General features: G+C 58.8%; 123 protein-coding genes and 4 pseudogenes (1 of these 127 running past the window's edge). 60 read left to right on the top strand and 67 right to left on the bottom strand.

The genetic code is table 11. From position 1 onward, the window contains the following. A protein-coding gene (locus IPI80_RS16450; protein WP_413862032.1) for a TonB-dependent receptor crosses the window boundary here: on the top strand, positions 1–495 show its final stretch. It extends 2,583 nt beyond the left edge of the window; only the last 495 of its 3,078 coding nucleotides appear in the window; the start codon falls outside the window, past its left edge; the stop codon is at positions 493–495. A gap of 393 nt (positions 496–888) precedes the next feature. Here IPI80_RS16450 and IPI80_RS16445 read toward each other — a convergent pair whose 3' ends face one another. From IPI80_RS16445 to IPI80_RS16430, 4 genes are read right to left on the bottom strand one after another with little or no spacing between them, the layout of a single operon-like run. Further along, entirely contained in the window at positions 889–1,536 is a 648-nt protein-coding gene (locus tag IPI80_RS16445) for an energy transducer TonB (RefSeq protein ID WP_413862030.1), read from the bottom strand. Next, entirely contained in the window at positions 1,533–1,961 is a 429-nt protein-coding gene (locus tag IPI80_RS16440; RefSeq protein WP_413862028.1) for an ExbD/TolR family protein, read from the bottom strand. The genes IPI80_RS16445 and IPI80_RS16440 overlap by 4 nt, the downstream gene beginning before the upstream one ends. 31 nt (positions 1,962–1,992) lie before the next feature. After that, positions 1,993–2,424, bottom strand: a complete 432-nt coding sequence (locus tag IPI80_RS16435; protein WP_413861662.1) for an ExbD/TolR family protein — start codon at positions 2,422–2,424, stop codon at positions 1,993–1,995. Between the two features lie 33 nt (positions 2,425–2,457). Beyond that, positions 2,458–3,168, bottom strand: a complete 711-nt coding sequence (locus IPI80_RS16430) for a MotA/TolQ/ExbB proton channel family protein (protein ID WP_413862026.1) — start codon at positions 3,166–3,168, stop codon at positions 2,458–2,460. A gap of 424 nt (positions 3,169–3,592) precedes the next feature. On the opposite strand from IPI80_RS16430, the gene IPI80_RS16425 reads away from it, so the two are divergent. Then, a complete protein-coding gene (locus IPI80_RS16425) occupies positions 3,593–5,674 on the top strand; it encodes a M3 family metallopeptidase (protein WP_413862024.1) in 2,082 nt (693 codons plus the stop codon). On the opposite strand, the gene IPI80_RS16420 is transcribed toward IPI80_RS16425, so the two are convergent. Together IPI80_RS16420 and IPI80_RS16415 are read right to left on the bottom strand one after the other, a co-directional pair. Then, positions 5,627–7,738 (bottom strand): acetoacetate--CoA ligase, encoded by a 2,112-nt coding sequence (locus IPI80_RS16420; RefSeq protein ID WP_413862022.1) that lies wholly within the window; start codon positions 7,736–7,738, stop codon positions 5,627–5,629. The genes IPI80_RS16425 and IPI80_RS16420 overlap by 48 nt on opposite strands. 79 nt (positions 7,739–7,817) lie before the next feature. Continuing rightward, complete coding sequence (locus IPI80_RS16415) at positions 7,818–8,399, bottom strand: cob(I)yrinic acid a,c-diamide adenosyltransferase (protein WP_413862020.1); 582 nt, start codon at positions 8,397–8,399, stop codon at positions 7,818–7,820. Between the two features lie 50 nt (positions 8,400–8,449). Between IPI80_RS16415 and IPI80_RS16410 the strand changes: the two genes are divergently transcribed. After that, a complete protein-coding gene (locus IPI80_RS16410; protein ID WP_413862018.1) occupies positions 8,450–9,874 on the top strand; it encodes an FAD-binding oxidoreductase in 1,425 nt (474 codons plus the stop codon). Between the two features lie 33 nt (positions 9,875–9,907). Here IPI80_RS16410 and IPI80_RS16405 read toward each other — a convergent pair whose 3' ends face one another. From IPI80_RS16405 to mnmG, 11 genes are all read right to left on the bottom strand, one after another. After that, positions 9,908–10,657 (bottom strand): LytR/AlgR family response regulator transcription factor, encoded by a 750-nt coding sequence (locus IPI80_RS16405; protein WP_413862016.1) that lies wholly within the window; start codon positions 10,655–10,657, stop codon positions 9,908–9,910. Further along, positions 10,654–11,754, bottom strand: a complete 1,101-nt coding sequence (locus IPI80_RS16400) for a sensor histidine kinase (protein ID WP_413862014.1) — start codon at positions 11,752–11,754, stop codon at positions 10,654–10,656. Before IPI80_RS16400 ends, IPI80_RS16405 begins: the two co-directional genes overlap by 4 nt. Before the next feature lie 16 nt (positions 11,755–11,770). Then, positions 11,771–12,469 carry a LiaI-LiaF-like domain-containing protein gene (locus tag IPI80_RS16395; RefSeq protein WP_413862012.1) on the bottom strand — a complete coding sequence of 233 codons (699 nt, stop codon included), beginning with the start codon at positions 12,467–12,469 and terminating at the stop codon, positions 11,771–11,773. After that, the gene (locus IPI80_RS16390; RefSeq protein WP_413862010.1) at positions 12,466–12,882 is read right to left on the bottom strand and encodes a LiaF transmembrane domain-containing protein; all 417 of its coding nucleotides are present in this window, start codon (positions 12,880–12,882) and stop codon (positions 12,466–12,468) included. The genes IPI80_RS16395 and IPI80_RS16390 overlap by 4 nt, the downstream gene beginning before the upstream one ends. 325 nt (positions 12,883–13,207) lie before the next feature. Then, on the bottom strand, positions 13,208–13,963 hold the full coding sequence (locus IPI80_RS16385; RefSeq protein ID WP_413862008.1) for an HD-GYP domain-containing protein: 756 nt from the start codon (positions 13,961–13,963) through the stop codon (positions 13,208–13,210). 218 nt (positions 13,964–14,181) lie between these two features. Beyond that, positions 14,182–15,174 carry a ParB/RepB/Spo0J family partition protein gene (locus tag IPI80_RS16380; protein ID WP_413862006.1) on the bottom strand — a complete coding sequence of 331 codons (993 nt, stop codon included), beginning with the start codon at positions 15,172–15,174 and terminating at the stop codon, positions 14,182–14,184. Continuing rightward, complete coding sequence (locus tag IPI80_RS16375; RefSeq protein ID WP_413862004.1) at positions 15,175–15,801, bottom strand: RBBP9/YdeN family alpha/beta hydrolase; 627 nt, start codon at positions 15,799–15,801, stop codon at positions 15,175–15,177. Between the two features lie 10 nt (positions 15,802–15,811). Further along, positions 15,812–16,597 (bottom strand): ParA family protein, encoded by a 786-nt coding sequence (locus tag IPI80_RS16370; RefSeq protein ID WP_413862002.1) that lies wholly within the window; start codon positions 16,595–16,597, stop codon positions 15,812–15,814. 72 nt (positions 16,598–16,669) lie between these two features. Then, a complete protein-coding gene (locus IPI80_RS16365) occupies positions 16,670–17,284 on the bottom strand; it encodes a LysE family transporter (RefSeq protein WP_413862000.1) in 615 nt (204 codons plus the stop codon). A 368-nt stretch (positions 17,285–17,652) separates the two neighbouring features. Then, positions 17,653–18,312 (bottom strand): 16S rRNA (guanine(527)-N(7))-methyltransferase RsmG, encoded by a 660-nt coding sequence (gene rsmG / locus IPI80_RS16360; RefSeq protein ID WP_413861998.1) that lies wholly within the window; start codon positions 18,310–18,312, stop codon positions 17,653–17,655. After that, positions 18,312–20,363, bottom strand: a complete 2,052-nt coding sequence (gene mnmG / locus IPI80_RS16355; RefSeq protein WP_413861996.1) for a tRNA uridine-5-carboxymethylaminomethyl(34) synthesis enzyme MnmG — start codon at positions 20,361–20,363, stop codon at positions 18,312–18,314. Before mnmG ends, rsmG begins: the two co-directional genes overlap by 1 nt. Positions 20,364–20,453: 90 nt before the next feature. On the opposite strand from mnmG, the pseudogene IPI80_RS16350 reads away from it, so the two are divergent. From IPI80_RS16350 to IPI80_RS16340, 3 genes and pseudogenes are all read left to right on the top strand, one after another. Next, positions 20,454–21,023 (top strand): annotated as a pseudogene (locus IPI80_RS16350) (NADPH-dependent FMN reductase); the annotation flags it as partial. A 243-nt stretch (positions 21,024–21,266) separates the two neighbouring features. Further along, a complete protein-coding gene (locus IPI80_RS16345; RefSeq protein WP_413861994.1) occupies positions 21,267–22,712 on the top strand; it encodes a coniferyl aldehyde dehydrogenase in 1,446 nt (481 codons plus the stop codon). A gap of 14 nt (positions 22,713–22,726) precedes the next feature. Further along, a complete protein-coding gene (locus IPI80_RS16340) occupies positions 22,727–24,334 on the top strand; it encodes a GMC family oxidoreductase (protein ID WP_413861992.1) in 1,608 nt (535 codons plus the stop codon). Here IPI80_RS16340 and IPI80_RS16335 read toward each other — a convergent pair. Then, positions 24,318–24,869 carry a cytochrome b gene (locus tag IPI80_RS16335; RefSeq protein ID WP_413861990.1) on the bottom strand — a complete coding sequence of 184 codons (552 nt, stop codon included), beginning with the start codon at positions 24,867–24,869 and terminating at the stop codon, positions 24,318–24,320. The two genes, IPI80_RS16340 and IPI80_RS16335, sit on opposite strands and share 17 nt — an antisense overlap. 179 nt (positions 24,870–25,048) lie before the next feature. Between IPI80_RS16335 and gstA the strand changes: the two genes are divergently transcribed. Both gstA and IPI80_RS16325 read left to right on the top strand, forming a co-directional pair. Beyond that, a complete protein-coding gene (gene gstA, locus IPI80_RS16330) occupies positions 25,049–25,657 on the top strand; it encodes a glutathione transferase GstA (protein ID WP_413861988.1) in 609 nt (202 codons plus the stop codon). A gap of 260 nt (positions 25,658–25,917) precedes the next feature. Further along, positions 25,918–26,352, top strand: a complete 435-nt coding sequence (locus IPI80_RS16325) for an RNA recognition motif domain-containing protein (protein WP_413861986.1) — start codon at positions 25,918–25,920, stop codon at positions 26,350–26,352. A gap of 71 nt (positions 26,353–26,423) precedes the next feature. Here the strand turns inward: IPI80_RS16325 and IPI80_RS16320 are convergent, their stop codons facing one another. The 4 genes from IPI80_RS16320 to IPI80_RS16305 are packed head-to-tail and all read right to left on the bottom strand — an operon-like array spanning position 26,424 to position 29,377. Then, on the bottom strand, positions 26,424–27,200 hold the full coding sequence (locus IPI80_RS16320; protein ID WP_413861984.1) for an SDR family oxidoreductase: 777 nt from the start codon (positions 27,198–27,200) through the stop codon (positions 26,424–26,426). Positions 27,201–27,210: 10 nt separating this feature from the next. Next, the gene (gene lptC / locus IPI80_RS16315; protein ID WP_413861982.1) at positions 27,211–27,834 is read right to left on the bottom strand and encodes an LPS export ABC transporter periplasmic protein LptC; all 624 of its coding nucleotides are present in this window, start codon (positions 27,832–27,834) and stop codon (positions 27,211–27,213) included. Next, the gene (locus IPI80_RS16310) at positions 27,831–28,376 is read right to left on the bottom strand and encodes a KdsC family phosphatase (RefSeq protein WP_413861980.1); all 546 of its coding nucleotides are present in this window, start codon (positions 28,374–28,376) and stop codon (positions 27,831–27,833) included. The genes lptC and IPI80_RS16310 overlap by 4 nt, the downstream gene beginning before the upstream one ends. After that, entirely contained in the window at positions 28,376–29,377 is a 1,002-nt protein-coding gene (locus IPI80_RS16305; protein ID WP_413861978.1) for a KpsF/GutQ family sugar-phosphate isomerase, read from the bottom strand. Before IPI80_RS16305 ends, IPI80_RS16310 begins: the two co-directional genes overlap by 1 nt. 44 nt (positions 29,378–29,421) lie before the next feature. On the opposite strand from IPI80_RS16305, the gene IPI80_RS16300 reads away from it, so the two are divergent. Continuing rightward, positions 29,422–31,407: a monovalent cation:proton antiporter-2 (CPA2) family protein gene (locus tag IPI80_RS16300; protein ID WP_413861976.1), complete on the top strand. Its 1,986-nt coding sequence runs from the start codon at positions 29,422–29,424 to the stop codon at positions 31,405–31,407. A 73-nt stretch (positions 31,408–31,480) separates the two neighbouring features. Next, complete coding sequence (locus IPI80_RS16295; protein WP_413861974.1) at positions 31,481–32,038, top strand: adenine phosphoribosyltransferase; 558 nt, start codon at positions 31,481–31,483, stop codon at positions 32,036–32,038. A 12-nt stretch (positions 32,039–32,050) separates the two neighbouring features. Here the strand turns inward: IPI80_RS16295 and IPI80_RS16290 are convergent, their stop codons facing one another. The 6 genes from IPI80_RS16290 to rpmH form a co-directional block, all read right to left on the bottom strand. Further along, positions 32,051–32,788: a hypothetical protein gene (locus tag IPI80_RS16290; RefSeq protein WP_413861972.1), complete on the bottom strand. Its 738-nt coding sequence runs from the start codon at positions 32,786–32,788 to the stop codon at positions 32,051–32,053. Positions 32,789–32,831: 43 nt separating this feature from the next. Then, a complete protein-coding gene (gene mnmE / locus IPI80_RS16285) occupies positions 32,832–34,238 on the bottom strand; it encodes a tRNA uridine-5-carboxymethylaminomethyl(34) synthesis GTPase MnmE (RefSeq protein ID WP_413861970.1) in 1,407 nt (468 codons plus the stop codon). Between the two features lie 27 nt (positions 34,239–34,265). Continuing rightward, the gene (gene yidC / locus IPI80_RS16280) at positions 34,266–35,990 is read right to left on the bottom strand and encodes a membrane protein insertase YidC (RefSeq protein ID WP_413861968.1); all 1,725 of its coding nucleotides are present in this window, start codon (positions 35,988–35,990) and stop codon (positions 34,266–34,268) included. Then, positions 35,987–36,259, bottom strand: a complete 273-nt coding sequence (gene yidD, locus IPI80_RS16275; RefSeq protein WP_413861966.1) for a membrane protein insertion efficiency factor YidD — start codon at positions 36,257–36,259, stop codon at positions 35,987–35,989. The genes yidC and yidD overlap by 4 nt, the downstream gene beginning before the upstream one ends. Further along, complete coding sequence (locus IPI80_RS16270; RefSeq protein ID WP_413862613.1) at positions 36,256–36,663, bottom strand: ribonuclease P protein component; 408 nt, start codon at positions 36,661–36,663, stop codon at positions 36,256–36,258. The genes yidD and IPI80_RS16270 overlap by 4 nt, the downstream gene beginning before the upstream one ends. Before the next feature lie 79 nt (positions 36,664–36,742). Then, a complete protein-coding gene (gene rpmH, locus IPI80_RS16265; RefSeq protein WP_006299042.1) occupies positions 36,743–36,877 on the bottom strand; it encodes a 50S ribosomal protein L34 in 135 nt (44 codons plus the stop codon). 295 nt (positions 36,878–37,172) lie between these two features. Between rpmH and dnaA the strand changes: the two genes are divergently transcribed. The 3 genes from dnaA to gyrB all read left to right on the top strand — a co-directional run bounded on the left by dnaA (position 37,173) and on the right by gyrB (position 42,517). Further along, a complete protein-coding gene (gene dnaA / locus IPI80_RS16260; protein ID WP_413861962.1) occupies positions 37,173–38,585 on the top strand; it encodes a chromosomal replication initiator protein DnaA in 1,413 nt (470 codons plus the stop codon). Between the two features lie 121 nt (positions 38,586–38,706). Beyond that, a complete protein-coding gene (gene dnaN / locus IPI80_RS16255; RefSeq protein ID WP_413861960.1) occupies positions 38,707–39,813 on the top strand; it encodes a DNA polymerase III subunit beta in 1,107 nt (368 codons plus the stop codon). Positions 39,814–39,913: 100 nt separating this feature from the next. Further along, a complete protein-coding gene (gene gyrB / locus IPI80_RS16250; RefSeq protein WP_413861958.1) occupies positions 39,914–42,517 on the top strand; it encodes a DNA topoisomerase (ATP-hydrolyzing) subunit B in 2,604 nt (867 codons plus the stop codon). 78 nt (positions 42,518–42,595) lie between these two features. Here gyrB and infA read toward each other — a convergent pair whose 3' ends face one another. From infA to IPI80_RS16225, 5 genes are all read right to left on the bottom strand, one after another. Next, complete coding sequence (infA, locus tag IPI80_RS16245; protein ID WP_413861956.1) at positions 42,596–42,850, bottom strand: translation initiation factor IF-1; 255 nt, start codon at positions 42,848–42,850, stop codon at positions 42,596–42,598. Between the two features lie 24 nt (positions 42,851–42,874). Beyond that, positions 42,875–43,081, bottom strand: coding sequence for a hypothetical protein (locus IPI80_RS16240; protein ID WP_413861954.1), 207 nt, complete (start codon positions 43,079–43,081; stop codon positions 42,875–42,877). A 338-nt stretch (positions 43,082–43,419) separates the two neighbouring features. After that, positions 43,420–43,743, bottom strand: coding sequence for a hypothetical protein (locus IPI80_RS16235; RefSeq protein WP_413861952.1), 324 nt, complete (start codon positions 43,741–43,743; stop codon positions 43,420–43,422). Further along, a complete protein-coding gene (locus IPI80_RS16230) occupies positions 43,661–45,523 on the bottom strand; it encodes a dehydrogenase (protein WP_413861950.1) in 1,863 nt (620 codons plus the stop codon). Before IPI80_RS16230 ends, IPI80_RS16235 begins: the two co-directional genes overlap by 83 nt. Positions 45,524–45,620: 97 nt before the next feature. Continuing rightward, positions 45,621–46,835, bottom strand: coding sequence for an MFS transporter (locus tag IPI80_RS16225; protein ID WP_413861948.1), 1,215 nt, complete (start codon positions 46,833–46,835; stop codon positions 45,621–45,623). A 108-nt stretch (positions 46,836–46,943) separates the two neighbouring features. Here IPI80_RS16225 and IPI80_RS16220 point away from each other — a divergent pair, with 108 nt between their 5' ends. Together IPI80_RS16220 and IPI80_RS16215 are read left to right on the top strand one after the other, a co-directional pair. Beyond that, entirely contained in the window at positions 46,944–47,291 is a 348-nt protein-coding gene (locus tag IPI80_RS16220; protein ID WP_413861947.1) for a RidA family protein, read from the top strand. Between the two features lie 8 nt (positions 47,292–47,299). Then, positions 47,300–47,797, top strand: coding sequence for a DNA-deoxyinosine glycosylase (locus IPI80_RS16215; RefSeq protein ID WP_413861945.1), 498 nt, complete (start codon positions 47,300–47,302; stop codon positions 47,795–47,797). Between the two features lie 22 nt (positions 47,798–47,819). Here IPI80_RS16215 and IPI80_RS16210 read toward each other — a convergent pair whose 3' ends face one another. After that, positions 47,820–48,626, bottom strand: coding sequence for an HNH endonuclease (locus IPI80_RS16210; protein ID WP_413861943.1), 807 nt, complete (start codon positions 48,624–48,626; stop codon positions 47,820–47,822). 62 nt (positions 48,627–48,688) lie between these two features. Further along, positions 48,689–48,862 carry a hypothetical protein gene (locus IPI80_RS16205; RefSeq protein ID WP_413861941.1) on the bottom strand — a complete coding sequence of 58 codons (174 nt, stop codon included), beginning with the start codon at positions 48,860–48,862 and terminating at the stop codon, positions 48,689–48,691. Between the two features lie 216 nt (positions 48,863–49,078). On the opposite strand from IPI80_RS16205, the gene IPI80_RS16200 reads away from it, so the two are divergent. The 5 genes from IPI80_RS16200 to IPI80_RS16180 all read left to right on the top strand — a co-directional run bounded on the left by IPI80_RS16200 (position 49,079) and on the right by IPI80_RS16180 (position 53,723). Next, entirely contained in the window at positions 49,079–50,170 is a 1,092-nt protein-coding gene (locus tag IPI80_RS16200) for a 3-deoxy-7-phosphoheptulonate synthase (protein WP_413861939.1), read from the top strand. A 41-nt stretch (positions 50,171–50,211) separates the two neighbouring features. Then, positions 50,212–50,928 (top strand): glutamine amidotransferase-related protein, encoded by a 717-nt coding sequence (locus IPI80_RS16195; protein WP_413861937.1) that lies wholly within the window; start codon positions 50,212–50,214, stop codon positions 50,926–50,928. Positions 50,929–51,187: 259 nt separating this feature from the next. Continuing rightward, entirely contained in the window at positions 51,188–51,664 is a 477-nt protein-coding gene (locus IPI80_RS16190) for an Lrp/AsnC family transcriptional regulator (RefSeq protein ID WP_413861935.1), read from the top strand. A gap of 16 nt (positions 51,665–51,680) precedes the next feature. Next, the gene (locus IPI80_RS16185; protein WP_413861933.1) at positions 51,681–52,475 is read left to right on the top strand and encodes an NRDE family protein; all 795 of its coding nucleotides are present in this window, start codon (positions 51,681–51,683) and stop codon (positions 52,473–52,475) included. 81 nt (positions 52,476–52,556) lie between these two features. Continuing rightward, positions 52,557–53,723, top strand: coding sequence for a metallophosphoesterase (locus tag IPI80_RS16180; RefSeq protein ID WP_413861931.1), 1,167 nt, complete (start codon positions 52,557–52,559; stop codon positions 53,721–53,723). Positions 53,724–53,734: 11 nt separating this feature from the next. Here the strand turns inward: IPI80_RS16180 and minE are convergent, their stop codons facing one another. Genes minE through minC form a run of 3 tightly spaced genes read right to left on the bottom strand, consistent with a single transcriptional unit; the run spans position 53,735 to position 55,620 of the window. Further along, the gene (gene minE, locus IPI80_RS16175; protein WP_413861929.1) at positions 53,735–53,998 is read right to left on the bottom strand and encodes a cell division topological specificity factor MinE; all 264 of its coding nucleotides are present in this window, start codon (positions 53,996–53,998) and stop codon (positions 53,735–53,737) included. Between the two features lie 3 nt (positions 53,999–54,001). Further along, complete coding sequence (gene minD / locus IPI80_RS16170; protein WP_413861927.1) at positions 54,002–54,817, bottom strand: septum site-determining protein MinD; 816 nt, start codon at positions 54,815–54,817, stop codon at positions 54,002–54,004. An 8-nt stretch (positions 54,818–54,825) separates the two neighbouring features. Next, on the bottom strand, positions 54,826–55,620 hold the full coding sequence (minC, locus tag IPI80_RS16165; RefSeq protein ID WP_413861925.1) for a septum site-determining protein MinC: 795 nt from the start codon (positions 55,618–55,620) through the stop codon (positions 54,826–54,828). 442 nt (positions 55,621–56,062) lie between these two features. Here minC and IPI80_RS16160 point away from each other — a divergent pair, with 442 nt between their 5' ends. Further along, positions 56,063–57,010 (top strand): alpha/beta fold hydrolase, encoded by a 948-nt coding sequence (locus tag IPI80_RS16160; protein WP_413861923.1) that lies wholly within the window; start codon positions 56,063–56,065, stop codon positions 57,008–57,010. Between the two features lie 142 nt (positions 57,011–57,152). After that, a complete protein-coding gene (locus IPI80_RS16155) occupies positions 57,153–57,731 on the top strand; it encodes an NnrU family protein (protein ID WP_413861921.1) in 579 nt (192 codons plus the stop codon). 6 nt (positions 57,732–57,737) lie between these two features. Here IPI80_RS16155 and IPI80_RS16150 read toward each other — a convergent pair whose 3' ends face one another. The 3 genes from IPI80_RS16150 to IPI80_RS16140 all read right to left on the bottom strand — a co-directional run bounded on the left by IPI80_RS16150 (position 57,738) and on the right by IPI80_RS16140 (position 59,479). After that, complete coding sequence (locus IPI80_RS16150) at positions 57,738–58,346, bottom strand: hypothetical protein (protein WP_413861919.1); 609 nt, start codon at positions 58,344–58,346, stop codon at positions 57,738–57,740. Positions 58,347–58,425: 79 nt separating this feature from the next. Continuing rightward, positions 58,426–58,635 carry a DUF2788 domain-containing protein gene (locus IPI80_RS16145; RefSeq protein WP_413861917.1) on the bottom strand — a complete coding sequence of 70 codons (210 nt, stop codon included), beginning with the start codon at positions 58,633–58,635 and terminating at the stop codon, positions 58,426–58,428. A gap of 34 nt (positions 58,636–58,669) precedes the next feature. Beyond that, complete coding sequence (locus IPI80_RS16140) at positions 58,670–59,479, bottom strand: DUF2189 domain-containing protein (RefSeq protein ID WP_413861915.1); 810 nt, start codon at positions 59,477–59,479, stop codon at positions 58,670–58,672. A 132-nt stretch (positions 59,480–59,611) separates the two neighbouring features. Between IPI80_RS16140 and IPI80_RS16135 the strand changes: the two genes are divergently transcribed. Further along, entirely contained in the window at positions 59,612–59,977 is a 366-nt protein-coding gene (locus tag IPI80_RS16135; RefSeq protein ID WP_413861913.1) for a glutaredoxin domain-containing protein, read from the top strand. 9 nt (positions 59,978–59,986) lie between these two features. Here IPI80_RS16135 and IPI80_RS16130 read toward each other — a convergent pair whose 3' ends face one another. Further along, the gene (locus tag IPI80_RS16130; RefSeq protein ID WP_413861911.1) at positions 59,987–60,565 is read right to left on the bottom strand and encodes a Spy/CpxP family protein refolding chaperone; all 579 of its coding nucleotides are present in this window, start codon (positions 60,563–60,565) and stop codon (positions 59,987–59,989) included. A gap of 186 nt (positions 60,566–60,751) precedes the next feature. Here IPI80_RS16130 and IPI80_RS16125 point away from each other — a divergent pair, with 186 nt between their 5' ends. Continuing rightward, positions 60,752–61,663, top strand: a complete 912-nt coding sequence (locus IPI80_RS16125; RefSeq protein WP_413861909.1) for a recombination-associated protein RdgC — start codon at positions 60,752–60,754, stop codon at positions 61,661–61,663. A gap of 14 nt (positions 61,664–61,677) precedes the next feature. On the opposite strand, the gene IPI80_RS16120 is transcribed toward IPI80_RS16125, so the two are convergent. The 6 genes from IPI80_RS16120 to IPI80_RS16095 all read right to left on the bottom strand — a co-directional run bounded on the left by IPI80_RS16120 (position 61,678) and on the right by IPI80_RS16095 (position 66,070). Next, positions 61,678–62,247, bottom strand: coding sequence for a YMGG-like glycine zipper-containing protein (locus IPI80_RS16120; RefSeq protein WP_413861907.1), 570 nt, complete (start codon positions 62,245–62,247; stop codon positions 61,678–61,680). Positions 62,248–62,435: 188 nt separating this feature from the next. Next, entirely contained in the window at positions 62,436–62,627 is a 192-nt protein-coding gene (locus IPI80_RS16115; RefSeq protein ID WP_413861905.1) for a DUF2892 domain-containing protein, read from the bottom strand. Between the two features lie 98 nt (positions 62,628–62,725). Further along, entirely contained in the window at positions 62,726–62,983 is a 258-nt protein-coding gene (locus IPI80_RS16110) for a DUF2249 domain-containing protein (RefSeq protein WP_413861904.1), read from the bottom strand. Positions 62,984–63,100: 117 nt separating this feature from the next. Beyond that, entirely contained in the window at positions 63,101–64,342 is a 1,242-nt protein-coding gene (gene serA, locus IPI80_RS16105) for a phosphoglycerate dehydrogenase (protein ID WP_413861902.1), read from the bottom strand. An 8-nt stretch (positions 64,343–64,350) separates the two neighbouring features. Then, positions 64,351–64,827, bottom strand: coding sequence for an RrF2 family transcriptional regulator (locus IPI80_RS16100; RefSeq protein ID WP_413861900.1), 477 nt, complete (start codon positions 64,825–64,827; stop codon positions 64,351–64,353). A gap of 34 nt (positions 64,828–64,861) precedes the next feature. Next, positions 64,862–66,070, bottom strand: coding sequence for an NnrS family protein (locus IPI80_RS16095; protein ID WP_413861898.1), 1,209 nt, complete (start codon positions 66,068–66,070; stop codon positions 64,862–64,864). Between the two features lie 78 nt (positions 66,071–66,148). On the opposite strand from IPI80_RS16095, the gene IPI80_RS16090 reads away from it, so the two are divergent. After that, entirely contained in the window at positions 66,149–66,433 is a 285-nt protein-coding gene (locus tag IPI80_RS16090; protein WP_413861896.1) for a DUF2249 domain-containing protein, read from the top strand. 10 nt (positions 66,434–66,443) lie between these two features. On the opposite strand, the gene IPI80_RS16085 is transcribed toward IPI80_RS16090, so the two are convergent. From IPI80_RS16085 to IPI80_RS16050, 8 genes are all read right to left on the bottom strand, one after another. Continuing rightward, positions 66,444–67,004 (bottom strand): NifU family protein, encoded by a 561-nt coding sequence (locus tag IPI80_RS16085; protein ID WP_413861894.1) that lies wholly within the window; start codon positions 67,002–67,004, stop codon positions 66,444–66,446. Between the two features lie 30 nt (positions 67,005–67,034). Then, positions 67,035–67,541, bottom strand: a complete 507-nt coding sequence (sufU, locus tag IPI80_RS16080; protein ID WP_413861892.1) for a Fe-S cluster assembly sulfur transfer protein SufU — start codon at positions 67,539–67,541, stop codon at positions 67,035–67,037. A 19-nt stretch (positions 67,542–67,560) separates the two neighbouring features. Then, positions 67,561–68,778: a SufS family cysteine desulfurase gene (locus IPI80_RS16075; protein ID WP_413862612.1), complete on the bottom strand. Its 1,218-nt coding sequence runs from the start codon at positions 68,776–68,778 to the stop codon at positions 67,561–67,563. 83 nt (positions 68,779–68,861) lie between these two features. Next, entirely contained in the window at positions 68,862–70,118 is a 1,257-nt protein-coding gene (sufD, locus tag IPI80_RS16070) for a Fe-S cluster assembly protein SufD (RefSeq protein WP_413861890.1), read from the bottom strand. Further along, positions 70,115–70,894 carry a Fe-S cluster assembly ATPase SufC gene (gene sufC / locus IPI80_RS16065; protein WP_413862611.1) on the bottom strand — a complete coding sequence of 260 codons (780 nt, stop codon included), beginning with the start codon at positions 70,892–70,894 and terminating at the stop codon, positions 70,115–70,117. The genes sufD and sufC overlap by 4 nt, the downstream gene beginning before the upstream one ends. 20 nt (positions 70,895–70,914) lie before the next feature. Next, entirely contained in the window at positions 70,915–72,351 is a 1,437-nt protein-coding gene (gene sufB, locus IPI80_RS16060; protein ID WP_413861888.1) for a Fe-S cluster assembly protein SufB, read from the bottom strand. Between the two features lies 1 nt (position 72,352). After that, on the bottom strand, positions 72,353–72,685 hold the full coding sequence (locus tag IPI80_RS16055; protein ID WP_413861886.1) for a HesB/IscA family protein: 333 nt from the start codon (positions 72,683–72,685) through the stop codon (positions 72,353–72,355). A 259-nt stretch (positions 72,686–72,944) separates the two neighbouring features. After that, complete coding sequence (locus IPI80_RS16050; protein ID WP_413861884.1) at positions 72,945–73,772, bottom strand: alpha/beta fold hydrolase; 828 nt, start codon at positions 73,770–73,772, stop codon at positions 72,945–72,947. 62 nt (positions 73,773–73,834) lie between these two features. Between IPI80_RS16050 and IPI80_RS16045 the strand changes: the two genes are divergently transcribed. The 8 genes and pseudogenes from IPI80_RS16045 to IPI80_RS16010 all read left to right on the top strand — a co-directional run bounded on the left by IPI80_RS16045 (position 73,835) and on the right by IPI80_RS16010 (position 79,008). Then, a complete protein-coding gene (locus IPI80_RS16045; protein WP_413861882.1) occupies positions 73,835–74,353 on the top strand; it encodes a GNAT family N-acetyltransferase in 519 nt (172 codons plus the stop codon). A gap of 172 nt (positions 74,354–74,525) precedes the next feature. Continuing rightward, on the top strand, positions 74,526–74,753 hold the full coding sequence (locus IPI80_RS16040) for a sulfurtransferase TusA family protein (protein WP_413861880.1): 228 nt from the start codon (positions 74,526–74,528) through the stop codon (positions 74,751–74,753). A 38-nt stretch (positions 74,754–74,791) separates the two neighbouring features. Continuing rightward, a complete protein-coding gene (dsrE2, locus tag IPI80_RS16035; RefSeq protein ID WP_413861878.1) occupies positions 74,792–75,262 on the top strand; it encodes a sulfur carrier protein DsrE2 in 471 nt (156 codons plus the stop codon). A 34-nt stretch (positions 75,263–75,296) separates the two neighbouring features. Then, complete coding sequence (locus IPI80_RS16030) at positions 75,297–75,644, top strand: thioredoxin family protein (protein WP_413861876.1); 348 nt, start codon at positions 75,297–75,299, stop codon at positions 75,642–75,644. Between the two features lie 486 nt (positions 75,645–76,130). Then, a pseudogene (locus IPI80_RS16025) lies at positions 76,131–76,301 on the top strand (site-specific integrase); the annotation flags it as partial. Positions 76,302–76,387: 86 nt separating this feature from the next. Beyond that, entirely contained in the window at positions 76,388–76,987 is a 600-nt protein-coding gene (locus IPI80_RS16020; protein WP_413861874.1) for a tyrosine-type recombinase/integrase, read from the top strand. A 24-nt stretch (positions 76,988–77,011) separates the two neighbouring features. Further along, positions 77,012–78,214 (top strand): annotated as a pseudogene (locus tag IPI80_RS16015) (IS91 family transposase). Positions 78,215–78,579: 365 nt separating this feature from the next. Continuing rightward, positions 78,580–79,008, top strand: coding sequence for a hypothetical protein (locus tag IPI80_RS16010; RefSeq protein WP_413861872.1), 429 nt, complete (start codon positions 78,580–78,582; stop codon positions 79,006–79,008). A 281-nt stretch (positions 79,009–79,289) separates the two neighbouring features. Here the strand turns inward: IPI80_RS16010 and IPI80_RS16005 are convergent, their stop codons facing one another. Further along, positions 79,290–79,439 (bottom strand): hypothetical protein, encoded by a 150-nt coding sequence (locus IPI80_RS16005; RefSeq protein ID WP_413861870.1) that lies wholly within the window; start codon positions 79,437–79,439, stop codon positions 79,290–79,292. A 117-nt stretch (positions 79,440–79,556) separates the two neighbouring features. On the opposite strand from IPI80_RS16005, the gene IPI80_RS16000 reads away from it, so the two are divergent. Further along, entirely contained in the window at positions 79,557–80,177 is a 621-nt protein-coding gene (locus IPI80_RS16000; RefSeq protein WP_413861868.1) for a hypothetical protein, read from the top strand. A 383-nt stretch (positions 80,178–80,560) separates the two neighbouring features. On the opposite strand, the gene IPI80_RS15995 is transcribed toward IPI80_RS16000, so the two are convergent. The 7 genes from IPI80_RS15995 to IPI80_RS15965 are packed head-to-tail and all read right to left on the bottom strand — an operon-like array spanning position 80,561 to position 84,441. Further along, positions 80,561–80,779: a hypothetical protein gene (locus IPI80_RS15995; protein WP_413861866.1), complete on the bottom strand. Its 219-nt coding sequence runs from the start codon at positions 80,777–80,779 to the stop codon at positions 80,561–80,563. 2 nt (positions 80,780–80,781) lie between these two features. Next, complete coding sequence (locus IPI80_RS15990; RefSeq protein ID WP_413861864.1) at positions 80,782–81,114, bottom strand: S24 family peptidase; 333 nt, start codon at positions 81,112–81,114, stop codon at positions 80,782–80,784. A 36-nt stretch (positions 81,115–81,150) separates the two neighbouring features. Then, positions 81,151–82,026 carry a 2Fe-2S iron-sulfur cluster-binding protein gene (locus tag IPI80_RS15985; protein WP_413861862.1) on the bottom strand — a complete coding sequence of 292 codons (876 nt, stop codon included), beginning with the start codon at positions 82,024–82,026 and terminating at the stop codon, positions 81,151–81,153. Continuing rightward, the gene (locus IPI80_RS15980; protein ID WP_413861860.1) at positions 82,023–82,985 is read right to left on the bottom strand and encodes a TauD/TfdA family dioxygenase; all 963 of its coding nucleotides are present in this window, start codon (positions 82,983–82,985) and stop codon (positions 82,023–82,025) included. Before IPI80_RS15980 ends, IPI80_RS15985 begins: the two co-directional genes overlap by 4 nt. A gap of 10 nt (positions 82,986–82,995) precedes the next feature. Then, complete coding sequence (locus IPI80_RS15975) at positions 82,996–83,613, bottom strand: hypothetical protein (RefSeq protein WP_413861858.1); 618 nt, start codon at positions 83,611–83,613, stop codon at positions 82,996–82,998. A gap of 1 nt (position 83,614) precedes the next feature. After that, positions 83,615–84,229 carry a type I-MYXAN CRISPR-associated protein Cas6/Cmx6 gene (gene cas6, locus IPI80_RS15970; protein WP_413861856.1) on the bottom strand — a complete coding sequence of 205 codons (615 nt, stop codon included), beginning with the start codon at positions 84,227–84,229 and terminating at the stop codon, positions 83,615–83,617. After that, complete coding sequence (locus IPI80_RS15965; RefSeq protein WP_413861854.1) at positions 84,226–84,441, bottom strand: DUF6967 family protein; 216 nt, start codon at positions 84,439–84,441, stop codon at positions 84,226–84,228. Before IPI80_RS15965 ends, cas6 begins: the two co-directional genes overlap by 4 nt. 237 nt (positions 84,442–84,678) lie before the next feature. On the opposite strand from IPI80_RS15965, the gene dsrA reads away from it, so the two are divergent. From dsrA to cobA, 15 genes are all read left to right on the top strand, one after another. Next, positions 84,679–85,974 (top strand): dissimilatory-type sulfite reductase subunit alpha, encoded by a 1,296-nt coding sequence (dsrA, locus tag IPI80_RS15960; protein WP_413861851.1) that lies wholly within the window; start codon positions 84,679–84,681, stop codon positions 85,972–85,974. A gap of 13 nt (positions 85,975–85,987) precedes the next feature. Continuing rightward, a complete protein-coding gene (dsrB, locus tag IPI80_RS15955) occupies positions 85,988–87,058 on the top strand; it encodes a dissimilatory-type sulfite reductase subunit beta (protein WP_413861848.1) in 1,071 nt (356 codons plus the stop codon). Positions 87,059–87,089: 31 nt separating this feature from the next. Then, positions 87,090–87,449: a sulfurtransferase complex subunit TusD gene (tusD, locus tag IPI80_RS15950; RefSeq protein ID WP_413861845.1), complete on the top strand. Its 360-nt coding sequence runs from the start codon at positions 87,090–87,092 to the stop codon at positions 87,447–87,449. Positions 87,450–87,470: 21 nt separating this feature from the next. After that, entirely contained in the window at positions 87,471–87,866 is a 396-nt protein-coding gene (gene tusC / locus IPI80_RS15945) for a sulfurtransferase complex subunit TusC (RefSeq protein WP_413861842.1), read from the top strand. A 10-nt stretch (positions 87,867–87,876) separates the two neighbouring features. Continuing rightward, positions 87,877–88,176, top strand: coding sequence for a sulfurtransferase complex subunit TusB (gene tusB, locus IPI80_RS15940; RefSeq protein ID WP_413861839.1), 300 nt, complete (start codon positions 87,877–87,879; stop codon positions 88,174–88,176). Between the two features lie 29 nt (positions 88,177–88,205). Further along, positions 88,206–88,538: a TusE/DsrC/DsvC family sulfur relay protein gene (locus IPI80_RS15935; RefSeq protein ID WP_413861836.1), complete on the top strand. Its 333-nt coding sequence runs from the start codon at positions 88,206–88,208 to the stop codon at positions 88,536–88,538. Between the two features lie 54 nt (positions 88,539–88,592). Continuing rightward, complete coding sequence (locus IPI80_RS15930) at positions 88,593–89,327, top strand: respiratory nitrate reductase subunit gamma (protein ID WP_413861833.1); 735 nt, start codon at positions 88,593–88,595, stop codon at positions 89,325–89,327. A 15-nt stretch (positions 89,328–89,342) separates the two neighbouring features. Continuing rightward, a complete protein-coding gene (gene dsrK, locus IPI80_RS15925; protein WP_413861830.1) occupies positions 89,343–90,836 on the top strand; it encodes a sulfate reduction electron transfer complex DsrMKJOP subunit DsrK in 1,494 nt (497 codons plus the stop codon). A gap of 48 nt (positions 90,837–90,884) precedes the next feature. Continuing rightward, entirely contained in the window at positions 90,885–92,843 is a 1,959-nt protein-coding gene (locus tag IPI80_RS15920; protein WP_413861827.1) for an NAD(P)-binding protein, read from the top strand. 110 nt (positions 92,844–92,953) lie between these two features. Next, positions 92,954–93,262 (top strand): hypothetical protein, encoded by a 309-nt coding sequence (locus tag IPI80_RS15915; RefSeq protein ID WP_413861824.1) that lies wholly within the window; start codon positions 92,954–92,956, stop codon positions 93,260–93,262. Further along, positions 93,259–94,038: a sulfate reduction electron transfer complex DsrMKJOP subunit DsrO gene (dsrO, locus tag IPI80_RS15910; protein ID WP_413861821.1), complete on the top strand. Its 780-nt coding sequence runs from the start codon at positions 93,259–93,261 to the stop codon at positions 94,036–94,038. Before IPI80_RS15915 ends, dsrO begins: the two co-directional genes overlap by 4 nt. A gap of 20 nt (positions 94,039–94,058) precedes the next feature. Continuing rightward, complete coding sequence (gene nrfD, locus IPI80_RS15905; RefSeq protein ID WP_413861818.1) at positions 94,059–95,282, top strand: NrfD/PsrC family molybdoenzyme membrane anchor subunit; 1,224 nt, start codon at positions 94,059–94,061, stop codon at positions 95,280–95,282. A gap of 12 nt (positions 95,283–95,294) precedes the next feature. Next, complete coding sequence (locus IPI80_RS15900; RefSeq protein ID WP_413861815.1) at positions 95,295–97,043, top strand: cobyrinate a,c-diamide synthase; 1,749 nt, start codon at positions 95,295–95,297, stop codon at positions 97,041–97,043. 19 nt (positions 97,044–97,062) lie between these two features. Beyond that, positions 97,063–97,440 (top strand): hypothetical protein, encoded by a 378-nt coding sequence (locus IPI80_RS15895; RefSeq protein WP_413861812.1) that lies wholly within the window; start codon positions 97,063–97,065, stop codon positions 97,438–97,440. A gap of 11 nt (positions 97,441–97,451) precedes the next feature. Beyond that, complete coding sequence (gene cobA / locus IPI80_RS15890; protein ID WP_413861809.1) at positions 97,452–98,279, top strand: uroporphyrinogen-III C-methyltransferase; 828 nt, start codon at positions 97,452–97,454, stop codon at positions 98,277–98,279. Here cobA and IPI80_RS15885 read toward each other — a convergent pair. Together IPI80_RS15885 and IPI80_RS15880 are read right to left on the bottom strand one after the other, a co-directional pair. Then, positions 98,269–98,967 (bottom strand): response regulator, encoded by a 699-nt coding sequence (locus IPI80_RS15885; RefSeq protein WP_413861806.1) that lies wholly within the window; start codon positions 98,965–98,967, stop codon positions 98,269–98,271. The genes cobA and IPI80_RS15885 overlap by 11 nt on opposite strands. Next, positions 98,964–100,130, bottom strand: coding sequence for a GAF domain-containing sensor histidine kinase (locus tag IPI80_RS15880; RefSeq protein WP_413861803.1), 1,167 nt, complete (start codon positions 100,128–100,130; stop codon positions 98,964–98,966). Before IPI80_RS15880 ends, IPI80_RS15885 begins: the two co-directional genes overlap by 4 nt. Before the next feature lie 219 nt (positions 100,131–100,349). Here IPI80_RS15880 and IPI80_RS15875 point away from each other — a divergent pair, with 219 nt between their 5' ends. From IPI80_RS15875 to IPI80_RS15825, 11 genes are all read left to right on the top strand, one after another. Continuing rightward, positions 100,350–103,271 carry a molybdopterin oxidoreductase family protein gene (locus tag IPI80_RS15875; protein ID WP_413861800.1) on the top strand — a complete coding sequence of 974 codons (2,922 nt, stop codon included), beginning with the start codon at positions 100,350–100,352 and terminating at the stop codon, positions 103,269–103,271. A gap of 28 nt (positions 103,272–103,299) precedes the next feature. Then, entirely contained in the window at positions 103,300–104,028 is a 729-nt protein-coding gene (soeB, locus tag IPI80_RS15870; RefSeq protein WP_413861796.1) for a sulfite dehydrogenase subunit SoeB, read from the top strand. A gap of 34 nt (positions 104,029–104,062) precedes the next feature. After that, the gene (locus tag IPI80_RS15865; RefSeq protein WP_413861793.1) at positions 104,063–105,004 is read left to right on the top strand and encodes a dimethyl sulfoxide reductase anchor subunit family protein; all 942 of its coding nucleotides are present in this window, start codon (positions 104,063–104,065) and stop codon (positions 105,002–105,004) included. A gap of 191 nt (positions 105,005–105,195) precedes the next feature. Next, a complete protein-coding gene (locus tag IPI80_RS15860; protein ID WP_413861790.1) occupies positions 105,196–105,978 on the top strand; it encodes a sulfite exporter TauE/SafE family protein in 783 nt (260 codons plus the stop codon). Then, positions 105,975–106,376, top strand: coding sequence for a hypothetical protein (locus IPI80_RS15855; protein ID WP_413861787.1), 402 nt, complete (start codon positions 105,975–105,977; stop codon positions 106,374–106,376). The genes IPI80_RS15860 and IPI80_RS15855 overlap by 4 nt, the downstream gene beginning before the upstream one ends. A 2-nt stretch (positions 106,377–106,378) precedes the next feature. Next, on the top strand, positions 106,379–107,200 hold the full coding sequence (locus tag IPI80_RS15850; protein WP_413861784.1) for a universal stress protein: 822 nt from the start codon (positions 106,379–106,381) through the stop codon (positions 107,198–107,200). Between the two features lie 91 nt (positions 107,201–107,291). Further along, complete coding sequence (locus IPI80_RS15845; protein WP_413861781.1) at positions 107,292–108,101, top strand: OmpP1/FadL family transporter; 810 nt, start codon at positions 107,292–107,294, stop codon at positions 108,099–108,101. 270 nt (positions 108,102–108,371) lie between these two features. Further along, positions 108,372–108,524, top strand: a complete 153-nt coding sequence (locus tag IPI80_RS15840; RefSeq protein ID WP_413861778.1) for a hypothetical protein — start codon at positions 108,372–108,374, stop codon at positions 108,522–108,524. Positions 108,525–108,709: 185 nt separating this feature from the next. Next, positions 108,710–109,054, top strand: a complete 345-nt coding sequence (locus tag IPI80_RS15835) for a hypothetical protein (RefSeq protein ID WP_413861775.1) — start codon at positions 108,710–108,712, stop codon at positions 109,052–109,054. Between the two features lie 51 nt (positions 109,055–109,105). Then, positions 109,106–109,570: a hypothetical protein gene (locus IPI80_RS15830; RefSeq protein ID WP_413861772.1), complete on the top strand. Its 465-nt coding sequence runs from the start codon at positions 109,106–109,108 to the stop codon at positions 109,568–109,570. A 355-nt stretch (positions 109,571–109,925) separates the two neighbouring features. Continuing rightward, on the top strand, positions 109,926–110,225 hold the full coding sequence (locus IPI80_RS15825; RefSeq protein WP_413861769.1) for a hypothetical protein: 300 nt from the start codon (positions 109,926–109,928) through the stop codon (positions 110,223–110,225). 492 nt (positions 110,226–110,717) lie between these two features. Here IPI80_RS15825 and IPI80_RS15820 read toward each other — a convergent pair. Continuing rightward, positions 110,718–111,707, bottom strand: a pseudogene (locus tag IPI80_RS15820) (ketose-bisphosphate aldolase); the annotation flags it as partial.

Here is a 111,707-nt window from a genome sequence, read left to right as displayed (position 1 = left end):
AACTCCCAGGGACCTCTGCCAAACCAGCGTAAGCACCAGGTCAAGCTGTTTGGTTACTACCAACTGACCCCGGAGTGGGGCTTTGGTGGCAACTTCCTGTGGGCATCGGGCCGTCCGCGTAACTGCATCGGCAATGCGCCTGCCCCAGTTGGCAGCGATGCGCCCTTCGTTCCTGGTGACCCAGTCACCAACTACTCGGGTTACGGTTCTGCGTACTTCTTCTGCCAAGGCCAACCTTCTCCCCGTGGTTCGCTCGGTGAGTTGGACGCTGACATGAAGCTGGACTTGAACTTCATTTACAAGCCAGGTTTTGCCAAGGGCCTGTCGCTGAAGATGGACGTTTTCAACGTGTTCAACAACCAGTCTGTTGAAGCCATTGAAGAACGCATGCACGCTCGCGGCTCTTCTACCGTGCAATCGACCTACGGCCAAGTGCAGAGCTACACCGCACCGCGCTCGGTCAAGCTGACCGCTTCTTACGACTACAAGTTCTGATAGTCATCTGAATCAGTCGTTCTAAAGCCCCTCGGACCGCGGTCCGAGGGGCTTTTTCTTTGCCCCGGCGTCGTCCGTGATTTATCTTGTCGAGAGTGAGGCAAGCAGTGCTGATTGACGATACTCCAATAGTTGGTACTGTCCTGCTGCAAACTCAGTTGCGCTTGACGCCACTGCATGCCAAGACCATTGTGAATCAAGTACCCAGGGTGGGCCGTTGACTACGCTGCTGCTCAACACCCGCCTGCCAGCGCTTCACCCCCACCATCACCAACCCCAAAGCTTTATGCGGCGCTCGCGATGTCCGGGCAATTTCCGGCCACAAAAAAAGGCCACCGTGCGGTGGCCTTTTCAATAAAACTGTCCGGCATTGACAGCCGGAACCCAAAACACTTACTCAATCTTGAACACGAACTCCTGAGTCGCCAGGATCTCGGTGGCATCCTGAGTGCACTTGTACTGCATCATGGCTGCCTTCACAGCTGCATGGAATACCCGTGGTCCGGACAGGATAGTGACCTCCTTAACGGCACCATCCTTAACCAACGCCTGGGCACGCACAACGCCTTCGCTACCATCCTGGATAGCCTTGCGGGGCATCTCGGGCGCCACCTGCGTGGGGCAAGCCACCCGCAAGTCCGCGCGGTTGGGCGCTGGTTTGGGCGGTGCCACGGGTGCTGGTGGCGCAATCACTGCCGGTGTAGGTGGCGGTGCCGCTACCGAGACGATGGTAGGCGCCGTGCTGGTTGTCGGTGGCGGCACATCCGGTGGTGGCACAAAAGGTGGTGGCGGCGCCTCTACCTTCGGTGCTTCCGGCGGCTTGATCTGCTTGGGCGGCGGCGGCGGCGGCGGCGGAATGATGACCTCCTGAATCACCACCGCTTCGAGTGGCTTCTTCAAGATCATCAGCGCGTTCTTCGCGGTGCCGGAGATGATGCCCCAGCCAATCAAGATGTGCAGTGCGATAACTATCACGATGCCTTTGTAGCGTCGTGATGGATCCCGGGGCTTGTAGACCGGATGTAAGCCGAGCGTGTTCATTGGATAAACTGCTCGCTTCCAACTACTGCCATCTTGGTCAGGCCCTTGCGTTTGGACGTGGACAAGACATTGGCAAACACCGCGTAACGCGACCCCTTGTTGGGCCGGATATGGACCTCAGGTTGTGTTGGTAACTGGCTGATGGCGTCCATATCGGACTCCAGTTCAGCGGCAGTCACCGCCACGCCCTGCCAGTACACGACACTGTTTTCATCGATATCGATCTGGACTTTCTCAGGCTTGATGTTGTTAGCTGGCGGCGTGCCGACCGGCATATCCAGGTTCACAGCGTGCAACTGGATGGGAATGGTGATGATCAACATCACCAGCAGTACCAACATCACGTCGATTAGCGGCGTGGTGTTGATATCCATCATCACCTCTGGCTCCTCGGAACCCGAGCCCGATCCTACATTCATAGACATATAGTGATTCCTTCCAAAACCTGGTGCGGCCTCAGCCGCCCAGGGCTGGCGGTTCAGTGATGAACGCCACTTTGACAATACCCGCGCGCTGGCAAGCGTAAAGAATCTTGCCAACACCCTCGTAGCGGGAAGCCATATCACCGCGAATTTGCACTTCGGGCTGAGGCTTGACGGTAGAAACTTTTTTCAGTTTCTCTACCAGCGCCTCGACATCGGATACCTTCTGGTCATACCAGTAGATGTTGTTAGTCGTATCTACCGAGATGATGATGTTTTCGGGCTTGGTTTCCCGAATTTCCACGCGTTCCTTGGGTAAAGACACGGGAATGGAGGTGGTCACCACTGGAATGGTGATCAGGAAGATGATCAGCATAACCAACATCACATCCACAAGGGGCGTGGTGTTGATGGCTGCGATTACAGCATCTTCGTCACCGTCTGCACTACCTACGTTCATTGACATAGAGCCATCCTTCTGCGTACGGTACGCAACGCATCAGCTCTTGGAACTCGAACCCAGCAATACGGCGTGCAAATCGCTGCCGAAGCTGCGAACGTCGTCCATCACACCTTTGTTGCGGCTCACCAGCCAGTTGTAGGCCAGCACAGCGGGAACGGCCACGGCCAGACCGATGGCGGTCATGATCAGTGCTTCACCCACGGGGCCGGCCACCTTGTCGATAGAGGCTTGGCCGGAAATTCCAATGGCGGTCAGCGCGTGGTAGATGCCCCACACGGTACCGAACAGACCGACGAAGGGAGAAATGGAGCCCACAGTGGCCAGGAAGGAAAGGCCACCTTGCATTTCGCGGTTAACGCGGTCCACCGAACGCTGGATGCTCATGCTGATCCAGTCGGCCAGGGGAATGTGGCCCATCAGACCGCTGTGCTTCTTGGTCGCTTCCACGCCCGAGGCGGCAATGAATTGGTAGGGGCTGTCTTTGCTCAGAGCAGCGGCACCCTGGGCCACAGTGCCGGCACCCCAGAATTTCTCTGCCGCTTCACGGGAATAACCACTGACCTTGCGCTGCTCCAGCATCTTGACCACCAGGATGTACCAGCTGCCAATGCTCATGACGGCCAATATCAACAAAACGATCTTGGTTACAGCGTCAGAAGATTTCCACAAGGCGCCAATGCCATAGGGGTTGTCGGTGCTTTCAACGGCGGCCTTGGCGGCGGCCGGTGCGGCTGCAGGAACGTCCATCTTGACTTCAGCAGCGGGCGCGGCGGGTGCTCAGCAGCAGGCGCGGCGGTTTGGGCCAAGGCAGGAGCGGTCAGGCTGGCAGTGCCAACCAATGTAAGGCCCATGGCTAATACCCAGGCGCGAACAAGCACTTTGAACTTCATATGCACAATCATTTCCTTATAGAAAAACTACTAACTGGCGGGTGAATTCCGGGTCGGAATCCGGGGCGCAGCGTCCGTAACTGCTAAATTTGAGAAGGCCGATTGTAATTTGCCTAAAGGAACCTTTGCGATAAGCTTACAGAACCTTACTTAGCGTTTTCGCTATCAGGGTTTCCACTCGGTGGCGCCATTGCCCCTGCCTGCAACGGCTGTGCTGGCACTCCGGTTGCCAGTCCTTCCGTAAAATTCTGCGCTTTAGCCCACTGGCCAGGAACACCGGCATGCCCACCTCCCATCGCTCCGAAGCCTTTGCCAATCCGCTGTTGCAACACTGGGTTCAGCCATATGGACTGCCTCCTTTCAGGGAGCTGGACGCGGCCCATTTCGGGCCGGCATTGGATCACGCACTGGAGCAGCACCGCAATGAAATTGATGCCATTGCCAATCGTGTTGATCCGCCCACCTTTGATAACACGCTCGCCACCCTGGATGCCAGCGGTCGCTTGCTGAACCTTATTTCCTTGTTATTCCACAACATGACGGCCAGCGAAACGTCGCCAGCATTGCAGGCGGCGCAACGGGAGATTGCCCCACTTTTGGCCGCCCACGACAGCGCGATGTACATGCACCCCACGCTGTTTGCCCGCATTGACACTTTGCACGCACATCGCCACGCACTGGGTTTGGATTCCGACCAGTTGCGCTTGTTGGAACGCGTGCACCTGGACTTCACCCGCGCGGGCGCCCGGCTTGACGGTGTTGCCCGCGCCCGCTACAGCGCAGTGATGGCCGAACTGGCCACGCTGCACACGCGCTTCATCCAGAATGTGTTGGCCGAAGAAGCTGCTTACGCACTGGAACTGCGCACCGAGGTTGATCTGGCCGGCCTGCCCGATTTTGTGCGCGCTGCCGCCCGCTCGGCTGCACAACAACGCGGCCTGGGCGACGATGTGTATGCCATCACCTTGTCGCCCTCGCTGGCCGAGCCTTTTTTGATCTACTCCAGCCGGCGCGATCTGCGTGAAACCCTGTGGCGCGCCCGCACTGCCCGGGGTGCCCACGAGGGCGAACACGACAACCGCCCGGTGGCGGCAGAGATCATGGCGCTGCGGCAAGAGCAGGCGGCCCTGCACGGCTTTGCCAGCTACGCCGACTATGAACTGGTGGATCGCATGGCCGGCAAAACCACGGCGGTACTCGACCTGCTGCAGCAAGCGTGGGAGCCGGCCAAGGCGCACGCCGAGGTGGACCGCCAAGCCCTCACCGAAATGGCCCGTGCGCTAGGTGAGCCCACCCCCATGGCCGCCTGGGACTGGCGCTACCTGGCCCACAAGGTACGCGCGCAGCGCTTTGACCTGGACGATGCCGAAGTTAAACCTTACTTCTCGCTGGACGCCATGATTGCGGCCATGTTTGATTGCGCTGGGCGCCTGTTTGGCTTGCGCTTTGTGGAGCAACACGGCATTGCCCTGCACCACTCGGACGCCCGCCTGTGGGAAGTGCGTGGCGCCGACGATGCGCTGGTCGGCATCTTCATTGGCGACAATTTTGCCCGCAGCACCAAGCGCAGCGGTGCCTGGATGAGCGTGTTCCGCAGCCAGTCTGGCCATAGTGGCGGCACCTTGCCCATCGTCATCAACAACAACAATTTCGCCAAGGCCAGCCCCACCCTGCTGAGCTTTGATGACGTGCGCACGCTGTTCCACGAATTCGGTCACGGATTGCATGGCCTGCTGTCCAACGTGCGCTACGAGCGCCTGGCCGGTACCCGGGTGCTGCGTGATTTTGTAGAGCTACCCTCACAATTGTTTGAAAACTGGGCGCTGGAGCCCGAGGTATTGCAACGCCACGCCCGCCACTACCAAACCGGCGAGCCCCTGCCAGCCGCGCTGCTGGACAAGCTGCTGCGTGCGCGGCGCTTTGACCAGGCCTGGGCCACCATCCAGTACACCGGCCCGGCCCTGATCGACATGGCCCTGCACGCGCTGCCCAACGGCACACCAGTAGACGTGGCGGCCTTTGAGGCCGAGCAATGCGCTAAATTGGGGATTCCCGAAGACATTGGCCAGCGGCACTATTTGGCCCACTTCCAGCACCTGTTTGCCAGTTCCGGCTATGCGGCTGGCTACTACGTGTACATGTGGGCCGAGGTGCTGGAGGCAGATGGTTTTGCCGCTTTCACCGAGACCGGCGACGCCTTTGACGCCACCACAGCCGAACGCCTGTTGCGCACCATTTACAGCACTGGTAACAGCCAGGAGCCGGCAGAGGCTTACCGTGCCTTTCGCGGACGCGACCCGCAGGTGCTGCCCATGCTACACAAGCGCGGCCTGCTGAGCGGCGAAGTTCACGTACCAATCTAGGCAGCCGGGGTTGGCCATGGCGTCTTTGTTGACGACCTTCTCCAGGGGCTGACCCAGCAGCAGTTTCTTGATTGGCAGCTCCTGCTTCTTGCCCGATAACGTGCGCGGAATCTCGTCCACCTGGAAGATGGCGTTGGGCACAAAGCGCGGGCTCAGCGCGGTCTTGATGGCGTCCACAATTTTGCGCTGCAGAGCAGCGTCCAGCGTAAGGCCTGGGCGCAGCACCACAAACAGCGGCATGTAGCTTTCGCGGCCCAGATACTCCAGGTCCACCACCATGCTGTCCACCACCTCGGGCAGAACCTCAATGGCGCTGTACAGCTCGCTGGTGCCCATGCGCAGGCCGTGGCGGTTGATGGTGGCATCGCTACGGCCAAAAATCACGCAGCCTTCGCCACCTGCTTCCTGGGTGCCCACGCGCAACCAGTCGCCATGGCGCCAGACACCGCCGGCCTCAGCATTCCAGTCACCGCCTCCGGGCTTGCGGCCGTGGCCTGCGGGGTACATCTCGAAGTAGCTGGCCAGGTAGCGCGCGTTATCGGTGTCGCCCCAAAAGTACAGCGGCATGGACGGTATGGGCTGGCTGCAGACCAGCTCGCCAACCTCGCCTTGCACCGGTTCGCCAGCCTCGTCCCAGGCTTCTACCGCGCAGCCCAGCAGACGGCACTGCATGACGCCGGGTTCTTGCGGCAGTTCGCGGTTGCCGCCGATAAAGGCACCGCAAAAGTCCGTCCCTCCACTGATGTTGCACCACCAGATGTCGCGTTGGGCTTCGGTTTTAGCGATGTGGCGGAACTGGTCGGTGCCCCAGTTCTGCGCATCGGACGACAGGGGCGAGCCGGTGGTGCCCAGGGCCCGGACGGCGGACAGGTCACCACAGGTGGACAGGTCCACGCCGGCCTTCATGCAGTTGGCGTAAAAGGCGGCGCCAGCACCGAAGTAGGTCACGCCGGTGTCGGCGGCAAAGCGCCACAGCGTGGTCCAGTCGGGGTGACCGGGGTTGCCATCAAACAAGACGCAGGTGGTGCCATTGAGCAGACCGGCAACCTGGGCGTTCCACATCACCCAACCCGTTGAGCTGTACCAGTGGAAGCGCTCGCCCCAGTTGTTGGCGCTGTAGCTGCAGCCAATGTCGTTGTGCAGGGTCTTGAGCGCCAATGCCACCAGCACCGTGCCGCCATGGCCGTGCACAATGGGTTTGGGCAAGCCCGTGGTGCCGCTGGAATACACAATCCACAGCGGGTGGTCAAACGCCAGCCACATTGGCTCAAACGCGGCAGTCTCTGCATCATTTCTGGCGCTAGCCCTCGCGAAACGGTCACATGCAGCTATCGAAAAGCTAGCATGTTGCGGTGCATCGGCCACGCCCAGGTTATCGTGCAGGATGATGTGGCGCACCGTAGGCAGCGCGTTGCACAGTTCCTGTACCACGGTCATGCGGTCAAAGTCGCGCCCGCCGTAGCGCACACCGTCGCAGGCAATCAGCACCTTGGGTTCAATCTGTTGAAAGCGGTCCAGCACGGCGTTGGTGCCCATGTCGGGGGCGCACACGCTCCACACCGCGCCAATGCTGACAGTGGCCAGAAACGCCACCATGGTCTCGGGGATATTGGGCAGGTAGGCCGCCACGCGATCGCCCGGCTGCACGCCCTGTTCACGCAAGTGCAGCGCCAGCGAGGCTACCTGGCGGCGCAGTTCGGGCCAGCTCAATTCAACATGGTCACCCCGCTCATTGCGGCTGATAACGGCGGCAAAACCGGCGGCGTGCGCCGCGTCCACGTGGCGCAGCACTTGCTGGGCATAGTTGGTTTGCGCGCCTGGAAACCACACGGCACCCGGCATGACGTTCTTGGCCAGCACTGCGGTATGCGGCGTGGGCGACTGCAGGTCAAAGTAATCCCAAATGCTTTGCCAGTAGGCATCCAGATCGGTAACCGACCAGCGCCACAAGGCGTTGTAACCGTCAAAGCTCAGGCCCCTATTCGTGCGCAGCCAGTCCTGGTAGATGCGAATCTGGGGAGTGTTGGGGGCAATGCCGGGGGAAGTTTTGCTGGTCTGGGACATGGTTCTTGTTAAAGGCACCCTATCGTGGAGTGACAGTGTTGCACGCCAGTCCCCCGGCTATCAGACGCACTGGTGACAGTTACTCTTCTGCCGCTGCACGCGCCAGCTTTTCGCTCTTCCAGTACACGTCATCGCCCACGCTGCCGTCGGTGCGGTAGCGGTTGAGCACGCGTGACAGCACAAACATCAGGTCCGACAGGCGGTTAAGGTATTGGCGGGGCGTTTCCTTCAATGCTTCTTCTGCGCCCAGCGCCACCACCGCGCGTTCGGCGCGGCGTGCCACGGTGCGGCAAATGTGGGCTTGGGCTGCGGCGCGGGTGCCTGCTGGCAAGATGAATTCCTGCAGGCGCGGCAAGTTGGCGTTGTGGTCTTCCAGCGCCTGGTCCAGCGCCAGCAGGGCCTCGGGTTTGAGCAATTCAAATCCGGGGATGGACAGTTCCCCCCCCAGGTTAAACAGTTGCTGTTGGATTTCCACCAGCAGGCTGCGCACGGCGTCGGGCATGCCTTCGCACAGCAACAGGCCAATGTGCGAGTTGAGCTCGTCCACATCCCCCATGGCGTGCACACGCAGACTGTTTTTGGAGACACGGGTGTTGTCACCCAGGCCAGTGGTGCCGTTATCCCCGGTGCGGGTGGCGATTTGTGAGAGGCGGTTGCCCATGGTCAACTCCGTGAAAGGACAAAAATTGCCCTCCATCGTAAACTGACAGCATGAATGCCCCTACTTCCCCATTGCATTTGCTGCCCACCGTCAACCAACGGCCCGTGCCTGCCGCACTGATTGAGGCGCTCCAAGCGCACTTTGGCGCACGCTGTTCCACCGCGATGGTGGTGCGCGAACAGCATGGCCGCGACGAATCGCCCTTCGATGTGCCACCACCCGGTGCCGTGGTCTTTGCCCAGAACACGGATGAGGTTGCCATGGTCGTCAAACTGGCCGCTATACACCGCGTGCCGGTGATTCCATTTGGCGTGGGCACCTCGCTGGAAGGCCATCTGCTGGCGGTGGAAGGCGGCATCAGCCTGGACGTGAGCCAGATGAACCAGGTGCTCAGCATCAATGCAGAAGACCTGACCGTCACCGTGCAGCCCGGCGTAACCCGCAAGCAGCTCAACGAGGCCGTCAAGTCCACCGGCCTGTTCTTTCCGATTGACCCCGGTGCCGACGCCACCCTTGGCGGCATGAGCGCCACCCGCGCCAGCGGCACCAACGCCGTGCGCTACGGCACCATGCGCGAAAACGTGCTGGCGCTAGAAGTAGTCACGGCCAGCGGAGAGGTGATTCGCACCGGCACCCATGCCAAAAAGTCCAGCGCCGGCTACGACCTGACCCGCCTGATGGTGGGCAGCGAAGGCACGCTGGGCGTCATCACCGAAATCACCGTCAAGCTCTATCCGCTACCCGAGGCGGTGATGGCGGCGACCTGTTGCTTTGCGTCGCTGGCCGATGCGGTCAACACCACCATCCAGATCATCCAGCTGGGTGTACCCATTGCGCGCTGCGAGTTGTTGGATTCCACCACCGTCAAGGTGGTCAATCAGCACTCCAAGCTGGGCCTGCCCGAGAGTGCCATGCTGCTAATGGAGTTCCACGGTTCACCGGCAGGCGTGCAGGAGCAAGTGGAAACCGTGCAGGCTATTGCTGCCGACAACCACGGCAGCGCCTTTTCCTGGGCGGCCACGCCCGAGGAGCGCACACGCCTGTGGACGGCGCGGCACAACGCCTACTTTGCTGGTGTGCAGTCGCGCCCCGGCTGCAAGGCCATTACCACCGACACCTGCGTGCCGATCTCGCGCCTGGCCGATGCGTTATTGGACTCCGTGACCGAGGCCCAAGAAGCCGGCATTCCCTACTTTTTGGTCGGCCACGTGGGCGACGGCAACTTCCACATGGGCTACCTGATTGACCCCACCATTCCCGCCGAACGCGAAACGGCTGAGCGCCTGAATCACCAACTGGTAGCGCGCGCACTGGCACTCGGTGGCACCTGCACCGGTGAACACGGCGTGGGCCTGCACAAGCAGGGTTTTTTGGTAACCGAAACGGGAGAAGGCGCGGTGGACATGATGCGCGCCATCAAGCGGGCACTGGACCCGCTCAATATTCTGAACCCTGGAAAAATCTTTTCACTATAACTTCGATAGCGAACTATGTATATTTTACGAGGGCTAGCGGCCATTCAACAACATGTCCAAACGCTCGTACCCGGAGCGGCTGACAGGGATGCGTTGGCCGTCGCGTAGCACGGCAACAAAGTTGTCTTTGGTGGACCGCTCCAGGCTTTGCAAATAGACCATGTTAAGCAGGTATGAGCGGTGCACCCGCACAAACTGCGCCGGGTCCAGCTGCGTGGCCAACTCCGCCAAGGACTGTGTCTTCAGGAAGTCGCGCCCGGCGCTGCGGATGCTGATGTAGTCGTCTTGCGCCTGCACATACTCCACCGTCTCCACCGCGATCACATGCACCTGGTTGCGGTCCCGAATGAGAATGCGGGCCAGACGCTGGCTGGCATCCACCAGCAGTTTTTGAACCCCGGGCTGCACCTGTGCCACGGCCTGGCGCGCACGGGCCAGGGCATCGTCAAAGCGCTGTTGTGAAAACGGCTTGAGCAGGTAGTCCACGGCGTGCAGATCAAATGCTTTGAGCGCGTGCTGGTCATCAGCCGTGGTGAAAATGACGCCGGTTCTGCGTCCCGTGAGTTCCAGCACTTCCAAGCCATTGAGCTTGGGCATTTGAATGTCCAGAAAAATCAGGTCCGGGCCAAGTGCAGTGATGTCCACTACGGCCTGCAGGCCATGCTCCGATTCGCCCACGATGACCAAGTCCGGGTGGTGCGCCAGGTACTCGCGGATCAAACCCCGGGCTAGGGGCTCATCGTCCACAATCAAAATGCGCAGGGGTGGTTGGGTGGTGTTCACGGCGCAAACTGCATGGGCAGGACAATTTCAAGCGCAAAGCGATCTGGATGGCGTGTCCACCCCATCCGTGCACGTTCACCGTACAGCGTACCCAGTCGCTTTTTGATGTTGGCCAGGCCCGTGCCGGTGCCTATGCCCGGCGCCGCGTCCGGGTCCACGGGGTTTTCAATCGCCACATAAAGCCAGTGCTCTTGCACAAAGGCGTGCAGTGTTACACAGCCTCCTCCAACCAGATGCCGCACACCATGCTTGATCGCGTTCTCCAGGCAGGGCTGCAACAGCATGGGTGGGATCAATACAGCGTTGGCCGCAGGCGACACAGTGATGTCGGTGCGCAGTTTGTGGCCAAAGCGAATTTTCTCAACCGCCAAAAAGTGTTCACACAGCGCGACTTCATCGGCCAATGCAATGCACTCCTTTTCTGCCACCGCCAGCGTCTGCCGAAAGAAGGCCGCCAACTCCAGGGTCATGGCCCGTGCAGCAACCGCGTCTTGCGAAGTGAGTGCGCTGATGGAGTTCAGGCTGTTGAACAAAAAGTGCGGGTTGATCTGCGTGCGCAACATCTGGACCTGCGCATCACGGGCCTGCAATAGCGACCGCGCTTCGCGCCCCTGGGCCGCACGCAACTGGTCGGCGGCAAGCCAGATGTCATGGATCAGCAAGGAGATCAGATACAGCCCGCCGGCCACCAGCAAGAGCAGAATCGCCACCGTACGGGGCATGGCAACCAGGACGGCGCTGGAGGGCGTCACCCCGCTTGGGGACGCCGCGCCTGCCAGCGCCAGCAGGCTCGCACCGAACGTATTCCACCCGTGGCACATCAGCGCCCACAACAATGCCGCCAAGGCCGACGAGGCGCCAAATACCACTACGGTCTGAAATCCACCGCGCTGCGTCAGCACCACTGAACGGCACACGTAGTAGGCCGAAGCGGCAACAAACCCCAGGAACACTGCCATCGGAAGGGCAAATACGAGCGCTGGTTGCCACTGCGCCAGTTCAGCGTTGACAAACACGCCGGCAAGCGCACAACCGCCAATGAGCCAGACACCCACATAGGCCGCGAGGCGGCGCGTGCTGGAGGTGATTGGGGTCATGGCGCCTGCGACAGCATCAATTCTTGACTTCCACGCCGCCCATCATCACAAAGCCCTCAATCACCAGGCGCTTGGTGGCTTGGGCAGGCGGCACGGTTTTATCCTCCACGCCCCCCAGGAACGCCGTGGCGCGGCACTCTACACCCCAGTCTGGTGGTACCTTGATCTCGATGCCCCCCATCACCGCCATGACCCGCAACGTCGCCTGCGATTGCATCGATGCTTGGCGAAAATCGATCTCCATACCCCCCATCGCAGCCGTCACTTCACCCTGGCGAAAGTCTTGTGACACCACGCTGAAGGTGTTGCCGCTCATTACAGCCGTTGCGTTGAAGGCGGCTCCAGCCTCGTCCGATGTTTGCGTGGCCTGTTGCAAGCTCTCCATGCGACGGCGCAAAGGCTCCTTCGCGATCATGGCGACACCTGCGCCAATCACCAGCAGAGGCCACCAGTCGCGCATGTGAAACGAAATCAGCTCCAAATTGTTCAGAGTCATCAGCACGCCCAGCGCGACAAACCCGGCCCCAAAGACATAGCCCGACAGGTGCCGCGTGTGGCTGAGCTTCATCACGCCAATGAGCATAAACACCACCGGCCAGAACTGCAGCACCTGGCGTGTGTTGATCTGGAACAAGTTGTCGGCCAGCGCGAATGCCCCCACCAGCACCACAAAAGCGCCTAATACGATGCGCGTCTGGTCGCGCTGCGGGCTCATTGCGCCACCTCGCCGCGTGGCGCTTGGCCATGGCCCAACCAGCCACGCAACAGCATCTGCAAGCCATACGCAATCAGCACAATCGGCCAGCTATTGGAAAATGTGAGCGCCCAAAGATGTTCCAGACAGGCGAACACCCAGGTACCCAGAACAATGTCGATCAACCCCTTGAGCACCTGCCGTGCAGACTGTGCGCTGACCACCGCGATGACCCCGCCCAGCGCTAGCAGCAAGGGCAAGTAATGCCACCAGCGCGTTTGCGGGCCCAGGTACTGCGCGAGATCCAGTACCGCCAGGCGGTCCAGGAGAAACACAGTCCCTACAGCAATCAGTGACGCACCCCAAAGAAGGCGCTTGCGCGGGTTGTCGTGGTGACGGGCCAAGAACTGGTGTCGAGGATGGTGAAGCCGCATAGTCAAATCCTGATTGAGTTGAGATGCTGTCACGATATCGGGCCCCTATCGCTTTGTCGCGCGCTTTCCGGTGAATAGCGCACTGGAGTCGGTGAATGGCGAATGGCGAATGGTCGTGTAGCGTGTGCAGGTGCAACGCTACACCGTGCACCTGCCGGCTGCACCCAAGCCATTGCTGGTGTTAAAAAAAAAGACAGTTTCTGTTGCAATCTGTCCATGTCGCTAACGCCAAAATGGGTGCGGTTGTGTGTAAATTGCCTGGAACGCTGCAAAAAAATTCAAAGGCAGGTTCCGGCCAAGCTGTAGGGCGTGAGGCCCTGCGCGATCACAAGATTGCAATCTCGGCAATAGCGTTGGCCATGTACTCGATCTTGTGCTGCATGTCGGCGTCGGTGTCGGCAAAGCGTTTGGCAATGCCGTCGAACTCATCCTGAATCTCGATGAATGCGTCCACCATGTCGGGGTCAAAGTGGGCTCCGCGCTCGCTGAAAATAATCTGTACGGCCTTATCGTGCGGCACGCCGTCTTTATAAACCTTGCTGCTGATGAGCGCGTCGTACACATCGGCAATGGCCATGATGCGGGCAGCCACCGGGATGTCCCCGCCGGCCAGTGCACGCGGGTAGCCGCTGCCATCCCACTTTTCCTGGTGGCACAGAACCAGATCTTTGGCGATCGCCAGTCGGGGTGAAGGGCGCCCCAGCGTTCTTTCAGCCCGCTCAATGGCGGCATGACCGATAGTGGTGTGGGTGCGCATGATGGCAATCTCGTCGGCATCAAGCCGGCCCGGTTTGAGCAAAATGCGGTCGGGGATGGCGATGGAGCCCATGTCGTACAAGGGCACGCTCAGGAACAGGGTATCGATGTAGGCAGGCGTCAAAAGCTCGGCAAACTGCTCCTGTTTGGCCAGCGTCTGAGCCAGCGTCAGTACATAGTTTTGCACCCGCAGAATATGGCTTTCGGAGTCGGCTTCGCGCTGCTCGGCCAGGGTGGCCAGCGCCAGTACCAGCACCTGTTGGGCGTGCGAGATTTCGCCCTCATCGGTCAGGTCGGCGGGGGCTGCGGTGCGATCAGAAGCCATAGTCAATCTCCTTGTGGCGCCACAACGGGTGCCTGGTACAACCATACCATTTTGCCACCGGCAACGCGGTACTGTGCGCTTGCTTTGAGCATAGTGGCTTCAAATTCTAAACTCACCGGCCGGGCGCTGGAGCAGCTTGGACACCAGGGTTATAAACGTTTTAGGCCGCTAGCCCTCGTTGATATTGCGTAAACAGCTATATTATGTATAGCAGCTTATCAGCGACTGGCTCCCGGCGAGAGGCGCTCAATCAGGCCATTGAGCTCGTCCAACGAGCCAAATTGGATGACTACCTCGCCCATCTCTTCCATGCGTCCATTGCGCTTGACGCGCTTCTTGACCTGGATTTCAACCTGGGCCATGAGCAGGTCGGAGAGTTCTTCTTCCACGCGTTTGATGTCGCGGGACTTTTCTTTTTTAGGCTTTGAGGCCGTCAGTTCGAACTCGGCACTGAGCTTTTTGACCAGGCTTTCCGTTTCGCGCACCGACATCTTCTTGGCCGCAATTTGGTTGGCAGCGGTGATTTGGGTACCGCGCTCCAACGACAGCAAGGCCCGGGCGTGACCCATATCCAGGTCACCCGCCATCAGCATGGTCTGCACCGGCTCGGCCAGATTCAACAGCCGCAGCAGGTTGGAAGCCGCACTGCGCGAGCGCCCCACCGCCTGCGCAGCGGTTTCGTGCGTCATGCCGAATTCCTTGATCAGGCGTTGTAGTCCCTGGGCCTCTTCCAGCGGATTCAGGTCTTCACGCTGCATGTTCTCGATCAGCGCCATGGCGGCAGCGGCCTCGTCCGGCACGTCGCGCACCAGCACCGGCACGCGGTCCAGGCCCGCCAGCTTGGCAGCGCGGAAGCGACGTTCGCCAGCGATTATTTCGTACAACGGACGCACGGCAGAAGCACCTGTCTCAGGGGTGGGCCCCTGAGACTCCTTATTGCGGTGCAACCGAGCTTGGTCGTCGCTCAGGCGACGAACCAAGATAGGTTGCATGATGCCTTGGGCCTTGATGCTTTCGGCCAGCTCGTACAGCGCGCCCTCGTCCATGCGGGTGCGGGGCTGGTACTGACCGGCCACCATCTCGGTGAGCAGCAGCGTGCTGGGCAGGCCCGAATTGGCAGCGCCCGCATCGGCGGGTGCGCGGTCCTGGACTTTGGGGCCCAGCAGTGCTTCCAGGCCCATGCCGAGACCCTTGGGTTTTTTGGTGACCATTTAGGTGTTCCCTCTTTTCAAATCAATCAATTGGTTCAACAATTTCCGCCCCTGTGGCCAGTCGCCCAGGCCCGACTCTGCGTTGATGTGGCCGGCGTGGCCGTAATCCACAAACTCGGCACCCCAGGCGTCGGCAAATTGGCGTGCGCGCGCGATGCTGCAATAGGGGTCATTCTGACTGCCCAGCAGCGTGCTGTGAAAGGGCAGCTTTTGCAATACCACGGGGGACCAGCTTTTCAGTGTGGCGCGCAGCTCCTCGCGCTCGGGGTCGCCGGGTGCCACCAACAGGGCGCCGACCACGCGGTCGGTGTTGCGCGAATGCGCGGCCCAGGCGGCAGTGAGCATGCAGCCCAGGCTGTGGGCGGCCAGAACCACCGGCTGGGTTGCGGCCAGCACGGCCTCTTCGAGTTGGGCCATCCAGTCACCACGCAGCGGTTGCATCCAGTCATGCTGCTGCACACGCACGTCGCCATGCAGGGGTTCCCAGCGACTTTGCCAATGGGCAGGGCCGGAGTTCTGCCAGCCCGGCAGGATTAAGACAGTGAAGTCAGAGGCATGGCACTGCGAAACCGCTCGTGTCCCCCGGCCTTCGGCCTCCTCCTTTACCTCGCTATTTCGCAGTGCCATGCCTCTGACCTCACATTTTCTGGATGCGCGCCACCATCTCTTGCGCAAAGCTCACAAAGGCCTGCGCACCCTTGGACGACGGATCAAACACCACGCCGGGTACGCCGTAGCTGGGCGCCTCAGCCAGACGCACATTGCGCGGGATGACGGTCTCGAACACTTTGTCGCCAAAGTGGGCCTTGAGCTGGTCGCTCACCTGCTGTTGCAAGGTGATGCGCGGGTCGAACATGACCCGCAGCAGCCCGATGATTTGCAGATCGTCATTGAGGTTGGCCTTGACCTGCTTGATGGTGTTGACCAGATCGGTCAGGCCTTCAAGCGCAAAGTATTCGCATTGCATAGGCACGATCACGCCATGGGCACAGCACAGGCCGTTGAGGGTGAGCATGCTCAAACTTGGCGGGCAGTCGATCAGCACAAAGTCGTACTCACCCTCCACAGCGGCCAGGGCTTGCTTGAGGCGGCGCTCGCGGCGCTCAACTTCCACCAACTCCACCTCGGCACCCGCCAACTCTCGGTTGGCGCCCAGAATGTCGTAGCTGCACCCGCCGGCCTTGAGCTTGTCGCTTTGGGCGCGGGCTTCGGCAATGCTGGCGGATTCCAGTAATACGTCGTACACGGTGAGTTCCAGCTTGCGCTTATCCACACCGGAACCCATGGTTGCGTTGCCCTGCGGGTCCAGATCAACCATCAGCACGCGCTGCCCTACCTTGGCCAAGCCGGCGGCCAAGTTGACGGTGGTGGTGGTTTTGCCGACGCCACCTTTTTGGTTGGCAACACAGAAGATTTTGGCCATGGGGTGCTCAGAGAAAAATCGGAACGCAGGAATGAAGATCAGGGTTTCACGTGAAACATGGACGAATGTGACTCAGCGCGATATCGCCAGCTTGATGCCAAAACCAACCAAAAACAAGCCGGCAACCTTTTCCAGCACACGCGTCACCATCGGGTTGGCGCGGATGCGTTCAGCCAAGAAGTAGGTCAGCAACACGGATGTCAGCCCGTATAAAAAGGTGATGACAGCAATGGTTGCCGCCATGAAACCATAAGTAACCAAACCCTGTTGGCGGGCCGGGTCGACGAACAGCGGGAAGAAGGCCATGTAGAACAGGATGGCCTTGGGGTTGAGCAGGGTGATCATCAGCGCCTGGCGCAGGTAGTGTCCCGCAGTAATAGTCAGCACCGGTGCCGAACCAGGTTTGGCCAGCAGCATCTTGGCACCCAGCCAAGCCAGGTAGCCTGCGCCCAGCCACTGCACCGCATGGAACGCATCCGGATAGGCCGCCAGCAGCGCCGCCACGCCGGCCACCGCCAGCCACATCAAGACCTGGTCGCCGAGGATCACACCCATGGTTGCACCCAACCCACCCCGGATGCCGCCCTTGCTGGTAGACGTAATCAGCGCCAGATTGCCGGGGCCTGGGATCAACAAAAAGACGATGATGGTGACGACAAAAGTGCCGTAGTCGGTAACGCCAAGCATGGGTTTTCCTAGGGGTTGGAGGGGTGAGTTTACGTTACGCCGTCTTGGGGTTGATTGACTGGGGTTGGGGAGGCTGGCCGGTGGAGTAGTCCTGGACGTTTTACTCCGTGTCCTCCGCCCTACGGGCTCCTCCTTTACCTGCGTAAAACGCCCAGGACTACTCCAGCCTACGGCGTTGGCTACATAACTTGGCGGGGGAGCTTTCGGTATTTGAGGCGAGTACAACCGAAGCCGGCAAGATGGGTTGGGGTGTGCGTTTTGCGCAGGTAAAGGAGGAGCCCGCACAGCGGGCGGGGGACACGGAGCAAAACGCATGCCCCAACCCATCCACACCAATCGGTCAAAATCCAAAAAGAGGAACTGAAGGCTTACGCCCGACGCCCGCGCATCCACACAATGCACCGTTCCGCATCCAGCCCCGGCACCCGCAGCTGTTCCACGTGAAACACTTCAACCGACGATGGCAAGGCTGAAATCTCCTGTTCCGGATGCTTGCCCTTTAACGCCATCCAGACGCCCTGCTGTGCCAACGCCCCAACCGACCAACTAGTGAAATCCACCAAAGAGGCAAAGGCACGAGAGCTGATCACGTCGTACGGCTCAGTCAAACTTTCAACCCGCGCATGGATACCACGCAGGTTGGGTAACTTCAGGCTTGCCGCCACCTGCTGAATAAAGGCCGCTTTCTTGCCCACCGTATCCACACAATGCACGGTGATGGCGGGGCAGCAAATGGCAATCACAATGCCCGGCAGCCCAGCGCCCGAACCCACATCCAGCAATCGGGCTGTCCCCGATGTCACGTCACCACTCTGCAGCTGCCGCCGTAATGGCGCAATGGCCGTCAGGCTGTCCAGCAAATGGTGCGTCAGCATTTCGGCTGGCTCACGCACTGCCGTCAGGTTGTAAACCCTGGTCCATTTTTGAATCAAGTCCAGATAGTCCAACAGGTGCTGAATCTGCACATCATCCAAGTTCAGATCCAGCTCCAACAGACCCTGGCGCAACCCCGGCTCCAGTGCGTGCATCAGGCAGACACCACTTCCGCCGCCGCATCGGGCGCGGCGTTGACCGAAAAGCCTCGAAAGTTGCCTTTCTTCAAATGGATCAGCAGCAGCGAAATAGTGGCCGGGGTGATGCCCGACATGCGTGAAGCCTGCCCCAGTGTTTCAGGGCGCTGCTTGTTCAGACTCTGGCGCGCCTCAATACTCAGCGCCGTCACCTGCATGTAGTCCAGCTCTGCCGGCAAGCGCAGGTTCTCGTAGTGGCTGGCGCGCTCAACCTCGTCCTTCTGGCGGTCGATGTAGCCCGAGTATTTGGCGGCAATCTCTACTTGCTCAATGACAGATGCCACAAACACATCTTGGGCCACGGCGACTGCCGACACCGCACCACCTGCCTCAACGGGGGTTTCACGTGAAACATTCGGCACCACTGGCAAGGCGGCGTTGGTGTAGCGTCCGTTGTCCAACGACATCAAGCCCGCATAGTCCACATTGGGGCGGCGCAGCAAATCTGCCAGGCTGTACTCATGGTCAATGGCTTTGCCCAACACCCGCTCGGACTCTTCGGCCGGCAGGTTTTTGGGGCTGACCCAAATACCGCGCAGGCGCTGCGTCTCTGCCGCCACTGCATCGCGCTTGCGGCAAAAGGCGTCCCAGCGGGCATCGTCCACCAGACCCAGCTTGCGGCCGGCCTCGGTCAGTCGGGCGTCGGCATTGTCTTCGCGCAGTTGCAGGCGGAACTCGGCACGGCTGGTGAACATGCGGTAGGGTTCAGTCACGCCCTTGGTAATCAGGTCATCCACCAGCACGCCCAGATAGGCTTCGTCACGCGCGGGCACCCAGGCGTCACGCCCCTGGCATTGCAGGGCGGCGTTGACTCCCGCGAATAAACCTTGCGCGGCCGCCTCTTCATATCCCGTGGTGCCGTTGATCTGGCCAGCAAAAAATAGGCCCTGAATCTGCCGCGTCTCAAAGCTGCTTTTCAGCGAGCGCGGGTCAAAGTAGTCGTACTCAATGGCGTAGCCGGGGCGCAAGATGTGGGCGTTCTCCAGCCCCGGCATGCTGTGCACCAGTGCAACCTGGATGTCGAACGGCAAGCTGGTGCTAATGCCATTGGGGTAGTACTCATGGGTGGTCAGGCCTTCGGGCTCCAGAAAAATCTGGTGACTGTCCTTGTCGGCAAAGCGGTTGATCTTGTCTTCGACGCTGGGGCAATAGCGCGGCCCCACCCCTTCAATCTTGCCGGTGAACATGGGGCTGCGGTCAAACCCGCTGCGGATGATGTCGTGGGTGCGCTCGTTGGTGTGGGTTATCCAGCACGGCATTTGCGCCGGGTGCATGGCCACACGGCCCATAAAGCTGAACACCGGCATGGTCGGACTCATGCCGCCGGGCATGCCGTCGCCGGGCTGTTCCTGGCATTTGCTGAAGTCAATAGACCGGCCATCCAGGCGCGGTGGCGTGCCGGTTTTCAAGCGGCCTTGTGGCAGCTTCAACTCTTTGAGCCGGGCACTTAAGGAGATGGAGGGCGGGTCACCAGCGCGCCCAGCGGCGTAGTTGTTCAGGCCCACATGAATCTTGCCGTCCAAAAAGGTGCCCGCTGTGAGCACCACGGTCTTGGCGCGAAACTGGATGCCGATCTGGGTGATGGCACCCACCACCCGGGCGCCATCTCCATCACCCTCCACCATCAAATCATCCACCGCCTGCTGGAAGATCCACAGGTTGGGCTGGTTCTCCAGCATGCGGCGAATAGCGGCCTTGTACAAAATGCGGTCGGCCTGGGCGCGGGTGGCGCGCACGGCCGGGCCCTTGCTGGAATTGAGAATGCGGAACTGAATGCCCGCCTCGTCTGTCGCCAGCGCCATGGCGCCGCCCAGCGCGTCCACTTCTTTGACCAGGTGGCCCTTGCCAATACCGCCAATGGACGGATTGCAACTCATCTGGCCCAAGGTCTCGATATTGTGGGTAAGCAACAGCGTCTTGCAGCCCATGCGGGCAGCCGCCAGCGCGGCCTCGGTGCCGGCATGGCCGCCGCCGACGACGATCACGTCGAAATCTTGTGGGTACAGCATGAATGGGAGCAAGGGGAGGTAAGCCCCTGATTTTACGGGTTCCCCGATTTTTCGCGACAATCAAGGCCATGACCCAAGCTACCTTTTTCCTTACTCGTCTTTGCGGGCAGCACCCGCGAACATTCCTTCAACCGTCGATTGGCGCACAACGCAGCCACCATGGCCCGCGCCGCTGGCGCCCAGGTCACGCTTTTGGAGCTCTCCACGCTGGACATTCCGCTCTACAACGCCGACCTGGAAGCCCAGGGCACGCCGCCGGATGTGATCCGCCTCAAAGAAATCATGGACGCGCACCCGGCCTGGATCATCTGCTCGCCAGAGTACAACGGCAGCTACACCGGCCTGCTGAAGAACACCATTGACTGGGCCTCCAGTCCCGCCAAGAGCCACCCCTTGTGGATCAATGGCATCAAGCCGTTTGAAGGCAAAGTGGTGGGGCTGCTGAGCGCCTCCAACGGTGCGTTGGGCGGTCTGCGTTCACTGGAACACCTCAACCCGCTGTTGCTGAACCTGCAGTGCTGGGTCTGCCCCAAACAATTCGCCCTGAGCCGCGCCGGCGATGCGTTTGATGAACAAGGCATGCTCAAATCCGAGGCGCACCGCAACAGCACCCAGGCGGTGGTGGACCAGGTGCTGTGGGCCGCACCGCGCCTGAGTTGACTTTGGCTTTCTAAATCACGCTTAGTGAAATAGGGCGCTAGCCCTCGTCAATATTGATTTAGTTGCTATATTATTCATAGTAATTTGACAATCACCCCTGCCGACCTAGCAAAAGGGTGCTTTCGGTTGAAATAAGTACAGCACTCCAATTGCCACCCGTAATTACCCTAGTTTGTCCTGTTTTAGACAGTGCAACCGAGTAAGGCGCGGTAAGGTGTGAGGCACTTTCGAAAGAAGAACACCATGTCCGCCATTCCCCTGCACAGCGTCACCCCGGCTGACGCCATCCGACTTCCGCTGGAACAAACTCTGGCTCTGCAACGTGCGGCCTATCTGGCCCACCCCTACCCCAGTTTTGCCGAGCGCAAGGCCGACCTGAAAAAGCTCAAGGCGTTTATCCAGGACAACCGCGAAGCCATCCTGGACGCCATCAGCGCGGACTACGGCAACCGCTCGCGCCACGAGACCTTGTTTGCCGAAATCTACGGCATCGTCGACGGCTTAGACCACGCCGTGGGCCATCTGCGCAAATGGATGAAACCCCAGCGCCGTGGCATTGACCTGAAAAACTTTCTCGGTGCAAAGAACCGGGTCATTCCCCAGCCTCTGGGCGTGGTAGGCCAAATCGTGCCGTGGAACTTCCCGATCTTTCTGTGCTTTGGTGGATTGACCTCCGCCTTTGCCGCCGGCAACCGCTGCATGGTCAAAATGTCGGAAAACTCCCGCCAACTGGCCAAACTGCTGATCGAGAAGTCACCCGCCTACTTCCCCAAGGACAAGCTGGCGTTCTTTGACGAGACTGGTGGCGTGGGCATCGAGTTTTCCAAACTCAAGTTTGACCACCTGCTGTTTACCGGCTCAGGCGTAACCGGCCGCGCGGTGATGGCGGCTGCGTCGCAAAACCTGTGTCCGGTCACGCTGGAGTTGGGTGGCAAGGCGCCCGCCCTGGTGTGCGACGACTTCCCGCTCAAAAAGGCGGTTGAACGCATTACCTTCTTCAAGTATTTCAACGCCGGCCAGATCTGCACCACCGCAGACCATGTGTTTGTGCCGCAGGCCAAGGTGAGCGAGTTTGTGGAGATTGCCAAGCAGGTGGTTTCCAGCCGCTATGCCAACCTGGACACCAAGGACTACACCGCCGTCATCGACGAGCGGGCCTTCAACCGCATCACCCGTGCCATGGACGAGGCCGAGTCACGCGGGGCCACCCTGGTCCAGCTGATTGCCGGCAAGAAGTGGGACGTTGCGACGCACAAGATTGCGCCGCACATCGTGCTCAACGCTCCGCCCGATTGCGAGCTGCGCACCCGTGAAATTTTTGGCCCGGTGCTGCCGGTGGTGGCCTACACGGCCATGGAAGAGGTCATCAACACCATCAACAGCGGCCCGCGCCCCCTGGCCTTCTATCCCTTTAGTAACGACAAGGCCTTGATTCACACCTTGCTGAACCGAGTGATGTCGGGTGGCGCCACAGTCAACGATATCGTGCTGCACACCGGCCAGCACGACATGCCATTCGGCGGCGTGGGAGAAAGCGGCATGGGGCACTACCATGGCTACGAAGGCTTTGTGACCTTCTCCAAACTGCGCCCGGTGTTCTACCAGGCGCCCTTTAGCGCCATCAAATTCCTGTGGCCACCCTACGGCGCATTTGCCACCAAGTACCTCGACTTTTTGACCAAACGATAAACAAGGTTCACCCCATGAGCGTGCAAGAATTTGACTATGTTGTGGTCGGCGGTGGCGCATCCGGCTGCGCGGTGGCGGGGCGTCTGAGCGAAGACCCTGCCGTATCCGTCTGCCTGATTGAGGCCGGTGGCAGTGACGCCGGTTTCACCGTGCGGGCGCCGCTGGGTTTTGCCGCCACACCGCATCTGGGTATCAACAACTGGGGCTACAACACGGTGCCGCAGGTCGGTCTGGGCGGGCGCAAGGGCTACCAGCCGCGTGGCAAGGTGATGGGCGGCTCGTCCTCCATCAACGCGATGGTCTACACCCGTGGCAACCGCCAGGACTACGACCGCTGGGCCGAGCTGGGCAACCCCGGCTGGAGTTACCAGGAGCTACTGTCCCTGTTCAAGCGCTCGGAAAACAACGAATGCTTTGGAGCCACCGAATACCGGGGCGTGGGTGGCCCACTGAACGTGGCCTATTTGCGCAGCCCCAGCCCCCTCAATGAGGCCTTCATCCAGGCCTGTGTGGAGCAAGGCATTCCCCGCAACCCCGACTACAACGCCGAGCGCCAGTTTGGCGTGTCTCCCGCGCAGGTCACCCAAAAGGGAGGCGAGCGCTGGAACGCCGCACGCGCCTACATCGACCCGCGCCGCGGCCAGCCCAATCTGACCGTCATCAGCGGCGCCCACACCAGCCGCGTGCTGCTCAACGGCAAACAGGTTACTGGTGTGGAATATTTGCAAGGTGGCCAAACCGTGCAAGTGAAGGCCAAACGCGAGGTCATTCTCAGTGGCGGCTCGTTCGGGTCACCGCAGTTGTTGATGCTCTCGGGCATTGGCCCGGCCGAACACCTGAAGCAGCATGGCATACCGGTACTGCACGATTTGCCCGGTGTGGGCCAAAACCTGCAAGACCACCTCACCACCGTGCTGATCTACCGCACCGCACGTTGGCAAGACACCATCGGCAATTCACTGCGCGGCGCTTGGGCGTTACTCAAAGCGGTGTTTGAGTGGCGCAGCAAACGCACCGGCTGGATCACCACCAACGTAGCCGAAACCCAGGGTTTCATCTCCACCGAAGGCAACCCGGACTACCCCAACATCCAGTTGGCCTTTTGCACCAGCATTATTGACGACCACACCCGCAAACAGCACCTGGGCCATGGCTACACTCTGCACGCCACGCTAATGCGGCCCAAGAGCCGTGGCTCGGTGCGCCTGGCCAGCAATAAGCCCACCGATGCCCCGTTGATCGACCCCGGCTTTTTGACGCACCCCGATGACCTGGCCACGCTGATCAAAGGCACGCAAATGGCCTACGACATCATGGAATCGAAGGCGCTGGCGCCCTGGCGCGGCAAGATGGTGCACCCAGTGGAGCGCAACAACCCGGCGCAGATTGAGCAGTTTCTGCGCAAGAACTGCGACACCGAGTACCACCCGGTCAGCACCTGCAAGATGGGCCCCGCCAGCGACCCCATGGCCGTGGTGGACGCCACACTCCGTGTGCATGGCCTGCGCAACTTGCGCGTGGTAGATGCCTCCATCATGCCCAACCTGATCACCGGCAACACCAACGCACCCTCCATGATGATTGGTGAAAAGGCCGCCGACCTGATCAGGTCTGGCGCGTAAAGCCCATGCGGCGAAGGGTGTTGTCCTTGACCACGTAATGGTGGAACAGAGCAGCAAACGCATGCCCGCCAATCAGAAAATAGCCCAGATTGCCGCCAAACTCGTGGATCTCCTTGATCGTGCTGCCCAGTGCCTTGTCTGGCGCAATCAGCGCCGGTAGCTCCAAGCCGAAGAAGGGAATCGGCTTGCCGCGTGCACTGAGCAGCGCCCAGCCCAGAAGCGGCAAGACCACCATCAGGGCGTACAGGGCCAGATGGCCCAGCTTTGCCAGTTTCTCCATTAACGCCGAGGGCGGTGGCTGAATCGGTGGCGTTGTCCCCAGCACGCGCAGCACAATGCGCAGCCATACCAGCGCAAAAATCAGCAAACCAAAGGTGGCGTGCCAGTCCCGCGCAGATTGGCGTTGGGCGCTGCCCTTCTCAAAACCATCAGCCAGGTTGACCAGCACATAGACCACAATGAACAGCAATACCATGGCCCAGTGCATGGTAATACTGGCGCTGCTGTAGCGCGCGTTGTTGGATCGGGTCGTCATAAGGTTCCTCCGCGTAAATCAATGCAATGGGTTGACTGTAGTGCCTTCACCTGAAGCCCAGCTTAAGCGTTTGCCAACGCACACTAATGATGCATATAGACGCGCGCCTGCAATGGTTGTTCTTTGTCGCTAGGATGAAAGGCTGCGCTATTGCATGCCTTACCCGTAAAGATACTCCCATGAAACTCTACTACTCTCCCGGCGCCTGCTCCTTGTCTCCCCACATCGCCTTGTTGGAGGCTGGTCTGACGTTTGAAGCCATTGCAGCGCCCACCAAGACGCACAAACTGCCCGACGGCACAGACTACTACACCATCAACCCCCTGGGTTATGTACCGTTTCTGACGCTGGACGACGGCCGCAGCCTGCACGAAGGCCCGGCCATCGTTCAATACATTGCCGATCAGGCCCCTGACAAGAATCTGGCCCCCGCCAACGGCACCTACGAACGCTACAAACTGCAGGAATGGCTGACCTTTATCGGCACCGAACTGCACAAGACCTTTTCCCCTTTGTTTGTGCCCACCACACCGGCCGAGACCAAAGCCGCCTGCCTGGAGCGCATGCAGTCGCGCCTGAAGTGGGTGGACGGCGAACTGGCCGGCAAGCAGTACCTGATGGGCGACCAGTTCACCGTGGCTGATGGCTATCTGTTCGTGGTAACCAACTGGGCCCAGTACGTCAACCTGGACCTGACGCCCTATGCCAACCTCGTTGCCTACCGTGCCCGCGTCGCTGCACGCCCGGCGGTGGTGGCTGCGATGAAGGCTGAAGGGTTGATCAAATAAGTTCGTCCATTTCATTTCGAATATTCGCGCGTAATGCTTACGTGGGTTTGCGCAACATTTCTTTGCGATTCAGGGCACATTTTCAAAATAAATTTGAGTGAAATTGGCAAATAGTCGCATAATGGCGCAGTATTGCCGGAATTTCGGTGCTACTGGTTTGCGGTGATTTACCAGTTTCGCGTCTGCTTTAAGTCTTCAATGGTTTGTTGATTGCGGGTTTGGACACCATCGCGTTTTGAGTTATTTTGAGGAGTCCTTACATGGGCAACAAACTTTACGTGGGCAACCTGCCCTATTCTTTCCGTGATGAAGACCTGCAACAAGCGTTTTCGGCTTACGGTTCCGTTTCTAGCGCCAAAGTCATGATGGAACGTGACACTGGCCGTTCCAAAGGCTTCGGCTTTGTGGAAATGGGCAGCGACGCAGAGGCACAAGCAGCCATCGGTGGCATGAACGGCCAACAATTCGGTGGCCGTGGCCTCGTGGTCAACGAAGCCCGTCCCATGGAAGCGCGTCCTCCCCGTACCGGTGGCGGCGGCTTTGGTGGTGGTGCTGGCGGCGGTGGCCGTAGTGGCGGCGGCGGTGGCGGCTACGGTGGTGGCGGCGGCGGCGGTGGTTACGGCGGTGGCGCTGGCGGCGGCCGTAGCGGCGGCGGCGGCGGTGGTGGTTACGGCGGTGGCCGTAGCAGCTACTAAGCAGCTACCGGAGCAAGTCTCCAAATTAAAAAAGGGCCTCTGGGCCCTTTTTTGTTGTTTGACAAAAGCACTTACACGCCATCAACACGCCGCTTGCGTGGGCGCCCGGATAAAACTTTGTCAAACAACCAGTTCGGCAATAGGCGCAGGCCCTTCGCCACCCATCCCATTTGCCATGGAATCACCCGGTAGCTGGCACCCGCTGCGATGGCTTTGTATGCCCGGTTGGCAAAATCATCGGCCTGCATCAGAAAAGGCATCCGATAGCGGTTCTTTTGAGTGAGCGGTGTGTCAATGTAACCCGGACAAATGGTGCAGACCCGAATGCCGCTGTGGCGCAGTTCACCACGCAGACTTTCGCAGTAACTGATCACCGCAGCCTTGCTCGCGCAGTAAGCGCCATGTCCCGGCAACCCGCGGATCCCAGCCACACTGCCAATGCCCACCAGCGCGCCCGAACCGCGCTGTGCCATGGGGTCGATGAAGGCATGGAAGCTTGCCGCCAGACCCACGTTATTGACCGCAAATGTTCGCGTCATCACGTCCAGATCATTGCGAATGGCGGTGTCCATACCAATGCTGATACCAGCATTCGCAATCACCACATCGGGTACGCCCTGGCGCTGCAAGCATTGCTGGGTAGCGTTCACGATGTTGTCCACCTCCGCCACGTCGGCGCTGTAAACCTGGTAGCGTGCCAAGTCCAAGCCGCGCAACCGGGCCCATGCCTCAATCTCTTCGGTGCGTCGAGCCACCAACGCCAGCGAGAAACCGGCCTGGTAATAGCGCCAGGCCAATGCCTGACCGATACCACTGGAAGCGCCGGTAATGAAAACCAATTGGGACATAGGCTGCCTCCTAGGGTTGTGCTACATGGGGCGGCATCAAGGTGCCACGCACACGGCCACTCAATTGCAGGGTCTGCTCCACGTTGTCAAAGTCCATGCGGTCAGCACTGAAGCGGTCCTGGCCGCGCAACATGACCACCGGTTTGTGGGAGCGCACCCTGTCGGTATTCATGAAGGCATGCAAAAACTCGCCACGGTATTCCATGCGCTGCGCGGTGGGTCCGGTCTTGGCAGCATCTGCGTCGCGCACCACCACAGCGTTGCCCATCAGTTGCACCTCCGACGAGTCCTCATTGGTCAGGCCCCGGTTAGCCGTGGCCGTGGTCAGGCGACCCTGTTCGTCAAAAGAGCGTACTCGAATAGCATCAATCTCCAGCCACAGGGTATCTGGGTAGTGGCGCGCCTGCGTGCCAATTACTTCTGTGCGCACACGGCCCTGCGCATCAAAGGTTCGCACAGAAAAATCACGCATGAAATAGTCCGGCTCATGCTGAACCGGCTTCTGTACCACCAGTCCGTTAGCGGGTGGCGTGCTACGCACCAGCCAGTAGGTTCCCGAAGCCAGGAGCCCCATGGAAATCAGCGGAAAGTAGAGCAGGAAACGGTCCCAGCCGTCACGCAACAAGGACATCATTGCGTATACGATTCCAGCAAACTCCCGTAGCGCCCACTGGCGACCAGGAGAATGTCACAAAACACACGGGCAGCTCCGTGCCCACCCTGTAGGGCAGTTACGTGATGAGCCACAGCCAATACCTCTGCATGGGCGTTGACCGGTGCACAGGCAAAAGCACAGCGGCGCATCACCGGCAAATCCGGCCAATCGTCGCCCATGGCAGCAGCAACACTCCAGTCCAGCCCCAGCGTGGCCAAGGTCTTCTCTGCGGCAGGTCGCTTGTCCTCGGTTCCAAAGAAGGCATGGACAATGCCCAACACCTGCAAACGAACGCGCAGGGCCATGGAGTCCCGTCCGGTGATGACCACAGGCGTGATCCCGGCTAGTTGCAACAACTTGAGCCCATGGCCGTCTAACGAGTTGAAACGCTTAATCGATTCCCCCGATTCAGAAAAAAACAAACCCCCGTCTGTCAGTACGCCATCCACATCAAAAAAGGCGACTTTCACACCCTGCGCCTTGAGCAACAACTCGGGATCAAAATTCAGGGTCGGTTTCATCAGATAACCTTCGCACGCATCAAGTCGTTGCTATTGAGAGCACCGCACAAACGGCCATCGGCATCCACAACCAACACGCTGGTAATGCGCTGGCCTTCCATTAGTTCGGCCGCGTCCACCGCCAGTGCATGTTGGTCCACGGTAAAGGGCGCGCGGTGCATGACCTCGTGCGCAGACTTGCCACGCAAATCAATGCCCTGCTCCACCAGCCGCCGCAAATCCCCGTCCGTGAAGATGCCAAGTACCCGCCTATTCGCATCGACAATGGCCGCAGCCCCAAGCCCCTTGGAACTCATTTCACGCATCAGCTCACTGAAACCCGCAGTTGGCTGCACGATCGGAATCGCCTCGCCCGAACGCATGACATCGCTGACATGGGTGAGCAACTTGCGTCCCAATGCGCCACCGGGATGGGAGCGCGCAAAGTCCTCGGCACGAAAGCCCCGCGCGTCCAGCAGCGCTACGGCCAATGCGTCGCCCAAGGCCAACTGGGCAGTGGTGCTGGCCGTTGGCGCCAAATTCAGAGGACAGGCCTCCTTGTCTACCGTACTGTCCAGCCACAGATCCGCATGCAAGGCCAACGTGGATTGCGCGTTACCAGTCATGGCCACCACCGGCGCACCCAGGCGTTTGAGCATGGGGAAAATTGCCGACATTTCCTGCGACTCCCCGCTGTTGGAAATTGCCAGCACCAAATCGGTGGCCGTGATCATCCCCAGATCACCATGACTGGCCTCAGCCGGATGCACGAACATAGCCGGCGTACCGGTAGAGGCCAGCGTAGCGGCAATCTTGCGGCCAATGTGGCCACTCTTTCCCATGCCCATCACCACCACACGGCCCTGAATGGCCAAAACCATTTGGACCGCCTTGGCAAAGGTAGCACCGACCCGGCTCTTGAGTCCCATGACCGCCGCGGCCTCAATGTCGAAAGTCTCATGTGCCAGCGCAATCGCGCGCTCGGCCGTTTGTGCGGGATACCGCGTAGCGTGATCGGTCATGGCGGCATTTTATAGAGCGGAACGGCTCTTGCTAGTATGTGGCCATGACCGGACTTGAAATTACCCTCGTTTACCTGCTGGCCGCCGTTCTGGGCGTCGTGGTCTGCCGCTACTTTCAGTTGCCACCCATGTTGGGCTATCTGGCGGTTGGGGTTGCAGTGGGGCCCAACGCGCTGGCGCTGGCGCAAGAAGCTGAAGGCGTGCGCAACCTGGGTGAATTTGGCGTCGTGTTTCTGATGTTTGTTATCGGGCTGGAATTCAACCTGCCCAAATTGCGGGCCATGCGCAAGCATGTATTTGGTCTGGGGCTAGCGCAGGTCGTGGTAACCATGTTGGTGGCGACCGTGGCCACCATGGGACTGTCGGTCATTGCATCGCAACAGTGGGGGATGTCCTGGCAGGCAGCACTGGCCCTGTCCAGCGCATTGGCCATGAGCAGCACCGCCATTGTCGTCAAGCTCATGGTCGAACGGCTGGAGCGTGAATCAGAACACGGCAAGCGGGTTATGGGCGTATTGTTGTTCCAGGATTTGGCGGTAGTTCCCTTGCTGGTGTTGATCCCCGCCCTTGGTGCTTCGGGCGAGGAACTGGCAAGCGCGCTGGCGATTGCCGCCATCAAGGCTACGGCCCTGATCACGGTGCTGCTGGTAGGTGGCCAGCACGTGATGCGCCGCTGGCTCACCCTGGTGGCACGCCGCAAAAGCGAAGAGCTGTTTGTACTGAACCTGCTCTTCATCACACTGGGGCTGGCATGGCTGACGGAACTGGCGGGCCTGAGCCTGGCGCTAGGAGCGTTCATTGCCGGCATGCTGATCTCCGAGACTGAGTTCAAACACCAGGTGGAAACCGACATACGTCCCTTTCATGATGTGCTGTTGGGTCTGTTCTTCATCAGCATCGGCATGCTGCTCGATTGGCGGTTGGTATTGGAAAACTGGCATCTTGTTTTGGTGTTGCTGCTGGTCCCTACCCTGTTCAAAGCGGCCCTGGTGGCAGCCCTGGCCAAGGTGTTGGGAGCCAGCGCCGGCGTAGCGCTGCGTACAGGTCTCTATCTGGCACAGGCGGGTGAGTTCGGTTTTGTGCTGCTAACCCTGGCCAAAGCCAACTCACTCGTGCCGCCCGCCCTGATGAACCCCATCATGGCCAGCATGGTGTTGTCCATGCTGGCAACGCCTTTCATCATCATGTACAGCAACCGAATCGTCATGAAGCTGGTAGCCAGCGAGTGGCTGCAACAGTCGCTGCAAATGACCACCATTGCGCGAAAATCCATCAACGCCAACCGCCACGTCATCATCTGCGGTTATGGACGCTGCGGCCAGAACCTGGCTAAGATGCTTGAAGGCGAAGGCATCCCCTACATGGCCTTGGACCTGGACCCGGATCGCGTACGCCAGGCCGCTGAAGCAGGTGATTCGGTCGTGTTTGGCGATGCCGCCCGCTTGCAGGCCTTGATCGCCTCCGGCATTGCACGCGCCAGTGCAGTGGTCATCACCTACCTGGATGTACCGGGTGCACTCAAAGTGCTCAACCATGTGCGTGCGCATGCACCCCAAGTGCCCGTCATCGTGCGCACCCAGGACGACCTGAGCCTGGAAGTGCTTCAAGCAGCCGGGGCAACCGAGGTGGTGCCAGAAACCATCGAGGGTTCGCTGATGCTGGCCAGCCACGCACTGGCTCTGGTAGGTGTCCCCATGCGCCGTGTCATCCGCATCGTGCAAGACCAGCGCGATGCCCGCTACAAGTTGTTGCGCGGGTTCTTTCGGGGCGCCGATGACGACACGGCGGATGAACTCCAGTACGAGCGACTGGCTACATTGACAGTACCTTTGGAGGGCAAGGTCGTGGGGCGCCCACTGGGGGAAGTTGCACTGCAGACACTGGATGTGCGTTTGGTCAGCCTGCGCCGCAACAGCGGCAAGGTGGCATCCGTGCAGGACAGCACCCTACTGCAGCCCGGCGACACTCTGGTGCTATCGGGCAAGGCCGAAGCACTCGCCATCGCTGAGCAAAACTTGCTCAAGGTTTGACTCCCACCCGGTAATCCCGGGGGCACAATAGCACCTGACGCCGCCGCGCGGCCCCAACACTCTGGCCAACACCATGCAACAGAACATCAGTGTCAACCAATACCTGCGGGACCATATCCGCACGGTGTCCGACTGGCCCACGCCGGGCGTGCAATTCCGCGACATCACGCCACTGCTACAGGACGCCAAGGTGTTCCGGGTGTTGATCGATGCCTTTGTCCACCGCTACATGGATGCCCACATGCGCCCGGACATCGTGGCAGGCTTGGATGCACGCGGCTTCATTCTGGGCGCAGTGGTGGCGTATGAGCTCAACGTCGGTTTCATTCCCATCCGCAAGAAAGGCAAGCTGCCCTTCACCACAGTGGAGGAAACCTATGAGTTGGAGTACGGCAGCGCCACAGTTGAGTTGCACACCGACGCAGTCAAGCCCGGCAACCGGGTACTTTTGATTGACGACCTGATCGCGACCGGTGGCACCATGATGGCGGGTCGCAAACTGCTGGAACGCCTGGGTGCCACGGTAATGGAAGGTGCGGCAATAGTGGATTTGCCCGAGTTGGGTGGCTCACAAAAGCTGCGCGATTCCGGCCTGCCGCTATTTACCCTGGTAGATTTCGCCGGTCACTAGGCGTTGGCACGATCACAAATCCCCGTACTGTGTGCCACTCAAAGGTGAGGGGCGATCGTCTATCTCAGTGTCTTCAAAGTTCACGGGCGGTTGTGGGTTGCGGCGCCCCGAATGGACGATTTCGCCAGGCGCTACCAACGGTGTGGGGCTGGCCGCAGTAGCCAAGGCCTGTTTGAATGCCGCAACCTCTTCGGGGTGCAAAGGCTCGTAGCCTGTGAGTGAGGGCGCCACGGGAATCGGCGCTGCCAACGGCTTGTTTACGGGAAGCGGGGGGGGCGTGGCGGCAACCGGTGTCATCCGTGCGGTGACCCCGGCGGTAACGTGCTCATTGACACGCCAATAAACGGCAGTAACCAGAATATCGTGCCGGGTTTTGGCCGACTGGGCAATCATCCCTTCCACTTCCGCCAGACGCGCGGTTTCCCCTGCGTATTGCCGGGCAAGGTCCATCATGATCAGGTACTGGCGCCCCCTTGAATCGAGCGACAAAACCTTGAACTTGTAGCTGGACGACAGCACACCGATGCGAATCATGCATTCCCGCACCACCGAATACAGCAATTCCCGGCGCTCCAAACGCTCATTCTTGCGATTCGCAGCGCTGCCTGGTGGAGTGGAACCGGAGTATGGACGCCCTTTGTCCGATGGCCGAAAGGGCTCGGTAACATCCACGTGACTGAGGCCAGAACTTTCGGCAGGTACGGACTGCCGTGGTGGAGGCTTCTTGGAGAACCAGTTGAACAAGGACATTCTTATAGCTTTCGGTATCAACGACCGAAAGAGTGTAGTCCAGCTATTTACCGATACAAAATTTGGAGAAGATGACGCCTAACAGGTCGTCCGACGTGAATTCACCGGTGATTTCACTCAGGGCGTTCTGTCCAAGTCGCAGTTCTTCCGCCACCAAATCCAGGGCCTGGTCCTGCGCGGCCAAATGTTCGCCAGCCAGTTCCAGGTGCGACTGCACCCGACGCAACGCCTGCAAATGGCGTTCGCGGGCAATAAAAACACCACCACTGGCTGCCTGCCAGCCAGCGGTCTGCAACAGGCTGTGGCGCAGTCCATCCAACCCGGAGCCGGTCTTGGCCGATAGTACGATGCCTTTGGTTGGCGCTTCTCCCGATACGGCGTCGGCCTTGTTCCAGACATCGATCACCGGCACATTGTTTGAGAGTTTCTGGGCGATAGCCCTCGTGATCACAGCATCAGCCGCTACGTAATCAATAGCGTTGATACGCGTGAGATCGTGCAAGAATAGCACTGCATCGGCGCCTTCAATCGCTTCCCAGGCCCGAGCGATGCCGATTTGTTCCACCGCGTCGTCACTGGGGCGCAGGCCGGCTGTGTCCACCACATGGATCGGCACGCCTTCAATCTGGATCGTCTGCTGCACCTTGTCGCGGGTGGTGCCGGCAATCGGTGTAACGATGGCCAGTTCGGCCCCAGCCAGCGCGTTGAGCAGTGACGACTTGCCGGCGTTGGGCTGCCCGGCAATGACCACGGTGATGCCCTCTCGCAGTAGCGCTCCCTGCGTGGCCCTGTGCAACACGCCATGCAAGGCCTGTTGCAGGCGGTCGAGTTGCCCCTTGGCATCGGATTTTTCCAGAAAGTCGATCTCCTCCTCGGGGAAGTCCAGCGTGGCCTCCACCAGCATGCGCAGGTGAATCAGGGCATCACGCAAGACGTGGATCTCGTATGAGAAGGCTCCCGACAGAGACTGTGTGGCGCTGCGAGCTGCTGCTTCCGTGCTGGCGTCAATCAGGTCAGCTATCGCTTCAGCCTGGGCCAGATCAATTTTGTCGTTGAGAAAGGCCCGTTCCGAGAACTCGCCGGCCTGCGCAATGCGCATGCTGCTCAAGTAGCTGCAACCCGTGGTGGGGTCTTGATCCACCGCAGACTCCAGGCACCGTGCCAGCAGTAATTGCAAGACCACAGGGCCACCATGGGCCTGCAGCTCCAGCACGTCTTCACCGGTGAAGGAATGGGGAGTTGGAAAGAACAGTGCTAGACCCTTGTCGATAGCCACGCCCTGGCGGTCGTTGAAAGGCAACAAAGTGGCTTCGCGAGCGCGCAGACTGCGGCCCAGCAGGTGTTCAACCCACGGCCCCAAGGCCCGACCGCTGACCCGTACGATGCCGACAGCACCCCGCCCGGGAGCAGTCGCAATTGCGGCGATGGGATCGTGCTGGCGGGCAAGCATGGGTGCTAGGCGCGTAGCGCCTCAGGGCTACTTCTTCATCCAGGGCATGTTGAACTTCGGCGGTACACCCATGCGGGTGTTGATGACCCACTGTTGCAGGATGGACAGGATGTTATTGGTGATCCAATACAGCACCAAACCGGCCGGGAAGAAGAAGAACATGACACTGAAAATCAGGGGCATGAACCACATCATCTTGGCCTGCATGGGGTCCGGCGGCGCCGGGTTCAGGGACGTTTGCAGCAAGGTAGTGGCAGTCATCACCAGCGGCAGAATGTAAAACGGATCGGGCGAAGACAAGTCTTTGATCCACAAAATCCAGGGCACGTTGCGCATTTCCACGCTGGACAGCAGCACCCAATACAGGGCAATGAACACCGGGATCTGGATCATGATGGGGAAGCAGCCACCCATGGGGTTGACCTTTTCCTCGCGGTAGATGCGCATCATCTCCTGCTGCATCTGCTGCGGTTTTTCCTTGAGGCGTTCCCGCATCTCGGTGATCTTGGGGTTGATGGCCTTCATCTTGGCCATGCTGGAGTAGGCCTTGGCGTTAAGCCAGTAGAACGCAATCTTCAACAGCAGCACCAGCGCAACAATGGACCAGCCCCAGTTCTGGATGAAGCCATGCAACTTGTCGAGCAGCCAGTACAAGGGCTTGGCCAGAATGGTCAACCAGCCGTAGTCCTTGACCAATTCCAGCCCGGGTGCCAGTTTTTCCAGCATGGTTTCCTGTTGCGGACCGGCAAAGAAGGTGGCGTTAACTGCCTTGGTGGCACCAGGAGCCAGTGCATCGGCATGGGTGATCATGGTGGCACGGTAGCAGCAGTCCGCCACGGGCGAGCCAATGTCTACACCGTCTACGGAAAAAGTACGTTGTACACCTTGGGGCAATATCCAGGCACTGGCAAAGTAATGCTGCACCATGGCCACATAACCGTTGTCAGCCGCTTTTTCGTAGTCGGCCTTGTTGTTTTTGATGTTCTTGAATTCAACCTTCTGGTATTTCTTGGCTTCAGTGTAAACAGCCGGTCCGGTGAAGGTCGAATAGAACGAAGACTCTCCCAGTGGCTTGTTACCGTCGCGCACCAATTGCAGGTACACCTGCGGCGACAACGGCGCAGCCGACACGTTGGTAAGCTCATGTTTGACCGCTACGTCGTAAGCACCGCGGTGCAGGGTATAGGTTTTAACCAGCTTGATGCCGCCCACGTCGGCCGAGGTGAATTGCAGCATCAGTTCGTCTTCGCCGTCCTTGAGGGTGCGGGCACCACTGAAAGTCATGGGCGTCTTATGCGTGGGAAAGGCGCCAGAGGCGCTGCCGCCAATCACGCCGGTTTGTGCCAAGTACACACGATCTTTGGATTCATCGAGCAACACGAAATTGCGTGTCTTGTCCGCCATGTCGATGTGCTTCAGGAACTCGGTGCGCACCAGTGACCCGCCTTCGGTGTCGAACGTCAGCTTCAGCACGTCGGTGCTAACCTCAATGCGCTCTTTGGGTGTGGGAGCGGTTTCAATGCCTGCCGGAACGCTGGCTACCGTGGCGGCAGTGCCCGGCACACTGGGCACGCCAGCTGTACTGGCGCTGGAAGTGGTCGCCGGGGCCGACGCACCAGCGGGAGCCGTCTGCTGGGCGGGGCTAGGGAAGAACGTCGCCTTCTTTCCGTTGTGCACCTGCCACTGGTCCCAGAGCATGACCATGGAAAAGCCAAAGATCACCCACAAAATGGTGCGGCGAATATCGTTCATGAAGGTTTCTTTTCAGAGGAAGAAGAGAGCAGCCGCGTAAACAGCCGAGGGGATTCTGCGGGAACCGGGTCCAGACCACCGTCACACCAGGGGTGACAGCGCGCGATACGCCGAACGGTCAGGTAACTGCCACCAGCCGCACCGTGGGCCTGCAGCGCTTGCAGGGAATAAACCGAACAGGTCGGCTCAAAGCGGCACGACGAACCCAGCCAAGGGCTGAGAAACATGCGGTAGGCCTTGACACCACCGATAAGCAGCGTTTGCATCATGGCGTCGTTGGTGCACAGGCTCGAGAAAACAGCTGTTGCAGTTCAGCGCGTACGGCTGCCTTGAGTGCATCAGAACTTGCACTCACAAAGTGGGTGCGGTCAAAACCCGCGCGCAATCGCACCACGTGGGCACGTTCGCTCAGGTTGGATTCGAAATCAGCACTCACGTTGTAAATCTGGCGTTTGATGGCATTGCGCGTCACGGCGCGCTTGGCCCACCGCTTGGGAACCATGGCACCCAACCAAACCGCGTGAACCGGAAACAAAGTCGGTGGCACGGCGGGTGGTGCTCGGACAACAGCTACATCCAGAGCGCAGCAATGCAGGGCAAAGTGCGCCGTTCTGGCAAGTGTATGACCTGCCAGAACTGCCTGAAACTGGGGCCGCGTCTTTAATCGCTGCACAATGGTGTTACACCAAAACAGCACATCCGCCATGCCAGGCTCAGCATGCGTCAGTCTGAAGCAGACCCGCAGTTGGAAATTAGACAGCCAGGCGCTTGCGGCCTTTGGCGCGGCGTGCATTGATCACGGCGCGGCCACCACGGGTCTTCATGCGGACCAGGAAACCGTGGGTACGGGCGCGGCGGATTTTGGAAGGTTGGTACGTGCGTTTCATTTGGAATTTTCCTAACAGGCTCAGTTTCGATCCAGCCCCTAAACCTTAAACACCTCAGCTTTAACTTCAGTTCTATTAAGGCTCAATTTGGGCGGATCTTGGTCTTATCGCCCCGAACACAATCAGGGGAACCGTCGATTATCGCAAATTTTCCGAACCAGAGCAACACCTTACATGGCAAACGGCGCGTAATGCTGGAAGTTCCAACCAGCAAAAATAAATGTGGATAAGGTTTTGATAAATTACAATCTGGCGCGCAGCAACCTATAACTATCCACAGAAGCTGAAAAGAAAAATGCCAGAGGGACACCCACACCAACACGCCCTGCCAGCCGGGCTCGATATCGGCCAAAGCCTGTGGCAAAGCTGTGTCGACCAGCTTGCCCAGGAACTGCCGGAACAGCAATTCAATACCTGGATCAAGCCGCTCAGCGCCCATGTGTTAGAGGACTTTTCCAAGGTCACCATCTTCGTAGCGAACCGCTTTAAACTCGATTGGGTTCGCGCCCAATACAGTACCCGTATCGCATCGCTGTTGGAAAAAATGTATGGTCAACCGGTGCTGGTTGAGTTAGCGATCACTCCGAGAGAAGTCATTGTAAGATCAACCTCTGCTGTTATTGCACCTGAACTGGTCGCGGCCGAGGAAAGCGTAGCAATCGGAGAAACCAGCACCTCCAGCCTGCCCAAAAATCGCCTCAATAGCATCCTCACATTCGAGAACCTAGTGGAAGGCACCGCCAACCGCATGGCCCGCGCCGCTGCCATGCATGTTGCCACCATGCCGGGTCATCTTTACAACCCCTTGTTTATCTATGGTGGCGTGGGACTGGGCAAGACCCACTTGATGCACGCGGTAGGCAACCGCCTGCTGGCGGACAAGCCAGGAAGCAAAGTTCTCTACATCCATGCAGAACAGTTTGTCTCGGATGTGGTTAAGGCCTACCAGCGCAAGACCTTTGACGAATTCAAGGAACGCTACCACTCCCTGGATTTGCTGCTGATTGACGACGTGCAGTTCTTTGCCAATAAAGATCGAACGCAGGAAGAGTTCTTTAACGCCTTTGAAGCCTTGTTGGCCAAGAAAAGCCACATCGTGATGACCAGCGACACCTACCCCAAGGGGCTGACCGACATCCACGAACGCCTGGTTTCCCGCTTTGACTCTGGCCTCACGGTGGCGATCGAGCCGCCAGAGCTCGAAATGCGGGTGGCGATTCTCATCAACAAAGCCCGCGTCGAAGGCTCCGAAATGCCGGAAGAAGTGGCTTTTTTTGTGGCCAAGAACGTGCGCTCCAACGTGCGCGAACTCGAAGGCGCCCTGCGCAAGATCCTGGCCTATTCCCGCTTTAACCAGAAAGAAATTTCCATTCAGCTGGCGCGCGAGGCGTTGCGCGACCTGCTCTCCATCCAGAACCGGCAGATTTCGGTGGAGAACATCCAAAAAACGGTGGCCGACTACTACAAAATCAAAGTCGCCGACATGTATTCCAAGAAGCGCCCAGCCAGCATTGCCCGTCCGCGCCAGATCGCCATGTACCTGGCCAAGGAACTTACGCAAAAAAGTTTGCCTGAAATTGGCGAGATGTTTGGTGGACGCGATCACACCACCGTATTGCACGCCGTGCGCAAGATTGGCGGCGAGCGCCAGCAAATGACGGAGTTGAACCAGCAATTGCACGTGTTAGAGCAAACCCTGAAGGGCTGACGACGAATAAAACGCCATTTCATCGAAACGGGTGCCCAAAACTGGGAAAATGGCAGGATTTCAAAAAAATAGGCACGCTGCGGCGAACGGTGCCACCACAGACATAAATAAAGAGGTAGACATGATTGTTTTGAAGGCAACGCAGGACAAAGTCCTATCGGTACTGCAATCCGTGGCCGGAATTGTGGAGCGCCGCCACACCTTGCCCATTCTCGCCAATGTGCTGGTCCGCAAAACCGGTACTTCGTTGCAAGTCACCACCAGTGACCTGGAAATCCAGATTCGCACCACGGCCGAACTCGGCGGTGACACTGGCAACTTCACCACCACCATCGGCGCACGCAAACTCATCGACATTCTGCGCACCATGCCGTCAGATCAAACCGTGTCGCTGGAATCCAGCCAGAACAAGATCATCCTCAAGGGCGGCAAAAGCAAGTTCACGTTGCAAACCATGGCCGCAGAAGACTTTCCGCTGGTGCAGGAATCCGCCAATTTCGGACCCGTATTCAGCGTGCCGCAAAAGACCCTCAAAAACCTGCTGAGTCAGGTGTCGTTCGCCATGGCCGTGCATGACATTCGTTACTATCTCAACGGCATCCTGTTCGTAGCCGAGGGCAAACAACTGAGCCTGGTCGCGACAGACGGTCACCGTCTTGCCTTTGCCTCCGCCACCCTCGACGTAGAAGTGCCCAAGCAAGAGGTGATCCTGCCGCGCAAAACCGTAGTCGAATTGCAGCGCCTGCTGTCCGACGCTGAAGGCGCCATTGAAATGCAATTTGCCAACAACCAGGCCAAGTTCGTGTTCGACGGCATGGAATTCGTCACCAAACTTGTCGAGGGCAAGTTCCCCGACTACAACCGCGTCATTCCCAAAAACCACAAGAACAGCATCACCCTGGGACGCACCGCACTGCTGGCAACCCTGCAACGGACCGCCATCCTGACCAGTGACAAATTCAAGGGCGTGCGCCTGAATATCGACCCAGGCAGCCTGCGCGTGGCCTCCAACAACGCCGAGCAGGAAGAAGCCGTGGACGAGTTGGACATTGACTACGGCGGTGACAGCATCGAAATTGGCTTCAACGTGACCTACCTGATCGACGCCCTTGCCAATATGAGCCAGGACATGGTCAAACTGGAGCTGTCCGATGGCAACAGTTCGGCACTGTTCACTATCCCCGAGAACGCCACCTTCAAATACGTAGTGATGCCCATGAGAATTTGACGCTACTGAATTCGTAGCGCCTAACGACGCAAACCCCCGGCCTCCCGGGGGTTTGGTCATTCTAAGAAGGGGACGGCCTGCCGCAGACAACAAGTGAGCCATGACCGCAGACAACAAGCCCGAATCCAGCCCTGAAAACAACGATGCAGCCGTGCACACGGGCGAGGGTGGCTCGGACAGCTCCAACTTCCAGCCCACCATCGATGCGCACCAAGTTGGCGCTTCCGAAGCCTATGGCGAAGGCTCGATCCAAATCCTCGAAGGCCTGGAAGCCGTGCGCAAGCGCCCCGGCATGTACATCGGCGACACCTCCGACGGCACTGGCCTGCACCACCTGGTGTTCGAGGTGGTGGATAACTCCATCGACGAATCACTGGCTGGCCACTGCGACGACATTCTGGTCACTATCCATTCCGACAACTCCATCAGCGTGGTCGACAACGGTCGCGGCATACCCACCGGTGTGAAGATGGACGACAAGCACGAGCCCAAGCGCTCAGCGGCCGAAATTGCCCTGACCGAATTGCACGCCGGTGGCAAGTTCAATCAGAACAGCTACAAAGTCTCCGGCGGACTGCACGGCGTGGGCGTGTCCTGCGTGAATGCACTGTCCAAAATGTTGCGCCTGACCATTCGCCGCGATGGCAAGGTCCATGTGATGGAGTTCAGCAAAGGCTTCGTGCAGAACCGCATCATCGAGACAGTGAATGGCGTGGAAGTCTCGCCCATGAAGGTGATTGGCGAAACCGAAAAGCGTGGCACCGAAGTGCACTTTTTGCCGGACAACGAGATTTTCAAAGAAAACAGCGATTTCCATTACGAAATCCTCTCCAAGCGCCTGCGCGAACTCTCTTTCCTCAACAACGGCGTGCGCATTCGCCTCAAAGACGAACGCACCGGCAAGGAAGACGACTTTGCCGGTGCCGGTGGCGTGCAGGGCTTTGTGCAGTTCATCAACAAGGGCAAGACGGTGTTGCACCCCAACATCTTTCACGCCATGGGTGACCGCCAGAGCGACCAGCAAACCAACATTGGGGTTGAAGTGGCCATGCAGTGGAACAGCGGCTACAACGAGCAGGTGCTGTGCTTCACCAACAACATTCCCCAGCGCGACGGCGGCACCCACCTGACCGGTCTGCGTGCTGCCATGACCCGCGTCATTAACAAATACATTGACGATTCTGAACTGGCCAAAAAAGCCAAGGTAGAAGTCACCGGCGACGACATGCGCGAAGGCCTGTGCTGCGTGCTGAGTGTCAAGGTGCCCGAGCCCAAGTTCAGCAGCCAGACCAAAGACAAACTGGTCAGCAGCGAAGTGCGCGGCCCGGTGGAAGACATTGTCAGCAAACTGTTGTTTGACTATCTGCAAGAGCGCCCCAACGACGCCAAGATCATCGTTGGCAAGATCATCGAAGCCGCCCGTGCCCGCGAAGCGGCCCGCAAAGCGCGTGACATGACCCGCCGCAAGGGCGTGTTAGACGGCATGGGCTTGCCCGGCAAACTGGCCGATTGCCAGGAAAAAGACCCGGCAATGTGCGAAATCTACATCGTCGAGGGTGACTCCGCCGGCGGCTCTGCCAAACAGGGTCGCGACCGCAAATTCCAGGCCATTCTGCCGTTGCGCGGCAAGATCTTGAACGTGGAAAAAGCGCGCTACGAAAAGCTGTTGACCAGCAATGAAATTTTGACGCTGATCACCGCCCTTGGCACCGGCATTGGCAAGGCCGGTGGCACCACCGGTAATGACGACTTCAACGTCGCCAAGCTGCGCTACCACCGCATCATCATCATGACCGATGCCGACGTCGACGGCGCCCACATCCGCACCCTGCTGCTGACCTTCTTCTACCGCCAGATGCCTGAACTGGTAGAGCGCGGTCACATCTACATTGCCCAGCCGCCGCTGTACAAAGTGAAGGCCGGCAAAGAAGAGCTGTACTTGAAAGACGCACCCGCGCTGGATGCATTCTTGATGCGCATTGCGCTGGTCAATGCGTCGGTTTTCACCGGCGGCCCCAACGGGACCACCCTTGCGGGCGATACGTTGGCCGAACTGGCGCGCAAGCACCAGGTTGCCCAGAACGTCATCGCGCGCCTCAAAAACTTTATGGATGCCGAAGCCCTGCGCTCCATTGCCGATGGCGTGGCCTTGAATCTGGACACCGTGCAAGACGCCGAAGCTTCTGCCGCAGCCCTGCAAGCCCGCCTGCCCGATGCTGAAGTGGCCGGCGAGTTTGACGTTCGCACCGACAAGCCCATTTTGCGCATCAGCCGCCGCCACCATGGCAACGTCAAGAGCAGTGTGCTGACGCAAGATTTTGTCCACGGTGCTGATTACGCCGCTTTGGCCGACGCCGCCAACACCTTCCGCGGTTTGTTGTCAGAAGGTGCACGCGTGATGCGCGGTGAAGGCGAGCGACAGAAGGAAGAAAAAGTGAACGACTTCCGCGAAGCCATGGCCTGGTTAATAACCCAAGCCGAAAACGCAACCAGCCGCCAGCGCTACAAAGGTCTGGGAGAAATGAACCCCGCCCAGCTGTGGGAAACCACCATGGACCCCACCGTGCGCCGCCTGCTGCGCGTGCAGATCGACGACGCCATTGAAGCCGACCGCGTGTTCACCATGCTGATGGGCGACGAGGTGGAGCCGCGCCGCGATTTCATCGAAACCAACGCCTTGCGTGCAGGCAATATCGACGTCTAAGTCCCTGGGGTCAGGTGGGCTATGCCCACCTGCGCCGGGGTACCACATGCACCCCGCCCCATTCAATAGTGAATTGATTTAACTGGTTCGCCGAGGCGTCATCGGGCCGCGGCCTTCGATGTGGCGGAAGTTGATGCGACCCTTGGTCAGGTCGTAAGGCGACAGCTCCAGCGACACTTTGTCACCCGCCAGAATGCGGATGTGGTTTTTGCGCATCTTGCCGGCGGAATAGGCAATCAGCTGGTGACCGTTTTCCAGTGTCACGCGAAAGCGTGTGTCGGGCAGCACTTCGTTGACGACGCCCATCATCTCGATCAAGTCTTCTTTGGCCATGGTGGTACTCCTGTAAATCTGAATTCAATGGGGGCGTGTGTTGTCACGTACCCAGTCTATGCCTTGGGCAATGGCGTAGCGCGAGGCTGCGTCATGCGAGGGAAATGCATCGTGAAACCGCATGACGCGGTCGGTAGAAGCGCTGCCGCGTCCGCTGGCAATGGAAACCTGTGCGGCGAACTGCCCACATGGTAATTCACTGGGGCAGGCTGCTATGCGAAATTTGCCCATCGTGATGGGCGATTGTCTTGTTGTTGTCGTAAAAATCATTAAATTAATCATATGGGTTTCTGGCCGATAGGCTCCGAATACCCGAAAAGCACAATTGGCATGCCCTCATGCCGAGGTTCTGTCTGGTCAACCAAAGGCCGCGCCATAGCAGGGGCGGCGACGACAGAAGGAGAAAATGCCGCTACGCCGTAAGAAGGTAGCGGGAGCGCAATTGAAGGGCCGGACTGGCAACCCCTCTGCCGGGGTATTCGCGACCCCGTTGGTAGGTGGGGGCGTGACCAGTCGCCAAATGCGACGCGCTAATATAACACGCCCAGCGAAAGTCTGCTTGCCAACCGTTACCGCGCCACTGGTTTGCGTGCTCGCGGTTTCTTGGCCACAGCCGATTTTGCCGACGCTGGCGCCCGTACTGCTTTGGCCCGGGCCGCAAGGGCCAGTTCGCGCACCTTGGCAATGTCGGCATCGCTAAACGGCCCGTTCACACCAGATATCGCCGCCAGCTTCATACCGTGCTTCAGGCCCAGTTGGTAGATTTCACGCACTTTCTCCCACTCGATGGCGCGCCCCACTGTGAAGTTCTCAAAGCGGCCTTCCAGCGCCAGCACAATGGTTTCGGCCAGGCAGGCATAGGCCACGCCCTTGGGCAGGCCAATGTTTTTCATCTGCACGTCGCCCGGGCAGCTGGATTTCACCGGACTCAATCACCAGCACATCGGGGCGCTTGGCGACTTCGGCAGGTGGCAGGTCCAGCGGTCGGGCCACGTCGGTGATGACGCAACCGGGCTTGACCTTCATGATGTCGAGCACTTTTTTGCCCGCGCCCGAGGTGGCGGTGACCACCATGTCCATGTCGGCAATGTCCCGGTCAGCGTGTGCCGACAGGAACAACTTGGCATCGGGCGTTTCCAGCAGGATGGACTCTTTAAGCGCCAGCAACTTGGCCGTCTCGGGCGAGACCAGGTACACCTCTTGGGCTGCCTTGGCCAGCAAACGCGCGCACACCGAGCCGATGGCTCCGGTAGCACCCACTACCATGGCCTTGAACTTGACCCGCTGCTTGCCCCGGGGGGCCGGCAACAGGCGCATGCGCAACAACGCGTCATGCGCCGCCCACAGTGCACCCGAGGCGCTGTAGCTATTGCCGGTGGTAATGGGCAAGGGCGCCCGCTTGGCTACCGTCAGACCGGCATCGCCCACCACTTTGGTGAAGGCACCCAAGCCCATGATCTGAGCGCCCAGGCGCTGCGCCATGGCGGCCGCATCCAGCAAACGCCGGTAGGTGAACTCGGGGCTGTGCCGCATGATCTCCTTGGGGGTTCCGCCCACCGAAATCAGCCACCCTTCAGCCTGTACACCAGTGGGTGACTGAATGCCAGTCACCCGTGAATACACAAAGGGCGGCGCATAGGCCATGACTTTTTCCAGCGAGTTCATCAGCACCGGCGGCGACACCTGCGACAACAACTCGATGGGCTTGACCTTTTTAAAATACTCCTGCGACAACGGGTGGATCACAAAAGCAAAGCGGTTGATCCGCTGAAAACCATTGGGGTGGATGATGCGTGGCTCAGAATGCAGGCCGGTGATGATCTCCAGGTAATCGTCCTCCAAAATCTCCTTGGGCTTTTTGCCGGTGGCCGCCAGCACCATGGCGTCCAGCAGATTGGCGCCCAACACGTGGCCGTGCATCACGGGCGAGCCGTCGATGATGGTGGCAACGCCCTTGTCCCGCAGTTGGGCGATACGCTCATCATTCACCGTGGCGGTAATCACCGTTTTGCCACCCAACTCCTCCAGGCCAAAGTCATCCAGCTCGTGCACCGGCGCAACAATGACGCTGGCCTTTTGCATGGCCCGGCGCAGCACAAAACGCGTCCACTCCTTCACCGGGCCAGAAGCCATGGCGGCGGGAAGCGTCCAATCCTTCACGTAATGGGCACCGTCCGCATACAGGTTGAGCGCTTCCACCGAACCCAGCAGCTTGGGCACGCCCAGTTGCAAAAGCGGATCGGCAAACTGCAGGTTGCCGGTGTGCTCTGCCATTGCCAAGGCCAGCTTGTAGTCGGTCAAGCCGGAAAAGAACAATACCCGCGCGTTGTTGAAGAAGCTGCCCAGATGCGTCTGGGCGTGGCGTACCGCCCACTCCTGAAAAATGTCACTTAACCGCCCACCGGTCGTGACCGGCACCCGGGTGGCCACGGCCAAGAGGCGCGCGCTGTCTTTCTCGATGAAGCGGCGAGACCCGACTTTGTAATGGTCCTTGAGCACGCCCAGACCAATGGCAGCGGCCTTTGTATTCCACTGCTTGATCAACTTGACAGCTTCTGCCGTGCTGCCATTGGTGCCAATGCGCCGCACATGCAGCTTCTCGCCCAAAAAATCGGTGATGAAATCGAAATCCTGGCTACTGGAGCCCAAGCTGATACTGACAACGTGCTTCATGGTGTCCCAAAAATAAAGGCCGAGGTAACCGCCATTCTTTCACCAAATGACCAAAGTCAATACCGATTGGCACAAACAAAGCCCAATCGCCCACCCGCTAGTGGCTTGCGCGCTTTACCGGCACCAAAAACCAGGCAAAGGTCAGCGTCTGCGCTACCAGCAACACGCCCAGCGTGGCGCGAAAGGCATTGGCCCGCGTCAGGCCCCCAGCGTCCACAAAGGCATCTACCGCAGCGCCAATGCCCCATTGCAGGCCAAAGGCACCCACAAACACCACCAGGTTCAGTGCAGTATTGACCCGCCCCGACAGTGCCACCGGAAAAGCCGCCGTCAGTTGCGAATAGGCAATATTGCCCAGGCTGAACGACAGACCCAAGAGCGGCCACAGCCAACTGGGATGGGCCCAATCCAACAGAATGGCCAGCTCCACCACCAACGCCAGGCCCATACCCACGGTCAGCAGCAGCATGGGTGAGATGCCACGGCGCGCCAAAAAACCAGAGCAGGTGGCCACAAACAAAAACCCGGCCAGCATGGCCAGCGCCATCAAAAACAGCACGTTGGCCGCCTCACTGCGCGTGGCGCCATGAACGTCCATCAGCCAAGGAACCGCCCACAAACCCTGGATCGCCATGAAGCCACCCACCGTCACACAGCCCTGGGGCGCAAAACGCCAAAAGTGGCGGTTGCTGTAGATGCTGCCCAGCGTGCGGACCTGCTGGCCAAACGACTCCCGGTGTGCTGCGCCTTGATGGTCCGGCATCGTCATCAAAAAACCGGAGGCCAGTACCAGCAGCGCCGCCACCAAAAAGAACACACCGCGCCAACCCAGCAACGGCAACGCCGCCTCCACCGGCACGCTGGCCGACAGCGCACCCAAGCCGCCAGCAACCATGATGGTGGCGGTCAGCGCCGGCAGGCGGTCAATGGGAAACCACTGGCTAAAGGCCTTGAAACTGGCCATCAAACAGGCCGAAACCCCCAACCCAATCAGCGCCCGACCAAGGGCCAATGCCTGCAAATGGGTGCCCAGGGCAAACAGGGTGCAACCACTGGCGGCCACCAGCAACAGGGCGGCTTCCACCCGGCGCGGACCAAAGCGGTCCAACAACAGGCCCAGCGGCAACTGGAACAGCCCAAATCCCAAAAAATAGGCCGATGTCAGCAGCCCCAACCCCGCCGCCGAAATGTTCAGTTCCTGCATCAGCTCCGGCGCAATCACTGCATTGACGCTGCGCAGCCCATAGGACAAAAAATAACCGGCGGCATAGGCTGGCACCAGTCGAAACCACAAGCGTACGTAATCGGTCATGGTCACCATTGTCGTAGATGGCAAAATGGGGTTGTAGCCCTCGTCCAATATGCGTAGATAGCTATAAAATTGCTAGCGCACAAACACCGCCAACCAAAAGTCACAGCCATGATCCAGCGAATCAACCCCCAACCCCAATGGTCCGACGCCGTGGTGCACAACGGCACAGCCTACTTTGTGGAAGTGCCCGAAAGCGGCACCGACATCACCAGCCAAACCCTGGCCCTGCTGGCCCAGGCCGAGCGCACGCTGTCCCTGTGCGGCAGCGACAAGAGCCGCCTGCTGCAGGCCACCATCTACCTCAAGCAGATGAGTGACCGCGCAACGTTCAACGCCGTGTGGGCGCAGTGGCTGCCCCAGGGTTGTGCGCCCGTGCGGGTGTGCGTGAGCGCCGAAATGGCCAGCCCGGACTATTTGCTGGAAGTTGCGTTTACGGCCGCGGCGTTTCACCGATAGGCACCGCTGTGCTGGTGCTGCAGGGGCTTGCGCCCATCGTGTCACCCAACACCCGCGTGCTCATTTTGGGCAGCTTTCCCGGCGTGCGCTCGCTGCAACTGCAGCAGTACTACGCCCATCCACAAAACCAGTTCTGGAAACTACTGCAAGCCATTTGGCCTGCGAGCCCTCGTGAAACAAGCTTGGATAGCTATGAAAAGCGGAGCAAATGGTTGCTGGAGCACGGACTGGGCGTATGGGATGTGTACGCATCCTGCGAGCGCGAAGGCAGTCTGGACACCGCCATCCGCCACGCCGTGCCCAACGACATCGCCGCGCTACACCTGCCGCAGCTAGCTGCTATCGCCCACAACGGTGGCGAGAGCTTCAAGCACGCCCGCCACACGCGCACATTGGGCCTGCCGGTCTACCAGCTCCCCAGCACCAGTCCGGCGAATGCCAGTTGGACCTTTGAGCGCAAGCTAGCGGCATGGCGGGAGGTAATGGAGCGGCACGGGTTGGTTTAGCCGCATCCAAATGATCGCAATTTCATAGGAATCCGAACCGCCGTGCGTGCCATGTTAGAAACGCAGGCGAAGGGCCGAAACGCTCTGGAAAACGAATGCGTTGCCGATCAAAACGCAATAGGCTTTCCGTGATGAAGCTATCGCCCTTGTTGGCTTTCACTTGGGACGACACGCGGACCGTGAAATCGGGCATCACCGTAATCAACCCTTGGTCATACGCTCGGTCGTGCAGGGCAGACAGGCACAGACCATTTTGCGGGTTGAGGCGGTTATGGGTGTCCTCACTCCACGGCACGATGTGGCTGGCAATGACCAGCTTTTCGTGCTGTAGACCGCTGATGCAGCAGGTCGCGTTGTAGCTGCTAAGCACTGCACGCCGGAAGCGTGCCTGATTGACCCGCACTAGCACAGTGGCACTCCGGGTCTTACCTTCTTCCAAAATCGACAACTCCTCGGCAGTTGGCCACTCTTCCAGCAAACCTGCATCGGGTTGAACCTCATGGCGCCTTGCAAGACCGTCATATTCAGCAGCAGCCTCCAGCGCCACAGCGTCCCAGTTGGTTTGTAGTTCATTCCAGATTTGCTTATCCAATGCGGAAGCATTGCCCATGCCGCTACGCCCACTGGCAACGATCACTGGATCAAGACTGGCCAAATTGACCAGCTTCAATGCGATGGAACCGGGTGTACGGCCAATCCATTGCGCGAGTTCAATGAGCTTGGGATTGCGTTGGTGCAACTGGCCAAACGGTAGCTGCAAATAGACGTGCAACGCCGCCAATGTCTGCGCTCTCGTCCAGTTATTACGTGCGGCGGCTTCTGTGGCCATGACTCGTCCCTCCGGTTGCAAGAGTCAGTATGCCAGGTGGGACGCCGAAGCTACTTCAACACTCAAACGCCCCAATGGGCCGACAACTGCTCGTTCCACTGCAATATTGCGCCAATGCGCGCGATGAAGTTTTCAAGAGTGTCAAAGGCCGCTCCGTCAACTTCATCAAACTCGGCAAGTCGCAGCGCATAAAAGGTGTGCCACACATGGTCAGGCCTTGTAGTTGCTGGCGTCACGGTTGCAATAGTCAAATACGCTGAAGTTACTCAATGCCGGCTCCTGATTGGACAAAGCGTAAGGCGCCAACCCAGCTCTGTCACCCAGGGCTTTGCCTGGGGTGACAGCCGCAAACGACCCTTACAAACTGGTACCCAGCGCTATCCACATAAAATAGCATCAAAGTACAACCCAGCCCTCGTCCAATCTACACAAGTAGCTATCGATTTCATAGTATGCCGAACACCCACACTGCGCGCCTGACCACCCACGACTCCACCCGCATCGACGACACCCGCATCAGCGCCGTGCGTCCCCTCATCACCCCGGCCCTGCTGGAAGAAAAGCTGCCCGTGCCGCAAGCCGCCCAGGCGCTGGTGGAGATTAGCCGCGCCGCCATCTCCAACGTACTGCACGGCCAGGACGACCGCCTCATCGTGGTGGTGGGGCCGTGCTCCATCCACAACCATGACCAGGCCATGGAATACGCGCGCCAGCTTCAGCGCCAGGCCGATGCACTGAAGGACGACCTGCTGGTGGTGATGCGCGTGTATTTCGAGAAACCCCGCACCACGGTGGGCTGGAAGGGCTACATCAACGATCCGCACCTGGACGACAGCTTTGCCATCAACGAAGGCCTGGAAATGGCCCGCCGGCTGGTGCTGGACGTGCTGGAACTGGGCCTGCCCGTGGCCACCGAGTTTCTGGACCTGCTCTCGCCCCAGTTCATCAGCGAACTGGTCAGTTGGGGCGCCATTGGCGCACGCACCACCGAGAGCCAGAGCCACCGCCAGCTGGCCAGCGGCCTGTCGTGCCCGGTGGGTTTCAAGAACGGCACGGACGGCGGCATCAAGGTCGCCACCGATGCCATCCAGGCGGCCAAGGCGCCACACGCCTTCATGGGCATGACCAAGATGGGCCAGACCGCTATTTTTGAGACCCGTGGCAATGACGACTGCCACGTGATTTTGCGTGGTGGCAAGCAAACCAACTACGCCAAGGCCGACGTGGACGCCGCCTGCGCCTTGCTCAAGGCCGCCGGCCTGCGCGAGCAGGTGATGATTGACGTGAGCCACGCCAACAGCAGCAAGCAGCACGCACGCCAGATCGTGGTGGCGTCCGAAGTGGCGGCCCAGATTGCAGCCGGAGACCAGCGCATCACCGGCATCATGATTGAGAGCCACCTCCAGGAAGGCCGCCAGGACATCGTGCCCGGCACGCCCCTGAAACACGGCGTCTCGGTTACAGATGCCTGCATCAGCATGGAGCAAACCATACCGGTTTTGCAAGAGTTGGCGGCAGCTGTTCGGACTCGCAGAGCACGCTAGCCCTCGTATTCATTGATTGTTCAGCTAACAAATTGATAGCTATGAAACTTTGCATTCTTGACAACGACATTCTGGAAGGCCATCTGCACGAGACCTACTCCAGCTTTGGCGCCCTGTTCATCCGATTATTCGAAGGCGTGGGCGCCGACTGGACCATGGACGTGTTCAACACCCAACATGGCCAGTACCCGGCGTCGTTTGACACCTATGACGCCGTGCTTTTGACCGGCAGCCGGGCCGATTCGTTTTCCGATGAACCGTGGGTGGTGGAATTGCGCCGGCAGGTCACCGCGCTGTTGCAATCGGGCAAGAAAATGGTTGGCGTGTGTTTTGGCCACCAGCTCATCGCCTTGTGCATGGGCGCTCCGGTCGGCCGTGCACCGCAAGGTTGGGGCGCTGGGCGCATGACCTATGACTGGCACCGCCCCGACCTGCCGCACCAGGCCGATCGCACGCAAATTGCCCTCTTGGCCAGCCACCAGGACCAGGTGTTGGAATTGCCACCCGGCGCCACGCTGGTGGCCAGCAGCGACTTTTGCCCGGTGGCGGCGTTCACGGTGGGTGACGCCGTGTTCTGCATCCAGCCCCATCCTGAATTTGAAGAAAGCTTAAGCGCCCACCTGATCGACAAGCGCCGCGACATGCTCGGTGAAGAAAAATACCAGGCCAGCCGCGCCAGCCTGGAACACGGCCACGAAGGCGAAGATGTAGCCCGCATGGTGGTAGCCTTTCTGGAAGGTACCCGGCCGGCGCCTTGATCCCGTGTGTGTCTGGGGGGGACAGTGAGAAGACAGGCCCCGGGCCGTGGATGTGCCCGGGGAGGTTTGGCTTTGCGGCGTGGCCCTTGTGGGGCTGTCTGCACAACGGCGGCTTGTGGCCGGTGTTGCTGTGTTGGGGCTGTTGGTAGCAGTTGCATCCAGTGTAGACCGATGGCCATGGCAGACAATTGCGTTGTTGCCCATAAATATTCAATATTTGGCATACTCTGCTTTAAATTTGTATATTTAAGCTATCCACATGAAGCTAGATCGCTATGACCGCCAAATCCTGGAAGTGCTGCAGGTTGATGGCCGCATCAACAACCAGGATCTGGCCGACCGCATTGGTCTGTCGCCCTCGCCCTGTCTGCGCCGGGTGCGCGCGCTGGAGGAAGCCGGCCTGATCGTCGGCTACCGTGCCCTGCTGGACGCACGCAAGCTGGGCCTTACGCTCATGGCGCTGATCCACATTTCCATGGACCTGCACACGCCCGAGCGCTTTGCCAACTTTGACGCTGCCGTGGGCTTGTTGCCCGAGGTGCTGGAATGTTTGCTTATCACCGGGCAGGACGCCGACTACCAACTCAAGGTGATCGTGCGCGACATGGACCATTACCAGACCCTGCTGCTAAACAAGCTGACCCGCATTGAGGGCGTGACCGGCGTGCACTCCAGCTTTGTGATGCGCCAGGTCGTCTCCAGGACTGCGCTGGCCTTGTCCACCGGCCCCGACTGAACCATAAGGCCTTACCATGTGCCTGATCGCCTGGAACTGGCAACCCCACAACCCAACCACCCGGCTGCTGCTGCTGTCCAACCGCGACGAGTTCTATGCCCGCGCAGCCCTGCCCCTGCACTGGTGGGATGCCAATGGTGCCAAAGAATCCCGTGTGCTGGCTGGCAAAGACCTGCAGGGCGGCGGCACCTGGCTGGGTGTGAGCCGCAGTGGCCGACTGGCGGCCCTCACCAACTACCGCACCGTTGAAGCACAACGCACGGACGCACCCTCTCGCGGTGAATTGGTGGCGGGCTTTCTGCAAAGCGATAGTCCAGCTGGCGCGTATCTGGCGCAATTGCGCCAAAACGCCGCCAACTACAACCCGTTCAACCTGCTGGTGTTCGACGGCGCACAGCTGATGGGGCTGGAAAGCCGGGGCGCTCGCATCCTAAAAATGGAACCAGGCATTGGAGCCGTCTCCAATGCCAACTTTCACACCCCCTGGCCCAAGTTGACCCGCCTGCGCCAAGCCCTGGAAACCCAGATTGAGCACCAGCAACTGCAGGCCAACCAGCTACTACCGTTGCTGCACAACCGCGATTTGGCACATGACGAAGCCCTGCCACGCACCGGTGTCCCACTGGAACTGGAACGCGCGCTGTCTGCCGCCTTCATTGCCACACCCACCTACGGCACACGGGCCTGCAGCGTGGTGGCCGTGCACGCGGACCACGCCGAATTCACTGAACAAAGTTATGGGCCACAGGGTTTGATTTCCCAGCATCAAGAACGCTTTAACCTGACTGGTAAAGTCGTTAAAGATTTGTAAACGCCACCTTGAAGCGCCACAGCAGGTCACCATCTATACCCTTTACCACTGTGCCGCGCTTTTTTCAGCCTGGCAATTTCTATGGCCCTGGCCCCCGTTCTTCTGCTTTCACTGGTCCTGCACGCGTTCATTGGCTGGCGCGTGGCTCCCGATCTGGCAACCGTCAATATGGCGTTGGGTACTTCCCTATGGGTAGCCTTGCTGATCAGCGCCCTGCTGGTGCCGCTGGGCTTGCTGGCGCGCATCGTGGCCAAACCCCCGCTGTCCGAATGGCTGACCTGGTTGGGGCTGTTGTGCATGGGCCTGTTCTCATCGTTGCTGGTGCTCACAGTGTTGCGAGAACTGCTGCTGGCCCTGGCTTGGTTGGTAGATGCCGCATCGCCCGGCAGCGTGTCGCTGGCCCACCTCCATACCGAAACGGCTTTGGCTTTGCCAATATTGGCGTTGCTCGCCACCGCACTGGGGTTTTGGAACGCGCGCCGTACCGCCGCCGTGGTACAGGTCGATGTGCCCATCGCCAACCTGCCCGAGACCCTACAAGGCTTTACCGTGGCGCAGATCAGCGATATCCATGTTGGCCCCACCATCAAGACACGCTACGTGCAGCGCATCGTGGATCGGGTCAACGGCTTGCAGGCCAACATGGTTGCCATTACGGGTGATTTGGTAGACGGCAGCGTCAATGAACTGGGCCACCACATCCAGCCCTTGTCGCAACTCAGCTCCACCCACGGTACCTTTTTTGTAACCGGCAACCATGAGTACTACTCGGGTGCCCATAGCTGGATTACTGCCCTGCGCAGCTTGGGTGTGCGCGTGCTGATGAACGAGCATGTCCTTATCCATCACAGCACCGATACCCAGGACCCTGAACCCGCTGTGGTGGTGGTTGCTGGTGTGGCCGATTACAACGCCCACTATTTTGACAAGAGCCACCGCAGCGATCCACAAAAAGCCCTGGAGGGGGCACCGGAACATGCAGTCTTCAAGCTTTTGCTGGCGCATCAGCCGCGCAGCGCAGAGGCGGCTTCCCAAGCGGGTTTTGATTTGCAGTTGTCTGGTCACACCCACGGTGGCCAGTTCTGGCCCTGGAACCACTTTGTGCGCCTCCAGCAACCGTTCACTGCTGGCCTGCACAAGCTACGCGACTTATGGGTCTATACCAGCCGTGGCACCGGTTATTGGGGGCCACCCAAACGCTTTGGGGCGCCGTCCGAGATCACGCAGTTGCGACTGGTGCGGGCTTAAGGAAAACCGGTTTAACGGCTTTCTGGAAGTTCAATCTTGACTTCCAGGGTTTCAAGATTGTCCTCACGTCCCTGAATGACTTTGATGTCGGACGGGTTCACCTTCACGTACTTGCTGATCACTGCCACCAATTCACGTTGCAGTTCCATCAGTTTTTCCGGCTGCAAGGCATTGCGTCCGGCGCGTTCGTGGGCCAGCAAAATCGACAAGCGTTCCTTGGCAACACTAGCAGTTGATTTTTTCTCACCCAAAAAAAACGAAAGTAAAGAGGCCATGGTTTATTTGCCTCCAAATATGCGCTTGAATAGTCCTTGCTTGGGTGCTTCGGTAAAGCGCATAGGCTTGTCGGCACCCAGAAAGCGGTCAATCACATCCTTGTACGCTTCGGACACATCACTGCCTTGCAGGTGTACCGCTGGCAAACCTTGGTTGGAGGCCTGCAAAACCGATTCGCTCTCGGGAATCACCCCAATCAGCTTGATACGCAAAATGTCCTGAATATCTTCCAGCGACAGCATCTGGCCTTGGTCCACCCGTGAAGGGTTATAGCGGGTAATCAGCAGGTGTTCCTTGATCGGTTCGCCACCTTCTATTGCGCGCTTGGTCTTGCTTGCCAACATACCCAAAATACGGTCGGAATCGCGTACGGAAGACACTTCCGGGTTGGTCACTACCAGGGCCTCATCAGCGAAATGCATGGCCATCAAAGCACCGGTTTCAATGCCCGCTGGCGAATCGCAAACAATGAATTCAAAATCCATGGCGGCTAGATCAGAAAGCACCTTTTCCACGCCAGCTTGCGTCAGTGCATCCTTGTCGCGGGTTTGCGAGGCGGCCAGCACGAACAGGTTTTCGCATTGTTTATCTTTGATCAATGCCTGGTTCAAATTGGCTTCGCCCTGGATCACGTTGACCAGGTCATACACTACGCGGCGCTCACAACCCATGATCAGATCCAGGTTTCGCAGGCCCACGTCAAAGTCGATTACCGCAGTCTTGTGGCCGCGCAGGGCCAGGCCAGTTGCAAAACTGGCACTGGTGGTGGTTTTACCCACTCCACCCTTACCCGACGTCACCACAATAATTTTTGCCATAGTTTTCCTCAAGCTTTCAAAGCTTCAATAATGAGTTTGTCTTGGCCGTCGTTGCTTAAACGCACTTGAGCGGCCTTGCCGTGGACAGTGGATGGCAGAGCGTTTTCGCTGGTGCGGTAAATACCCGCAATTGAAATCAGCTCGGGTTCCATGCACAACGAAAAAATACGTGCTTCGGTATTGCCACGCGCACCCGCCATGGCCTTGCCGCGCAAGGGCGCATAAACGTGAATGTTGCCATCTGCCGCTACCTCTGCCCCTTGGTTGACCATGGCCAGCACGACCAGATCACAACCCCGTGCATAAATTTTTTGTCCACTGCGCAAAGGTTTATCAATCACCATGGTGCCAGGACCAGGAATTTCACGCACCACCTCGTGGACCACTTCCCTCACAATTTCCTGCACAGCCACGGTTTCCGGTACTTCGGCAATCGGACGAGCCCGATGAATTTCAACCGGTGCTTCTACCAAACCCACGGCCAAAGCCGCTGCCATGGCATCAGGACTGGCCCCGCGCACCGCAACCGGCACCAGGCTACAGGTTCGCAAAACCCTGAGCAAAGGTACCAGATCAAACACGGGGGTTTGCGGGTCCAAGTGCGAAAAATCAATGACCAGCGCGTCATGGTCAAAAAAATCAGGACTCTCTCCCTGGCTACCAAATTGCGCCAGCAGATCCTTCGCCACCCTATCCACATCACTGGACTTCAGTAGAAGCGCAACCAAGGGCAACTGGGCACTTTTGATTTCGAATGATGCAGGCACCTGGTCCGCTCGATGGCTCGGGGAAAAAACAGACATGAAGTTTTAAAAATACGGGAGCATGAAGTGAAGAACAGGGAAGGTAAACCCGAAGTCGGCGAATCTTACTTGATTGCAAGGCGCGAAACCTGGCGACTGGTGGCTTCTTTTTCACAAGCGCATAAACAGCAACGCCGTAGGTCTGGACAAGTTTAATATTTGGTGAGACTTGTTCTTCTCTATTGTCTTTAATCTATATAGAAAACATAGTAGTAGTAGATAAGCAAAGCAGCTTGTTGTGCACAAAGCAACTTTATTCCGATGAATCAAGGACTTGCACAAGATGAACACCTGTGGGTGACTATGCTTTCGGGTTGTACCAACAAAAGGGACAACTTTTTCTATTTAGCCAACGTTGTGGATAACTAGTTGTTTGCGTTAAAACTATCCACAGCTTTGTACTTTGACAAATTTTTGTAACTGGGGTGTAGAGTTCGGGCCTATGAAACTGATTATTCGTATCTTGGGTGTTTTATTGCTGGCGAGCGGCGTATTTTTGGTTGCCGGTCTGTTGGCAACCTGGGCGTCAGACCGCACGGTCGCGCAGCTATCAGCCCGCTGGGCCCAGCCGCCCTCAAAATTTGTGGAGGTGGGTGGCATGCAGGTCCATTTGCGGGACGAGGGTTCTCGCAATGACCCTTTACCCATCGTGTTGTTACACGGCACTTCGGCCAGCCTGCATACATGGGATGGATGGGTTGCAAGCTTGAAGGATGAACACCGTGTTATCCGGTTTGATCTACCCGCATTTGGCCTGACCGGACCCGATCCCCACAACGACTATTCCATTGCCGCCTATGTGAGGTTCGTTGTCGCGGTTATGGACAAGTTGGGAGTGCAACGTTTTGTATTGGCAGGTAATTCGCTGGGCGGCCAAATTGCCTGGGAGACGGCGCTAAGTCATCCAGAGCGCGTACGCCAACTGGTGCTTGTGGATGCAGCTGGCTATCCCTTTGTGCCGACTTCTATACCTATTGGGTTTCGCATTGCCCGCATGCCAGGTTTGCGTGTGCTGATGGAACATGTGCTGCCGCGCGGTGTGGTGGACAGCAGCGTGCGCAATGTCTATGGTGACCCCAGCAAAGTGACGCGTGAATTGGTAGACCGGTATTACGAATTGACCTTGCGCGCGGGTAATCGCGCGGCGCTGGCTTACCGGATGGACCAAGGGCTCAGCGGGGATGAAAACCAAATTTCAAAATTAAAATTACCCACACTGATTCTCTGGGGCGACAAGGACCACCTGATTCCGCTGGACAATGGAAAACGTTTCGCTTTGGACATTGCCGGCTCCAAGCTGGTAGTTTTTGATGATTTGGGCCATGTACCGCACGAGGAAGATCCTAAGAAGACGGTGGAGGCACTCAAGGAATTTCTGGCCAAACCATGAACCGATTGCAGCTTAAACCAACCAAAAAGGTCATTAATAGAACTTGAAATGATGTCATCAAGCGGGCCGACAAGGCTATGTACCTGGCAAAAAGATCGGGCAAGAACCGCGTGATTACCGGTTAACTTTTAGGAAAATTCTTATGGTGTATTTGGTTGCTGGATTGATTCTGTTTTTGGGTGTGCACTCGGTGCGTATTGTGGCCGATGGCTGGCGTGCCCGTACCCTGGCCAGTGTGGGTGAAGGAACATACAAAGGCCTGTTTTCTATCGCTTCCGTTTTGGGTTTGGGACTGATCGTCTATGGCTTTGGCGTGGCTCGTGAAACCCCCACCATATTGTGGACACCGCCGGCGGCCATGCGCCACGCCGCCTCACTATTAACGCTAGTGGCCTTTGTGTTGGTAACCGCGGCCTACGTGCCGCACAACGGCATCAAGGCTCGGTTGCACCACCCCATGGTGTTGGGGGTCAAGTCATGGGCGCTGGCCCATTTATTGTCCAATGGCACCCTGGCCCATGTATTGCTGTTTGGTGGTTTTCTGGCCTGGGGAGTGCTGGACTTTATATCGGCACGCCGGCGTGATCGCGCTGCGGGCACCCAGTACCCAGCCGGTACAGTGTCTGGTACGGTTATTGCGGTTGTGTTGGGCGTTGTGGCCTGGGCTGCGTTTGCCTTTAAGCTGCACGGCCTGCTGATAGGCATCCGACCGTTTGGTTGATAGCAATTACTGCGGACGCGGATCATCCGGGAAACTGACGCGAATCGGATAGCCACGCAGGTTTGCCGCTACACCTTGTGCGAGCATCCATTTTTGTGCAAACTCCGCGACTGTTTTTTTGGCATCATCGCGCTGGGCGTCCAGGTACTTCTGTTGTTGTGCCCTTCGATCGAATTCTGGCCCAATGTTGCGAATGACTGATTCCCTGTGTTCAGTCTTGTCGGGTGAAAACCAAGCCTTGTCTGTGCGAATCTCAAGCTTTTTGACATCAATCGCTGCCGGCAATTTTGGTTGTGGCGTCGGCGCGGCAAGTTCGAAATGCTGGCCCACCCGTTTTAAGCTCCACTGTGCTGCAAGTGGAATTCGGTACGTGTAGTGAACTGGCACACGAACCTCAGAAATTGTCTTTCCAAAAAGCTTCCCACAATCCAGTGGAAGGCACGTGTATTCAGTGCTCCATTGAAACACCTCGTTTCGAATAAGAGTGCTCACCTCAAGCATTCCGCCAGGTGTTCTTAGGATGACAATTTCATCCTTCGCCAACACCGCAACGGCTTGCTCCTTCGAGCCGGAGAAGTACAACGCAGCTGCAACGGAAACCAAAATTGCAACCATGGCAGAGGCAGCGAGAATGAGGAAAAGTCGACGTTGGTTTGAGAGGAATGCGTAAAACGTTCTCACGGTTTATGTATCCTTATTTGGTCATGTACCACTGGATAACGCCCTTGGCCACGAAACCCACCATGCCAAAGGCCAGACCTAAAAAAATCACAAAGGTGCCAAATTTGCCGGCCTTGGATTCCCAGGCCAGGTGACCAATGATGAACAGCATGTAGAGCATGAAGGCCCCCACGCCGAAGGTCAGGCCAAAGCTTGCAATTTGTTCTTCCGTAAAACCAAACATTTAGGGTTCCGTATCCAGTGGACGCCACAGGCGCCTAATCGCGCAGGGGTAAGTTGCTGGCATCTACCAGATCACGGTAAGCGTGCCAGCTGGCGTGACCCAGCATGGGTACCACCGCAATCAGCCCAATAAACAAGGAGCCCAGTCCCATCAGGGTAAACAGCATGATCAATGCTGCCCAAAGGCCCAGAGGTATGGGGTTGGCCAGCACCACCTGCCAGCTGGTCAGAACGGCCTGCATCAGGGTAACGCGGCGATCCAGCAGCAACTGCATGGACACCACGCTGGAAGCAAACAGGGGCGCGGCCAGGATACCCCCCAGCGCCAGCCAGAGCGCAAACAAGCGGCTGTCTGGAGCCAGCACCACATGGTGCACAAAGTCCAGGGGCCCCAGGATGGGCACGGGTGCCAGCAAGGTGATGAGGGCAGCAGACGTCACCACCCAACCGGTAGCGGCCAAGGCCAGCAGCGCACCAAACTGCACCATGCACCAGTAATCGTTGCCCCATTTGTTGAAGTGGCTGTTTTGCCAGTTGAGCCAGGTTTTCATCACCACGCCCATGCCGACCTGCTCATGGCGCTCCACACTGCGGCTCAGCGCGTACAGACTGGTGGCCAGTACCGGTGCAATGACCAAAAACCCCGAGAGTGCGCCGGCCAGCAGCCAAAAGCGCTGGCCGGCCACGGCCACGATGGCCGCACCAGCGCAGGCCAACACCAGGCCGTGGGCAAAACTGAGCCAACCCACGCACGCCATGTCCCGCCAGGCATAGACCAGCCAGACCAATGGACGCTGCAGGGAAATGGTACGCACCGTAGGTAGCATGGTGAGAGACTGGGGCATGGCGATGGGGCGCCAAGCGGCGCAGTGTAGATCTGCAAACACTATAGCGGTTTGATATCCATCAAGTGAGCGGCGCATAGATTTGCAGCCGTCGATAATGGTCGTTTTTGCAGCAACCTAGGGAAACTCAGCATGCCGCGTTCCATACTTGACGAATCCCGCATCCACCCCGCCATCCGCGAGAGGGTGGCCTCCCACCAACAGGCCATCGTAAAGGAAGTGCAGGCGGCCGTGGGCACGCACGCCGTGGTGGTGGTGGGTATGGGGCAGAACCCGTTTCCAAAGAAGGCCCGCAAGCTGCTCGACGCTGCTGGTGTGCCATATCACTACCTGACTTATGGCAACTATTTCAGCCAGTGGCGCGAGCGCAATGCCTTGAAACTGTGGACCGGCTGGCCCACGCTACCCATGGTTTTTGTCAAAGGCACCCTGGTTGGGGGTGCGAATGATTTGGATAAGTTGATTACCAGCGGCGAACTCAAGACGCTGCTGGCGTAAGCGGAAGTTTTACTGAGACTTGGCTGGCTTGTCGCCACCCTTGTACCCTGCGCCACGCCAGCTGTGGCGATCGCCGTAGTGAGCACCCATGCGGGCATGTTCGGCATCAAATACCGTCTTCTGGTCGGCATTGAGCGCGCCGTAGAAAGTCTTTGTCGCATCTTCGCGCTTGTCCATGGCGGCATTCATGGCCGCCATGCGCTCCGTGCGCAGGGCGTGCATTTTGTCAATGCGCTCAGGAGTAGTTAGTTTTTCCATCTCTGCACGGTCCGGGCGCTTCATATCCCCGCGAGCGGGCGGTTTCATGGCGGTGGTGAAGGTTGTCCAGGCGCCTTCCTGCTCAGGCGCGAGCTTGAGCTTGGCCTTGAGTGCATCCTGGCGCTTCGCCATCTTGGCTTCCCATTTTGCGGAGCCCATGCGGTTGTGCATGCCGCCCATGGGGCCACCTTGGTGCATGCCGGCTGCGTTGGTACCTGCCATGGGCATACGACCACCATCCTGACCGGCTGCCGGCTGGGCCATGGTGGCAAAACCGGCACTGGCGAGCAAGCCGGCGAGAACGAGAGACTTGAAAGAAGTGGTTTGCATGGAGCATCCTTTTTGAAGGTACCTTACACGGACATCGTGATCTGGCATGGAAGAAGTGTGCGGGTTATGTGTATCGGGGATATTGCGATCGCATAACACTTTGTAAAGTTGACCGAAGTAGCGCTCCCTCACAGCGATGACAATACACCCCTCGGGCCAATCCCGCGAATCTATAAAGGCAAATACGTGTTCAAGAATTTGATGATTTACCGTTTGGTGTCAGGCTGGCCGACTGCGGTCGAACCCCTGGAAGCAGCGCTGCAGGAAGCGCAGTTTGTGGAGTGCGGCGCCACGCAAGAAAAGTCGGTCGGCTGGTTGGAACCGCGCGGCCATACCCATGGCCCATTGGTAGAGGTGGTGGGCGGCCAATGGCTACTTAAGCTGGCGATGGAGGTGAAGGTGGTGCCGGGTTCGGTCATCAAGCGCAAGGTACAAGACCAGGTGGACCACATCGAGGCCAGTACCGGGCGCAAACCCGGCAAGAAAGAAAAGCGCGAGATCAGTGACGAGGTGCGGCTATCGCTGCTGCCCATGGCCTTTAGCAAACAGTCCAGCGTGCAAGTCTGGGTGGACCCTGCCGCCGGTTTGCTGCTGACCGATGCCGGCAGCCAGGCCAAAGCGGATGAAGTGATGACCTGCCTGATCAAGGCGGTGGACGGGCTGGTGGTGCAATTGGTAAACACCCAGACATCACCCATTGCCGCCATGGCCGAATGGCTCTCCACCAAGGATGCACCTCCCAGCTTCAGCGTGGACCGGGAGTGTGAGCTCAAGGCGGCCGATGAGTCGCGCGCCGTGGTGCGTTACACGCGCCACGCGCTCGATACGGACGAGGTTACCCAGCACATTGCCATGGGCAAGCTGCCCACCCGGTTGGCCCTGACCTGGGCAGACCGGGTGTCCTTTGTGCTGACCGAATCCCTGCAGCTCAAGAAGCTGGCATTTCTGGAGACGGTGTTTGAAGGTGCACCCGCCAGCGCGGCCGATGGCCAGGATGACCACTTTGATGCCGACGTGGCCATTGCCACGGGCGAGCTTCGTAAGCTGATTCCCGACCTGATTGAAGCCCTGGGGGGAGAGGTCGAACTGACTCAATAATCGCGGTGTTCGCGTTAACCACGTCGGTAGTGATCCTGGTAACCGCGGCCATCGCTTATCGGTTGCACATAGCGAACCGGCGGTGCATAGGCGCGCTGATCCCAACCCCCTCGGCCATAGTAGTTCCCGTAGCCGTGGCGGTATTCAGGCCGCCACTGTGGCGCGACGTATACCGGTGCCCGCACCACCACGACGCGTGGTGGTGCGTAGTAGACGGGTGTTGGTGCGCGGTAGGCAGGGTAAGTCGAGTAAGTGGGGTAGCTCTGGTAGTAGTCCCCTACAGGTTGGGCGGGCATGTACGCCTCTGAGCGGTATCCCTGCTGCTGCGCCACGCTGGCGCCGATTAGACCGCCGGTACCGGCTCCAATGAGGGCTCCACGGTGCCCACCGATTGAATGGCCGATAACCGCCCCCGCTGCCGCACCAATACCGGCGCTTAGCACGGTGTTGAATTCATCGGCATGGGCCGCCGGGATCACCAAGGCCGTTAGGCTGGCAGCTACTACGGCGAGGGCCTTCCAGGTGCGTGTGCCGGCTCCGGTGGGCCGCTGGGAAGAAACGGACAGGACAGGTGCTGTGGTCATGGCATCAGGTGGGCCAACAGGCCCATACCGCTAGACGTAACGGCTTGTCTACTTATAACGCGGTGATGTGCGCCGGGATGACGTCGGTAACATGACCTTACACACTAAGGTTATGTATGCAAAAGAGGGCATTAGCCCTCGTGAAACATACGTAAGACGCTATACATTTTATAGCGACTTACGTATTGTTACTTTTTCATGGAGCAGGTGTTGAACCCCAGGATGGCATAGGGCGGGCACCAACCGATGGCACCGGTGGCCAGCGGTACGAGGCCCAGCCAGCCCCATAGACCAATGTTGCCGGTGAGGGTCAGGCCGATCAAGACCAGACCAATGGCGATGCGCGCGATGCGGTCAATGCCGCCGACGTTGAGTTTCATGGCTATTTCCTTGTTTGGGTGGTAATGCCGCTATTGGACGCGCCAATTACCTCCAAAGTCTGTGACTTGCGTCACACAGCTATGGTCCGCGTGTCGATTTAGAGCTTGGCGAAGTCGATCACGATTTGTCCGGGTTCGCGGTGTAGGTAGCTAATTTCAATGGCAGCACCATAGCGAGCCTGCAGCTGGTTGAGCAAGGGAATGGGGTCGTGGTCATTGACAAAACGCATGGTCTCGCCCGGCGTGAGGGAGTCCAGCGCGCCAAAGATGGCTGCATGGCGAAATCGCTTGGCCACACCACGTGCGTCAAATGGGTAGATCGCTTCGGCGGTCGTGTGATTGCAGGCTTGGGACATGGTGGATTTCCTTTCAGAGCGATGAAATGGGTTGAGGGGCTGACGGCTTCATCACGTCGGTCAGCTGGGAGGGATCGAATGTGGTTGTGATTGCGTCGGCGCGTTGCATGGTCGCGTTCAGTACAGAATGCGGCAGCGGATGGTGCCTGGCACGCTACGCAGTTGGTCCAGGGCAGATTGACTGGCGGCGCTGTCCACGTCGATCGCCACGTAGCCCAGGTCTTCAAAGGTGCTCAGATACTGCGCCGCGATGTTGATGCCAGCGGCTGAGAGTCTCTCATTCACCTGCGCCAACACACCGGGCACGTTGTGATGGATGTGCAGCAGGCGGCTGCGGCCAGTGTGCTCGGGAAGGGCCACTTCAGGAAAGTTAACGGCCGAGTTGGTGGAGCCGTTGTTGCCGTAGCGAACCAACTTGGCCGCCACTTCACTACCAATGTTGACTTGGGCTTCCGAGGTGGAGCCGCCAATGTGCGGGGTCAACAGCACGTTGTCAAACTTGGTGAGTGGTGAAGAGAACACCGCGTCATTGCCCTGCGGCTCTGCAGGAAAAACGTCGATGGCAGCGCCGTGCAAGTGGCGGCACTCCAGTGCTGCAGTCAGGGCGCCAATATCGACAACAGTGCCGCGCGAGGCGTTGATCAGGTGGCTGCCGGGCTTCATCGCGGCGAGCTCTTTGGCACCGATCAGCAGGTGGGTTTGTGGTGTTTCGGGTACATGCAGGCTCACCACATCCGACGTGGCCAGCAGCTCGTCCAGGTTGGCGATTTCCCGCGCATTGCCCAGCGGCAGTTTGGCTTCGATATCGCGAAACACCACGCGCATGCCCAGTTGTTCGGCCAGCACACCGATCTGCGTGCCGATGTGGCCGTAACCAATAATGCCCAGGGTCTTTCCGCGCACCTCGTAGGAATGCGCGGCGCTCTTGACCCAGCCACCGCGGTGCAGGATGGCGTTCTTCTCGGGAATGCCGCGCATCAGCATGGTGATTTCGGCCAACACCAGCTCAGCCACGCTGCGCGTGTTGGAGAACGGCGCGTTGAACACCGCAATGCCCAGGCGCATGGCGGCTCTCAGATCGACCTGGTTGGTACCAATGCAAAAGCAGCCGATGGCCGCAAGCTGCGGGGCTTGCTCCAGCACCGCAGCCGTGAGTTGGGTGCGCGAGCGGATGCCGACAAAGTGCGCGCCGTCCAGCGCGGCTTGCAAGTCTGCACCGGTCAGCGCTTTGGCATGCGTTACGATATTCGTGTAGCCGCCCTGTTGCAACACGTCCACAGCGGAAGGGTGTATGCCTTCCAGCAGTACCGCTTTTAGCGTGGCTTTTTCCCGGGGCAGGTTGATAGGTGGCTGGGTCATGGCGAGCCTTAGCCGAGGGCCACAGGAATCTGTCGGTGCGGACCGCCGGAAGGTGGACGCGGCGTATAGGTAGTTTCGATCTGGGTGCTGGGCGGCAGCAAGTCCGCCAATGTGTATCGGTCCAGGTACTGCATCAGGCTTTGCAGCGCACCGCTCATGATGCCGGTGAGCTTGCAGCGGCCGGTAAGACTGCAGTCTGCTTCCTGGGTCAGACAATCCACGAGATAAAAATCGGGCTCAATACTGCGCACCACGGCGCCCAGGTTGATCTCGGCGGGTGCCGCGCCCAGTCGCATGCCACCGCCCCTGCCACGTACCGTTTCCAGCCAGCCATTGAGGGCGAGTTGGTGGGTGATCTTCATCAAATGGGCTTCCGAGATGCCGTAGGCTCCCGCCACCTCGGCGATGGTGCACAGGCGTTCGGGCTTTTGCCCCACGTACATCAAAAGACGCATTGCGTAGTCGGTCATGGTGGTCAGGCGCATAAGACTCCTTGGGTGTAGCGGTGGTCTGCCAGGCCTAGTTGCGCGGGCGGATCAACATGGGCGTGAACTGCCACAGGTACAGTGCCAACGAGGCGATCCAGGCGGCAGCGGCGATATGCAGCAGCGTGGCGGTGGCGGGTGTAGCAGCGATGGCAGTAAGGCGCAGCGCCACGGCGATCAGCATCAGCCAGTAGCTTGCGCGTATGGTGCGGTCGGTGGCCAAGGGACGACCGGTGTGGCCCAGCGCTGTGCGTGTGACCATGCCAATGATCATCACCGAGAAGCCTGCCATCGCGATGGTGTGCACAGGCAGCACACGCGGCAGGTCCACCCCGGCGTATTGCAACGCTGCCATCAGCAAGCCGATGCCGATGCTGGAGTACCCCACGTACAAAATCCACAGCAAGGCGTTGCCACGCACGGCCAGCGGTTTCCAGCTGATGATCTGCACCAGCGCCAGCGTGCCGGCCAGGCCCAGCGCAGCGGCGCTCAGCATGGGAATACCAGCCAATAAGCTCACTACGCCTACCGTGCATGCGCCCAGCTGCACCCAGCCGGTCTTCATTTGAGTGGGAAGAGTCAGGCCGTGCACCGCGCGCATGGCAAAGAAGGGGATAACGCGGCGACCAATCAGCAATGCAATCAAGGCCATGACCACCAGCCCTGCGTTGAAGCGCTGCATTAGCAGCAGATAGTCGCCACCGCGCGCAGTCAGCAAGTACAGCGCGTCGGTAGCAGCCAGACCCGCCAGGAAGACTGGCATGGCATAGTTGCGGCTGTTCTTGGAAACCGCTACGGCGCGCAACATGGCGCCCGAGCCCAACAAGAAGAAAGATAGCTCGGCGGCCATAGCCAACCAAAAGGCGGCTTCAAATGGCAGCAAGAATCCAATACGCGCTACCACCCACAGAACGCAGGCCAAGGCCAGCACCTTACCGGCCATGGGGGTGATGCCGGTCCAGTTGGCACCTGCGGTCATCATAAAAGCAAAGGCGATGGTGGCAATGAAGCCCCACAGCATCTCATGCGCGTGCCAGGCCAGGCCACCCAGGGGCGCGGTGAGCAAGCCCGGTGTGTAAATCCACAAGGCGATGGCCACCAACGCCCAGCTGGTGCCTGCCAGGTACAGCGGACGAAAAGCCAGCTCCAGAAACACCTTCATGCTGGGAGCGGCGGGCGCTTTAGGCGCCGCATCCTTGGGTTGTATGAGGATGGTAGTGGGGCGAACGGGTGTAGTGGACATGACGGCCTGTGTAAAAAGCTATAAGCTATATCTATTATATATCTTATAATAGCATCTGAATTATTTCAAGGAGTCCCCATGACACAGACCACGCAAGCCGTCGAAGTTGATACCCGCCCCATGGCATCCAAAGATCGCCGCACCCTGGTGTTCTGGACGTTTGACCAGCTCGACGTTGACATGACCATGGAATTGATCAACGACCATGAGCCCACAACCTTGCGAAGCCAGTTCGAACTGGAGAAGCCCAACCTGTTTACCTGGGAAACCCTGGAAAGCGGCCCTGAAGTTTGGCGCGTTGCGGTGACCAAACTCAAAGGCAAGCATGGCGTGGACCACTGCTGCGGCGCCTGCGGCGGCTAAGGTCTAATTTTTAGGCTGCAATCACATCCAGATCGGGTTCCAGCGTCCGCAATTGACTCTGGATACCCTGCAGCGTGCCCGATATAGCGCTGGGGCAGGTGCCACAGGCTCCCTGGTAGTGCACCACCAGCTGGTTGCCCACCAGACTGAGCACATGCAGGTCGCCACCATCGCTTTGCAGGTAGGGGCGAATTTGCTGGTCCAGCATCAGGTTGATGTCATCCAGGCGCTGCTGGTCGGCCTCGCTCAGGTGCTCGAATGATTCGCGCGCCGCAAACACAGCCGCTGCAGACTGGTCGGCCGCAGCCGGTGCGGCTCGTATCGGCACGGCCACCTCGCGCGCCAGGTCTTCCCATTCGACCGTGCCGTCTTGTGTGACGGTGACCCAACGGTCCACATAAAACACATTGGTCACATGCTCGATGGCAAACAGCGCACTGGCTAGCGGATTGTCTTGCGCTTGCGCGGCGTTCTCAAACGAATGCGCAATGCCCCAGGACAGCGGCTCGCGCAGAATGAACTTCACTGCGTTGGGGTTGGGGGTCGGTTCGATGTCGGCAATCTTGGGCATGGTGCGCTCCAGCGGTGCAATGGATAGGGCTCAGGCGTCGCCCATGGGGGCTTGCATGGGGTCAGCCTGGGCTTCGGTGGTGACGCTGGTCTGACTATTGAGTGCTGCCTGCAGCGTGTGCCAAGGCAGGATGGCGCACTTCACGCGCATGGGCAGATCCCGGATGCCGGAGAACACCGACAAGCGTGCCATACCGGGGAGCGCAGGTGCAGCGGGCGCTCCAGGGGTTTGATCGCGGCCGGTGGCCATGTCCACAAACGCATGGACCAGTTGTTCGGCCTCGGCAGGGGTTTTGCCTTTAACGGCCATGGTCATCATCGAGGCCGATGCTTTGCAGATGGCACACGATTCGCCGTGGAAGGCGATGGAATGCACGGCATCGCCTTCCACATTGAGAGCCACATAAATGTGGTCGCCGCACAGCGGGTTCAACCCCTCGGCCTGGTGGCTGGCATGTTCCAGCGTGCCGTAGTTGCGGGGTTTCTTGTTGTGGTCCAGGATCACTTCCTGGTACAGGGGTTTCGGGTCTGCGCTCATGGTGCTTCCTTGCCCGCTATCAGGCAAAAACCTGTTGTACGCTGCGTATGCCCGCCACCAGTGCGTCCACCTCGGCAGGGGTGTTGTAGAACGCAAACGAGGCACGGGCTGTGGCCGCCACGCCCAGGCGTTGCATCAGGGGCTGGGCACAGTGGTGGCCAGTTCGCACGGCAACGCCTTCAGCATTAAGCAGCGTGCCCACGTCGTGCGGGTGAATGCCTTGCAGGGCGAACGACAACACAGCCGCCTTCTCGCGCGCCGTGCCAATCAGGCGTACACCGGGCATGGCAGAGAGGCGTTCGGTGGCGTATTGCAGCAGGCTGTGCTCGTGCGCGGCAATGGCATCCATCCCCAAGGCCAGCAAGTAGTCAATAGCGGCAGCCAGTCCAATCGCAGCGGCAATGGGCGGCGTGCCGGCTTCAAACTTATTGGGTATGGGCGCGTAGGTAGATTTTTCGAGCGTGACGGTGTGGATCATGTCGCCACCGCCCTTAAAGGGTTGCATGGCTTCGAGCAACTCGGCGCGGCCATAGAGCACGCCAATGCCAGTGGGGCCGCACAGCTTGTGGCCCGAGAAGGCGTAGAAGTCGCAATCCAGGTCTTGCACGTCTACGTGCAAGTGTGGTGCGGCCTGCGCGCCGTCGAGCAGTACCGGCACGCCGTGCGCGTGGGCCGTGGCAATCATGTCCTTCACCGGGTTGATACTGCCCAGCGCATTGGACACATGGCCCAAGCAAACCAGCCGCGTGCGGTCGCTGAACAGCGTCTCGTAAACATCCAGCTGCAGCTCGCCCGCGTCGTTGATGGGCACCACCTTGAGCGTGGCGCCCTTCTCGGCACACAGCATGTGCCAGGGCACGATGTTGGAATGGTGTTCCAGCACGGTGATGATGATCTCGTCACCCGCGTTAATGAACTTGCGGCCCCAGCCGTGCATCACCAGGTTGATGCTCTCCGTGGTGCCGCTGGTAAAAATCACTTCACGCGCTTCACGGGCGTGAATGAACTGTTGCACCGTGCACCGAGCGGCCTCGTAAGCGGCGGTGGCGGTCTCGGACAGGTAATGTACCGCGCGGTGGATGTTGGCATGCTCCTGGCGTTGGTAACGCAGCAGGCGCTCCATTACCGGGTTAGGCATCTGGCTGGAGGCCGCGTTGTCCAGGTACACCAGCGGCTTGCTGCCAACAGTCAATGCAAGGATGGGGAAGTCGGCGCGCACGCGCTCAATATCCAGCATCCTGGATATGAGTGGGGCCGTTGGCGATGTTGCTGCAAGTGGAGACAACGCGTCCCGAACGGCCATGCTGAGGGCGGCGGCGCTCATAGCCCTGCACTCCCGTGTTGCAGCACGGCGTCTTGCAGTTGCTGGCGCACCGATGCGATGGGAATGCGTGCAATCACCTCCGCCGCAAAAGCATAGGTCAGCAGGCTGCGCGCCGCATCAACCGAGAGACCCCGGCTTTGCAGGTAAAACACTTCTTCGCTGTCCAGTTGGCCCACGGTGGCTCCGTGGGTGCAGCGCACGTCGTCGGCATTAATCTCCAGTTGCGGCAAGGTGTTAACTTGTGCCTTGGGCCCCATCAGCAGCGTGCGGCTGGACTGGGCCGAATCTGTTTTCTGCGCGCCGGGGTGAACCTGTACGCGGCCATTGAACACCGCATGCGCTGTGTCGGCCACGACACACTTTTGCAACTGCCGGCTGACGCCGTGGGCCTCTGCGTGGGTGATGCAGGTGTGTGTGTCGGCGACTTGTTGCCCGGCAATATGGGCTAGGCCATCCAGCGCGCAATGGACACCTGTGCCACGCAGCTGTGCCGTGGTGTCCAGGCGCGAAATTTCAGCACCCAGCGCGATGCTGATGCTGTGGTAGTGGCTGTCTTGTGCCTGCGTCAGCGCGCAGCGGGCAATGTGAAAAGCCTGCAGACTCTCGCGCTGCAGGCGGATGTGATGCACCTGCGCATTGGCACCAATTGCCAGCTCGGTCACGCTGTTGGTCAGGTATGCGCCATCGGTGAGTGCCACATAGTCTTCGATGAAGGTCAGGGCACTGCCCTCCTCGGCGATCACCAGGGTGCGCGCGTAGCTGTTGACGTTGGGCTGGGTGGCGACAAACAGCAAGTGCAACGGGGCGCTGGCGGCGGTGTTGCGCGGCGCAATGACGACGGCGGCATCAAACAGGTTGGCTGTGTTTTGTGCGGTGAAGCGCTGTTGCGGGTCTTGGGCGTGCTGGCCCAGGTGCTGCATGACCGCTGTTGCGTGGGTGGCCAGCGCCTGGGTCAAGGTGCAGACCGTCACGCTGTCTTTGGGAGAGTTTGTGCTGAGTTGGGGTGCGTGCACGCCGTCCACAAAGACGATGCGCTGGCCAGCCTCGGGAATGGCCCAGCTCGCAATGTCACCAAATGCCAAAGGCGTGGGCTTTGTCACGGCATGCAGGCTGGCGCGGGTGAGTGCCGCAATACTGGTAAAGCGCCAAGCTTCGTCATGGGTGGTGGGCACGGCCAGTGCACCCATGCGCTCCAGCGCAGCGGACCGCAGGGCCTTGATAGCCGTGCCGCCTGAAGCAGTCGCCGTGTTCATGGCAGCGCCTCGGCAGGTGCTGCGGGCACGCTGGTGGGCGGCGTTGTCCAGTCGTAGCCGCGGGTTTCGAGCTCCAGCGCCAACTCTTTGCCGCCAGTTTTGCTGATACGACCGCTCTCCATCACATGCACAAAGTCCGGCACGATGTGGTCCAGCAAGCGCTGGTAATGGGTAATCAGCAGCAAAGCCCGCTCTGGGTGGGCCAGCTGGTTGATACCGTGCGAGATGATGCGCAGCGCGTCAATGTCCAAGCCCGAATCGGTCTCATCCAGAATGGCCAGCGTGGGCTCCAACAGGGCCATTTGCAAAATCTCGTTGCGCTTTTTCTCGCCACCCGAGAAGCCTTCGTTGACGCTGCGCTGCAAAAATTCGGGCCGCATTTCCAGCAGCTTCATCTTCTCGCGCACCAAGTCGTCAAACTCCAGCGGGTCCAGCTCTTCCTTGCCACGTGCGCCTTGCACGGTGTTGTAGGCCAGGCGTAAAAACTGACTGTTGCCCACACCCGGAATTTCTATGGGGTACTGAAATGCCAGAAACACCCCAGCGCGTGCGCGCTCCTCGGGCGAGAGTTCCAGCAGATTGGTGCCTTCAAACAGCACCTCTCCACCTGTCACCTCGTATGCGGTGTGGCCGGCCAACACCTTGGACAAGGTGCTCTTACCTGAGCCGTTGGGGCCCATGATGGCGTGAACTTCGCCGCGCCGGATGGTGAGGTTCAGGCCCTTGAGAATAGGTGTGCCATTGATGTTGGCGTGCAGATTGCGCACGTCCAACAAGACCGGGCTATTGGGCAAAATCATCCGACGCTCCCTTCAAGTTTCAATCCGAGTAATTGAGTGGCCTCTACGGCAAACTCCATGGGCAGCTGCTGGAACACGTCTTTGCAGAAGCCGTTGATGATCATGGAGATGGCCTCTTCGGCGCCTATGCCCCGTTGGGCAAAGTAGAACAGCTGGTCTTCACCAATGCGCGAGGTCGATGCCTCGTGCTCCACGGTGGCACTGTCGTTGCGCACCTGGATATAGGGGAAGGTGTGTGCGCCGCTCTTCTGGCCGATCAGCATCGAGTCGCATTGCGAGTGGCTGCGCGCATTGCTGGCGGTGGGCATCACCTTGACCAGCCCACGGTAGCTGTTGCTGGACTGTCCGGCCGAAATGCCTTTGCTGACGATGGTGCTGCGCGTGTTCTTGCCCAGGTGGATCATCTTGGTGCCGGTGTCAGCCTGCTGGTGGTGGTTGGTTACCGCCACCGAATAAAACTCGCCCACCGAGTTGTCACCCTGCAAGATGCAAGACGGGTACTTCCAGGTAATAGCCGAGCCGGTTTCCACCTGCGTCCAGGCAATGCGCGAATTGACGCCCTTGGCCAGGCCGCGCTTGGTCACAAAGTTGTAGATACCACCCACGCCGTTTTCATCACCCGCGTACCAGTTTTGTACGGTGGAGTATTTGATGTCGGCGTTGTCCAGCGCCACCAGCTCCACCACAGCCGCGTGCAGCTGGTTGGTGTCGAACTTGGGCGCCGTGCAGCCTTCTAAGTACGACACGCTGGCGCCTTCTTCGGCCACGATCAGGGTGCGCTCAAACTGGCCGGTTTCTTCGGTGTTGATGCGAAAGTAGGTGGACAGGTCCATCGGGCACTTCACGCCCTTGGGGATATAGCAAAACGAACCATCGGTGAACACGGCCGAGTTGAGCGCCGCATAAAAGTTATCGGCGACCGGCACCACGGTGCCCAGGTACTTCTGCACCAGCTCGGGGTGGTTTTGCACCGCGTCCGACATCGAGCCAAAAATGATGCCCACCTCGGCCAGCTTGGCTTTGTAGGTGGTGGCTACCGACACGCTGTCAAAAATCACGTCCACCGCCACGCCAGCCAAGGCGGCGCGCTCATGCAGCGGCACGCCCAGCTTCTCAAACGTGCGCAGCAGTTCCGGGTCCACCTCGTCCATGCTGGCCAGCTTGGGCTTTTTCTTGGGCGCAGCGTAATAGCTGATGTTCTGAAAATCGATGGGCGGGTGCTGCAATTTGGCCCAGGCCGGGTCTTTCATGGTCAGCCAATGGCGCAGGGCCTTCAGGCGGAACTCCAGCAACCAGGCGGGTTCGTTCTTCTTGGCCGAAATCATGCGCACCGTGTCTTCGCTCAGGCCCTTGGCCGCCACGTCGCTGGCAATGTCGGTTACAAAGCCATGCCGGTAGGGCTGGCTGACAATGTCTTGCAGGGTGTCGCTCATGCTAGGCCTTCTTCAGGTTAAAGCTCTCGCCGCAACCGCAGGTGCTGCTGACGTTGGGGTTGTCAAACTGGAAGGTTTTTTTCATGCCTTCGCTCACGTAGTCCAGGTTGGAGCCGTCCAGGCTGCTCAAGGCCTGCGCATTGACAAACAACTTGGCACCAAATTGATCAAACACCTGATCATCCGCCTGCAGCGTATCCGCAATGTCGTATGTATAAGTCAGGCCGGAGCAGCCCACGGGCTTTACCCCCACGCGCAGACCCACGCCGCTACCATGTTTGGCAAGCTGGGTGTTGATTTGTTTGGCGGCAGCCTCGGTTAGGGTAATGGCCATGGCGGGTATCCTTGTAATAAGATCTATACGAAATGGATCTTATAGATACGAATGGATTTGTCAAATGTGACGGTATCCAGCGTAGGGTTGTACCAAGAGGTAGGGCCCAAAGATTTTTGTGAGCAAAATTGGCATCTAGCCCTCGTGGATTATACGTACGCAGCTACCATAACTATAGCAAAACTCGGTGAGCGAAAGTGCGTGCCCAGTTGGGCTGCACGTTGGCGTCAGTGGCTGGTGGTTGACAGTCCTACCGCTTTCAAGCTTGCCTGAGCAAAAAGTGGACAATTCGTTCGGTTGCCGCCCGTGTCTGGTCGCGATGCGGTGAGTGGCCGCAACTTGCCAGCGTGACGCGCTCGATTTGAGACGGCGGCAGTGCAATCTCGTCAATCTGGGCCATGGTGCCGTAGGGATCGTCCTCGCCTTGTATCGCCAGTACCGGCGCGCCAATGCGTTGGCAGTCCTGGCGGATATCGAAGGCGCGAAACGCAGCACTCAGCCACACATCGTTCCATTGCCAAAAGGCGCCGTCCACATCGGCGTGGTAGCGGCGCAGGCGCTCGCGCAGGTCGCCGCTCTCATAGGCCGTGCGCGCCTGTTCGATTGATTGCACCGAGATGTCTTCCACCTTCACATGCGGCGCCATGACGATGCACGCGGCCACCGGGTGGCGGCTGGCGTGCAGCAAGGCAATGCTGGCACCATCGGAGTGGCCCAACAAAACGGGTGCAACCACGCCCAAATGGTCCAGCAGCTCGGGCAGAACAGACCAGGCCTCGTGGTGCATGTAGTCGGGCAGCAGTCGCCCTTGGCGTTGCCCATCCACCAGTCGGGATTCACCGCGCACATCGGGCACGGGGTCAGAGTCGCCGTAGCCCCGGCGGGAGTAAACCCAGCCTTCGCGCCCCGTGGCCTGGCAAACCTGATGCGGCCAGTTGCGCCACATGGCGACGGACCCGAGCCCCTCATGCAGGAAGACGATCGGTGCACGGCCTGTTGCCAGTGCGGGTGCGGCAATGTGCTCGACCTGCAACTGGATGCCCTGAATGCTGATCAGGCTGACGTTTGATGCCAGATGTGTTTTCATAGGACGAATTATGGTGTGGCACCTACACTGATGCCGTCATAAGCCCCATTCGCAAAAATCACATGAGCTTCCTGATTCCCGAGTCGATCGAAACGCCCCGACTTCGTCTTAGAACCGTCACGGATGAAGACTGGTCCGCGCTGCATGAATACTATGGCGATGCGCAAAGCGTCAAGTACACCACCTTGCAACCTTTGACGGAAGAGGACAGCCGGCGCATGGTGGGGAGCATCGGCAGGCACTGGCAGCGGCTCGGCTACGGCCCCTATGTGGTTGAAGAAAAAGCGACGGCTACCGTGCTGGGGCTTGTAGGCCCGTGGTATCCCAAAGAGTGGCCAGAGCCCGAGATCAAGTGGGCAATGATCCGGCGGCATTGGGGCCAGGGCTATGCCGCAGAGGCGGCCCGTGCCGTTCAGGCGATGGCGGCGCGGCATCTGCCCGACCTGCGCCTGATCAGCCTTATTCACGTGGAAAACCAGGCGTCGATCCGCTTGGCCATCGCGGTGGGCGCCACGGCGGAGCGGGAGATGCCGTTTCGTGGCGCTGTATACCGCGTCTACAGGCACCCGTTGGGCAAGTAGCAAATAGCAACGGTAGTCACGGTATAGCCATACTACCCATATGGGCTACCCAACATTACCCTTTGCGGTAATAGACGCAGCAGGCGGGCTCCACAAGAATCGGCACCATCAACATGGCGTTGGCACGGCGTCGAGCCCCCTTACGTTCCCCACACAACAACGGAGATATGACATGGAGTTCAACAAGGAATTTGACGCATCCGGCCTGGCCTGCCCTTTGCCCATCGTAAAAACCAAGAAGGCTCTCGCCGACATGGCCTCGGGGCAGGTGCTGCGCGTCATCTCGACCGACCCGGGCTCGGTGTGTGACATGGCTGCCTTCGCAGAACAAACCGGCAACGACCTGCTGGAACAAGGCAGCGAAAACAGCAAGTATGTGTTCTATCTAAAAAAAGCCTGACTTAACGTCCTTTTTTCACCTATTCCGGAGCACAACGCATGGCAACCAAAAAAATGGCGCTCATCGCCACCAAGGGCACGCTGGACATGGCCTACCCGCCATTCATTCTTGCCTCCACCGCTGCGGCGCTGGGGTGGGATGTGCGAATTTTCTTTACCTTCTATGGCCTGCAGTTGCTGCGCACCAGCCTGGACGGCATCAAGATCAGCCCGCTGGCCAACCCCGCCATGCCTATGCCGGTGCCCATGCCGGTGTTTGTGCAAATGCTGCCCGGCATGGAATCCATGGCCACCATGATGATGAAGAACAAGATGAAGAAGAAGGGTGTGGCGTCGCTGCAGGAACTGCGCGATATTTGCCTGGAAGCCGAAGTCAAGTTTGTTGCCTGCCAGATGACGGTGGACTTGTTTGAATTTGAGAAAAGCGACTTCATCCAGGGCATTGAATACGGTGGCGCCGCCACGTTCATGAAGTTCGCCGGCGAGTCGGATGTTTGCCTGTTCATTTGAACCGGCAATAAAGTAAACCGGTGCGCCAGGTGCCGTGAACCAATTCACCTGCAACGTCGAGGAAGCCACATTTGACGAACGGGTGATTGCGCATTCCCATACAACACCGGTGGTGCTGGACATCGGCGCCGACTGGTGCAGCCCGTGCCGGGTGTTGAAACCCCTGCTGGAGAAACTGGCACTTCAGTACAACGGCCAGTTTCTACTTGCAAAAGTAGACGCCGATGAAAACATGCGCATCGCCGGGCGGCACCAGGTCAAGGGGTTTCCAACCGCAATTGCCTACAGCCACGGGCAAATCACCGACCGTTTCCACGGTGCCCAGACCGAGCGCTTTGTGCGCGAATTTCTGGACCGCCTTATTACCCAGCACACTGCATGAACTTGCCGTCCATCCGCAAGTTTGCCAAAGTACCCATTTGCGGTTCGGCCGCCAGCTATGTGGTGATGGTTCAATTTGCCGGAATACCCGCAGTTGGCAGAGAGTCGACCTCCACGCAGCTCTTTCATAGCAGGCATTGGTTTTGATTGGCCAGGATATGCGACAAGTTCATACAATGGTTGTCATGCAAAAGTACCCAGCAATATTGCTAAGAATTGAATATTCATGCGGTTTAACGAGTTACGCATGGCTAAACCCAAGCCCACCAGCCAGATTATTTCGTCGTCTAAATTGGAAATGCCAAGATAGGCGCTCGGCTAAATTAAGTTGAACTAAACCGCTACGCGGTGGCTAGTGCACGGTGCGCCGCCACTGCATTTGTGTTTCGGGGCTACTTGCATAGACGGGCCTTGAGGTAAAGCCTTGGAGTTGGGGAATGTTCCCCGGCTTTGAGGAGAAACCGCATGACACCCTTTACGTCAACGCATGCTCGACGCCATGACCGTGCGCGGCCTGGCTGAACGGACCAAGGAGTGCTACACCGATGCCGTCGCCCGAATGGCACGCCACTACCACCGCAGTCCCGACTTGTTGAGCCCGCCCGAGATCGAGGCCTACCTGCTGCACCTGGTCAAGGACCGCAAGCTCTCCTACAGCAGCGTCAACCACGCTGCCAGCGCCAGCCGCTTCCTGTTTGAGACCGTGCTGGGCGCGCCAGCGACATCGTCCACCTGCGCCCGCCCATGGCCCGTGTGCCACAGAAGCAGCCCGAGTTGCTCGCGCGCCAAGAGGTCACGCACCTGTTTGCCTGCTGCTCGCATCCGGTTTACCGAACCGTGTTGCAAACCATCTATGCGGCCGGTCTGCGTATCTCCGAAGCCTGCGCACTGCGCGTGGATGACATCGACAGCGCGCCAGATCGCATGTGCGTGCGGGTTACGGCCGGCAAAGGCGGTGCCGACCGCTACAGCATCCTCAGTCCAAGCCTGTTGGCGTTGCTGCGCCAATACAGCCAAACCTATGCTCCGCAGCGCAACCCAGGTCGCTGGCTGTTTGCCAACGCCAATGGCACGACGTGCGTCAACATCGAAGCCGTGCAACGCGCCTACCAAGCGGCCCGACACTGCGCCGGCATCGTCAAGCATGGTGGCACCCACACCCTGCGCCACTGCTTTGCCACCCACTTGCTCGAAGGTGGCGTGGACCTGTACACCATCAGCCGCCTCTTGGGCCACGGCCACATCAGCACCACCAGCCGTTATCTGCACCTCATCAGCCCGCAGTTCAAACCACCCAAAGACGTGGACCCATTGGACCTGCTGGCGGGCCTGCCCAAGACCTGAAACGATCACGGCAAGGCTGAGCGCGTGGCCACCCTGGCCGATGTGCTGCGCCAGCATGGTGCGGCACATCTGGTAAAGCACACCCTGTCCACACCCCAGGCCAAGGCCTGGCGCGGCATCGTCGCGTGCAGGACGGCGGCACTGGGGGGCCAGCAGCTGGCCTGTGAGACTTGTGGCCACAGCCACTGGCAATACCACTCCTGCCGCAATCGACACTGCCCGCAGTGCGGATCGCGTGCCAAGGACGCCTGGCTGCAAGGGCGTCTGGCGGAAGTGTTGAATGTGCCCTATGCCCACTTGGTGTTCACGCTGCCGCACAGCCTCAATGCCCTGTACCAGTACCACCCGCGCTGGGTCATCGACACCCTGTTTGCCAGCACCGCCCAAACACTGTCTGAGTTCGCGGCCAATGCGCGTTGGATGGGGGTTGGTGGTGGCACCCCGGCCTTCAGCCTGGTACTGCACACCTGGACCCAGGACTTGCGGTTGCACATCCATGTGCATGCGGTGATGGCCTGCGGTGTGCTGGTGCAAGATGATCAGGGTCAAGGCCGCTGGCACACGCCGATCCGAAAGCCCGACTTTCTGTTCCCGGTGCAGGCCCTGTCCAAGGTGTTTCGGGGCAAGTTTCTGGCAGCCTTGGGCCGGGCCCATCAAAGTACAGACATCGCCAATGATCCGCAGGGCGGTGCCATGGCCTGGGCACAACGCCAAAGAGAGCTGTACCGCCACGACTGGGTGGTGTATGCCAAGACGCCGTTGGGGTCCAGCACAAACGCTGGAGTACCTCAGCCGCTACACACACCGCACGGCCATTGGCAACGAGCGCATCAAGGCGCTCACGCACAGTGAAGTGGTTTTACCGTCAGAGCGGATGACCAAGGGGGTAAGCGCACAGAACATTTACCCGGCTGTGAATTCATACGGCGCTACTTGTTGCACGTCTTGCCCACCGGTATCAAGCGGATTCGCCACTACGGAGTTCTGGCCAGTGCATGCAAGACGGACAAGCTCAAGCTCGCAAGGCTGGCACTACAGATGCCCAGCACCAACCCGCTGGCCCAAGAGTCGGCACAGGCGTTCATGGCGAGGGTGGCCAGGATTGAGACTATGCAGTGTCCGTGCTGCAAGGCGGGCACACTCAAGGTGGTGGCAACGCTGCCAGGGTACACACAGTTGCCGACACCGGGTAGCAGTGTGGCGGGGCAACCCAGGGGGCCACCGTGAGGTGCACCAGGGGATGCCAAGGGATCAAGAAATTCGCACCACGTCCAGTGGTGTCTGAGGCAGTGTTGCGCCGCACGCTGGCTGGCAACTGCGTGCAGAACAATACCCGAGCGATCCAGCGAAAGAGCAGTGCCCAGCCCCGCAATGTAGGCAATCCGCGCACGGCGCAACGACACTGGGCTGGGTCATAATCTATTGACACAAGCGGGGGATTGGTTCAAACCCCTATTGCCCAGAACACACGCCACCGCCTCGCAGGCGGTTCAGTCCAACATGGTTTATCAGCCGCGGGAGGCGTTCATGGTTTCTACGAGCATTGCAGCGCGGCGGATAAACGCTGATTGTTATACGGCAAGGAGAATGTAATGGCTTACCAAGATCCTGATAAACAAAGACAGATTGCAGTCAAGATTGTCTCGTCAGCAAATGCTGCCGAGAAGGAAGCGCTGCGAATCTGGATTGAAAGGCTCCTAGCGCTTAAAGCCAGCAACCTCCCCACTGCTCAAAAGGCCAAGAGAGCAATTACGCTCACGGCTGAGAGCAAAGTTGTTGTCCCCTCAGTCAAGATAATTGCACGTGAGACAAAGCGATTAGCCTGGGACGAGCGAGGCTTGAAAGGCAGACTGGGCCTGGGCGGCGCGGCCATAGGAGCTGCAATGTTCGGCGGTCAAGGCGCCGGTATCGCTGCACTCGGCACAGCAATTGGCGTTCCGCTATGGGTAGTGTTTGGAGCTGGCGCAGCATTCGCCGGTGTCCTGTATGAGGAGATCACGGGGAAAAAGCCGCGCCCTTAGACCAACTACACCGCAGTTTAGGCCTGCCCGGAAGGTTCTTCGGATAGCCGTATAACTCAGGTGTTAGATTCTTTCCCACCACATAGGAGGTATCGTGAGATCATCAGAGCAACAGGCCGCATTTGAGGCCGTAAAGCGCATGGACCCGCAATTAGTCATGATGAATCAAATTGCGGTCCTTCAGTGCGCAGTGCGGGCGTTGATAGTCAACAGTCCAAACGCAGCGCAAATACGCACCAACTTCGACCAACTCTTTGCTCAGGCTCAGGCGTTCCCAGGATTCATAACTTCTCAGGACCAGTCTGTTGTTCTTCGGGATCTGGTGGAGACAACATTCCGGGCCGCTGTACCACCAGAAACATGATGTCTACAGGCCGTAGCGGCACTTCACCTTCTGGTGATGCTTGTTGCTCTAGGTCATGGTCTTTCATGTTGTCCTCCAATTCAGAACCTAACCAGTTAATCGAGCTGGACGTTTTCAGCGCCGCTCATTGCCAACGTTAGGCTTTGGCGTCAACCGATATAGCGCCCCAGCACTATGCCCACTTATGATTAATCAATTATTAATAAGTCAAATAGAAATAGATCCAGAGCTTGGTAGAACTGAAGCCGAGTTTATGTTGCTAGGAACCTGTGAAGATATAATTCAAAAACTAAGGCGCGGCAGGAGATATGACATAATTCGATCATCAGGCCTACTCCGGCAGATATTCCTAGATCGTGAGCCATTACTGGATGCTGCAAATAGAAGGTTTCGTTTAAAAATAACCTTTAATAATTCGAGGGATGATTCTGAAATAACAAAAGAAGCAATGGTCGTTTTAAAGAAATATGAATCAATATGCTGGATCTTCCCGATAGCCTTAATACATGATAAATCACGCCCTCGCATATCTAAAGAGCAGTTCCTAAAACTGCCCGTATTATATCAATCAGGAAATCCATCTTTAACAGTGCAAGATACAATTGAAACAATTGCACATGTTTACGGAGGAGTTCACGCCGGGAAGCCAAAATCAGAAGAAGATAGATTGATAATGACGCTAGACGAATCAATGAATATCGGCGGAGGGGAGCCTAGTATGACATCAATTTATGGTATTTGCATCGTAGCACTTGATGGACTAACACCATTAATAAAAAATATCATAGAAGATGGCAAGAATTGAATTATTGCCGCTTTTTTACAAAATATTTAAATTAATGAAAATGCAGGCCAGAGCATTAAATTACCTAACGTTAACCTAACTGGTTGGTCGAGCTGAAGCCAACCTTGCGGTTGGTTCCCTCCAGTCGCTGTGCTCCTTTCGGCGTAGCTTACCGTTTGCGTTGAACCTTATCCAGCGGCCATCTGAATGGTTGCTTCTTGCATGGTGCTACTTCCGCTTTTGCTGCACTGCCGCCCGTCAGCCACATCACAAGTGATTCGGATCCCCCAATAGTGCTCATCGAAAAATACGGAAACCATTGCTATAAATAAATGAGCTTCTTACGTATATTCCACGAGGGCTAGAGGCTTATTTAACTCAAAGTTTCCAAACGAAAGGCCGCCCTACTCATCACCTTTGGGTGGTGCATCGCGCACCTGGCACAGCAGGTCTTCGGCCTGCAACTCGGTTTCCGCAAACATCACCTTGATGTTCCCGGGTGTCCCGGCGCTCTGCGCGGCGCGCAGGGCCTTGGCCTGTGCGGAGGCTTCGCCAAAGGCGTCAAAAACAGCCAGTTTTTCGAGCTGCGCGAAGGGCTTCACCCGGTAGATGTAGTAGGGCATGGTTATATATAGTGTTTGGATGCCCGGCGCCGCCCGGGTAGCGCCTTCTGGATGATGACGCCGCGCACGGCCGACAGGTCAGCCAGGGGCGCATCGGCAAATGCTGGGCTCAGCGGGTGCAATACCCAACCTGTGTCGGTTCGCACAAGCTGGCGGAATGTCCACTCTTCGTTGTGCCACGCCAGCACGTAAGCGCCGTCTTTGGCCAAACCTTCGGGCTCAATGATGATGATTTCGCCTTCCAGAAATTCCGGTGCCATGCTGTGGCCCATCACCATCAGCGCAAAGGACTCTCCGCCTGCGCAATCCGGTAATTCCAAATCGTGGGTTTGCATGGGCTCAGACAACTTGCGTGACTATTTGCGCCTGGGCTAAGCGCGCATGGCGTGCGCGATCTGCTGCGCACCGACCACCATGTCGGGGTGGGTCACCTGTTCATATTCAAACTGGTCCAGCGCCTCAGACCAGGCACGGCACTGGTTACTGGCAAAGTGCCCATCACTTTGGGTGGCCAGCCAGAACAGCGAGAGTGAGGGTGCCGCATCCTGCGACAAGGCATGCTCGATCAGGCTTTTGATGGGGGCAAACCCGCCGTCACAGGCGGCAAATACCAGGGGGCGGTTCCCATCGGCCAGCACAAATTCTCCGCTGGGGCCCAGCACCGTGATGGCATCACCCGGTTTGATGTCATCGGCAAACAGATGCGCGCTCAGTGCATCGGCCGGGTCCTGGGTAATAAAAAAGGTCAGGTTGCGGTCGTCACACGGGCAACTGGCCAGCGGGTAGGTAGCGTGCACATCGTCCTGCCCAGGCATGGCCCAGCCCAGGCGGACCGACTGCCCTGCCAGGAAGCGCAAGCGATGGGTACGGGGAGTTTGCAGGTGCAGCAAGCGGGTATGGGGTGCCAGCGTGGTGACGGCACGCACGTGGGTCACGATTTGCTGCTGGGGAATGTCCTGTGGGCCGCAAGCCTCCAGCAGCTCCAGCGTGAGTTCGCTGCTGGCGGCAGTGTTGCAGCACATCAGCGTATAGCCCTGGGCTTTCTCGGTTTGCGATAGCTGGTAGTCGGAATGCTGGGTTTGCGCCACCTCGCCAGAGATCACACGCACTTTGCACATGCCACAGCTGCCATTGCCACAGCCGTAGTTCAGGCGCAGCCCCGAGTGCAGACCCGACTGCAGCAGGTTGGCATGCCCTTCCACCAGAAATTCGTGGCCGCTAGGGCGCACCTTGACCTGTGTCGTCATAGCTTTTGCATGTCGCCCACTCGGTCCAAATAGCGGGCCCGGTACAACAGCCGGGGCTGCGCTGGATCATCGACAAAACCCGAGCGGTCGTGCAGCACGTTGTTGCACACCAGGCCCATGCCAGGTTGCAGCGTCAGGCGAAACACGTGGTGGTTGTCACTGGCCAGCAACTGCTCCAAAAAAGCGACAGCCGCAAGGGTGGGTGCGTCGTTTTTCCATACGATGCTGTGCGTGCGGGCGGTGTAGCGCATGTGCAGTGCGCCAGTGGCTGAGTCAACTGAGAAAACCGGGCCGGTCTGCTCGGCGCGCGCTACGCCCTCTTCATCCAGCCGCTCGGGAATCGTCATGGCGTCGGGTTGCATCAGTGCGCGCACCCAGTCGGGGTTGGCTTCACGCAGTGCGATGTAGGCCATCTCATGGTCCATGACCGCGCTCTGGCCACCGGTTTGGGCCTTGCGCACGCAGTGTAGAACCATGGCCCGGATTTGGCGCGATTCTGGGTGGTAGTAGCCGTCGGTATGCCATTTGATGGCTCGGTTGGTGTAGGGGATGAACGCGGTGCGGTCGCCAGCGCCGACCGGTGCCGGGCCGCCCCAAGCCGGAAGTTCCCCCCCGGGGGGACCGGTGCGAAGCGCCGTAGGGGGCAAAGCCTGCGAAACGGTGATTGGTGAAATACCGTCTTCGTCGGCCAGCCAATTGCCGTCCAGCCGGTGCAAGCCCATTTGCGCAGCCAACAGGCGGGGAATGGCTTTGTCCTGTGCCACCACCGGGCTGCGGTAGATGGCCATATTGGCGGTTGCACACAGGGCCAGCAAACGGTCCCGCTCGGTCTGGCTCAGGGCGCGCGGATCGGCTACATCCAGGATCAGGTCTTCTGCCCGCCCCGGATGGCTGGCACGCTTGGTGTCACGCCAACGCTGGTAGGGGGCGTGGTTGTCCAGATCAAACGGGTTGTCCATCGGGGTGCTTTCAGTCTCCTGTCGTGCGCGCACGGGCAGCGCGTGCGGGACGTGGTTCCGTGGACAGAACGCCATTCATGGAGCTTTGGAGAATTTCAAGCGCTTCGGGTACTTCGATGGCCATCATCTGATCGATCACCCAGCGCTGGTCCTTTTGCGGCATCAGCCTCTCGACGCGGTGCCCCAGGTAGCGCACAAAGGCAAAATCCGGCCCCTTGGCATCAAAGCCAAAGTCGGCGTAATGGTCTGACAGTTCATTAAACAGTTCGATGAAGCGCTCAAAGTGGCTGGGCTGGCCAGCGGGTGGAGCGCCCAATAACGTGTCTTCGTTTTCCTGCAAAATTTCGGCTACCCGGCGTACCAGCGCGGTTACAAACTCGGCACGCTCCTTTGGCGCCATGCGCGCATACGCCATGCGGTCCAAGACCTGGGTCAGGAACACCAAAACCTCCCGCGTGAACGCGAAGTATTGCGGCCCGACGTCAATGCTGAAGTCCGCCGTGCGCATCTGCTTGAGCATGTTCTGCGCCACACGCCAGACGATGAACGCCATGGCGCTGGACGTTTGCTGCGCCGTCTTGGTGGTCCCAGTCTGGAACCACTGGCTCTTGATCTTCATTTTGGCCATATCAGACCGCCGCGGCCGACTTGTGGGGCACAAACAGCCCGCAGCCCAACAACCGGTGTGGCCCCAGCCCGTGCTGCTGCAGGCGCAACGACTGCTCGGGGCCCAGCCCATGCAGCATCATGCTGAAGGTGGTCATTTCTTGTCCATCGACCCGCAGGCTCTGGCACTTTCCACATACGCGCACGCCGGCTATGGCCATGCCGGCCAACTCGGTTTCCATGGCTTGCATGAAGACTGATTCATCCGAACTGCCGGCCGCGACCCGGTAGGCATACAGCGTGGCGTGTGGTTGTAGTTCACGCAGATGCACCGCACCCAGGCGCAGAGGGTGCGCCATCACGTCCAGCTGAACCCCGTCCAAGGCCTGTAATTCAGCCAGCCGATTGGCATGGACCCGCAAAATCAGACGCGTTCGCTGCGACAGAAGCGCCACGCTTTCGGGTCCGGCCACCAGCTTCACGGGGTGGATGCCGGCGCCAGCATCTTCATGCAACCACGGGATCTGTAGTGTTAGAGCGTGTTGCAGTGCCTGGGCATGGTCGCGCGGCAAGGACTTTCCCGCCAACGGAAATACCGCTTCTACTGCTGCGTCCTGTTCTGCAGCGGGCAGGGTCACTTGGGTTCCTGCGTCTGCGCCCAGCGCAACAGGGCTTCTCCCCAAAGGCGCGCGGATCCCGGATCGATCTCAAACACCGTAAATCGGCTTTTTTCGCGTATGCGCGTTCGCAACAGGCTCATGCCACCGGCTTCGTAATCAAACTGCTGCAATTCAATGACTTGCCCACCCAGGGGGATGGTGAATTTTTCAAGGGGGGTAACGATGTCCATAGCGCGTCTTGGTTGATGCCCTATTGGGCGCAAGGACAGGCTCTGCCGTCTATCACCGACACGGGTGGGCTCGTATAGCCCAAATGGGTAGCACCCAATACTCAACGAGGGTGATAGCTAGCACGCCTTTCGACCCTTACGATTCACCCCACAACAGCATCTACGCACGATTGTTGCGCTAGCAAAAGCGCGCTGACAGGAGACCCATGTAATGAGCAAAAACAACACGACACCCCCATGCTGGACCAGCTTGAAGGTGGTCCGTGGCCCAGCTTTGTGACGGGACTGAAACGCCTGGCCCAGGACAGCGACTACATGACCGATCTGTTGGGCCAACTGGAGCACTCCTACAAAACCCGCAAGGGTTACTGGAAGGGCGGCACGGTAGGGGTATATGGCTATGGTGGTGGTGTGATTCCGCGTTTCTCCGAAGTAGCCGAGATGTTTCCGGCATCCAAAGAAATGCACACTCTGCGCATTCAGCCTCCGGCGGGCATGCACTACAACACCGACGTGTTGCGCAAGATGTGCGATATCTGGGAACGCCATGGCTCGGGCCTGATCGCGTTTCACGGCCAGTCGGGCGACATCATGTTCCAGGGTGCTACCACGGCCAATGTGCAGCCGGCGTTTGATGAATTGAATGAATTGGGCTTCGATATGGGTGGCGCCGGCCCGGCTATGCGCACCAGCATGTCCTGCGTGGGCGCGGCGCGTTGCGAGCAGTCCTGCTTTGACGAAGCGCGTGCGCACCGCCAGGTGGTCAACACGTTCCTGGACGACATGCACCGCCCGGCCCTGCCGTACAAGTTCAAGTTCAAGTTCTCGGGTTGCCCGAATGACTGCATGAATTCCATCCAGCGCTCCGACATGGCGGTGATTGGCACTTGGCGCGACAACATCCGCACCGATGAACCCCTGGCGCGCAAATGGTTTGCCAAGCACGGTCTGACCGAACTGGTGAATGACGTGGTCAGCCGTTGCCCGACCAAGACCATCATGCTCAAGGAGACCAAGGACGTCGCCAAGGGGCCAAAAATATCCAGCGTCGCCATCAACGACACCCAGTCTCTGGAGATTGACAACAGCAATTGCGTGCGCTGCATGCACTGCATCAACGTGATGACCGGTGCCCTGGCTACTGGCACTGACAAGGGTGTCACGGTGCTGATGGGTGGCAAGCGCACACTGAAGATCGGTGATCTGATGGGCACGGTGGTCGTGCCCTTCATGCCCATGAAGACCGACGAAGATTACCAGGCGCTGGTGGATCTGGGCCAAAAGTCCATCGACTTCTTTGCCGAAAATGCTCTGGAACACGAGCGCACCGGCGAAATGATCGAGCGTATCGGACTGGTCCCCTTCCTGGAGGGCATCGGAGTGGAGGCTGATGTCAACATGGTTTCCACACCCGCACCAACCCCTACGTTCGAACCGACGGCTGGGACGACGAAGTGGCCAAGATCAACGCCCGCAAAGCAGCAGCCTGAGACCTTGCGGGACAGACCTTCAGCTCTGTCCTCAACTGATTAGAAAGAAGACGACCATGGCAACCATGCGCATCCCCATCGAAAGCGGCGTACCTGACAACAAGCAGTACATGCATCCGCTGATGCTGAAGAATTACGGCAACTGGAAATACCATGACCGGCCTCGTCCGGGCGTATTGCACCATGTCTCGCACACGGGTGACGAAATCTGGACCGTGCGCGCCGGAACGCAGCGCCAGTTGGATCTGTACACCATCCGCAAGCTGTGCGATATTGCCGATACCTATGCCGACGGGCATGTGCGCTTCACCATCCGTAGCAATATCGAATACATGGTGTCGGATGAGGCCCGGGTGGCGCCGTTGGTCGAGGCGCTCGTCGGCAATGGCTTTCCGGTCGGCGGCACCGGCAACTCGGTTTCATCGATATCCCATACGCAGGGCTACTTGCACTGCGACATTCCCGGCACCGATGCATCAGGCGCTGTCAAGGCCCTGATGGATGACCTGCACGCCGAGTTCATCAAGGAAGAAATGCCCAACCGGGTGCACCTGTCTACCTCCTGCTGCGAGATCAACTGCGGTGGCCAGGCCGACATTGCCATCATCATTCAGCACACCAAACCGCCCAAGATCAACCACGATCTGGTGGCCAATGTATGTGAACGCCCGACCGTGGTGGCGCGTTGCCCGGTGGCCGCCATTCGGCCGGCTATGGTCAACGGCAAACCATCCCTGGAAATCGACGAGACCAAATGCATGTGCTGCGGCGCCTGCTACCCACCTTGCCCCCCCATGCAAATCAACGATCCCGAGCACAGCAAACTGGCAATCTGGGTGGGTGGCAAGAACTCCAATGCCCGTGGCAAGCCGACCTTCATGAAGATGGTGGCCTCGGGCCTGCCCAACAACCCGCCACGCTGGCCCGAAGTGTCGGCCATGGTCAAGAAAATCTTGTACACCTACAAGGAAGATGCACGCTCTTGGGAACGGATTGCTGACTGGATCGAGCGTATCGGCTGGCCCGCATTCTTTGAGAAGTGCGACCTGCCCTTTACCAAGTACCTGATTGATGACTGGCGTGGTTCGCGCTCCAGCCTGAATGCTTCGACCCACATTCGCTTTTAAGCAAATTTGACTGATACAGGAATTAACCCCCATGAAATTCGGTTTGCTCGTCAGTGAAGGGCCCTACACCCACCAGGCGTCCGATAGTGCCTACCAGTTCGTGGTGGCCGCTTTGGCCAAGGGTCACGAGATACAACGCGTGTTTTTCTACCACGATGGCGTCAACAACGCGACCCGCCTGACCGAGCCGCCCCAGGACGACCGCCATGTGGTGAACCGCTGGTCGGCCCTGGCTGCAGACCGCAAGGTGGACTTGGTGGTTTGCGTGGCTGCCGCCTTGCGCCGCGGTATCAAGGACGAAGTGTTGGCTCCGGGCTTTCGCATTTCCGGCCTGGGCCAGCTGGTGGACAGCGGAATCAAGGCGGATCGCCTGATCACGTTTGGCGACTAACAGCCCTTGAAAGAGACAACTATGAGCGACCAACCAGCAGCACCCGCCAGCGGCCCCAAAGTGAAGAAGTTCATGTTTGTGAACCGCAAGGCACCCTACGGAACGATCTACGCGCTCGAAAGCCTGGAGGTGGTGTTGATCACCGCCACCTTCGACCAGGATGTGAGCCTGGTCTTTATCGACGATGGCGTCTACGAACTGGTCAAAGGCCAGCAGACCAAAGGCATTGGTGTAAAGAACTTTTCTCCCAGCTACCGCGCACTGGACGGCTATGACGTGGAGAAGCTTTATGTGGACCAGGTCTCGTTGGCGCAGCGCGGTTTGAGCGAAAAAGACCTGCTAGTCCCCGTGGAGGTGCTGGACGCCCAGCAAATGGGCCAACTAATGGCGCAACAGGACGTGATCCTGAGTTTTTGAGGACGACCCCATGTTGCATATTGTCAATAAATCCCCCTTTCAGACCAGCACGCTGGATACCTGTCTGCGCATGGCCCAGCCGGGCAACGCGCTGTTGCTCATCGAAGACGGCATCTACGCCGCCACCGTGGGTAGCGCAACCGAGGAGCGTATCCGCGCCAGCTGCGCCACGCTCAAGGTCTATGCGCTGCAACCGGATATGGACGCCCGTGGCGTAACAGCCAAGTTAATCGATGGAGTGACGCTGGTCGATTACGCCGGCTTTGTCGATCTGACCGTGGAACACCACACTTCCCACTCGTGGTTGTGACTCGAATTACTAAATAACTGGAGAAAAAAATGAGCTTTGAAATCAACGGCATGAACTACGAAACCGACGAAGAGGGCTACTTGCTCAATCTCGCCGAGTGGACCCCTGAGGCCGCCGCTTACCTGGCAGAAGAAGAGAAGGTTCCGCTCAGCGACAACCACTGGGAAGTCATCAACTTCTTGCGCGAGTACTACAACGAGTACCAGATTGCACCGGCCGTTCGGGTGCTGACCAAGGCGATTGGCAAGCAGTTCGGCGAAGAAAAAGGCAATAGCAAATACCTGTACGAACTGTTTCCGTACGGCCCAGCCAAACAGGCCTGCAAGATTGCCGGCTTGCCCAAGCCTACCGGCTGTATTTGAGCGCATCCGCCGACGCCAACCCTCGTTGATACAACGAACCCAACGAATCTGCCAATGACAATGCTGACGATTCTTTACGCGGTTTTGTTCTACGTAGCCACGTTGGTGTTCGTTATGGGTGTTGGGCGCAAGATTTTCATCTACGCCAGAACACCGGCGCCGCTGAAGATTCCCACTACACCGGCACCGATGACGACCACTGGGGTGGGTTGGCGCATGACACGTGAGGTAGTTTTTTTTGAAAGCCTGTTCAGGTCTAGCAAGTGGACCTGGATCTTTGGCTGGACCTTTCATGCGGCCTTGCTGTTGGTCGTGTTACGGCATCTGCGCTATTTTCAGGAACCCGTGTGGCTGCCTGTTGCCTTGATTCAGCCCTTTGGCACCTATGCCGGGTTTGCCATGGTGATCGCGTTGGGAGGTTTGTGGGGCAGGCGCTGGCTGGTCGACCGCGTGCGTTATATCTCCACCCCGTCCGATCACCTGATGCTCGTTTTGTTGCTGGCCATCGGCGTTACCGGTTTGGGTATGCGCTTTGTGGCGCATACCGACATCATTGGCGTCAAACTTTTCATGCTGGGTTTGATGCGATTTGACTGGCAGCCGCTACCTGCTGATCCGGTACTGCTGGTGCATCTTTCGCTGGTAGCGTTTCTGATGATCATCTTCCCGATCAGCAAGTTGCTACACGCACCGGGCCTGCTCTTCAGCCCCACACGCAACCAGACTGACAACGCCCGCGAAGTGCGCCATGTATCCGCGTGGGCGGCAGCATTGGACAAACGCCCGTAAGCACTTACCAACACCATGGCCACCGCTGCATTCGATACCCCAAAGCTCAAAAGCTACCCGGTCATACCGCTGGTGCAGGCGGGAGCCATGTCGCATCTCAAACCCTTTGTGGCTTCAAGGCCTATTCAAAAGGCGTTGGGTTTTCCGGAAGAACTGGTTGAAGACTGGCAGGCCAAGGCCATTGAAAAAATGGGCGAATTGCTAGGCAAATACCGCTCACTGCAGGTCTACATGGATGCCTGCGTGCACTGCGGCGCCTGCTCTGACAAATGCCACTATTTCCTGGGCACCGCCGACCCCAAAAACATGCCGGTGGCGCGCCAGGACCTGATGCGCAAGATCTACCGACGCTACTTCACTTTTGCCGGAAAAAATTTTCCAAAATTGGTGGGTGCAGTTGATCTCACACGCGACGTGCTGGACGAGTGGTACACCTATTTTCACCAGTGTTCGGAGTGCCGTCGCTGCTCGGTGTTTTGTCCCTACGGCATCGATACTGCCGAGGTCACCATGGCAGCGCGCGAGATCATGGCCTCCATCGGCATGGGGCAAAAGTACACCAACGAGATCATCGGCAAGGTACACCGCATTGGCAACAACCTGGGAATTCCCGAGCCCGCGCTGGCAAACACGCTGGAAGGCCTGGAAGAAGATACCAAGGACGAGACCGGTGTGGATGTGAAGTTTCCGCTGAACGTGAAAGGGGCAGAAGTGCTGCTGATTACCCCGTCCGCCGACTTCTTCTCCGAGCCCCATGTTGAAAGTCTGATTGGCTATGCCAAGGTGTTTCACGCGGCTGGCATCAGTTGGACGCTTAGTTCCAAAGCCTCCGAGGCGGCGAATTTCGGGCTGTTCATTGGCAACTACGAACAAATGCGCAAAATTTCGATGCGTGTGCGTGAGGTTGCCTTGGAGCTTGGGGTCAAACGCATCGTCATTGGCGAATGTGGCCATGCCTGGCGAGTCGCATACAGCTACTGGAATACCTTGATGGGTCCGTTTGACTTTCTCGACCAACGTTATCCCGTGCCGCAGCATATCTGCGAAGTTACCGACGACCTGATTCAGCGGGGCGCTCTCAGCTTGGACAAAGAGGCCAATGACGACCGCATCATCACTTTCCATGATTCCTGCAACGTGGCGCGTGCGTCCCGCATGGGCAACATGCCAGGGGGGCAGTTCATCATTCCGCGACGGATCATCACGTCCGTTGCCAACCATTTCCATGATATGGCACCGCAAACCATTCTGGAGAGCACCTTCTGCTGCGGTGGTGGTGGTGGCGTGCTGACAGATGACATGCTGGAAGTGCGTGTTAAAGGCGCCCTGCCGAGAATGGAAGCCTTGAAAAACGTGGTGGATGAGTACAACGTGAATTTCATGGCTGCAATCTGCGCGATCTGCAAGGCCCAGTTCACCAAAGTGCTGCCCTACTACGGCTTCGACATGAGCATGGTGGGCGGTGTCCATCAGTTGGTTAGCAAGGCGATACGCCTGGGCGACAAATAGCCCGCCGCCCTGCACCGGCAACTCAAAAAAATACCAGGAGACTTCCCTATGTCCGCCCCCATCGAAACCGTCGCCGTCAAACCACTGACCTTTCGCCGTTACAAGGACGGCGACAGCAAGGTCAAGTCCTTTCAGAAAGATATTTTTGATGCCGGACATTCGCACAAGTGCCCGACCTATATTCAAAGCACACCACCCTGCCAGGGTAGCTGCCCGGCCGGTGAGGATATTCGCAGCTACCTCAATATCGTCCGCGGCATCGAGAAACCACCCGCCGGCGTGGTGTGGCAGGAGTACGCCTTTCGTCGCCTGACCGAAGCCAATCCGTTCCCATCGGTCATGGGTCGCGTGTGCCCGGCCCCGTGCGAGTCTGGCTGCAATCGCAACCAGGTGGACGACTTTGTCGGCATCAACTCTGTCGAACATTTCCTGGGCGACTACGCTATTGCAAAAGGTCTTGCCTACACCAAGCCAGCGACAGCTTCCGGCAAGACAGTCGCCGTGATCGGTGGTGGCCCTGCTGGACTATCGGCGGCGTATCAGCTGGCACTCAAGGGACACGCTGTCACGCTGTTTGACGAGCGCGCTGAACTTGGCGGAATGATGCGCTACGGCATTCCCGGGTTCCGTACGCCACGGTATGTACTGGACGCTGAGATTCAGCGCATTCTGGATTTGGGTATCACGACACGCATGAACTGCCGTATCGGAACTGACATCACGATGGCGAAGATTCGGGAAGAATTTGATGCGGTATTCCTGGGCCTGGGCGCACAATCGGGCCGCGCCCTGCCGGTCGAAGGTGCTGACGCACCCAACTGCGTGACTGCAACGTCTTTCCTCAAGGCTTTCAATGACGGGCGCCTGCGCCATGTTGGAAAACGGGTGGTGGTTATTGGCGGAGGCGACACGTCCATTGACGTTGCGACCGTAGCACGCCGTTTGGGTCATATCAACAAAATCAACGAATCTGACCGCCCCGAACATGCCATTGCAGGCCATGTGGCGCACGACGTTGCAGAGGCGTCCGTTCGCCAGGGCGCTGAGGTCACGCTGACTACCATCTTCGCTATCGACAAGATGCAGGCCACCAAACATGAGGTGGAGCATGCCCTGTCAGAAGGGATCACCATTTTGGGTGGAATGGCGCCTGTGTGTGTGGTGCGTGGACCCGACGGACGAGCCACGGCATTGCGGGTGGTGCGCTGCGAAGCGAAGATTGTGGGTGGACGCCTGGATATCAAAAACATCGAAGGTACTGAGCAGGACATTCCCGCAGACCTGATTGTTTCGGCGATCGGGCAGGCGGTGGACTTCACCGGGCTGGAAGAATTCAACAACGGCAAAGGCGCAATCAACAGCGACAAAAACTACCAGGTGCAGGGTCAAGAGGGCATCTTTGTGGGGGGCGACGTGGTGCGCCCGCATTTGCTCACCACCGCCATTGGGCACGGCGCCATAGCGGCGGACGGGATTGACCGCTTCCTGCAAAATGAAGCTCAGGAAAAGCGCCCCAAAATTGACGTGCATGCCTTTGACCTCAAGCGCAAGATGCTGGAGAAGGGCTATACCTTCAGTGAAGTGCATGAACCGATTCGTGGTACCGACAAGAGCACAGCGGCCATCCACAATTTTGATAACCGCTCCGACCGCTATGTCATCTCGCACAAGGAATTGTTCCTGGGACATTTCCCCTTTGTGAGCCGTAATCGCAGGGGCATCACCTCACTGACGGCGGAACAGGCACTGGACAATTTTGAAGAACGCCTGCAACCACTGCTGGAAGCCCAGTCCGTTGCCGAGGCCAAGCGTTGCATGAGCTGCGGCCAGTGCTTTGAATGCGACAACTGCGTGGTCTATTGCCCGCAGATTGCCGTCTTCAAGGTGCCTAAGGCCAAGGCTACAACGGGGCGCTACGTCGACACCAACTACAACAAGTGCATTGGCTGCCATATCTGTGCCGATGTATGCCCCACAGGCTACATTCAGATGGGACTGGGAGACTAGCGGCATGCCTGGCATGTTCACCGGTGCGACGGGTCGTCTCAAGCAGTCCGTGCTGTCTGGCGCTGCTGGTCGCGGCAAGCACTGCGGTGTGGGCGCAGACTGCGGCGCCGGTGGCTGCTTCAACCCGTGTACCGCAGCCGGTGATCGAAGCCGCGCGTGGTGGCAAATGTGTGGAGGACCCGGCTCTTATGCGGCGCAACCACATGGAGCTGCTCAAGCACCAGCGTGATGAAACCGTGCACGGCGGGATTCGAACCGGCAAGTACAGCCTGAAGGCCTGCATCGCCTGCCATGCCAGCCAAACCACTGGCAGTGTGACGGCAAAAGACACCAATTTTTGTCAAAGTTGCCATAACTATGCCGCCGTCAAGATCGACTGCTTCGGATGCCATGCCAACAAACCACAGGTCAAGCCATGATGCCAGTCCCCAGTTCACCATCCAAGGACGCGGGTGACACGAAATCCGGTCGCCGTGGTTTTATGGCCGTTGCGGCGGCTGGTATAGCGGGCATCCTGATTGCGCCCGGTGTACGCCTCATTGAAATTGCCCAAGCGGCGCCCACTCCAGGGAAACTAAGCCCTGGTGCTAGCAGCAAGGTCCGCTGGGGCATGCTGATTGACAGCACCCAGTGCGCCAGTGGCTGCACGGATTGCGTCACCGCATGCAACACCGAAAACGGGCTTTCGGGGGGTACCAAGACCACCGATTCCCAGTGGATCCGCAAAATAGAAATCAAGGAATTGCGCACCGGCAAGACCCAGTCCCTGCCCATGATGTGCCAGCACTGTGCCGAACCGCCCTGTGTCGATGTGTGCCCGACCGGCGCCTCTTTCAAACGTGCTGACGGCATTGTGCTGGTGGACAAACATATCTGCATTGGCTGCCGTTATTGCATCATGGCCTGCCCTTACAAGGCGCGCTCCTTCGTGCATTCACCCCAGACTGACCAGAAACCCGATGTACCACGCGGTATGGGCACGGTGGAGGGCTGCACGATGTGTGTTCACAAGGTGGACAAGGGTGAAATGCCCGCCTGCGTGACTGCGTGTGCCAACGCCGGGCATGAAGCCATTCTTTTCGGGGATCTCAACAACCCCGAGAGCGACATCTCCAAGCGGATCGCCAGCTACCCCAGCCGTCAGATTCGGGAAAACCTGAACTTGGACACTGGTGTGCGTTACCTCGGCATTTGAAGTAAAAAGGGCCCTGATCAATGAAAATAGAATTGCGTCCGCTACTGGGCACAAGCGCTGGCTACTACCTCCTGATGGGTGGCATGGCACTGGTTGCACTCGTGGGTCTGGCCGCCGCGTGGTTCATGGAGCACAACGGGCACAGCGTGACCGGTATGAACAACCAGATTGTCTGGGGTTTGCCACACGTGTTCGCGGTCTTTCTGGTGGTGGCCGCATCGGGCGCACTGAATGTGGCCTCCATGGCCTCGGTCTTTGGCAAGACCGAATTCAAACCGCTGGCACCTCTGTCCAGCCTGTTGGCGATTGCATTGCTGCTGGGTGGTTTGACGGTACTGATGCTTGACTTGGGGCGCCCTGACCGGTTGATTGTGGCCATGACGCACTTCAACTTCAAATCCATCTTTGCCTTGAATATCTTTCTCTATTCGGGCTTCATGGGCTTTGTCATTGCCTACCTGTGGACCATGATGGAACACCGCATGAATCGTTACACACCGCTGGTCGGGTTGTTCGCCTTTTTATGGCGCATGGCTTTGACTACCGGCACCGGCTCCATTTTTGGCTTTCTGGTTGCCCGCCAGGCGTATGACTCGGCTTTGCTGGCACCCCTGTTCATTGCCCTTTCGTTGAGCTATGGTCTGGCCGCATTTATTCTGGTGCTGATGCTGACATATCAGGGGAGCGGTCGCCCGTTGGGTGACGCGCTGATGGCGCGGTTTGCACGGTTGCAGATTATCTTCATTGCGGCGGCGTTATATTTTGTCCTGGTCTATCACCTGACCAATCTCTACTTCACCAAACACTATGACTTCGAGCGTTTTCTCCTGCTTGAAGGCGGCGTGCACACCTGGTTGTTCTGGTTGGGGCAGGTCTTGCTGGGCAGTGTTCTGCCCATGGTGTTATTACTGCATCCACGCATTGGTCAGATGCGTCATCGAATCGTGGCCAGTGCCCTGCTCGTGGTGGGTGGCGGATTTGCCCAGATGTATGTCACGATAATCGCAGGACAGGCCTTTCCGCTGGTGCTCTTTCCAGGTCGACAGGTGAGCAGCAGCTTTTCTGACGGTGTGATCAGTAGCTACTCGCCCGCCCTGCCCGAGTGGTTGCTGGGCTTTGGTGGCATCGCTATCGTCGGAATCATCGTGATGGTGGCTCTTAAGGTATTGGGTTTTTTGCCCGAACGCCTGGACGATGAAGCCATGCAACAGCATGCCGCATTCCTTGCCACGGATCACGCCTGAGGAAACTCCACCATGTCGCGTTTTTTGATTTCGGCAGCACACAAGTCGTCTGGCAAGACCACGATTGCCGTGGGCCTGTGCGCGGCGCTATCTGCCCAGGGCTTGGTGGTGCAGCCCTTCAAAAAGGGGCCAGACTACATCGATCCCATGTGGCTGGGTCAGGCCAGCGGGCGCAACTGCTTCAACCTTGATCCGTACTTGATGACACCGGAGCAGATCACCACCTGCTTTACGCGCTACGCCGGACCGGCTGACCTCTCCATCGTGGAAGGCAACAAGGGCTTGTACGATGGACTGGCGCTGGACGGCAGCAACAGCAATGCCGCCTTGGCGCAACTGTTGGACCTGCCGGTGGTGCTGGTGCTGGATGCACGCGGTATGACCCGGGGCATTGCACCCCTGATCCTGGGCTATCAAGCCTTTGACCGCAACATTCGCATTGCAGGAGTCATCCTGAACCAGTTGGGCGGTGCACGCCATGAATCCAAACTGCGTGCGGTGATCGAACATTACACCGATGTGTCGGTTCTGGGCGCAGTAGCCCATGACCCGCGCTTGGCCCTGGTTGAGCGTCACCTGGGGCTGATGCCCAACCATGAACTCGATGATGCTCCCCAGCGCGTTCGCGCTATGGGTGAGCTAATTGCCGAGCAGGTCGATTTGTCGCGCGTTCGGCAGCTGGCACAGAGCGCGGCCCCACTTGCGCCAACCCACATCCCACAACAGGTATTGCCATTGGCAGGCTTGCCCATCCGCATTGGCGTCGCACGCGACAAGGCTTTTGGCTTCTACTACCCGGATGACTTGTTGGCGTTGGAACAGGCTGGCGCGGTGATTGTTCCGGTGGATACGCTGCACGATACGCAGCTACCGCCAATGGATGGCTTGTTCATAGGCGGCGGTTTCCCGGAAATGTTTATGCCGCAGTTGCAGGCGAATGTCGCCATGCGCACCAGCATTCGCACGGCCATTGAAGCGGGACTGCCCGTCTATGCCGAATGTGGCGGCCTCATGTATCTGGCACGCACGCTGCACTGGAAGGACCAGATCTACGACATGGTGGGCGCAATCCCCGTCGATGTGCTGATGCATGAGCGGCCCGTCGGGCGTGGCTATGTGGAGCTTCAAACTACGGGCAATGCACCCTGGTCAGCCACAGCAGGCACCAAACCAGCCACGGTGCGTGGCCATGAATTCCACTACTCCAGCCTGGAAAACGTGGCGCCTGATCTGAAGTTCGCCTACCGTGTGCTGCGGGGACACGGCGTGGATGGTCAGCGTGATGGCATCGTGCACCGCAACGTCGTCGCCTCTTATTCCCACTTGCGCAACGCGGCAGGGTCCGACTGGGTAGACGGGTTTACTGCCTTTGTTCGCGCCAGAAAAGTCACGCAGGAACAATCCGCCGCTTTCGTTGCCGCTACGCGCACGGTGCAGGTCAATGGTCACCCTGTGGCCACCGACGTTGAAGGCTATTTGAAGAATCTAGACGATTGGACTGAGGATTTCGCCCGCGCGCAAGCCGAAGCTGAGAATCTTGAGCTGACCGAAGCGCACTGGCAAGTCATCACCTTCTTGCGGGCGTATTTCGAAGAGCACCGGGTGCAGGCGCAAGTGCGCGCCATGATCTGGCATTTCGCCAAGGTATGGGGCCCGGAGTACGGCAACAATCACCACTTGCACACTTTGTTTCCCGTCGGCGGCCCGCAAAAGCAGGGCAACCGTCTGGCCGGGCTTTTAAAGACCAAAGGTGAGCATTGACTCACCACAGGAGATTTGCATGTTCTCATTGACTCAAGCCGCTGCACAGCAGATTCAACAAGCAGCCAGCGCCAGCGACGCCGCCGACTTGGCCTTGCGCATTGCCGCAAAAGTCGATACCGACGGATCCCTGCAATACGGCATGGGTTTTGACGAGCCAAAAGACGAGGATATGCGGCTTGATCTGCGTGGCGTTGCCGTTGTCATCGGCGGTGAGTCGCAGCAGTTGCTTTTTGATACCGTTCTGGATTTCGTCGAACTGACGCCCGGTGCGTTCCATTTCATTTTTAGTGAAGGCGATGCAAGCGCGTGCGCCAGCGAATCAGCGGCCTTGGGCGACTGCAGCAGCACCAGCTGTGAAAGTGCTGGCTGCGCCTCCAAAGGTCAAACCCATTGAAAGCCGATGTCATGAACCCCATTCCCGTTGACGGATGCGTCTATCTGGTGGGCGCTGGCCCTGGCGACCCCGAACTGTTGACGCTGCGCGCTGTGCGTCTGCTGGAAAAAGCGGACGTGGTGGTCTATGACCACTTGGTTTCCAGCGCGGTGCTGGACTTTGTATCGCCCACGGCACAACGTATTTTTGCGGGCAAGCGCCGCAACGAGCACACTATGCGCCAGGAGCAGATCAACACCCTGCTGGGCCAACTCGCCCAGGAGGGCAAACAAGTCGTGCGGCTCAAGGGCGGAGATCCCTTCATTTTTGGGCGCGGTGGCGAGGAGTTGCAGACTCTGGCAGCCCATGGTGTCGCGTTTGAGGTGGTTCCGGGCATCACGGCAGCTTCCGGCGTGTCCAGCTATGCGGGCATTCCATTGACCCACCGCGACTATGCCCAAAGCTGCATCTTTGTAACCGGTCATCTCAAGGATGGCTCCGCCGATCTGGACTGGCCCAGCTTGGTCCGACCCCACCAAACTGTGGTGATTTATATGGGCCTTGGAGGGTTGCCAGAAATTTGCCGTCAGATGATATTGCACGGTGCCCCTCCAGATCTGCCCATCGCTGTAGTGCAAGACGGGAGCATTGCCACCCAGAGAGTGGTGACCGGCACGCTCGCCAACATGCCAGAACGCGTTGCGCAGGCAAAGCTGAGATCGCCCTGCCTGACCCTTATTGGAGAGGTTGTAAAACTGCACCATTCACTGGCGTGGTTCAACCCGATAGCCAACCCCGAGTTGGTGCACGACGCAACCCTGGACAGAGGACGCTGCCGGGCAGAAGTCCTTAGTGGTTGACCTTTTGGCTTATCTCAATAGCTGCCTGCACTCCTTCTGGTGAGTTGCCATACTCGAAAGCAAACACGGCAGCCTCCACCCGTGAGTGCAAATTGAGCTTGTCCATGATGTGGCGCACATGCAGTTTGACGGTGTTGTGGCTGATGTCCAGCGCCTTGGCAATCACCTTGTTACTGCAGCCCCGTGCCACATGGTTCAGCACCTCGCGCTCACGTTCGGTCAGCGTGGCCACAAGATCGCCCATGATTGACACTTTAGGTCCTGACTGAAGTATCAGTGCCAGCTTGAGCGTCATGGCTGAGGCGACCACCATCTCGCCGCGGGCCGCGCGCCCAATGGCATCAATCACTTCCTCAGGTTCCATGTCCTTGAGCAAATAGCCGCGTACTCCTGCGCGCAGAGCGGCGGCCATGTCATCCTCGCTGTCGCTCATGGTCAGTATCACGACTGGAGTCTCACACCCTTCATTGCGGATCATGCGCAGTACGCTCAGACCATCGACCTTGGCCAGGCGCAAATCCAGCACCATGAGATCGGGCTGGTGCTCCCGCAACAAGGGCACAACCTGCGCGGGGTCGCCCGTGGCGACCACCACTTGCATGTTGCCCCGGTGCTCCAGCAGCTCCGTCAAGCCGCTGCGGCAAAGCGCATGGTCGTCCACCAGCATGATTCGGGTTTTGGGGCTCATGGGCCGACTACTCCTGGCTGAACCTGTTCCACGGGCAATAGCAGTCGCACCCGCGTGCCACCCCCGTCATTAGGGCCTACGATAAGACTGCCACCCAGGCGTTTGGCACGGCTTTGCATGATGTCCAGTCCAAAATGGTTGGTGGGTGCCAGGCCTTTGGCCAACGTCACCAGCATCGATACGGATGGCTCGTCCATACCCAGCCCGTCGTCTTCAATCCTGAATTCAAGCTGCTGATGGTCCCGGTCAATGAACACAATCGCCCGACGTGCCATGGAGTGCTTGGCAATGTTGGCCAATGCCTCTTGAATAACATAAAACACCTGCACCTCTTGTTCGTCGGTCAGATTCAGGCCGTGTGCCGAATTTCGGATTTCCAGCGAGATACCCACCCGATCGAAATACGCATCGGCTACACCTTGCAGTGCGTGCAGCAAACCCAGAGGGTCCATGCGGGTACGAAAATATGTCATGACTTCGCGCAATTTGTCATGCACCTCGCCCACACCCTTTTTGACATCCGAAAAGTATTTGAGTGAACGCTGATCGTCGTGCGCCAACATGGATTCATTCAATAAAGGTAGCCGCATTCTGACGTAAGCCAGAGTCTGTGCAATGGTGTCGTGCACTTCATTGACCATCTCCTGGCGCTCTTTTAGTACCGTGACACGCAATCGTTCGCGTTCAATCTTGGCGTTGTGCAGCGCCAGTCCCAGCAGCTGACCAATCAGGCGCAACATGGTTTCCATTTGCGGATTGATACGGGGGTCGGAATCAAAAAAAAGGTTGTAGATTCCCAAGGCCTGACCGTCATGCGGCAACGAAATTGCCAGCACGCGATGACATTGAAGACCGAAGTAGCCATGTTCGGTGTGTTTGGCACAGGTTTTGACATCGTCTACCCATCTCAACACATCACCCGCCGACGCTACACCGCACGCGCCGCAGTCGCTAGCCACCAACCGTTCCGCAATTTGCACATCGACTGGCAAGCCCTGTTGTGCCACGAGGCGCATCGACTTTCCATCATCGGTCAACACCCGTACCGCCCCCGCCTGTGCACCGGCAAGGGCCTGGATGGCAATCAGGAAGCGTTCGAGTAACGGGGCCAGATCGGAATTCAACGCCAGCTCTGCCGCCAGTCCCCCAACGGCATTACTCATGTCCGTCAGAACTTCGGAGCGTAGTTGGGGTGGGGATATCGTCATCGTGGTTTTGGTGGACCATCATGCTAATACATTACTGTGAACAGACAGACCTTCAGACACTACCCATTTGGGTTACATGGAGTTACCCGTGGCGGCTATAGACGGCTTTGCTTGCCCCTGACTCTAATAGGGGCACTCTGCACCCGTCCTGTCCGCACGAAAAAGCATCTACGCATGTCTGTTCTACCGATTCACGATCCAACGCGCCCCGCGTTGTCGAACGCAGTCAATGAGATGCGCACCACGACCTGTTACATGTGCGCCTGTCGATGCGGTATCCGCGTGCATTTGCGCAACGGCGAGGTCCGCTACATCGAGGGCAACCCGGACCATCCGCTCAACAAGGGCGTGATCTGCGCGAAAGGCGCCTCGGGCATCATGAAGCAGTATTCGCCCGCCCGGCTCACCAAGCCCCTGCTGCGCAAACCGGGTAGTGAACGCGGAGAAGGCCATTTTGAGGAGATCGAATGGGAAGCGGCCTTCACTCTGCTGGGTGACCGCCTGAAAAAGATCCGCTCGACCGACCCCAAACAATTTGCACTGTTTACCGGGCGCGACCAGATGCAGGCGCTGACCGGGCTGTTTGCCCGGCAATTTGGCACGCCAAACTATGCCGCCCACGGCGGTTTCTGCTCGGTCAACATGGCGGCCGGCATGATCTACACAATAGGTGGTTCGTTCTGGGAGTTCGGCGGCCCCGATCTGGAGCGCGCCAAATTGTTTGTGATGATCGGTACAGCAGAAGATCACCACTCCAACCCGATGAAGACGGCGTTGGCCAAGTTCAAGCGCAATGGCGGCCGCTTTGTGTCCATTAACCCAGTGCGCACCGGCTATTCCGCCATTGCCGATGAATGGGTTCCCATCATACCCAGCACCGACGGAGCCCTGCTGCTGGCCCTGATTCACGAGCTGATTCAGTTGGGTTTATACGACCGCGAATTTTTAGCCCGTTACACCAATGCCTGTCAACTGGTCAACCAGGATACCGCCAGCGATGATTTTGGAATGTTCCTGCGCGATGCCGACGCAGAAATTGCCAATCCGTTGCGTCCCGCCAATTTTTATTGGTGGGACCGCTTGACGGACCGGGCAGTTTCAGACCATACCGAGGGGGCAGACCCGGCGCTTTTAGGGCACTTCACATCGCCACGCGGGACACCGACTGCGCCCGCCTTTCAATTGCTGCAGGACCGCGTCAAGTCCTACACACCGGAATGGGCAGAAGGCATTACCGGCATTCCAGCCGCCACCATTCGCCGTCTGGCGCACGAGATGGGTATTACTGCGCGGGACCAGAAGATTGAACTGCCCATCGCTTGGACCGACAGTTGGGGCAAACGCCACGACTCGGTCACAGGCAACCCTGTGGCTTTTCACGCCATGCGCGGCTTGGCCGCGCACTCCAATGGTTTTCAGACCATTCGCTCGCTGTCGATTTTGATGTCCATGTTGGGCACCATAGACCGCCCCGGTGGTTTCCGGCACAAGGCTCCCTACCCGCGCGCCGTGCCGCCCAATGCCCGTCCGCCCAAAGGGCCGCAGGCGGTCAAGCCTGACACCCCGCTGGATGGCGCGCCACTGGGCTGGCCAGAAAGTCCTGATGATCTGTTCGTGGACGACCAGGGCGAACCGGTGCGCATCGACAAGGGGTTCTCGTGGGAACACCCCTTATCGGCTCACGGCTTGATGCACAACGTCATCACCAACGCCTGGAAGGGTGACCCCTACCGCATTGACACCTTGCTGATCTTCATGGCGAATATGGCGTGGAACTCCACCATGAACACGTCGGAAGTGCGCAATATGCTCAACGACAAGCACACGGAAGGCGAGAAGAGCGGGGAGTACAAAATTCCGTTCCTGGTGGTGTGCGACGCTTTCCAGTCAGAAATGACGGCGTTTGCTGACTTGATCCTGCCCGACACCACCTACTTAGAGCGGCACGACTGCATGTCGATGCTGGACCGGCCCATTTCCGAATTCGATGGCCCGATGGATGCAGTACGCATTCCTGTCGTAGCCCCCAAGGGTGAGTGCAAGCCGTTTCAGGAAGTGCTGGTAGAGCTGGCGGGGCGGCTCAAGTTACCCGCTTTCACCCAGGCGGATGGCTCGCGCAAGTTCAAGGGTTACACCGACTTTATCGTCAACTACGAAACGGCACCAGGATCAGGTATTGGTTTTCTGGCGGGCTGGCGCGGCAAGGGCGGCGAGAAATCCTTGCGTGGTGAACCCAACCCCAAACAGTGGGAGATGTACGAAAAGAACAACTGCGTATTCCACTACGAGATGCCGCTGGAATACCAGTACATGCGCAACTGGAACCAGGGTTATATGCAGTGGGCGCAAAACATGGGCATACGGCGGGACAAAGACCCCATCGTCATCCACATCTACTCCGAGTTCTTGCAGGGCTTTCGACGGGCCGCGCAGGGCAAGCGACCGGGCAAGCAGCCACCAGAGCACCTGCGCAAACGGGTGGAGACCTATTTCGATCCGTTGCCCTTTTACTATGTGCCACTGGAAGAGCAGGCGACCGACACGGCCAAATACCCGCTGAACGCGATCACCCAGCGCCCCATGGCGATGTACCACTCCTGGGACTCGCAAAACGCCTGGCTGCGCCAGATCCACACACACAACTACCTGTTCGTCAACACCAAGACCGCCGCAGCCGAAGGCATTGCCGACGGTGGCTGGATGTGGGTCGAGTCGCAGTGGGGCAAGGTGCGCTGCATGTGCCGCTACTCCGAAGCCGTGGAGCCCGGCACGGTGTGGACCTGGAACGCCATTGGCAAATCCGCCGGCGCCTGGAATCTGACACCCGACGCCAATGAATCACAACGCGGCTTTCTGCTCAATCACCTGATCTCGGAGGTGCTGCCGCCGTCCAGCGCCGGTGCGGCCATTTCCAATTCGGACCCGATTACGGGCCAGGCCGCGTGGTACGACGTGCGGGTGCGCATCTACAAGGCGCAGGACGACGAACCGAAGCAGACTTCGCCGCAGTTCAAAGCCGTCCCGGTCGCACCCGGGGTACAACAGATGCTGCCCAAATGGAGGGCCTACTTTGCGGGCCGGGGAGCGAACAAATGACACAACTCGAAAAGCGGGAGCGCTCGCTATGACACAGCTCGCGTTGGTCATAGACCTGAATGTCTGCGTCGGCTGCCACGCTTGCGTCACCAGTTGCAAGCAGTGGAACACGTCCGGTACAGCGGGTACTCTGGTGGACATCAACCCCTACGGCGCCGAGCCCAACGGTACGTTTTTCAACCGGGTGCAGACCTTTGAAGTGGGCGAGTTTCCCAACACACAAACGGTGCATTTTCCAAAGTCGTGCCTGCACTGCGAAGACCCGCCCTGTGTACCGGTGTGCCCCACGGGCGCAAGTTACAAGCGCGCTGAAGACGGCATTGTGCTGGTGGACTACGACAAGTGCATTGGCTGCAAATACTGCAGCTGGGCTTGTCCTTACGGCGCGCGCGAGTTTGACGAACAACGCAAGGTCATGACCAAGTGCACCCTGTGTGTTGACCGTGTCACCGACAAGGCCCTGCCCGCAGCAGAACGCAAACCCGTTTGCGTGATGGCATGCCCGTCCAACGCCCGCCTGTTTGGCGACATCCATGATCCGGAATCAGGGGTCTCCCGGGCGATTGCCGAGCGCGGCGGTTATCAGCTCATGCCCGAATGGGGAACAAACCCTGCCAACCACTACCTGCCACGGCGCAAGACCGAGATCCGCATCCATGCGGAAGACCTGGAGCGCGTGGACAACCCCTTGAAGATCGACGGCCAGCTGCCCGAGCATGCCCACCGCGATCCGGGCCGCGAAGACTTCGCCACCTAGCCACCGCTTTCGCACAACCCTTGCAACACACACCATGCGACCCGCATTTTCAGTGATCTTCCTGACCACCCTCCTTGGTGCCGCACAAGGGCTCTTTCTTACGTTGTATGGTACCGAACTGATAGGCCTGGGCAACCTGAATCACGCAGATAGCCAGCGTTTTTTAGCCAGCGGCAGCGCTGTGGCACTGGTGTTGTTGGTGCTGGGGCTCGGCGCGTCTTTTCTCCACCTGGGTCGCCCGGAACGCGCCTGGCGATCAGCGGCCATGTGGCGCACATCGTGGCTGTCGCGTGAGGTCATCGCCTTGCCTTTGTTCATGCTGGGCGTGTTTGCTTATGCAGGTTCACACGCCCTGGGGCGGGGCAATACGCAACTGGTTGGTGCAGCCACCACACTGGCTTGCATCGCACTTTTTATCTGCACAGCCATGATTTATGCATCGGTGCGCTTTTTGCAGGAGTGGGCCAGCCCGCTCACCTTGGTGAACTACTTGCTGCTGGGTTGCGCTTCAGGGCTGATGTTGGCTACGTTATTGGCTGCGTTAGACGGGCTGTTCGCACTGGTGCAACCCTACGCACTGGCAACAACCGTCTTCACCTTGCTGGCGTGGGCAACACGCAGTGCCTCGCTTTTTCGGAATGCACGTCTCAAACCAAAGTCTACGTTGCAAAGCGCCATTGGCATCAAGCACCCCCGCATCGTTCAAACGGCACAGGGTTTCATGGGCGGTTCGTTCAATACGCGTGAGTTCTTCCATGGCCACAGCCCAGAACTGTTATTGACCGTCAAACGGGGGTTTCTACTGCTGGCATTTCCATTGCCGCTGTTGTGCATGGCGCTGGGCGTGATGGCGGACTCCTGGCAAATACTCTTCATTGCCTTCGCCATCCAGTATTGCGGCTTGCTGGCAGAGCGGTGGTTCTTTTTTGTGCAGGCCAATCACCCGCAAAACCTGTACTACCAGAACATCTCCTAGCCGCATGCGTCTTTCAAGCCACATTGCCAACACGCCAGCGCTAAAGCGCGCTGGCGTGTTCGTCATCGGGCTGCTGGCGCTTGTCGCACCGGCACTTGCCGCCGACAGCGTCGTTCCCATCAGCACGATGCCCTGGTGGTTCTGGCCCATGGCCCTGTTTATCACCTGCTTTCTTCATTGGTATTGTGGCGGTGCCTGCAGGCATTGGCGGGGGCACGCTGTATGTGCCCATCATTGGCGGCTTCTTTCCATTTCATCTGGATTTTGTGCGAGGCGCGGGTTTGTTGGTGGCGCTAGCCAGCGCACTGGCAGCCGGACCCATGCTCTTGCGCGGTGGGCTGACCAGTTTGCGTCTGGCGCTGCCACTGGCATTGACTGCGTCTGCTGGGTCGATTCTTGGGGCTAATTTGGGGATGGCGCTTCCATCGTCCATCATCGAAACGTCGTTAGGCCTCCTGGTCCTTAGCATTGTGGCATTGATGCTGAGCGTCACGCGCTCTGAATTCCCCGCAGTTGCGGAATCGGACCGTTGGAGCCATACGCTGGGACTGCACGGTATGTTCATTGACGGGGCCACCGGCCATCAGATCCATTGGCAAGCTCGACACACGCCGCATGGATTTGCCGTCTTCTTTGTTATCGGTCTTCTGGGCGGCTTGTTCGGTATCGGCGCGGGTTGGGCCAACGTACCGGCGCTGAATCTACTGATGGCTGTACCGCTGAAGGTGGCAGCAGGCACATCGAGTCTGGTGCTGTCTCTGGCCAGCTCTTCTGCCGCATGGGTCTATCTTGACCGTGGTGCGGTGCTGCCGATGATTGCCGTTCCGTCGGTGGTTGGAATGATGCTCGGAGCGCGCCTAGGTGCCCGACTTTTGCATGTACTCAAAGGCTCGGTCATCCGCAAGATGGTCATCACCTTGCTGCTGTTTGCCGGCATACGCGCCCTGCTCAAGGGTCTGGGGGTCTGGGCATGACACAACAGGTTGAAGCGCTGCGCTACGCCCGCCTGCTGGGATGGGGTGCACGCACTGGCGAGGTGGCCCTGTTGCTAAGCTTTGCGGCCTATGTGTTTGGGGTGCTGCCACCGCACGTGCCGCTGGAACAATTGCCTACGGTCTGGAACCTCCCGGTGGCCGCCTACCTGCAATACACCGGTACTCCGACGGGATGGGGATGGCTGACATTGGCACACAAGGGAGACTTGTCTGGCCTGATCGGCATTTCGCTACTTGCGGGCTGCTCCATTCTGCCTCTGCTGGGCCTGATCCTCTGTATCTCGACACGGCGCGACTATGTCTATGCTGGTATCTGCATGGTGGTGATCGCCGAGCTGGTATTTGCGGCGGCCGGCATCTTTACGGGGGGACATTGAGCATGGCCCAACTGTTTACACGCATGCTACTGGCCACCGAATGCAGTGAATTCGACGCAGGCGCGGAGAATGTGGCGCTTGCGTTGGCACAACGTTGCCAACTGCCCTTGGCTGTGGTTCTGCCATTGGTCAGCAACCCGGAATATGAAGCACTGGCACCCCAAATTGCAGCCCGGGCGGAGCAGGAAGCGGCAGCCAAGCTTGCGAAGCTACACGCGCAAGCCAACACCGCACAGGTGACGATCGACCTGCGTGTGCGCCGCGGTGAAGAGCCCTACCTTGAAATCATCGAAGAAGCCCGGGCCACAAACTGCGAAATGATCATCATCCGGCGCCGGGGCAAGCGCGGATTGCTGGCCAACCTTTTGGTCGGTGAAATGGTCAGTAAAGTGGTTGCACACGCACCCTGTCATGTATTGATCGTGCCGCCCGAGTCCAGCATGTGGAGCCGGCGCGTGCTGGTGGCCGTTGACTCAACAGAAGAAGGGAACCAAATCGCGTCCGTTGCAATGGGTGTGGCCGCTCAGTGCGGATTACCCCTGCACGTGGTTAGCGTGGTCGCCACCGAGGGCCTGCGCAGCCAGGCCCAATCGGGTATTACGAGACTGGTCGAGCAGGCGCAAGACAGCAGTGTGTCGGCACAGGGCGAAGTCCGTATCGGCAAACCCTTCACGGAAATCTTGGCGGCGCGGGAGGCCAGCGAATCTGACCTGATCGTCATGGGCAGCCGTGGTGACAACCGCATCGGCCGTGCACTGGTCGGCGGCGTAGCACAAAAGGTCATGGGGCTGTCCGAGTACCCCGTGCTGGTCCTGCATTTCTAACCACCCACCAACCCCGCCACACCGTATGAGCAATCCCTTTCCCGCCTTGAATCCCCAGCCCTCGTTCACCATTGAATATCCGGAGACAACCATGACCCTATCCAAGAAGTTTTTTGCCCTGACACCACTGTGCGCCCTGCTGGCTGCCGGTTCGGCGCAAGCCACTAACGGTATGTTGATGGAGGGCTATGGCCCCATTTCCACCGGCATGGGGGGCGCCTCCCAGGCCTTTGACCACGGCACGGCGGCCATGGCACAAAACCCAGCCACCCTGGCATTGGGTTCTGAGGAAGGGCGCCTGGACATCGCCCTTGGCTTCCTAGGCCCCAAAGTTACCAGCAGCGTGCCAGGCATGCCGGATGCGCCGTCCGGTGGCACCGCTTACACCATGCCTGCGGTGGGATACACCACCCGCTCCGGGGCCTTGACCTTCGGTGTCGGCATGTTTGCGCAGGGCGGCATGGGCACGGAATACGCTGCCAACACCTTCATGGCGATGGGCTCTGGTGAGCCCGTGCGTTCGGAATTAAGCGTGGGCAACGTCATCATTCCATTGGCCTACCAGGTCAACCCCAACGTAACAATCGGTGCAACCCTGGATTACATGTGGTCCGGACTTGATATGCAGATGGCCGCAACCCCCATGCAATTGGGCAGCATGGTGACGGGCGGTACAGGGCAGTTGGGCGGGGCCATTGGGGCCGGTGCGCTGAACTCGGCCACCTGGGCTCGCCTGAATTTCACCGACACCGACAAATTCAGCGGTGCCGCCAAGGCCACCGGTTGGGGTGCCAAATTCGGAGGTACCGTAAAGGTCAGCAACGACGTTACGCTGGGCGCGTCTTATCGCCTCAAGTCCGCGCTGGACGATGAAAATCCAGCGCCAGTTCTGCTGTTATGAGGGCCAACCCTGGTGGGCGCTACGCTCGCGACCTTGTGGACGCCACTTTTCGCAACACGGTTATCAACTTCCGTGATGCCCGCCGTACTGGTTGTGGTGCGGAAGCGGCAGGCGCAACTCATCTGATGCCGGTGGCCGACATAAGTCAACCGCCCGGGCCGAGGTGTTGCAAGGGTTTCAAATGCGCTTTTGATAGCGCCGGTATAGGGTTCCGTCAGTTTTGTGTTGCCACAAACTGAAGGATCAAACCGTGTTAAGTCTGGGCCCGGCATGGAAGCCAATGAAAAGCTCACCTTGCGCGCCGGTTTGAAACTCGCGGACAACCCTATCCCTGCTGATGCCCCGTCAATCCCTTTGTTCCTGGCGACCGTTAAAAACCATGCCACGCTGGTTTTCGTGCCAGCCCCGCCACAGACGCATTGAATGCGGCCCCGACGATTGCACTGAGTACCGATGTGACCAGTGGCACAGGCGTCACCATCGCCCATGGCCAGACCAACCTGCAACTGATGTACACACATCGTTTCTAGGCCCTTCGTACTCACCCAAAAAAGGAAATCGCATATGGCACATATCGTCATCATGGGCGCTGGCATAGGCGGCCTGAAATGCGGGCAACGCTTGCCGCCGAACACCGCATCACGGTCGTCAGCGCGGTGGACTATTTCCAGTTCACCCCATCCAACCCCTGGTTGGCGGTGGGCTGGCGCGACCGGAAGTCCATTACGCTGCCTATCGCGCCCTTGCTGAGAGAAAGGGCATTGCCCATTGCCTGCCGACGGCGACTGACGTTGCCGCCCAACCGGCTGGCGCCGGAAGGACGCCGCGCAAACCCCGACTACGATTACCCGGTCATCACCACCGGTCCCGAGTTGGTTTTGATGAAGTATTCCGCCCGGCCCCACGGTGATTGGCACGCATCTGGTCTGCAAGGTCGACCAATGAACACGTAATGGCACCGTCATGAGCCCTTTAAAGCCCGGGGACCGGTGGTGATCGGCGCCATGCTGTTCGCCAGCTGCTTCGGCCCGGCCTACGAGTTTGCATTCATCCTGGACACCGACCTGCGGCGCCGGAAAATTCGCCACAAAGTGCCTATCACCTTTGTGACCAGCGAACCCTACATCGGGCACCTGGGCCTGGGCGGCGTGGGGGACAGCAAGGGTATGCTGGAGTCCGAACTGCGCGCGCACGACATGAAGTGGATCACCAACGCCAAGACCACCAAGGTCGAAGCCGGCAAGATGTTTGTGACCCAGCTCGACGACAGCGGCGCCGTGTTCAAGGAGCACGAAGTGCCATTCAAGATGGCCATGATGCTGCCCGCCTTCAAGGGCGTGGACGCTGTGGCCGCCGTGCCCGCCCCAAACCAACCTGCGCGGATTTGTGCTGATCGGGACGAACAACGTGCGAAGCAAAGCCTACAAGAAAATCTTCTCGTGCGTCCGCGTGGCTATCTCCGCCGGTGAGGCCAGCACCGGTTCCCACCGGGCGCCTGGACAGGCACATGATCGAGACCCTGATTTCGGCCATCGCGCACAACATTGCCGACGAGCTCAATGGCACCGCCAGCACCGCCTACCTGGAACGCCCTTTGCCCTGCCGATTTGGCGACACCGGTGCGGCCTTTGTGGCTCTTCCGCAATACCGCCGCGCAATGTCAACTGGTTCAAGAAAGGCAATTGGTTCATCTGGCTCAAATTTTGGAGAAGTACCACGCAAGATGAAGAACGGCACTCAAGGACCCACTTACGAGTGTACGTGCTCAAGGCGTTGGATCGTGCGCATGACTGACGATCCGTGCAACGAACTCGAGTTAAAACCATGCAAGCCAACTACAGCTTGTGGCCATCAACGTCGCGATTGCCGCCTTGCTTTTGTGTGCCTGTACCGTGTGTCTGCTTTCGCAGCAAGATTCCCGGCGGCGTGGTGGGCAAACAGTGGCGGCTGTTGACCGTGCTGGTGACGTTGTTCACAGTGGGCTACTTCATCACGCCATTTTTCACCCTGCTACCGCCTGAGATCATCAACCTGATCGTGGCGCTGATCTTCTTTTTTGGAGCGATCTACGTACTCATAACAGTGCGCCTGATCTATCGCATCATCGAAGAATTGACCAACTGATCCATATCGCCAGCGATTTTCACCATTCTGGTCCAAGACCTGCGCAGGCCAAAGCAGATGGGCACCGTACAGGAACTGTTCCACAGAAGCTGCGCCCAGTGCTGATTCTGTGACGGCAAAAGTCGGCGCGCAGATCTGTTGAAAAAATGCAGCCTTCGGCCCCTGCGTGCGACGAGCATCTGGAGTACAAGGTAAAAGCGATTTGTTTGAGTTGCTGGTGCGACCGTGCCCAACTCTGGCTCCTCTGCCAGTGCCAATTCACCCAGGATGGCATTGCTGAAAATGGCGAAGGAACTGCTCGGCACCCATGCCGGTATCGGTCGTGCAGCGGCCCACGACCACCGAGGACACGCACGAGGCCCGATGCAGACGCTAAACAGTTGCCACAACCAACCCGGTTTCTATCGACGAGAAGAAAGCCGAACAATTTCGCCGACTGGGTACTGCCTTGCTGTCGCCAGCCGGACCCTCAGCTTGAAGTGTCCGGCGAATTCAGCCGTAGCGCCGCGCCATCATCTCCAGCGGCACCGGCTTGATCTTGCCGCCCTGCCCCGCACAAACTGAAGGCCTCAAAACGCGTTTTCACGGTCGCCGCGTGCCGCGTTCTTCGCCACCAGCGCCTTGCGCGGGTCGAACTCGCTGGGCAGCTGGGCGAACACCTGGCGCATGGCGCCGGTCATGGCCAGACGAATGTCGGTGTCGATATTGATCTTGCGCACACCGCTCTGGATACCGCGCTGAATTTCCTCCACCGGCACGCCATAGGTTCTTGATGTCACCACCATACTGGGGAATGATGGCCAGCCACTCCTGCGGCACGTTGCTGGACCTGTGCATCACCAGGTGGAAGTTGTGGATGTCGCATGGATGGCCAACATGCTCTGATGGCCGGTGATGTCGCCGGTGGGTTTGCGCGGGAATTTGTAAGCGTTTTTATGGCTGGTGCCCATACCGGCCAAAGCGCGCCATCATCTCGGTCTTTTCTACAAAATCTTTGGCCTGTACCGGATCGGTCAGCATCTGGTCGTGGCTCAGTTTCTTCCGCACCAACGCGTTATCTTCTTCGCCTGCGTCGGCTTCCAGGCTGCTCAGACAGCCCAGCTTCGCCTTCAACCTGTGAGAGCACCAATCGGGTGGCAGCATCCGGGCACACCAGCGTGCATGACATCGACGCCAGCATGCAGCTGGTCAGCGTCTTGCCGTCGCTCATCAGTGAGCCGTCCATCATCACACTGGTAAAGCCGGAGCGAATGGATTGCTGGCACACCGCCGCCGAGGTGCCGTGGTCCTGGTGCACCACCACCGGAATGTCGGGGTGCGACTCCACCGCCGCCAGCATCATGTGGCGCAGGTAGGCTTCCCCAGCGTATTTGCGGGCACCAACCGAGGCCTGCAGGATGACCGGGCTATCAGTCTCCTGCGCCGCTTCCATGATGGCGATGATCTGCTCCAGGTTGTTGACGTTGAAAGCAGGCACACCGT

This window comes from Candidatus Aalborgicola defluviihabitans (genome assembly GCF_016705985.1).
Taxonomy (GTDB): Bacteria; Pseudomonadota; Gammaproteobacteria; order Burkholderiales; family Burkholderiaceae_C; genus Allorhodoferax; species Allorhodoferax defluviihabitans.
Note: the sequence above shows the minus strand (reverse complement) of the source record. Positions and strands in the feature narration are given on the sequence as shown.

Coding starts and splice junctions, on each gene's coding strand:
- IPI80_RS16445 (WP_413862030.1), bottom strand. CDS start 1,536: ATGAACACGCTCGGCTTACATCCGGTCTACAAGCCCCGGGATCCATCA.
- IPI80_RS16415 (WP_413862020.1), bottom strand. CDS start 8,399: ATGGGCAACCGCCTCTCACAAATCGCCACCCGCACCGGGGATAACGGC.
- IPI80_RS16410 (WP_413862018.1), top strand. CDS start 8,450: ATGAATGCCCCTACTTCCCCATTGCATTTGCTGCCCACCGTCAACCAA.
- IPI80_RS16120 (WP_413861907.1), bottom strand. CDS start 62,247: ATGACCACAGCACCTGTCCTGTCCGTTTCTTCCCAGCGGCCCACCGGA.
- IPI80_RS16390 (WP_413862010.1), bottom strand. CDS start 12,882: ATGCGGCTTCACCATCCTCGACACCAGTTCTTGGCCCGTCACCACGAC.
- dsrA (WP_413861851.1), top strand. CDS start 84,679: ATGCTGGACCAGCTTGAAGGTGGTCCGTGGCCCAGCTTTGTGACGGGA.
- IPI80_RS16110 (WP_413861904.1), bottom strand. CDS start 62,983: ATGTCCCAAGCCTGCAATCACACGACCGCCGAAGCGATCTACCCATTT.
- IPI80_RS15855 (WP_413861787.1), top strand. CDS start 105,975: ATGACACAACAGGTTGAAGCGCTGCGCTACGCCCGCCTGCTGGGATGG.
- sufB (WP_413861888.1), bottom strand. CDS start 72,351: ATGAGCGACACCCTGCAAGACATTGTCAGCCAGCCCTACCGGCATGGC.
- IPI80_RS16145 (WP_413861917.1), bottom strand. CDS start 58,635: ATGTTTGGTTTTACGGAAGAACAAATTGCAAGCTTTGGCCTGACCTTC.
- IPI80_RS16185 (WP_413861933.1), top strand. CDS start 51,681: ATGTGCCTGATCGCCTGGAACTGGCAACCCCACAACCCAACCACCCGG.
- IPI80_RS15880 (WP_413861803.1), bottom strand. CDS start 100,130: ATGAGTAATGCCGTTGGGGGACTGGCGGCAGAGCTGGCGTTGAATTCC.
- IPI80_RS16115 (WP_413861905.1), bottom strand. CDS start 62,627: ATGAAACTCAACGTCGGCGGCATTGACCGCATCGCGCGCATCGCCATT.
- IPI80_RS16400 (WP_413862014.1), bottom strand. CDS start 11,754: ATGACCCCAATCACCTCCAGCACGCGCCGCCTCGCGGCCTATGTGGGT.
- IPI80_RS16075 (WP_413862612.1), bottom strand. CDS start 68,778: ATGCTGGATATTGAGCGCGTGCGCGCCGACTTCCCCATCCTTGCATTG.
- IPI80_RS16045 (WP_413861882.1), top strand. CDS start 73,835: ATGAGCTTCCTGATTCCCGAGTCGATCGAAACGCCCCGACTTCGTCTT.
- minC (WP_413861925.1), bottom strand. CDS start 55,620: ATGTCTGTTTTTTCCCCGAGCCATCGAGCGGACCAGGTGCCTGCATCA.
- IPI80_RS15920 (WP_413861827.1), top strand. CDS start 90,885: ATGTCCGCCCCCATCGAAACCGTCGCCGTCAAACCACTGACCTTTCGC.
- IPI80_RS15985 (WP_413861862.1), bottom strand. CDS start 82,026: ATGACGACACAGGTCAAGGTGCGCCCTAGCGGCCACGAATTTCTGGTG.
- IPI80_RS16380 (WP_413862006.1), bottom strand. CDS start 15,174: ATGGTCACCAAAAAACCCAAGGGTCTCGGCATGGGCCTGGAAGCACTG.
- IPI80_RS16425 (WP_413862024.1), top strand. CDS start 3,593: ATGCCCACCTCCCATCGCTCCGAAGCCTTTGCCAATCCGCTGTTGCAA.
- IPI80_RS15825 (WP_413861769.1), top strand. CDS start 109,926: ATGCAAGCCAACTACAGCTTGTGGCCATCAACGTCGCGATTGCCGCCT.
- IPI80_RS16300 (WP_413861976.1), top strand. CDS start 29,422: ATGACCGGACTTGAAATTACCCTCGTTTACCTGCTGGCCGCCGTTCTG.
- IPI80_RS16140 (WP_413861915.1), bottom strand. CDS start 59,479: ATGCCCCAGTCTCTCACCATGCTACCTACGGTGCGTACCATTTCCCTG.
- IPI80_RS16325 (WP_413861986.1), top strand. CDS start 25,918: ATGGGCAACAAACTTTACGTGGGCAACCTGCCCTATTCTTTCCGTGAT.
- minE (WP_413861929.1), bottom strand. CDS start 53,998: ATGGCCTCTTTACTTTCGTTTTTTTTGGGTGAGAAAAAATCAACTGCT.
- IPI80_RS16130 (WP_413861911.1), bottom strand. CDS start 60,565: ATGCAAACCACTTCTTTCAAGTCTCTCGTTCTCGCCGGCTTGCTCGCC.
- IPI80_RS15965 (WP_413861854.1), bottom strand. CDS start 84,441: ATGGACATCGTTACCCCCCTTGAAAAATTCACCATCCCCCTGGGTGGG.
- IPI80_RS16365 (WP_413862000.1), bottom strand. CDS start 17,284: ATGCTTGGCGTTACCGACTACGGCACTTTTGTCGTCACCATCATCGTC.
- IPI80_RS16240 (WP_413861954.1), bottom strand. CDS start 43,081: ATGGGCAAATTTCGCATAGCAGCCTGCCCCAGTGAATTACCATGTGGG.
- IPI80_RS16020 (WP_413861874.1), top strand. CDS start 76,388: ATGGCCCGTGTGCCACAGAAGCAGCCCGAGTTGCTCGCGCGCCAAGAG.
- yidC (WP_413861968.1), bottom strand. CDS start 35,990: ATGAACGATATTCGCCGCACCATTTTGTGGGTGATCTTTGGCTTTTCC.
- soeB (WP_413861796.1), top strand. CDS start 103,300: ATGACACAGCTCGCGTTGGTCATAGACCTGAATGTCTGCGTCGGCTGC.
- IPI80_RS16040 (WP_413861880.1), top strand. CDS start 74,526: ATGGAGTTCAACAAGGAATTTGACGCATCCGGCCTGGCCTGCCCTTTG.
- IPI80_RS16385 (WP_413862008.1), bottom strand. CDS start 13,963: ATGGCTTCTGATCGCACCGCAGCCCCCGCCGACCTGACCGATGAGGGC.
- minD (WP_413861927.1), bottom strand. CDS start 54,817: ATGGCAAAAATTATTGTGGTGACGTCGGGTAAGGGTGGAGTGGGTAAA.
- IPI80_RS15865 (WP_413861793.1), top strand. CDS start 104,063: ATGCGACCCGCATTTTCAGTGATCTTCCTGACCACCCTCCTTGGTGCC.
- IPI80_RS16085 (WP_413861894.1), bottom strand. CDS start 67,004: ATGCCCAAGATTGCCGACATCGAACCGACCCCCAACCCCAACGCAGTG.
- IPI80_RS16220 (WP_413861947.1), top strand. CDS start 46,944: ATGATCCAGCGAATCAACCCCCAACCCCAATGGTCCGACGCCGTGGTG.
- serA (WP_413861902.1), bottom strand. CDS start 64,342: ATGACCCAGCCACCTATCAACCTGCCCCGGGAAAAAGCCACGCTAAAA.
- IPI80_RS16050 (WP_413861884.1), bottom strand. CDS start 73,772: ATGAAAACACATCTGGCATCAAACGTCAGCCTGATCAGCATTCAGGGC.
- tusB (WP_413861839.1), top strand. CDS start 87,877: ATGTTGCATATTGTCAATAAATCCCCCTTTCAGACCAGCACGCTGGAT.
- IPI80_RS16005 (WP_413861870.1), bottom strand. CDS start 79,439: ATGAAAGACCATGACCTAGAGCAACAAGCATCACCAGAAGGTGAAGTG.
- gyrB (WP_413861958.1), top strand. CDS start 39,914: ATGACCGCAGACAACAAGCCCGAATCCAGCCCTGAAAACAACGATGCA.
- IPI80_RS15840 (WP_413861778.1), top strand. CDS start 108,372: ATGGAAGCCAATGAAAAGCTCACCTTGCGCGCCGGTTTGAAACTCGCG.
- sufU (WP_413861892.1), bottom strand. CDS start 67,541: ATGAGCGCAGACCCGAAACCCCTGTACCAGGAAGTGATCCTGGACCAC.
- IPI80_RS16290 (WP_413861972.1), bottom strand. CDS start 32,788: ATGTCCTTGTTCAACTGGTTCTCCAAGAAGCCTCCACCACGGCAGTCC.
- IPI80_RS15995 (WP_413861866.1), bottom strand. CDS start 80,779: ATGCCCTACTACATCTACCGGGTGAAGCCCTTCGCGCAGCTCGAAAAA.
- IPI80_RS16155 (WP_413861921.1), top strand. CDS start 57,153: ATGGTGTATTTGGTTGCTGGATTGATTCTGTTTTTGGGTGTGCACTCG.
- IPI80_RS16370 (WP_413862002.1), bottom strand. CDS start 16,597: ATGGCCAAAATCTTCTGTGTTGCCAACCAAAAAGGTGGCGTCGGCAAA.
- infA (WP_413861956.1), bottom strand. CDS start 42,850: ATGGCCAAAGAAGACTTGATCGAGATGATGGGCGTCGTCAACGAAGTG.
- IPI80_RS16180 (WP_413861931.1), top strand. CDS start 52,557: ATGGCCCTGGCCCCCGTTCTTCTGCTTTCACTGGTCCTGCACGCGTTC.
- IPI80_RS15885 (WP_413861806.1), bottom strand. CDS start 98,967: ATGAGCCCCAAAACCCGAATCATGCTGGTGGACGACCATGCGCTTTGC.
- dsrB (WP_413861848.1), top strand. CDS start 85,988: ATGGCAACCATGCGCATCCCCATCGAAAGCGGCGTACCTGACAACAAG.
- dnaN (WP_413861960.1), top strand. CDS start 38,707: ATGATTGTTTTGAAGGCAACGCAGGACAAAGTCCTATCGGTACTGCAA.
- sufD (WP_413861890.1), bottom strand. CDS start 70,118: ATGAACACGGCGACTGCTTCAGGCGGCACGGCTATCAAGGCCCTGCGG.
- rpmH (WP_006299042.1), bottom strand. CDS start 36,877: ATGAAACGCACGTACCAACCTTCCAAAATCCGCCGCGCCCGTACCCAC.
- IPI80_RS16090 (WP_413861896.1), top strand. CDS start 66,149: ATGACACAGACCACGCAAGCCGTCGAAGTTGATACCCGCCCCATGGCA.
- IPI80_RS15930 (WP_413861833.1), top strand. CDS start 88,593: ATGACAATGCTGACGATTCTTTACGCGGTTTTGTTCTACGTAGCCACG.
- IPI80_RS15850 (WP_413861784.1), top strand. CDS start 106,379: ATGGCCCAACTGTTTACACGCATGCTACTGGCCACCGAATGCAGTGAA.
- IPI80_RS15900 (WP_413861815.1), top strand. CDS start 95,295: ATGTCGCGTTTTTTGATTTCGGCAGCACACAAGTCGTCTGGCAAGACC.
- IPI80_RS16135 (WP_413861913.1), top strand. CDS start 59,612: ATGCCGCGTTCCATACTTGACGAATCCCGCATCCACCCCGCCATCCGC.
- IPI80_RS16160 (WP_413861923.1), top strand. CDS start 56,063: ATGAAACTGATTATTCGTATCTTGGGTGTTTTATTGCTGGCGAGCGGC.
- IPI80_RS16055 (WP_413861886.1), bottom strand. CDS start 72,685: ATGGCCATTACCCTAACCGAGGCTGCCGCCAAACAAATCAACACCCAG.
- IPI80_RS16190 (WP_413861935.1), top strand. CDS start 51,188: ATGAAGCTAGATCGCTATGACCGCCAAATCCTGGAAGTGCTGCAGGTT.
- IPI80_RS15845 (WP_413861781.1), top strand. CDS start 107,292: ATGACCCTATCCAAGAAGTTTTTTGCCCTGACACCACTGTGCGCCCTG.
- IPI80_RS15935 (WP_413861836.1), top strand. CDS start 88,206: ATGAGCTTTGAAATCAACGGCATGAACTACGAAACCGACGAAGAGGGC.
- IPI80_RS15980 (WP_413861860.1), bottom strand. CDS start 82,985: ATGGACAACCCGTTTGATCTGGACAACCACGCCCCCTACCAGCGTTGG.
- IPI80_RS16010 (WP_413861872.1), top strand. CDS start 78,580: ATGGCTTACCAAGATCCTGATAAACAAAGACAGATTGCAGTCAAGATT.
- dnaA (WP_413861962.1), top strand. CDS start 37,173: ATGCCAGAGGGACACCCACACCAACACGCCCTGCCAGCCGGGCTCGAT.
- IPI80_RS15875 (WP_413861800.1), top strand. CDS start 100,350: ATGTCTGTTCTACCGATTCACGATCCAACGCGCCCCGCGTTGTCGAAC.
- IPI80_RS16000 (WP_413861868.1), top strand. CDS start 79,557: ATGATTAATCAATTATTAATAAGTCAAATAGAAATAGATCCAGAGCTT.
- IPI80_RS16395 (WP_413862012.1), bottom strand. CDS start 12,469: ATGAGCCCGCAGCGCGACCAGACGCGCATCGTATTAGGCGCTTTTGTG.
- rsmG (WP_413861998.1), bottom strand. CDS start 18,312: ATGCACGCACTGGAGCCGGGGTTGCGCCAGGGTCTGTTGGAGCTGGAT.
- IPI80_RS16225 (WP_413861948.1), bottom strand. CDS start 46,835: ATGACCGATTACGTACGCTTGTGGTTTCGACTGGTGCCAGCCTATGCC.
- IPI80_RS16095 (WP_413861898.1), bottom strand. CDS start 66,070: ATGTCCACTACACCCGTTCGCCCCACTACCATCCTCATACAACCCAAG.
- mnmG (WP_413861996.1), bottom strand. CDS start 20,363: ATGCTGTACCCACAAGATTTCGACGTGATCGTCGTCGGCGGCGGCCAT.
- mnmE (WP_413861970.1), bottom strand. CDS start 34,238: ATGCTTGCCCGCCAGCACGATCCCATCGCCGCAATTGCGACTGCTCCC.
- dsrO (WP_413861821.1), top strand. CDS start 93,259: ATGATGCCAGTCCCCAGTTCACCATCCAAGGACGCGGGTGACACGAAA.
- IPI80_RS16235 (WP_413861952.1), bottom strand. CDS start 43,743: ATGAAAAACATTGGCCTGCCCAAGGGCGTGGCCTATGCCTGCCTGGCC.
- nrfD (WP_413861818.1), top strand. CDS start 94,059: ATGAAAATAGAATTGCGTCCGCTACTGGGCACAAGCGCTGGCTACTAC.
- IPI80_RS16335 (WP_413861990.1), bottom strand. CDS start 24,869: ATGACGACCCGATCCAACAACGCGCGCTACAGCAGCGCCAGTATTACC.
- IPI80_RS15835 (WP_413861775.1), top strand. CDS start 108,710: ATGCGGGCAACGCTTGCCGCCGAACACCGCATCACGGTCGTCAGCGCG.
- lptC (WP_413861982.1), bottom strand. CDS start 27,834: ATGATGTCCTTGTTGCGTGACGGCTGGGACCGTTTCCTGCTCTACTTT.
- dsrE2 (WP_413861878.1), top strand. CDS start 74,792: ATGGCAACCAAAAAAATGGCGCTCATCGCCACCAAGGGCACGCTGGAC.
- IPI80_RS16375 (WP_413862004.1), bottom strand. CDS start 15,801: ATGGCACTGCGAAATAGCGAGGTAAAGGAGGAGGCCGAAGGCCGGGGG.
- IPI80_RS16420 (WP_413862022.1), bottom strand. CDS start 7,738: ATGTCCCAGACCAGCAAAACTTCCCCCGGCATTGCCCCCAACACTCCC.
- IPI80_RS15975 (WP_413861858.1), bottom strand. CDS start 83,613: ATGGCCAAAATGAAGATCAAGAGCCAGTGGTTCCAGACTGGGACCACC.
- IPI80_RS16345 (WP_413861994.1), top strand. CDS start 21,267: ATGTCCGCCATTCCCCTGCACAGCGTCACCCCGGCTGACGCCATCCGA.
- IPI80_RS16320 (WP_413861984.1), bottom strand. CDS start 27,200: ATGTCCCAATTGGTTTTCATTACCGGCGCTTCCAGTGGTATCGGTCAG.
- IPI80_RS16340 (WP_413861992.1), top strand. CDS start 22,727: ATGAGCGTGCAAGAATTTGACTATGTTGTGGTCGGCGGTGGCGCATCC.
- IPI80_RS16310 (WP_413861980.1), bottom strand. CDS start 28,376: ATGAAACCGACCCTGAATTTTGATCCCGAGTTGTTGCTCAAGGCGCAG.
- IPI80_RS16440 (WP_413862028.1), bottom strand. CDS start 1,961: ATGTCTATGAATGTAGGATCGGGCTCGGGTTCCGAGGAGCCAGAGGTG.
- IPI80_RS16210 (WP_413861943.1), bottom strand. CDS start 48,626: ATGGCCACAGAAGCCGCCGCACGTAATAACTGGACGAGAGCGCAGACA.
- IPI80_RS16295 (WP_413861974.1), top strand. CDS start 31,481: ATGCAACAGAACATCAGTGTCAACCAATACCTGCGGGACCATATCCGC.
- IPI80_RS16150 (WP_413861919.1), bottom strand. CDS start 58,346: ATGGTTGCAATTTTGGTTTCCGTTGCAGCTGCGTTGTACTTCTCCGGC.
- IPI80_RS16305 (WP_413861978.1), bottom strand. CDS start 29,377: ATGACCGATCACGCTACGCGGTATCCCGCACAAACGGCCGAGCGCGCG.
- IPI80_RS16430 (WP_413862026.1), bottom strand. CDS start 3,168: ATGGACGTTCCTGCAGCCGCACCGGCCGCCGCCAAGGCCGCCGTTGAA.
- IPI80_RS15895 (WP_413861812.1), top strand. CDS start 97,063: ATGTTCTCATTGACTCAAGCCGCTGCACAGCAGATTCAACAAGCAGCC.
- IPI80_RS16435 (WP_413861662.1), bottom strand. CDS start 2,424: ATGTCAATGAACGTAGGTAGTGCAGACGGTGACGAAGATGCTGTAATC.
- cobA (WP_413861809.1), top strand. CDS start 97,452: ATGAACCCCATTCCCGTTGACGGATGCGTCTATCTGGTGGGCGCTGGC.
- tusD (WP_413861845.1), top strand. CDS start 87,090: ATGAAATTCGGTTTGCTCGTCAGTGAAGGGCCCTACACCCACCAGGCG.
- IPI80_RS16100 (WP_413861900.1), bottom strand. CDS start 64,827: ATGCGCCTGACCACCATGACCGACTACGCAATGCGTCTTTTGATGTAC.
- IPI80_RS16200 (WP_413861939.1), top strand. CDS start 49,079: ATGCCGAACACCCACACTGCGCGCCTGACCACCCACGACTCCACCCGC.
- IPI80_RS16230 (WP_413861950.1), bottom strand. CDS start 45,523: ATGAAGCACGTTGTCAGTATCAGCTTGGGCTCCAGTAGCCAGGATTTC.
- dsrK (WP_413861830.1), top strand. CDS start 89,343: ATGGCCACCGCTGCATTCGATACCCCAAAGCTCAAAAGCTACCCGGTC.
- IPI80_RS15990 (WP_413861864.1), bottom strand. CDS start 81,114: ATGCAAACCCACGATTTGGAATTACCGGATTGCGCAGGCGGAGAGTCC.
- gstA (WP_413861988.1), top strand. CDS start 25,049: ATGAAACTCTACTACTCTCCCGGCGCCTGCTCCTTGTCTCCCCACATC.
- IPI80_RS16195 (WP_413861937.1), top strand. CDS start 50,212: ATGAAACTTTGCATTCTTGACAACGACATTCTGGAAGGCCATCTGCAC.
- tusC (WP_413861842.1), top strand. CDS start 87,471: ATGAGCGACCAACCAGCAGCACCCGCCAGCGGCCCCAAAGTGAAGAAG.
- yidD (WP_413861966.1), bottom strand. CDS start 36,259: ATGATGCAAACGCTGCTTATCGGTGGTGTCAAGGCCTACCGCATGTTT.
- IPI80_RS15830 (WP_413861772.1), top strand. CDS start 109,106: ATGCTGTTCGCCAGCTGCTTCGGCCCGGCCTACGAGTTTGCATTCATC.